This window comes from Agriterribacter humi, from assembly GCF_009192765.1.
Taxonomy (GTDB): domain Bacteria; phylum Bacteroidota; class Bacteroidia; order Chitinophagales; family Chitinophagaceae; genus Agriterribacter; species Agriterribacter humi.
Window position 1 is genome coordinate 1 of the sequence record NZ_VOHQ01000016.1, and the last position, 108803, is coordinate 108803.

Below are 108803 nucleotides of genomic sequence, written 5' to 3' on the forward strand. Positions count from 1 at the left end.
CGCTCCGATCATTTTACTACAGCTATCATTCACGATTCGGATGTTTCGTTCCCACGGCGGGTAGGCTGACGAGCAGTAGAACAAGGATTCAGCCTTTATACTACAGTTCAACCACTTACCACGGCCTGTCATTCCGACGCAGGAGGAATCTGCCTTCGCTCTGATCATTTCACTACGGTTATTATTCACAACTCAGATACTTCGAGCTATGCACATTGCCTGCATGCAGACCCCGGCGCGACACACAGAAAACATTACGGCAACTGGCATTGCTGAAAGAAATCCCACAGCAGATCGTTGGCATTGATAGCCGCTGATGGCTCATCGCTGCCCGCCCGTCCCGGCAGTCCGCCCGGCCACGCATGACCGCCATCCTGCGTTAAATAATATTGAACGGTTACATTATTATCACAACCCTTCCATTGGGTGAGTGTATATTTATCCTCAGACACTATTTCCGTAAGCGGCGCACATCCATTTATTGCCGACCATACATTGAGCACGGAGTCAACCGGTGGAAAATAAGCGTTGCTGAAACCTGTTCCTTTGCCACCCTGGTAAGGCACATGGGTATCGGGTGCAGCATGCATGTGCAAAACAGGTACCGGCCGCAAGGGGCTGCAGGGTTGCGTAGCCACCATGGAACAGGCATTTACCGCTATGGCGGCAATTTTATTGGATAACGCGCAAGCGAGCCGGTAAGCCATCATGCCTCCGTTTGAATGCCCGGTGGCATACAGCTTTCTGGGGTTAATCTTATATTGCAGGATTAATTTATCCGCAAGGCGGCTAATAAACGCTGCATCATCAATATTATTTTCAACCGCATAATCACAGCAACCGCCGGCGTTCCATGTTCTGGCTTTCAATGGGCCCGTACTTTGTACGCCTTCGGGATATACCACGACAAAATGCGCAACGTTGGCCTTTTCAGTAAGTTTCGAAGAAGATTCAAACTGGGCGGCGTCACCTCCTCCCCCATGCATGGCAATAACCAATGCAAAACCAGAGGAATCATAATAAACAGGAGGAAGATTGAGCGTGTAGGTTCTTATCCTTCCATCAACCATAATGGTATCGTTAAATCGGTATTCCTGCACCGTTGCGGCATCGTTTTTTTTGCTGCAGTTTACACATAAAAAAAGAGTGAAGCATAGTAAACCACCATATGCGATTGTGCATTTTGTCATGATTCCGGGATTTAAAAAGTAATACAGCTAAGATTTATAAAACGCAAAAAAGTTTAAAATATGATGCGTTCATGCAGATGCCCGCCTTTTACAATCAATTATTACCGTTAATGTAATTGAAGTGCACTGCAAGCTGCTATCTGCACAGGATGTCGCATTTATACAAACAGGTATACTGCATGAGCGCCTATATTTGCATCCATTTTTATATTCCTCTTTCATGAATGCAGCTATTTACGAACCAGGCCCCCTGCTAAGCAGGTACATTGATAACTTCATGCTGGTTGATATCAACTGGAAGGAAGCCACACAGGAACATTCGGTATGGAGATTAATTCCATTCGGACAGGTTTCGATGCTTTTCTTATTTGGCGATGCGCATCAGTATAACCTCGAAGGCCCGCAATACGAAATGCAGCAAACCCGCAGGGCATTTATGGTAGGTCAGTTAACCCGGCCGATCTGGCTCAAATTTTCAGGACATACCCGCTTAATCAAGATCCAGTTTAAATCTGCCGGCGTTCACCAGTTGTTGCCTTTTAATATGCAGGAATTCACCAACGAACCCAGCTTAGACCTGGAGGCGGTTTGGGGTGCGCCTGTAAACCTGCTGCTGGAAAAATTATATCATGCGCAAACAGATGAACAACGCATAGCGGACATGAAGCATTTCTTAGAAGAACGTATACTCCCGCCTTCTGAAATGATTGATTATGTAGATTTCACTATTGGCCAGTTAAAGCTAAACAGGGGTAATCTATCCATTCAAACCATGGAAAAGCGCTTGGGCATTAGCGGGAGGCACCTCGAAAGATTGTTCCGTACAAAGGTGGGACTCTCACCGAAAGAATTAAGCAAGATCATCAGGCTCAACCATGCTTTGCAGGAACTAAAGGCAGATGCCGGCACTTCCCTGTTTTCCCTCTCCCATGCCACCGGTTATTACGACCAGGCACATTTTTCCAGGGACTTTAAAAGTATAGCCGGTGTTGCACCTTCCAGGCTGTTATCCGAAGCATCCTCCGAATTATTTGTAACCCACGGCAAATGCTTTGTGTAATCAAGTTGAATTTTCCCGCAATGTATGATTCCCCAACATGACAAAGCAAGGGAATAGGGTTCAGCTTCTATACTACAGTTCAACCGCCCACTACGGCCTGTCATTCCGATGCAGTTTGGCTAATAGCAGGCAGGGAGGAATCCGTCTTCGCGTTAATCATTGCAGATACTTCGTTCCCGCCGCGGCGGCGGCAAACTCAGTATGACAAGCAGTAGAACAGGGGTTCAGCTTTATACTACAGTTCAATCGCCCACTACTGCCTGTCATTCCGACGCAGCTTGGCTAATAGCAGGCAGGGAGGAATCCATCTTCGCGTTAATCATTACAGGTGCTCACTGCGTCAACCCGGACGGAAAAAGGGTCTGGCTTCGCTGCGATCATTCATCACCGTTAGAGATCATAAATCCTTCCGGTGAAATAAATCCCGCGGAGGCCATTTATCATACAATTCACTATTCAGGAATTTCATTTCCGGATTAAATGCTTTAATTAATGCTATTTTCTTCTCCCTGCGCCATCCTTTTATTTCTTTCTCCCTTGCAATGGCGTCATTCACATACCTGTAATCATCATAATAAAGCAGGTAAAAGGCATTGTATCTTCCCGTAAAAGTTTTTGGATCGCCCCTGCTGAGATAATGTTCAATAATTCTTTGCTGAAGGTCATTGGTCACTCCTGTATAAAGTACAGTCTTTGTGAAGTTGGTAACAATATAAACTGAGTACGCAGAATGGTGTGTTCTCATAACATGTAAGGTTAGCGTTTATTAAAGATAATTAAATTATCAGTTTTCCATTACGGAAACAGATGCTTTTTGGGTCCGGATGCGTCCTTCGTCAGCATAACAGTAGTAACAGTGTTGAGCATTTATAATAAAGCCAAACCAACAACCTACTGCCTGTCATTCCGACGAAGCCTGGCTATTGACAGGCAAGGAGGAATCCATCTTCGCGTTAATCATTGCAGATACTTCGTTTTCGCCGCGACGGCGGCAAACTCAGTATGACAGGCAGAGGGTGCTTTGTTCAGCTTCACTACCAAAGTTCAGCCACATTGCCATTGCCTGTCATTCCGACGCAGCTTGGCTACTGGCAGGGAAGGAGGAATCCATCTTCGCTCCCGTCATTCTAATACGGGTATCATTCACAATTCAGATGCTTCGTTTCCGCCGCGACGGCGGCAAACTCAGCCCCGAAGCGCTTCGGGTACAAGCAGCGGGTACTTTGTTCAGCTTTATACTACAGTTCAATCTTGCACTACTGCCTGTCATTCCGACGAAGCCTGGTTACTGGCGCAGGCAGGTAGGAATCCATCTTCGCTCTGATCATTTTACTACGGTTATCATTCACAACTCAGATACTTCGTTCCCGCCGCGGCGGCGGCAAACTCAGTATGCCAAGCAGAGGGTACTTTGTTCAGCTTTATACTACAGTTCAATCTTGCACTACTGCCTGTCATTCCGACGAAGCCTGGTTACTGGCGCAGGCAGGGAGGAATCCATCTTCGCTCTGATCATTTTACTACGGTTATCATTCACAATTCAGATGTTTCGTTCCCGCCGCGGCGGCGGCAAACTCAGTATGACAAGCAGTAGAACAGGGGTTCAGCTTCTATTCTATCGTCCAACCGCCCACTACTGCTTGTCATTTCGATGCAGCTTGGCCACTAGCAGGCAGGGAGGAATCCACTTTCGCTCCAATCATTTTACTACGGTTATCATTTACAATTCAGATGCTTCCCTCCCGCCAATGACAGGTCGGTTTCATACAAGTTTTTGAATCCCATTCACCGCAACTTTGCATTGTTATTAAAACTTAAAATAAATATGAACGCAACAGATCAAACAGAAACGATCAAAGCCACCACAGGATACCGCCGCTACCAGGGTGGATATTTCAAAGTGCTGATAGCACCCGAAACAACACAGGGCAATATGGCACTGCTTGAAATGGCATTGCCCAAAGGCGCTGAACCTCCCCCGCATATACATACAAGGGAAGACGAAAGCTTTTATCTGCAGGAAGGAGAAATTATTTTTTATATAGGCGATAAAACAATACATGCCCGAGCCGGTGATGCGGTATATGCACCACGACGGATTGCCCATCATTTTAAAATTCAATCGGCTTCGGCAAAATTCCTGAACCTGATCACACCGGGAAATTTATTGTATTATTTCCTCGAATTCAGCGAACCCGAAACAGGCGCCGTGCCGGTTATAGCTCCGCAGGGACCGCCCTCTGCAGAACGCGTTGAAAAAATGATGGGGCAGCTAATGGGAACCTACGGTATTGAGGCTCCCTAAATGATTTATCAATGCCCGGTAACAGCCGCATATATATTACACCAGGCGTTTTCTTTTATAAGGCATCCTGCGGAGCTGTGGTAGTAGTGCATATCGAAAATTGTTTGCTGCAACTCACCTCCGGAGCCGGAGAACTGCTGGTGGGATATTTAAAAGTGATCAAAGCCTACTTTACCGCTTTTAAAAATCACAGGGAATTAACAAACGAATATTACAGGGAAATCGCAAAACAACTTAACCGCAAAAACAGCATCATCCGGTTAAAGGAAATTTCCAGTTTAATACAACAAATGGGTTGCATCAGCGATTGGGAATACCATCATAAAAATCAGCCGGAATAAAAACATCCATCAACAGTTAACAACAAAATTTTAACCGCAAAAAAGCGAATGGAAATCGCTATGCCGGTTCAACAGTAAAAAATAAAGCAAAATGAAAAAAACAATTACAACATGCTTTTGGTCCGCAATGATATTGATGGCGGCCTGCAAAAAAACGAACCAACGGGGAGAAACACAATACAAATTAAACAGCAACTCAGTAGTGGAATGGAAGGGAACAATGGACAATGGTTTTAACAATGGTTCCTTCGATATTTCGGAAGACTACATTATTGTGAAGCAGGGAAAAATAACAGGGGGAAGTTTTGTGTTTCCTATTGTTTCCATAAAGAATTTCAATTTGCCGGACTCATTAAAAGAACAATTGCTGCATCATCTTAAAAGCGCAGATTTTTTTAACATGGCGCTTTATCCCGAAGCTTCTTTCAGTATAACAAAAGTGCAGCCTTACCCCGGTGGCATTCCAGATGCAATAGCCGGCGCGAATTATTTGATTGGAGGTAACTTTACCATGCTTGGTAAAACGAACGCGATAAGTTTTCCTGCCGATATCAATATAACAGGAAACAAATTATCGGTGGAAGCAAAATTCGAAATAGACCGCACAAAATGGGGAATGCATTATGCATCAGACCCCGATGCCGGGCTTTATATCCATAAGGATGTGCAACTCTACTTTAAACTTTCAGGTGAAAGGAAGTAATCATAGAAATGTCTTTCAACCTTTTAAACAACAGTTTGTTGCATAATTTATGCCAATGACAGATAAAGATAGGTGGTTCTTTTTACTGCCAATGACATCTTAGTGAGACTATTGTTTATCGGCCAGTTGCAAGTTGTATTAGACTGCTATTTTTTCTTTGTTACTTTTTGCGGAAAAAGTAACCAAAAGCCGCACGAAAACGAATACGGCCCGTTTTCGTGGAGCGCCCTGATCGAGCTGCACTACTACTGTGATTTCAGCAATAGAACGCTAATGCTTTCTCAACTTATTGCATCCAGAATATAAACCAACTTACCAACTGATCAACTATGATGATAACTATTTGCTGTAGCCGGGTACCCAATAGTAGACACGACCCACGGCGAAGTAAGTGACAAGAAAAAAAGACTAATTTTTATGCAGCTTGCCTGCCGGCAGGCAAGCTGCATCACAGTGACAAGCGCCGGGGTCGCATAGCTATGCACATTGCTCGCAGCCCCCGGCACAACGCAGTTTATTTCGCTTTTTCCGCGCAGTTAAACATCCATTGCACGCCAAACTTATCTTTACAACTGCCGAAGTAATCACCCCAAAACATATCCTGTAATTCCATTTCAACCTTCCCGCCGGCGGAAAGTGCGTCAAATAATCTTTTCGTTTCTTCCCTGGTATCGGGTTCAAGATTGATATAAACATTGTTACCGAAGTTCATTTTAAAACCCATGGATTCGGGAGCATCGGTTCCCATTAGTACATGTCCGCCCAAAATAGGAAGTGCAATATGCATCACCAGGTTCTTATCTGCGTCTGCCAGTGGGGGCACTCCTTCCTGTGGCGGAACATCGCCCATGCGGGCAATGCCTGGTCCGCTGAATTCGCCGCCAAAAACAGATTTGTAAAACAGAAATGCTTCCTCTGTGTTACGCGCAAAATTGAGATAAGTGCTAACGCTTGCCATAATGCAGGTTTTAATTATTAATACGTTCAACAAATATATTTCATCCTTTAAGAACGGGGCACCCTGTGGTGCGACAGATTAAAGGGGTGAATGCGCCAAAAAACCAATTTTTATAATTTCGTCAGTGAGAAATAAAGCATTGCAGTGCTTCCTTAACCTTCAACAAGTTTCTTAATCGTGGCAATAGCGCCTCTCCAATAGAAGTTGTAATGCCTGTAAATAGCATCCGTTGGGAAATTTTCAACAGTAACGGTCAGCCTGGTTTCGTTATCCATCGGCTCAAGCCTGAACGTTGTGGAAGTATAGTTTTCCGGCCGGTCGGGCAGCCGGGATACGGAATTGAGACCTGTGTATTTCAGTTGCCTGTTCTTTTCAAAGCGCTCCACCACGCCTTTATTTTCAAAGCCCACATGATGAAATCCTTTTACGGTAATGGGTCCTTTAACGGTCCAATCCGTTTCAATAACAAGGTTCATTTCCGGGTCTCCCATCCAAAGTTTCATCAGGTCCGGCTTTGTGAGACAGTCCCAAACTTTTTCCGGTGCAGCAGCGATATCCAATGCATATTCGATCATAATGTCAATTGTAGTTCCAGGGTCCCTCATGAATTGTACCAACGCGCCGCATGCTTAAAAGAAAAGCGGGGCGGGAATTACCAGGTATTGATGCTGCTGTTCATATTGCTTTGCAAATGCATCCGCATAGTTGTTGATGGCCTCATCGGTTAACTGTTGTCCCGAACTGATGATAAACCTGTACCTGAATGTTACGGATTTGCCTGCTGCAAGAGAAAAATTCAGCTCGTGCTTTTCTTTTGTAAAATCTTTTACGCCAAAGGGGTTTGCGGCAAACAACCCGTACCCGCGGGCATGCCAGTAGGTTGGGTAGCTGATATTGCCGGGATGATCGCAGATCACCACCGACACTTTTTCATCGCCGATGTTTCCGTATAAATCCATCCATCGGGCTCTTGTGCCCCATACATCCGCACCGGTTACCCCTTCACTGCTCCTGTAATTGCCGGTAATGCCTTCGTTGGACAAGGCTTTTATTTTGGTGGGCACGCCCTGCGCATCTAACAAAGTTACTTCTTCATCCGATGGCAATTCGAGCTGGCGCGCTACCCTCATGCCCAGGAATCCTTCCTTGGTATCCGGAAAATCCACTTTGCCGCCGGTAGCGGTTAACACCGTGATCCTGTCAATGATGCGGGTTGTGCCGTCGGCTATAAAATGGTAGGTGCTGCTTTCTGCTAACAGTTCCCTGCCCGATGAATCTACCCAACTGGCTTTTGCCCGCAGTATGCCTTCGCCATCACCACCTTCCGTGCTTTCAATATCCAGATGCTTTACGGCGCCCAGCTTAACCTGCCTTTCTCCCTCTGCGCCGTTTCCCCAGAAATCGTATCCGTTTACATTGCCATAGTTGAGCCAGATGCCCACCTGGTGCCGGTGATCCGAACGCTCTCCCGCCCTGGGTTGCAAAGGATAGCCACGGGTAATGGCAACGCCGGCCGCATTCAGCACGGGAAACAGTATCGGCTTGTATACACTGTCCGGCCAGCAGTAAGAAGTAAACAAGTTTCCATCCATCAGCACATCCACTTTGTGCTGCGATTCCTGCTTTACAAAACTTACCGCTACGGTAGAATCATTTTGCGTGGCTTCGAATTTTTGCTCTGCTGAATTGCAGGAAAAAGAAGGCCATAGCATAGCCGTTATGAGTGCCGCCGGAAATATTTGCCGGGATGTGAATGAGCGCATAAATGAGTGTTTAAATATTGTTTTATTTGAAGACATTATACTCTGACCGGCACCGTTGCCGGAAATTATTTTACAAGATAGAAAGCATAACCGGGCGGTAGTCATTTGGATTCGAGTTGTTTTATTATTTTCTTCACAGCTAATTTGGAATTCAAACGAACACCTTTTTTTAGCCAAATAAGAGCTGTGTTTTTAAAGCCAGACACGAGATAAACTTCCGCAATTCTCCGATAAAAATCAGAAACAGTTACCGGTGAAAGTTCGAATATGGCGCTGCGCAATACATCGAAGTAGAAATCTGCTTTTTCCCACAAATTCAATTGTGCAAATGTGTGCCCCATGTTAAAGATGAGATTGGCTTTCGCGTATCCGGAAAGATCAATTAACATGAGGGAATGAAATAATACTTCTTCATTCCGAAAGTCATTCTCGCCATACTTTAATTTTTTTACCAAATTATATTCGCACAACTTACAGTTTGTATAGTAATTATTACGGTCTGATTTTTTTGAGTATTGTAAATCACCAGTAAAGGCAAGAACCTCACTCAAGAATTCAAAAGCTACATTTGCGTCAGCAATCTTATTGACAATCTCCAAACGATTATCTCCTATCCTGATCGACAATTTCGAAAGGATACTTTGTATTTCAGTAAGAAACTCTCTTCCATCCGCCGCACTATGGAAGTAAATTCGATTAATCAAATCCAGGTCTAAGCATATAAACTTAAAGTCGTACATATTAGGCTTGATTACCGCTAACGATCTGGTATTGCTGCAGGCGTGATATTTTATAACTTTCATCTCGGTACAATACTAATCTGTGTCTTGGTGTTCCTTTTGTATTTTGATTATTTTGGATAAAATTAGCAGACATCGCCAAAGAGTTAAAAAAATAACTATTAAACTGAATAAATTAAAAGCAAATAATACAATGTAACACTTAGAGTCAAGCGTTAATTTCAAAGTATAACCTATAACGGCAGTAAATGTTAATGAAATAATTGCATTTTTTAAATGTCTTACCGTTTCAAAATACAGGTCTGTAGAGTAGAAAATTTCGTATAAAGTGTCAGATTCAAAATTGACGTCTTTTTTTGATTTTGCTGTACTCTTAAAAGAAATTAAAACTGTCAATAGCGTTAAAATAAAACCAGATAATGTCAGGGCTACGGTCGATAGGTCAGAAACTATGGATATTATTGTTTCATCTTTCGGAATTTGAAAGCCAGTCTTTTTTACTAAGAATATAATTATCCCTGAAATTGAAATTCCTATGAAATAATCCCAAAAGACAGGTCTTTTAAAATACTTGTCAATCATCATTGAAGGGTTTGTATGAATTCATCAAAATCTGTCTCAATTAATTCATACCATTGTCTTGTTGTTGTGATTTTACCGTCTATATGTTTTACTATTTCCTTTTTACCTTTTAATAAATTAAAGACTTCTTCCTTCCCATCTTTATCTTCATACCTAACAACAAAATGTTCAAAGGCATCCATATTCGTTGGTTTAGCTTTAAAAGCATTTAGTATACGAGTAAACATTGAATTACCATCCTTATTTAATTGCGAACTTATGTATTGTTTACCTGGTGTCTGAAACATGACTTCCAGTTTTACAAACTTTGGTTTAACATGTTGCCCTAAGTTCGAAATAGCAGTAAAGTATTGACCAACAATTGCAGGGTCTAACTGTGATAACTTTTGCGGCTGAACCTTCACGTCTATATTTAATACATTTTTTAAATCAGCAAGGGTCTTGTCAATAGAAGTATCCATATATAAATCGATTTCAGTAGCTCGAGCAAGTTTTAATTTCTCTCGTGCAACTACTCGAAAGTAGTATTCTATGTCTGAAAGACGTGGACCATTACTATTAAATTCAACACACAGAACTACTGAATCAGTGTTATAGTCTATAAAAAAGTGTGTCTGCTCTGCAATTTCACCATTGCTGGTATCAAAAGGCACTAATAAAAACTTATCTGCCGGTTTAACCATCGGTATTCTACCTGTTCTTAAAAGAGCCATTGAGAACCGGATCCGTTTTTCCCTCAACATGAATACGGCATTGTAACAAAAAGTGGTCTTGCACTTTCTTTGCCTCGGTCTTCATGTTTGTCAATCAATATACCTCTGCCTGCCTGCTGTTCTTGACTTAGAAACGTAACAACTTGATGAAGTATCGTATGACTTGTTTCATTTTTTGCATGAGTGTAAGGCGTAAATTTCAATTTATAAAAGTGAAACCTTACTGGGATTAAGTCTTTATTTTCTTCAGAAAGTTCTGTTTGCATCGTAAGGTTCTATTTAATTAGGAATAAATGTATATCATTTTTTACTGGTGCATTAAATGCGGGTTCAGTGCTTGCTGCTAACACTTTGCTTTACGCAATAAAAGGCGTTTTTAAGCATTTCTAAGCACTTTAAACTTTTCTAAGCGTTTAAAAATGGGTTTGTTTCATCGGGGTACGATAATCATAGTGACTTGTATTGAATATTACCATTCAACTACTACTCAGAACAAAACTTCTATACCTAGAATTGGATGCGTTGAATATTGGGTATTGTATATGGTGCGGATTGAAACGATTATCAAACCTATTCATTTATTTTTAATATTGAAAAAGTTTTTCCCGAATAATACTGGCAATTCCTGGCAAATCAGAAAAGAAATCGCAGAGGGCAAAAAATCTTAGCGCCGGGGTCGCATAGCTATGTTTATTGCCTGAATGCAGACCCCAGCGCGAAACCCAAATGTTATCATCATTTAATAGGGTTAAGGTATAACCACTGGTGGTAAAATAATATCGTTCATATCATTTAATTCAAGAATTACTGGTTGCTTTAATTTTAAAGCTTTCCCAATTGCAATACAATGTCGTTCTTCAAGTGTTGGTAGAAGATTTGAATAATCAGAACCAATATAATTTTCTAAAAATTGTTTTCCCGTATCATCGAAAACTCTCATTGCAAAAATTGTGTTGCATTGATTTAAAATACTTTTGCTAATATTAGCTGTCCTTTGAGTTACAACAAAAGTACCCAACCCGTATTTCCTTCCCTGCAAAATAACTTTTGCAGTTCCGTTGGTCGCACTTTTATCGCCATCGTTTGCAACCGAATTCCATTCGGGAACAAGTGAGTGTGCTTCTTCAAAAACCAAAAGCAATCTTGCATCGTTTGTCATTCCTTTCGCTTTGCACAATTCCAAACTCACTTCCGAAATTAGTCGTGTAATTTCTGGGACTGTTAAATCTCGCATTGATGCGACTTCTTGCCAATCATTTTGTCCAGGTCCAATCTTTTTATTTTTCAATTCTCCTACTTGATAGCTCACATTAAACTGTTGCGGATTGAAAATTAGAACTCGTTCTGTGGCTGTATCTAATAACTGAGTAACCCTCGTGGTTAATTGTTCCTTAAATGCCTTGTAATTGCCACCTTCTTCTATGTCTTTATTGATTGCTTTATATCGTGGACTTATTTGTTGTTCTATTGCTGCATAACCAATTTCCGCAACTCCTGTATTGATATATTTACTTACTTCAACAAGATACTGCCCTGTAATGTCAACGCAAATCACTTTTGTGTTCGTGGCTACAACTGTTTTTTTCAGTAGTTCAAAAGTGAGGCATGACTTACCAATACCAAGAATGCCAAGAATTGCTGTATTGTGAGTAACAAGTTCCTTCGGGTTTTTAACTCCTATTCCATAATTGGTGTTTGGCAATTTACCAATGAACTGGTTTCCGTCATAAACAATATTGACAGGGTCGAGAAGAAAAATGGGAGTGTATATTTCAGGCAACCATTTTACAGTATTGAGTTCATTTTCGGCTGTATCATACCTCCCTAACTTTTGCGCTGTACCAATTGTAAACCCATGTGTGTCTTTATACTCTAAATTTTCTTCGTCAGTTCGTGCATCAATGATTTGATATAATACTTCTTCATCTGCAATTACAGTTTGAATAATTGTGCCTTCTCCTATCCCTCTTTTCTTTAGCAGATCATCAGAAAAAAGTTTGTTGAATCTAATTTTATCAATCGTTGAGCCTTCCCAAACATTTCCTATAAATCTTTCGAAACCCTCATTCATGGGGTTTGATTCAATGATTGGTTTTATTTTATCATCTAAACTTGTTGTATCAAGCAAGTAAACTGCATTTGTCTTGGAGAAAATTGATTTCTCTCCTGTTAATGGTAGCAGTGATTTTATGTTGAAGGAAATAAGGTCTTGTTTTTTGTCCCGAAGGGACAAAACCTCAATCCATTTCTTTCCTAACAATATCTGCTCACTCAAAATAATTCCTGCAACTCCATTTGTGATATTTTCAAGGTAAACCAAGCATCCAACAAGTTGCTTTTGCCTGTTAAGATTATCGCTCGCCAATTCAACTTTATAAAGGTCTGTGCTTTCATGGCCGATTATTTGACCTAAGAAGTTTGCAGAGTCGGTTTTTGCAACAATATTTTTGAATTGGATTGAAATAAAATTTACAAGCCAAACGATTGGGCCATTAATCGCAATCAATGCACCGAAGAGCATCAAGACTGGAAATTTTACGGAATCGTCACGGAAAAAGGAATAGACAATATCAAAATACAGGGCCGTGAAAACAATTTCCGGTCTTGAGATTTTGCAGATAATATCAACTGCAATTCGTTGTGGCTTCTCGTATTTTATCGAGCCATGAATAAAAATTAAGATTAGAGCTGAAAGAGTGAACACAGCAGAAGCAAATAGCCACGCGTTGTAAAGAAGCAAATCCTCCCGGTTGTTTAATCCAACCAAAAAGAGAAAGATTGCAACCCATCTTGTGATTACGTCAACTGGTTTAGAAAAAAACGGTTCTGTAATGTAAGTGCTAAGAATGAGTGCAAGTCCTGTGGCTATGAGAACAGCATTGAGATTGTTGTTGGTGTCAACAATAAACGTCCATGCGTTGGTTAGTTTGAACCCTATTAGCAGAATCAGGAAAATATAGATTCCTACAACTGCAAATCTCTGTCTGATATTTAGCTGCATTGTATTTGTAAATTTATTTTCAAGTTGTCGTCATCCTACGTTCAAAGCCAGAAAGCATCAAGTTAAACTGACTTGATAGGGTTGCCGCTAATACTTTGTTTTATGTATAGAAACAATTTTTAAGTATTTATAAACGCCTTAAACACTTCTAAGCGTTTAAAAAACGGATAGGTTTTGCTTCACAGGATACGAGAATCATAGTAACCTGTATTGAATATTGTCATTCAGTACTACTCGGAATTAAAAATTACATACCGGAAATTGGATGGGTTAATACTGGGTATTATATATGGTGCGGATGGAAACGGTTCTCAAACCTATTCATTTATTTTAATAATTGAAAAAGTTTTTTGTGAGCATTCTAACAGTTACACGTCAGATTGGTGGCGAAGGCCGTGGCAGCACAAAAATCTTAGCGCGGGGGGCGCATAGCTATGCCCTTTGCCTGTATGCAGACTCCGGCGCGAAACTAAGGCCGCTGTTATGGGCCGGTTTCTTTTCTGTTTAGATCCGTCATGGTTGTTTGTTAAACATTAAATACGACGTCAGTTTACTTATTCTCCCGTTAGTGAAATGAAATACATCACAAAAGACCGCATCAAGCTTAGTTCCGTCTTTCATTTTTGCTTTTACTGTTCCTTCGGCAACTACGATGTTCCCTTCTTCTATAAGTCTTATTACTTTAATGTCAGGATGCCCGTCAGCATTGGCGTTTTCGATTTCTTTGTCAAACGCGGCTTTGCCCCTGTGAAGATAAAAACCGGGCAATTCCCAGACTACATCGTCAGTTAAGCACGATAATATTTTTTTATGGTCAGTCGCACGAAATCCGTCCATGTATTTTTCTACGATTTGCTTTTGTTCACTCATGCTGTTATTTGTTGTTTTATTGTTATGGCAGGATGTTAAAGCTAAAATTGCCAATACAAAGAATAGGTTTGTCTTTTTCATTTATTTATCCTGGTTGAGTAATGTTTGCATATTGTTCAGCATTTGTAACCAACTTGGGTATGCTCCTGTTTTCTTAGCCAACGCTTGCGAAACGGTTTGGCGTAATTGCAATTTCGTTTTTCCGTTATCTTCAGTTAGCGTTATCGTTACAAGTGTTTCTCCCGGCCAGTCGCTATCCATTCCAATATCAACAGGATTTACCGGGTTGCCATTCTCATCTGCATTAACCATTGTAAAAGCCAATTTTAAATTGGGAACAATTTCTTTATATTCTCCAATGCACCAACAATCTCCATACTGAGGATTGGAAATGCACGAATGGAACTTTCCGCCTGTTTTAATATTAAGTTCCTTAAAGCGAATGGTGCAACCATCGGGAGCATACCATTTCATTAATTTTTCAGGATCTGTCCAGGCCTGAAAAACCTTATCCATTCCTGCGTTAAAGGTTTCTTCTATAAAAACTTCGTTGTTGTTTTTAGGATTTTCCATTTCTTATTTTTTTTGATTGTTTTTTTATTGGCGCATCAGCTTTTTTCGATTGCAACTCCTCCTGTTCGACAAAGGCTTTTAATGCTTTCAATTTTCCTGTCCACATTTTTTTATATTGCTGAACCCATTCGTGAACTTCATTTAACTTTTCAAGTTTTACCTCACATAAACGTTCTCTGCCCGATTGCTTAATATGTAACAATCCACATTCGGAAAGAATTTTAAGATGCAATGAAATAGCCTGCCGGCTAACATCAAATTGATCTGCAATTGTATTCACATTTACAGGTTGCCGGGCTATCATTCCTATGATTTCTCTGCGTGTTGGGTCGGCTATTGCCTGAAAAACATCTCTGCGTGCTTCCATAATATGCAAGTATTTGCTTACAAATATATGAGCAAGTACTTGCTTGCGCAAATTTTAAACAAAAAAATAATCGTTGATATTGGTTAGTGGTGAGCAGGAGCAGTAACCGATACATATACTGAACCCGAAAGCCGTTGCAGGGCAAAAAATATTAGCGCGGGGGTCGCATAGCTATGCCCATTGCCTGAATGCAGACCCCGGCGCGAAGCTGGTTAGAGGCACAGAAACTTAAAATTCACTCATTGTTCATTAATTGAATATTCACATCGTTATTTGCAGAACCCTGCTTAAAAAATATCGCAAGCAGCAGCATAAACAAAGGAGCTGTAATGGCCCAGGGTGTTGCAAGCATCAATATATTGTTGGAAAAATTTGGGTAGAAATAAACAAATGCAATTAAAGGAGTAACGGCCGCATGAGCCAGGAAAGAATACCTGACCCATTTTTGAAATCCCTGTTTTAGAAATACAGGTGCGGCAAAAAGCGCTGCCATCCCCATAAATATATATCCCGCTGCATCAAAGTCCCAAAAGAGAGAATGCGGTGTTTGTCTGAGCAACTGAATTTCATCAGTACTTCCACTAAGTGTCATGGGGATTACCGTTGCCAGTTGCACAACATAATTGGCTGCTACGAAGACCACATAAATGACGGTACACAACAATGCGCCATGGCTCCAGAATTTATTTTCCGGGGCAACTGCATAATGCAGTGCAAGCATTTCTATCATAAAAGGGATCATTATGCAAAGCGAAAACCCGTAAATTAAAATTTCATCCCGGGGATAAGAAAGTAAACCCCAAACCTGCAGGATCTGAACAATATAAAATGCAAGTGTTGCCGTAAAGGCAACCATGCCTGACCAATAACCAGCTTTATAAATGGTCTTATTCATAGTCTGCACTTTTAATTCCCTTGTTGTTTAAGGCAGCATGGTAAAATGTAAGCCGAACATCAGCATCACATTATCAGGACTGATGAACAGCGCATGATTATCAGTATCCACAACCGGCAATGACCTGTTGTAACCGGGGCAGCGGATTATGCAGGTTTCATGAGTTTAAATTTCCAGGGCCGGGGTTATGACCTGATGGAGCCTTTATTGCGCTATGAATCAATTCATATTGGCGTTTTATAGCCAAATATTTTCTACAAAAATATCTGTGGGATCATTTTATTTAACTGACAGACATCAGAACGAGTGGTGAATTTGGTCATTGCCTGCGTGCAGACCCCGGCGCGGCATAAATCAATTCTGTCGGGGCATAACCAAAATGCTTTTTGAAAGCATAAGAAAAATGCGATAAGTTTTCAAATCCTACTTCGTAGCAAACATCAATGGGTTTCTTTTTCTTTTCCACAAACTGATAGTGTGCCAATTCCAGCCGCTTTTGTGTAAGCCATCTTTGAGGCGTTGTATTAAATGCTTTGCTAAAATCCCGTTTAAAGGTCGTAAGGCTGCGACCTGTGAGATAGCCAAACCTTTCCAGGGGCAAATTGAACATAAAGTTCTTTTCCATATAGCTGACCAAATCAATTTTTCCCGGTTCTTCAAAGTTTGCCAATACATTGTCTATTCCTTTGTCAATACTCCTGAGCACACTGATCGCTTCTGTAATTTTCAGCGAAGCAATATCTTCAGGAAGTGCTTTCATTTCAAAATAGGGAACCAGGGAAGCAAGACAACTTTCCAATAAGGGATGATTGTTGAAACAATATATTTTCTGTGATCCCAAAGCTTTTGGTTTCACATTCAGGTTCGCATAAAAATCTCTTAGCCTCGTTGTGGACAAGTGCATCACTACCGTTTTATGCGGCAGCCCGTCTTTGGGATAATTGATAATCGTTGCCAGTTGATTTCTTGGGATTAAAAAAATATCGCCTTTCCTAAAAAAATAAGTTGCATCAGCCTGCACAATTTTTGTCTCACCCGAAATGAACCAAATCAGCATGTGCTGGTCGAACATAATGTCCGATTTAAAAAACCTGTCCTCATAGCAGGAAAGTTTAATATCGTCTGTTATGTATTTTGCTTTATACTCCATTCCGCATAGTCGTTTCTGCTACAAAAATAGATTATAAAAAACCGAATCAACCAACACTGAATGTTATGCCTGTCATTTCTTCGCTCAATTTCCACAAACGTTTTGCATTGGCCTCATCCAATGAATAAGATTTTACGCCTCCTGATGCCGAAGAATCAAGGGCTAATTCAGCGATGTCTGCATCTTCGCAATACACACCCCCGATATTATTGAGCGTTGGGGTGGTAGCACACCAAACCGTAGTAGCCGCACCTTGTGGGATTGTTTTCAATGATGCTGCTACTTCAGGTAAAAGATTGCCTTCGGCATCGCAGAAACCCATTTGTTGAAACAGTTCTAAAGAGGCTTCCCTGCCCAATTCCGTTCCGTTGATGGAACCCGGGTGCAATGAATAAGCGCTTACTTTAAATGCTTTAGCACGATTGTCTAACTCAAGGGCAAATAAATTGCTGGCGGTTTTGGATTGTCCGTAAGCTTGCAGTGTGTCGTATTCCCGATTCAGAAAATTGGGATCGTCAAAATGGAAAGCTGCAAACTGATGTCCGTGAGAAGATACGTTAATGACCCTTGCTCCATCGGCCTTTTTAAGGGCAGCCCATAGTCTTCCAGTAAGCTGAAACTGCGCTAAGTAATTGGTCGCTAATTGCGATTCAATACCACGGCTGTCCCTGCGCAGCGGAACCCACATAATGCCCGCATTGTTGATGAGCAAATGAAGCGGTCTGCCCGATGCTAAAAATTTTTCTGCAAATATGTCAATAGAAGCCGGATCCATTAAATCCATGGTTTCCAATTCCACATTGGCAATGCCCGCCAAATTTCTCTTTGCCTTTTCAGTATCTCTTGCAGGAACGATTACTGTGGCTCCGGCGGCTGCAAGTGTTTTGGTGGTTTCCAAACCGATGCCTGTGTTACCACCTGTTACCATAGCGATTTTTCCTGTAAGGTCAATGCCTTTGATTACATCACCTGCTGTAGATGTTGCGCTAAACCCGGAACCTGTTGGCTTCTGCAACGCTCCGTAATAATTGTCTTGTCCCATTTTTTTAAATTTTAGTTGTTTTGCTGGAACAAAAATAGACGGGGTCTTCCTTAGATACTTTGTTTAAACGTCCGAATATGCTTTGTTCAAAAGGCCTGGTTTTATGTTCTTTTTTTGTGTGACCGGAGAAAATAAAATACAGGAAAGGTTACCGGTACTCCTTGCAGACCAATTGAAAAGGTTCTTCCCGCGTAATACCGGCAATTTCCCGGCAAACCGGAAAAGAAGATCACGGAGGGCAAAAAATATTAGCGCGGGGGGCGCATAGCTATGCCCATTGCCTGCATGCAGACCCCGGCGCGAAACCAACGGGCTGTTTTGAAATATTTCGACGCAAAATGCCCCTATATTGCCGCAAATACCCCTGATGCGCATTCACTTCTGTGTTAGCTTTGTCCAATCGGGCATTGAAAGCAATTTAAAAGTGTCTGGTATCAGTTATAGCATTGAACACGTAACAAACCAATCAACATGCAACCAAAAACAATCAACATTCTCTACTGGGTTTTTACCATTTTATTCGCGGCACTCATGATCTTTTCTTCCTATGGCAGCATCCTGGTAAACGATGATGCGAAGAAGCTGATACATGACCAGCTCGGCTACCCGGTCTATTTTATTCCTTTTACGGGCTATGCCAAGCTGATTGGCTCAGTGATTATTTTAATACCCGGTTTAAGAACAATAAAGGAATGGGCTTATGCCGGTTTATTCTTCGACCTGGCTGCTGTTCTGTACTCCAGCATCGCCCTGTCGGGAACCGTTGATCCGATGCTTGCTTTTATGCTGATATGGATTGTGCCAGGGATATTATCGTATTTCTTCTGGAAGAAAAAAATGAGGCTGGAACCGGATGTGAAATAGGGCCGGTACGATGTTATATACCCGGGCGGGTTGAAGTATTCCGGGAATTTAATTACCAGAAACAGTTGATTCAACCTGCCGGGGTAATTCATCCAGGTCATTGCTCCTTAGGATCAAAAATTACTTACCGGAAATTGAATGGATTGAATATTGGGTGCTGTAAATGGTGCGGATTGATACTGTTATCAAACCTATTCATTTATTTAAAAATTGAAAAAGTTTTTTCGGGGATTCTAACTGGTACACGTCAGATTGGCCGCGAAGACCGTAGCAGGGCAAAAATCTTAGCGCCGGGGTCGCATAGCTATGCCCATTGCCTGAATGCAGACCCCGGCGCGACACAAGGTATTCCGTCTGTGCGCATTTATGCCAGCCTGCCTGTTAGGCAGTTTTTTATTGTGGTATCTCTTCCAGCAGGATTTCATTTCCGGCTTTGTCATAATATGTGCAGGTCATCTTGTCCATACAGATTGCCCATCTTTCAATACCAAACGTTGCACATATCCTGATAAAGGTCAGGAAATCTGTTTTGCCTTGCTGGTGAGCAACCAACGCTGCCTTAAATTGTTCACTGTCAACTGTGGGGGCAATGACTAATGGGGCATACTTTGCAGGTACTTTTGCTGTGTAGTTGTTAGCACCGTGATAGTCAATATGTCCATCTGTTACATAGGCTTCATAATGCGTTACACCTAACGCCTTAATTTCCTGAATGTAGGCAGGGAAGTCCGCACCTGATTTTACTTTGCTGTGAGCAGCTTTGATTTGTTCTACTGTAAACATTGTCTTTTGATTTTTAATTGTTAAACGATTTGTTGAATTACACGCAACCAAAATGCTCAAACCTGTCAAAATGATTACTGATTTTAGAATGGGTGCATTTTATCGCCGGCTGGTGGGAACAGCAGCCGGGGCGGCCTGATTTTGCATTTTGATTACGATGCAAAGGTGCAATGGCCAAAATCTCTGTAATTGTAAAAAATCGTTTTTCTACAGGAAGCGTTTAAAATTTTCAGGTGTATCTCCTGTAAACTGTTTGAAGTTTTTTATGAAATGGGCCTGGTCAAAGAAATTGTTTTCATAACAGATTTCTGTAAGCGACTTGGTATTATTCAGATTGTCAAGAACCGCGTGAAAGCGTACAATAGAAGCAAATTTCTTCGGTGTTGTTCCAACAACTTTCCTAAATCGTTTCTCAAAGGGGCTTTGACTGATAAATAGTTTTTCGTTCAGTTCTTTTATGCGGATAGTTCCGTTGCTTTGATAAATGAGCTTAACGGCTTCAACAATTCGTTTGTCGGCCTGAATGTCTTTGAACTGTGCCAGTAAAAACTGTTCAACAATTCTAATTCGTTGTTTGTCTGAAGCAGCGCTCAGCAATCTTTCCTCTACTTCGCTCACTTTGCTTTTTTCAAAAATATCGTCAAGCGCAAGGCTCAAATTAAACAATTCATTTGCGGGGTTTGAGGCAAAATGTGTAAAGCCGGTTTCGGTAAAATAGACTAAAATCGTTCCAATGCCTGCCGAGTTTTTGAAGATCTTGTAGCTGTCAGAAATGCCTGTAATTCCTGCTGACGCCAGTTTGTTTATAGTATTGTCTTTAATTGATGCAAGTTGTCCCTTATACTGAAATCCAATAACAAGTCCTGATGAGGGAAAAACTTTGTATTCGCTTTCCAGGTTATTCTCCGACACTACATAGTATTTTATGTAGTCCTTTAATTTGTCTGTTGGAAAATGCTTGTCAAATTTCATCTAATGTCTGTGTGGTGGGGTGATTAATTGCCTACCAGGGTCAGGGCTTTGCGCTGCCGGGAAAATAGTACTCCTTCAAGCCCGGCTAACTGATGATGAAAATAGAAATAAAAGTTGATGATTTGTACTTTATCCGGAGTTGCTTGTCCCGCCCGAACAACTACTCAGCGATGCTGCAATTGTTGAATCACCGCTTCCGTCCGCTCCAGTAGTGCAAAACCTCCTCTTGCACTGCTTTTGCTTTCGGAGTTGTTGAAATTGAGTATAATTATTCAGTCGGGGTTTTTATAAAGGATTTCTATTTTTACTGAGTTGTTCCGCCAGCCCGATAAGAAGCCCTTCAGGACCGCGTATGTAACAAAGCCGATACATTTCCTCATACTTAACCACTTCTCCAACAAGCTGAGCACCAATTTTCCGGAGCCTGGCAAGCGTCTCATCAATGTCGTCCACAGTGAACATAACGCGTAAATAGCCAAGCGCGTTTACCGGGGCGTTGCGGTGGTCGGCTATAATGGGCGGAGTTAGAAATCGTGATATTTCGAGCCGGCTGTGGCCATCCGGGGTGACCATCATTGCAATCTCGACATGCTGGTTTCCCAGTCCGGTTACGCGCCCAGCCCATTCTCCTTCTATTGTGGCCCGCCCTTCAAGTTTTAGGCCAAGCTCGGCGAAAAAAGCAATGGTCTCATTGAGGGATTCCACCACAATGCCAACATTGTCCATGCGTAATAATTTGCTTTTTGCCATAGTCTTATTTTTTCCGTTTGTAATGCAGTTGCGTCAATCCCGTTTCAAATGTTTTTGTTGTTATGAATTCAAGTATTTGTTCAGGTCTTCCGTCCTTAAAAAGTCTTGTTCCATTCCCTAATAAAACGGGTATAACCGAAATTATAAACTCGTCTATTAAGTCGTGTTTCAATAGTTCATTGATTACTTCTGCACCACCGTCACAATAAATATTCTTACCACTTTCAGATTTTAAGCGATCAACCAATTCGGTCAAGTTTCCTGTATAGAAAGTCGTTCGACCTACTTGCGGTCTTTCAGTTCTTGTTATGACATAAATATCTCGTTGTCCGTTGTCGTAATGAGATGCCCCGATTTCTTTAAGTACATAATCATAGGTTTTTCTACCAATAATTATTGTGTCAATTCTGGCTGTAAATTCCGCATAGCCATAATCTTCCCCTTCTTTTTCTACAATTTTCAAGAAGCTTAGGTCGTCATTTGGTTTTGCAATGTAACCGTCTAAGCTCATCGCGATGAAAAGTGATATTTTTCGCATCTGTTTTAAATTTTAATGTTTCCGCAAATTTACTTTTAGACAAACAATTACACTTTGTAAAAATGCGACAAATTAAAGTAGTGATGGCGAAATTCCTGTATTTCGCCTGATTTCATTGGTAAGATGCGAATGGTCATAGTAGCCGCACTCAAATGCGATATCTAATAAGCTCCGGTTTTCACTTGAATTTTTGATTATACTCAAAGCATTTTGAAAGCGAATAATATTTGAATATTCTTTTGGTGATAATCCAATGTGCTTTTTAAAATTTCGCTCCAGTTGTCTTACAGTTGTGAAATTTCTTTTTGACAGTTCGTCAATGCTCATTTGTCCGTTTGTTGATTGTATATCGTTGATAACAGATTGTAACAGGTTATTTTGGCTTTTTACTTTACCGGAAAAAAAATGGTTAAGATAATTGAATGGGCTGTCAAGGATTTTATCAACATTAAATGAATTTGATTTCTCAAATTCAACGGTATTGTTAATCAACTCATTTTGTGAAGAATAGTTATAGAAATTAGCAAAAGTTGCGGGTTTAAGGCAAACACCTAATAAATGTGTTTCGCTGTCAATAAAACTGTCTTTGAATGAAGTCATTGCGCCCACTACATAAGTTTTCCCAAATTCCATAGAAACCGAGCCATTGTCTGTCAGACAGGTATTACCTAAATTCATTACTAATCCGGCACAACCATCAGGAAAATTTCGCTCCCATTGTCTATCAAATTCGTCCCCTTTTAACTCCCAATAGGAATGAATGAAGGATGCTAATTCTTTGCAGGGTTTTATTTCTCTGTACTCCATTTGTTCTAGGGTGTCGTTTTACAATTCTGACCGCTAACCTTACAGGTTGGCGAAGTGCGGATAATAGCCTTCCGTCCCGCCGGGCATACTGAAGCTGATTATTTAGTTAACAATGCATTGCTGACGATTCGTTCATTATGGCCGGAATAGATAAATCATAAGGAGTCAAAAATATAATAATTTTTAGCTTTTTTATAGCTCCGCTTCAGGCACTCCATTATAAAATCTTTTTTCTCTTCAATTTTACCACTTTCATATTCAATTCTTGTTAAGCCATTAATGTCAGCAAAAAGTTCAACATCTTTTTCAGCAACTACAATTAAAGCATCTTTTGGCTTATATGATGCTATTCCCGGCAGGCTGTCAAAAGCCCCAAAGCAATAACCCAATTCAAATATTACATTTTGCCTGGCTCTTTTATTCCCGTCTAACATCTCGTCATCTTTAGTTAATATTACTATAACACAATGAACATCATCCCAAATTAAATCTCTTAAATTTTCAAAAATAGTATCTGCCGCATATTCTTCAACCAATATTCTTGGCAAAAATTCACATTCATTAATCATTTTTTTTACTTCTAAATAATCTTTAGAATGTCCATGCATTATTGCAACCTGAAACTTCCCCATATGGTTGTAAAAAATTTATTAACGAACTCAACTACTCCTCAAAATTTTAAATTATATAGCGGAAATTGGATGGGTGAATATTGCGCATTGTATACGGTGCGGATTGAAACGGTTGTCAAACCTATTCATTTATCCTAAAAATCTAAAAAATTTTTTGTGGCGTTTATGCTGGCAATTTTATAGCAATGGGTTTTGGTTAGGATAGCAGCTTTAAAATTTCACCGGAGTTCTAACCGATGTATATTAGATTGGCCGCGAAGACCGTGACAGGGCAAAAATATTTTCAATCTGCTTTGAAATGTAATTTATTTCTATTTACTTTGTAATTCAAAGTACTTTTTTATATAGTTGACCTGAGATCGCAGCTCCCGGGGAGGACAACAGACCGGGTAAAACACAAAACTATTCCTGACCAGCAACTTAACTTTTATTTTATGAGTATACCAGGCAGGCTAAACCATATGTATTATGAAGCAAAGGGAAACAAATGGTTTCATTATTTTGCTGTTTTCTGTCGCATCGTTTTGGCGCTGGCGTTTATTATATCAGCGATTGTGAAACTCAGGGGAGAACGGTTCGCCGCAGGCTTACCCGTTAACAACCCGATGGGTCACTACCTGGAAGCACTATACTACACAGAATACTACTATACATTTATCGGCGTTGGCCAGTTGTTCATTGCTCTTTTACTGCTCATTCCGAGAACGGCGCCATTGGGTGCATTGATGTATTTTCCGGTTATCCTCAATATTTGTATCCTCACTTATGCTGTCCGGTTCGAAGGCACCCGTGCTACCACATTCATGTTGCTGGCCAGTTTATATTTATTGTGCTGGTACTACGACCGTCTAAAATATATTTTACCATTTAAACAAGTTAATGAAGATGATAAACCTGCAGGAAAAAAACCGTTGAGCAACAAATTCCCGTTCCTGTTTTTCGGCTCTGTTATTGCGATGATTGCTGCAGTAATCGTTATAAACATATATCTATATGATATCCGACCTGGTAATTCCGCGGAGGAATGTACGAATGGGTGTCCCGGCAATAGCAATCCAAAGGCCTGCGAAGCATTTTGTGATTGCATTTATAACCAGGGCAAACCGCTTCGCGAGTGCCTGGCCGAGTATAACAAAGCAACAGCAAAGGGAACAAATCAATAGGAAAGTTAAAACAATCTTTGTATTATTCCATTCACCGGGGTTTTCCAAAAACATGGTATTATGGCTTTCAACAATATCCCAAACAATTTTTTCAGCACTTAAGTGGGTAATCTTCATTTTGACAATAAGGTATTTGTCACGATGTGTAAATTCACCATTCAGTGTATCCGTATCACCTTCAATATTTTCCGACCACCAGCCGCGTACATTATTAATGGCATTAAACGCTGCCTGAACAGATGCATCTACTGCAACCGATGTTGTGAAATCCGGATTTTTCATTTTCTTTTTTTTAATCAGTTAAACAATAATCGCGGAAATACAACCTTAATAAAAAAATTGTTCTAACACGATCTTACCATCTTTCACTTCATACAGCCATACCTGGTTCCATTGTATTCTTCCAAACCCTTCCACTGTAAAATCCAACTCTCTTGCTACGGAAAAGTAATTTCCACCTACAATGGGTTTGGTTGTATACGCTCTATGAACCGCCTCTACCCGATTTACAAAATCTTCACCTTTTTTACGAACTGCCTGCCTGCCTTCCGCATATCCAAAATATGGAGAATTGGGAGGGTCTATGCTCCTTACATTATCTGCAAAAAACTCGTCCTGGATTTCAAACCATTTTTCCTGACGGGCAAGTTCATTGAACCGGTCTGCAACTTCCTGAGTTGTCATTACCTTGTTGTTTGTTGTTGTCATTGTTAAGTATTTTTAATATTAAAAATGGTTTTTAAGCAGGAGTTCCGGCGCCGGTTTCACAAAATGATTTCAAGCTTGTCATAAATCGTCCCCAATCATAAGTACAACCGGCAAAAGTGTCGGTAACTGCCCGCCAGCCAGAATGAGTAAAACGCAGGAGGGTTCGCCCTTCTTTCTCTTCCAGATCAAATGAAATGTTTGTATCCATCCATTCTTCAATAGAATTGATGCATTTCCATTCTACCTTTTTGTTGGGGTTAAGGAGAATCACCTTCATTTCGTTTCGGAAGGTTCCAAAAGTAAATGTGTTCACAAACCCTACATCGGGTTTGGCTGTGGTTTGTTTAGCCCACCAGTTAGCAAGTCCTTCCTGCGTTGTGATAGCCTGATAAATTTTTTCTGGCGTAGCTTTAATAACTACATTATGCCTGATTTCTGCCATGATTTTCGATTTGATTTGTTCAAAATTTATGATACAAAAATACTGTCCATATTATCTTTCAACGGGGTGTGTATTAGACTTTATGACGGGTTGTTTTGGACAAATACTTCTACCATATTGATACAATTGGTACGCTTTCCTGTTACCTGTTTACAAGATCTCTATATACCCTTCTGTTCCATTCACGCGAATCCGTTGCCCGTCTTTTATCAGTTTGGTGGCATTCTCCACTCCTACAACTGCCGGTAAGCCATATTCACGTGCAATAACTGCTCCATGGGTCATCAGTCCCCCCACTTCGGTAACCAAACCTTTTATGGATACAAACAATGCTGTCCATCCAGGGTCAGTAAAAGGGGTTACTAATATATCCCCATCTTCCATATCAGCATCTTCAATGTTTAAGATAATGCGTGCCCGCCCCTCTGTAACTCCGGAAGAAACAGCCAGGCCTGCAATAGATCCGGCCGGAAGATCTTCGCGCCTGTACCTGCCCGTTATGATTTCACCATCAGACGTGATAACACGCGGGGGACTTAGTTTTTCATATAACTTATACTCGTCTTTTCGTTTGCCGATGATCTGGTAATCCAGCTTATTTATGATTACAACTTCGCGTAATTCTTCAAAACTGAGATAGTAGATATCTTCTTTTTCATGAATCACGTTGGCTTTCACGAGTCGTTCTGCTTCTTTCAACAAGGCCTGCTTATAAACAAAGTAGCGACTAACGATACCGTATTTCGGATATTCACGATAACCACTGAAATTCCGTACCAGTCCGATCATTCGTTTTGTTTCTTCCGCTTTTTGTTCACCATCCTTCGGCCTCCGCCCGGGGCGGGTTGCCGATGGCGTAGACGGTAAGTCTTTCAATCGTCGCAATAACTCCTGTTCTTTTTTCAAAGCCTCCTGCAATCCCTGCTGAAATTTCCGCTTGCTTTCACCAGGCTCAACATTTTTAATGTTATTAAGAATAACGGGAACAAGCGTACCGGGTTTTTCACTCCAACGGGTTCTTGTAATATCTATTTCCCCGGCACAACGCATTCCATATTTGCTAAGAAAAGCGCTAATAGCGTTCCGTGCTTCTTGTCCACCATCAAGCTTAACCAGCTTCTCCAAAAAGGTATCCTCTTTTACATGTTTTAAATACTCAATGACTTCCGGGTAGGGGCGAATCACATCTGCAACATCTAATAACCCGAGGCCCATTTCCGAAGTAATATTGTTTGGCACAGATTGAGAAAGTATGTCTGCTGCATTTTTCTCACCTAACCATTCGTTCATTTTTTCATTGATCCATGATGCAGCATTCATACCGGTCATGATCACACCAAAACTCTGTGGATCAGCATTTATTTTCTTTAATTGCTGAATATCTTCCAGGATAAAATCAAACAGATCCGATCCTGATTTCGTTTGGATGTTCTGTTTTAACGCTTCTATAGATGTTTGATTGGCCCTAATCAAATCAGAAACGATTGCTGGATCGTAATTATTCAGTGCCTGATAGTTCGGAGGCGATGCAGCTTTATCGCATTTACCGGGAGCTGATTCTTTTTTATCATCCGGCGGTGCCGCCGGCAACCTGCCCCGGGGGGATGCCGATGGTAACGATTTTATAAAATCTCCCCCATTCTTGTCGGCAGGTGGACGCTCTAATATGGTTGTAAGTGCGTCTTTTATGATCGGATCAGATTTTCCCAGGACATTTATCAGCGTGTCTCTGCCGGCGGGTGAAGCCAGCATAGGTGCAACATCAACAAATAATCTTCCACCGGCAGTACGCATGAGTGCGCGGGTCGTTAACAGGAAAAAGGATAATCCCAATGGTTTCATGGCATCGGTCATCATTTGCTGATGACCGACAGAAACGTAAACATGATTTTCCGAATCGTTTCCCTCAGTCCCGCCAGTATGACCCGGTTGGACGGGGATCGGATATAAAGTAGTGATGGGCCGGCTTTGCACAATATAAAAGCTGTCATCAGCCAAACACCATTCGATGTCCTGCGGGCTGCCGAAATGTTTTTCAATCTTTCTGCCTATGCGAACAAGCTCTAAGATCTGCTCATCCGTCAATGCCTGCCTGTTCTGCAGTTCAGGCTCAATCTCCTGTTCTTTTGTGCCGACTTCTTTTGATGCATGGATCGCCAGTTTCTTGGTGGCTATCTTCTTATCGCTGATCCTGCCCTCTCGAACTTTATAATGATCAGCATTTACAAGACCGGAAACCAATGCCTCACCAAGCCCAAAGCTGGCATCAATGGACAGCACCTTCCTGTTCGAAGTAACCGGATCTGCAGTAAACATAACCCCTGCTACATCGGAAAAAATCATTTTCTGAACAACTACAGACAAATAGACTTTTCTATGGTCAATATGATTTTGTAAACGGTAGATTACAGCTCTGTTTGTAAACAACGATGCCCAGCACTTGCTGATATATTTTAAAATTTCCTCTTTTCCGATGATGTTCAGATAGGTATCCTGCTGACCTGCAAAGGAGGCCGTTGGCAAATCCTCCGCCGTTGCGCTGGATCGTACGGCATAAGCCTTTTTCCAGCCCTGCCTGCATGCAGGTTCATCCAGTTGTTGAAGATGGCGGGTAATCTCATCATTAATGTCTTTTGGAATAGCTATTCCTTCGATGATCCTTCGAATCTCACCACTCAATCCACTTATTTTATTCCGGTCTTCCACCTTCAGCAGCGATAACTGATCCAGTAATGCGTTAACCGAAGGCGTTTCCTCAATAATCCTTTTAAATGCTTCTGTAGAAATACAAAAGCCATCCGGTACGTGGATCCCTTCAATCCCGGTAAGCTCCCCCAGGCTGGCGCCTTTACCGCCAACAACTTTAAGTTTTGTTTTATTGATATCCTGAAAACCGAAAACAAATGAATGCTTTGTGATACTATCCGCCATATTTTTTATTTGATTTTCGATTGCCTTTAGATTGGTTGTAACAGTAAAAGTTCTTGCGCCTGCAAACCTTTGTCAGCGATTCGTTGTTGTTCCAGGTTCGTAAATAAGTTGCACCACTCCCGATCCGAAAATATTGGCTTTGATTAATTTTAATCCTATGCGTTCTTTTAAGTTTTCAAATAACGGTTTCCCGCTTCCCAATGCTATGGGGTGCAGCGATATTCTGTAAGTATCAAGAGGCTTGCTCCACCGTAAAGCCAAATGCTCCTTCTGTCCTGTTTTTTAATTTGAAGTAACTCTTTTTTAATTTTTACGATTATTTGTTGCTAAGTTTATGTATCGTTTCATTCATTATCTCAATGGCTTTTAAAAAGTAGGTTTCAATGATCCTCGTTTCCCTGTTCGAAAATGAAGCAGTAAGCTTTTCTGACCTGCTTCGAAAATCTTTATAAAGTGGCGCAAAAATTGCCATTATTTTTTCGGTGTCGGGCACGATCATCACCTTCCGCCTGTCGTCTTTCGCAAATTGTCTTTTTACCAATTTTTTCTTTTCAAACCGATCTATTAAACCCGTAACTGCACCTGTTGTCAGTCCTGTTAAATTCGAAAGCTCGCCTGCTGTCATTTGTCCTCTTTCAATAAAAAATCCCAAATATTTGTGGTCAGTACCCGAAAGCCCTGCTTTCCTGGCGATGGCTTCGTGCATCTGAATAGAAGTGTATGCATATTGCTGGCTCAGTTTTCTAATTTGTGTAATTACATTATTATTCATTTTATATCTTATTAAGTAATTATCTTAGTTGCAAAGATAATATTAATTTTGTAAGATGTACAAATAATTTTGTCGGATTGACATGTTTATCAAGCCTGTTCATTTGGTTTTAATCAAACAAGAACTGCTTCCAGTGAGGTTGTAGCAGGTTGCGGAGCGATAAAAGATAATGTTGGCGCTAAAATATCGTAGTCACCCGGCATATGCGGAAGGAACATGCATAAGGCTATCAATATGGTAAGTGATGAAATGCTAAATAACTGTCTGGTCACAAACTATATTTAACTTACAACGTGAATTTTTTTTCCGGGCCCTGCATCTTATTGTTCAGAAGGTTTTTTATTTCTTCAGGCATTTAATACTTCTCTGAACTGAATGATTATGCCTTTCTTTGATTTTTATGTACTGGATACAACCTTGCTCTTCTTTTTTAAAATGAGTGAGCTCACCAATGCAACGATCAAACCAACCGGCAACACTTCCGAATAGGTAATGAGAATTACAAAGAGCGGATTTTTGTACATTTCCTTAAAATTTGCCATTTCTGAGGTTTTGGCAGCCAAAGCAGCATCACCCTTATTGGCAGCTTCTTTTAATACATGCGGGATGTATTTATCCAAAAAATCGGGAACAAACAAATAGTAGTAAAATATCCAAACCACTACATACATGGTAGACCCGACCAAAGCAATCAAAAAGCCTGTTTTAAACGCCTTTCCAAAGGAAATCACCCCGCCATTTTGCTTATTCCGGTAGTTCCTGATCCCAAAAAAGATCAGTGAAAAAATTACGACCATAGCAGCATACCCTAAAATGTCATAAGGCTTAAAATCGGGATTATTATAACACAGGTTCACCATGTAAACCATATTTACACATAAAATGGCCCCAAGAACCAATCCAAAGATCAATATGTTTCGTTTCATTTTTTTGTTGTTTAAATGCATAGTAAAAGTAAGCCCGGCAATTAAATTCGCTTTCATACTTTAGTACCTAAGTTTCATTTTTCAAAACCTTTCATACTAAAGTACCGGTTTGGCTAACGGATGATTTTCAGTCTTTTAGCTTTTGCTATTGCCTGAGTCCTGCTTTTTACTTCCATTTTTGTAAAAAGGTTGGAAATATGCGTTTTTACCGTGCTCAGTGAAAGAAACAAGTTTTCTCCTATGTCCGAATTGCTGTAACCCTTCGCGAGCAGTTGTAACATTTCATATTCGCGACTGCTCAGGCTCAGCTTTTTTAATTCGGTTTCATCGATTGTAAATTCGCCGGACTGGGTTATATACACTTCCTTTTCAACAATAAGGGTCTGAATTTTGGGCTTAACAAGCTGCGTTGCCACCCATACACCCAGGATGGTAAAAAAAACAGCGATAAGACCAACATAAATTTCCAAAGCGTTGTCAACAATTAAAAATTTCCATTGCAGCCATTTTAAAGCAAATACCAGGATTGCCATAAGTAGCCCATAGAGGATTATGTGCTTGCTTCCAAGAAAAATATTTTTAAAATTGATCATTGTTATGCTGTTGGTTTTGTTCTCTATGCCTGCCGTTTACGATTGCCGGCGCCGCCGGTTAATTTTTCGTTCTTTGATTGTGAATATTAAGTTGCCAGTGTGAAAATATAAAAAAACAAATTTTCCGAGTAAGGTTCTATTAATTTTTGCGTTGGGGCTTCTTCAAAAGAGACAATAAGCTTACACCAGAGCATTTTATTAATGACATGCTGTGTTATTGGCAGCTCGGAAACATTTGAATTGTGAATGATAGTCGTAGTGAATGATTAGAGCTAAGATGGATTCCTCCCTGCCTGCCCTTTAGGCTGCATCGGAATGACAGGCTGTAGCAACGTGGTTGAGCTGTGGCAGTGAAGCTGAAGCAAGCACCACTGCTTGTCATAGTTTGCCCGCAGCACTTCGGGGCTGGGTCAGCCACGGCGGCTACACCATACCGGCTTCCCCCGGTTCCGGCACAGTCATGTTATGGTTATCATCGGCCTTATACTCAGGCTCATTAAATGCTTTTTCCGTTAGTTCATTATTTAAAGCAGTGCCAGCCATGGTACCAGTTGATACGGCAACTGAAACAGCCCGCCAACTGCAACTATCGCCACAGGCATACACACCTTCAATGGTTGTTTTCTGAAAGACATCCACTTTTATCAGGCCCCGCTCCGTTAATTCACAACCTAAAATTTCGGGGATCTTACAATGCTGGTTAAACGCAGGTCCCGAATAAATGGCGTTCAGAGGAATTGCCGGGTAGTCTTTACATTTTATTTGCTGAACCTTCCCGTCATCGTGTTCAATGAAATCAATTTCCTGTTCAATGATCTGAATATTGTTCTTCCTGATCCTGCCTGTTTGTTCCGCAGTTAAGGTTGATTTTCCGTTGGTAAAGAGTAAAAGTTCTTTCGTCCAGTTTGATATCAGTTGTGCATAATGAAAGGCTGCATCACCATTGGCTATAATTCCTGTTCTTTGGTTTCTTACTTCATAGCCATGACAATACGGGCAGTGTAAAATGGATATGCCCCAACAAGCTGCAAAGCCTTTAATGTCCGGCATAATATCGCTCAATCCTGTGGCAAATATCAATTTCTTTGCTGTAAAAATATCGCCCCGCTGTGTTTCTACTTCAAAACCGCTTTTTGTTTTCCTTCCGCTCACCGCCAGTCCTTCATAAAATTTCACCGTATCGTATTGCAGCACCTGTTCCCTTGCTTTACCGGCTATTGCAGCCGGCATTTCACCGTCTTGTGTAATAAAATTATGCGAATGAGGCGTTTGCCTGTTACAGGGTTTACCACTGTCAATAATCAAAACCCGTCTTAATGCACGGCCTAAACTCATTGCGGCGGAAAGCCCCGAATAACTTCCCCCGATAATAATTACTTCAAAGTCTTTACTATCTGTCATGGTATTCAATTTATGTATGAAGATAAATATTTTTTGTATTATTGCGACTAAGTCGCATTAAAGTAAATAAAATGACAGCCCGTAATACTAAAGCAAAAGCGATGATCCTTGAATCGCTCAAAAGATCGAAGGCGGTAACAAGCCACGAAACATTACAGAAAGCATTAAAAGGAAAGGCAGACAGAGCAACCATTTACAGGGTATTAAACCGTTTTTGCGATGATGGAATAGTTCATAAAATTGTAGGTGATGACGGAAAGCAATATTTTGCCGTTTGCGTTAATTGCCAGGGCAAAAAGCACAACCACAATCATTTTCATTTCCGTTGTTTGGGTTGCGGAAAAGTGGAATGCCTGGCTGGTGAGGTTGGCTTCAAATTACCTAAAGGTTACCGTTCTGAAAATTTTAACGGATTCATTTCAGGTTATTGCGCTTTGTGTTCATGACGCTGGTTATAACCTCAACTGTGCTGCACGCGGGCTTGCCACCAAAAAATCTACTTACTGAATTCGGCCAGCTTTTTTTCAATATGTTCCATTACTTTCTTAAGTTCGTCTTCGGGACTGAAATCAATCATTTTCAGATCTTTTTCCACAATGGCGGTATGTCCTGGAGGTAAATAGAAAACGTCGCCGGCATTTAACTTTTCTTCTGTTCCGTCATCGTATTTTATCAGTACCGCGCCTTCAACTACATATCCCCAATGCGGGCACTGGCAACTGTTGTGTTCTAATCCCTCCAACAATGGACCAATGTCGGTACCGGCCGGCATTTCATTAAAAGCAACGGTCATTCCCCCATAACCGGGAAGTGATCTCATGACAGTACCGGGAGATTCCATCCTTACCGGTATCGCTTCTTTGCTGATCTTCATATACTTTTATTTAATGGTTATTAAAAACAACAGTATGATTAAAACAATATGCAAAGCCAGTGAGTACGCTTTTTCACTTTTCTGAGGAACCCCGTAAAATGATAAAATATCAATGCCTGTCAAATGAATTGATGCGCCGGATACCGGATAATAAAAAAGAGGTAAAATAAAAACACAGGAGAAGTTATATACAGGGGCGAATCAGACGGGGATTGATACCCAAATCTATTCTTTCTTTGTTTAAAAGTGAAATGTTTATGCGTTTTTTAAGCAAATATCATATACACAATATAGCAACACCTCAAAGCGCCCATCGCAAACGCTGATATACCGGGGTTGGAGCATACCATCAAAATATTTTGCCAGCATAACGCTCCTTTTTTATTGAGAACCGATTTAAATACCAATATATAATAAGCGGCACTGAAAAAACCTGGAAAAGAAAAAATACTACGGATAATGCCTCTCCTAACTTTTGTCCTCCACTACTTATTAAAAGTTGATTTCCCAGGGGACCCTGTGAAAAAACAACTGTACTGATTAAGTTCCATCCAAAATGAAGTCCGATAGGTAAGTACAGCGATTTTGTTGTTGAAAATGCTATGGCAAACATAAATCCCCAAATGGCGGTCATACCGAAAAGAAAAATCATCTGCACAGGATTTCCAAAAGCACCCTGCGAAAACCAATGATATACTCCAAAGGCAACAGCAGATATGATGCAAGCGGTTTTAGTGCCAAGTTTTTGAATGGCAATATAAAGTAACGCAGCTCTGAAAATTAATTCTTCAAACAAAACCGATCTTAGTGTCCACCATGCACTTCCAGCCATGGAGTGTATAGAAAAACCCTTATTGAAAACCCAGCTATTTCCAGCAAAAACAGTAAACGACAGGTAATAGATTGTGCAACAAACAGCAGCTATTAAAAAACCAATGAAAAGATTAGTGAATCTTTTCATTGAAGGCATTATACCTAAAACAGCAAGATTCTTTTTGCAAACAACCCAAAGCAGCATCCAGTTAATGACAAGTTCAATTAGTAGTCCTAACATTTTATTTACTATTGCTTTTTAACGCTGCAGTGTGCTGTAAATACAGTTAAATACAAAGGTATTGATGCGCCCGGTACAATATTCATAAGAAAATATCCTCCAGCTTGTTTTATCACAACTACTGGTTTTTTTGGTTATTTTTTATTGCCAATATAATTCGGTAAAATACTTTTCAAGTTTGCGGCTTCCCGATTGGAGGACAACCATATCCATAGTTAAAACAGTCATCAAAAATTCAATTGGTCCATACATCCGGACACTTGTAAATGTTCGAAGCAAAAACAGGATTGGATTTTTCGCCCAAATGGGTATATACCTGATTTTGACGGGCCTGTTTAAAACTTTAAATGCGGTTTCCGCAATCTGTTTGTGCGTAAGCACTTCCGGGCCTCCTGCATTTATTTCTCTTTCCATACCCGCCACCGCGTTTACACAAATATCCGCCAGATCCGTTCCATCAACAGGGCTCATTTTACAATTGCCATTTCCAAAAAGACAGACTTTCCCTTTTTGCGCCATCTGCAGAAATGCACTCATATCTGAAAAGAAAGCGGTTGGATTGACGAGACAGTAATTCAATGCGGAACGCTTTAATTCATCCGCAAATTTTTGTTTTGCCCGAATGATTTTTAAATGCTGCATTTTTTCAGCATTAAAAATAAAAATATAAAATAAACCGCTTAACTCCACTCTTTTTAGCTTCATTCAATAAATTCAAGTTTGCCTGGTAATCCACATCCATATAAGTAAGTCCATCTTTTTGACGTGTTATCCCAACCGAAGTAATGACAGTGTCTATGGTATCACAACAATTCACAAGTGTTTGGGCCCTGGTGATTTCCGCCTCAAATACCTCATCAGCATGAACGTTTATTTTTTTAGCTTTCCGGGATTTCTAACAATCGCCCGCACGAAGTAATGCCGGCGCTTCAATTCATTTAAGATATGACCACCAACATAGCCTGTTGCGCCTGCTATTAATATTCTATTCTGTTGCATATTTAATACTGCAAAAATTCATGTTAGTTCTTTGTCTTTGTGTTTTTTTTAACCGCCTGTCTATGTTTTGAGGACTTTGCTTTTCCGTTGAAGTCTAAGCACAGGTTTACCCAAAATTCAAAATCTTTTATTGTTTGTATTCCTTCGGGGCTTACATAACAATACCCTTTGTATACGCTGCCTTTCATTATCATTGTTTGAAAACCTTTTCTTCCGGCTACTTTGTCCTGCAATTCAGGATCAAAACGACACATCAGGTTTTTGCCACTTACAGATACACACATTTTGTTGTTCACCATAAATGTCAGCCCCCGAAACATTTTTTTCTCTTCAATGTCAATATCAGGTATTGTAATGAGATATTGCCTGACCCTGTCAGCAAGCTTTATGTCGTAATTCATTTTCAGCGCTCTTTATTTCAGTTAAGGAAGTTGTGGGGACAAATTCTCAAAAATGCCAGAGGATTCCCGAGGGGTCGTGCAAAAAACATTCCCTGCCCCAGTCGTATTGCCGTACTGGGGTTAGCTTTACAGCTTCATATTTGGTTGCCAGGTTTAAAGCCACGAGTTCGTTCCAGAAACGATCTATATCTTTTACTTCTAAAAAAACCATTGAATTATCTATCCAGTCCCTCACGTAAGCATCCTGTAAATAAAATCCCAGCCCCTCTGTTTTAAAAAGAGACATATTGTGAAACAGGATCGTTTCCTGAAAGCCCAGATCGCGGTAAAAACTCCGTGAAATTTCAAAGTTTTTAGACCCGATGAATGGGCGGATGGATACAGCTTTATGTTCCATTGTTTTGTTTTTGGCTGCCGTTAGTATTAAAGTTTACAGAACTAAGGAAAACAGAAATTATAGCGTCCGGAAGAGAAATTCAATAGAATTGGTAAAGTTGAAGTTAATTTCTTTTATCTAAAAATGCTTTTGCCGGAAAAATAAAAAAACCATCAAAAATGCCTGGTAAAAATTAAAATTCACCATCGGTCGTGATATACGGAAAGTTTCCCGCCATATCACTTTTAACGATATCCCCAATGTATATGAGGCGCTGTCCATACCTGTTGTGTTTTGCGGGACACAAACGCAGACTGGCAGATCCGGTAATCTTCGCGGTTTGGAACATGATGCCGGAAAAAATAAAAGATTGAATAATCATCTGAAAAGCATTCATTGCAGGTATTACCTTTTATGGTTAATCCGGGGGCGAAGGGCATTGGTTCTTTACTATTCCTGTACGGATCAAATACTGTATCACAGATGGATACATTACCGCATGAAATTATGCCAACAACGCATGCAAATATTGCCAGGCAGATTATAAGCGGTTTCATTTTGATAAAAATGGATACCTGAAAAATGATCCGGATATTGAAATATATACTTCAGGTTGGTAATTCTTCCCTGTTCACTATATAATGAAGCGCTGTTTCACCGTTAGAAAAGGATTTTGTAGTTACAAGCCTGAGTTTTTGCTGATTTTCACCACCCGCAAATAAGGGAATACCACTTCCAAAAATAACAGGATTAACAAATATCCAGAAACCGTCTATCAGGTCAAGCCGCATCAGGCTTTGGGAAGCAGCGGGGCTACCGAAGATCAATATGTTCTTACCAGGTTCCTCCTTGATCTTTCCGATTTCATTTAAACTGTTCCCTCCAATTACAGTGGTATTACGTAAATGCTGTCCCTGCATCGTTTTAGAAATGACGATCTTTTGGGCTTTGTTGTACCAGTTTGAATAGGCGATCTCGCTTTTTGTAGCATTGGCACGGTCTTTTGCAGTTGGCCAGTAGGTTTCCAGCATTTGGTAAGATGTTCGTCCGAATAAGGCTGCATCGGCTTCATCGGTGAGCCGGCATACAAATTCCAGGTTTTCCTCACCGGCATCAAAACCGTCTAACTCCCCGTCCTGCCCGGCTACGAAACCATCAAGGGATATATGTACAACTAAAATTAATTTTCTCATTTTATATATCCTCAATAATATGGTTTGTCCCCAACTGAAGCCATATGAAAACGCCTGCCCGTTGTGTTATGCCGCGGGATGATAAAGTTACCAACTAAAAAACAAATAACATAAGGTTGGTTCGGATAGCACTCTTCTTTTTCTAAAAAATCGTAACGCTGCTCTATCAAATTGAGCCGGAGTTGAGTAATTTGTATTTAAGATAATATGTAGTTGTGCAGGCTCCTCAGATAGGCCGGGTAGTCCACCTTCATTAACGCTTCATCGGCTTTGCGTTTTGCCATGATCACCTCACGCATATCAGACCACGCTGTTCCCATTGCATCAGCTCTTTTTTTGAGTTCATCAAGATTTATATCTCTGCAATAAATAGAAGTGCCCGGCTGCTGCTTCCACGATTGAGCAATCGTGCCAATATCAAAAGCGTCGAACCCCAATTCATCTACCAGCTTAAAAACAACTTCTTTCGCTTTTGTATTATTTCCTGAAACAGCTAAAGCAATACGATTTTTCTCAGCTTTGGGCCTGCCCATATCCTTCAGGCTAGTTGCAAGAATGGAATTAAATACCTTAACAACAGGAACGCCTAATTGCTCCTGAACCCATAAACTGTCTATACCACTTTTAACAAGTGCCGGTATGTCTCCATCACGGAGTGTTGGGTAATAATTGCCGGTTTCAATTACAACTACATCCCCTGGCAGTTGTTGAAACAGTTTTTTTGGAAGATACAGTACATTTTTTTGAGGAATTGAGACAATGATCACTTCTTTATTTTTTATCACTTCTTCAACAGAGACCGCCTCAGCTCCAATTTCTCCGGCAAGTTGTTTTAAAGAAGCCGGCCCCCTTGAATTGGCTATTGAAACAGTATGACCCAGTTTTATACATTTTGATGCCAGTGCGCTCCCCATTTCGCCTGAACCGATAATTCCTATATTCATAGCTAAACATTTTGATTACGATGTTGAATGCTGTTGCCATTTATTGTTTGTACTAAGACGCCTTTCGTCTTCTGTTTGCGGTTTTCCTTTAGCATTCGGCTGTCCTTTACCTGTAGCAATTAAGTTGCGTAAGCTATTATTTATATAGTTCATCCATGCATTAGAACAGATATCGTAACACTCATATTCAGGAACCAAACCTTCCTGTGTAAATTGAAGCTCTGCCTTGTTGCCTTTTTCAGTTACCTCAAAAATCATTTCATTGCCTGTCCATTCACTGCTGTCCTTTGTAAATTTGAAATAATTTTCCATAACCAGCCAAACAACTTTTTTGCCTGGAATCATCTCTGTTATTTTGATTTTGCAACGGTGTATGTCTTCGTATTGAAGTATAAACTCATCATTGTGTTTGTCCGTACTCCCTTCAATTTCTTCACTCCACCATCCACGAACATTATTGATGGCGTTGAATACCTCTTCCGGCGTTTGGTCAACCAAAATGGTTGTTGTAAAGTCTGAATTTTTCATTTTTTTTTTTACTGCTTTAGATTTAATTGTCAAATATCTTTTTGCCCTTGCCTGTAGTTATCAGGCTAAATAAACTTTGCTGAATGAGTTGGGTCCATGCATTTGAACAGCTATCAAAACACTCAATTCCGGGAGCCAAACCCAGGTGAGTAAACCGGACTTGAGTTTTGTTACCCTGCTTCGAAATTTCAAAACTAATTTTTGTGTCTGTCCATTCGCTTTTATTCTCAACAAAACTAATTTTACTGTCAGTAACAAGCCATACTATTTTTTGACCAGGAATCATTTCAACAATTCTTTGCTTCGAAAAATGAATGGTTCCGGAACGATAAGTAAATTCATCGTTGAGTTTGTTTGTACCCCCTTTAACTTCGCCCGACCACCAGCCACTAACATCGTTGATGGCATTGAATACTTCTTCCGGCGTTTGGTCAACCAGCAGCACAGTGGTGAAATTTTGATTTTGCATCGTTTTATTTTTTAATTATTGTAAATTTCATGAGACAAAGTTATTGTCTGAATATCATCAGCCCAGGGTGCAAAATGGACTTTTTAACGGGTTGATTTGGACAATACAATACTTTATCTTTGCAAAAAACGGGTTTACAATTTTTGTACCGCAAAAGTTCCATTGTTGCTATACCGATGAAAGGATTGCGACGCAACGATGATGCTACAAAGCGTTGCAGCCGGTATTAAAAAATAGTAAATACACATGAAAGCGTTATGCAACATCTTACTATAATCGTTCCCGACGGACAGAACAACCTGAGCAGCATAGTAGGCGCTTACAAAATATTTACAAGAGCCAATGCCTGCTGGAAGGAAGCGGGCAAAAAAGAATTGTTCAAAATCCAGTTGGCAGGACTTTCGAAAGAAGTTGAATTTTATGAGGGCCTGTTTACCGTGCATCCGCACACCCACATTTCAGCTATAGCCAAAACCAATCTCATCATTATTCCTTCATTGAATCATAATTATCAAAAAGCGGTGAAGGCGAATCAATTGCTGATTGACTGGGTGGAGAAACAATATAAAAACGGTGCGGAAATAGCGAGCATATGCACCGGCGCATTCATGCTTGCTTCATCAGGCTTATTAGATGGAAAAACCTGCTCTACACACTGGGCGGCTGCGGATGTTTTTAGAACGATGTTTCCAAAAGTGCATTTACAAACAGATAAACTGATTACGGATGAAAACGGGATTTACACGAATGGCGGCGCCTATTCTTTCCTGAACCTGATGATTTACCTGGTAGAAAAATACTACGACAGACAAACCGCTATTTTCTGTTCCAAGGTATTCCAGATTGAAATGGACAGGCAAAGTCAGTCGGCATTCATCATATTTAAAGGACAGAAACTGCACGGTGACGAAATGGTGAAAAAAGCACAGGCCTATATTGAAAGCAAAGTGGATGAAAAAATATCTGTTGAAGACCTGTCTTCGAGGTTCGCTGTTGGCAGGCGAACTTTTGACAGAAGATTTATAAAGGCAACCGGAAATACGCCTGTTGAATATACGCAAAGAGTAAAAATTGAATCTGCAAAAAAGGCTTTTGAAAGCACCCGGAAAACAATTAATGAAGTAATGTATGAAGTAGGTTATTCGGATGTGAAAGCGTTTCGGGAAGTATTCAGAAAAATTACAGGCATGCCGCCATTGGAATACAGGGGCAAATACAATAAGGAGGCGGTGGTGTAAACATGCTCCTGCTGTGACTTCAGCGATAGAAAACTAATGCTCCCGTGAGGATGGTTGTTTGAAACTTTGCCATGTATACATATTTTAATTTATGCAGCAATCAGGTTCAATTTTTTGTGATAATATATAAGAGAACGTACCCAATATTACTGCAATATCAGCGCTCACCATGTCTGGTATAGCAGAGCCAAGTATCAAAGGAAAAGAGCCCTGTAAAAATCCAGTAAAGCATGGTTGCCTTTTTCATCTTTTCTTTTTTAATTATTAGTCCCTGGTTTGTTGCATTTTCAATTTTAACTTCCTTCTATTTACTTATTTTTTAAGGTTACCAATAATTCGTCTAAGTTTTGCATGCCCATAGCGAACCCTTCTTTAAAGCCCATTTCAATCATCGTTTCTATATCGGCAAGACTATCGTGTTGTAAAGTGATACTTACAGTTGTAATACCGTTGTTTTCGGTGAATACATTTGTCCGGAACGAGCGTGGTTTTTCCGAATTTTCCTTTCCGTTTTCATCGCAAAATGCATCCAGCCATGACATTTGTTTTTCGGGTTCAATGTTCTTATAGTCGGCCCTGCACCAAAGCTTTTCATTTTCCGGACTAACCATTGCGTATAACCACACTCCGCCTTCCCTGAAATCCAAAGATTTGGTCTCGGCCCGGTATGGTTTTGGCGCCCACCACTGGTCAAGCAGTTCGGCTGTGGTCCAGGCTTTCCAAACCAGGTCTGAGTTTGCGTCAAATTCACGTGTTACAATCAGTTGCATATATATATGCAACTTTTTGGTTTCGCAAGTTTTTCAAAAAAATCAAATAGTTGAAAAAAGCGGAAGTTTTATTTATACGCTATTGCCGCACTTGAAGGTCCGGCCAAAGGGAGTAATGCAGTTGATTTAAATCCTACAATGTTTGCCCACTTGTTGAAATCAGCAAATGTATAATCGAAACCAGTTCCAGTTTCAATAAGCATATTCAAACTCATCATCATACCAAATGCATTTTGCTTTCTCTCGTCATCTATAATTCCTTCAATGACTACAAAGGCGCCGCCGGCAGGTAATGCTTCGTATGCTTTTTTCATGAGCATTATTTTCTTTTCTTCATCCCAATCGTGCAGGATATTCCCCATCGTTACAATATCAGCCTTAGGAAAAGATTCTGCAAAAAAATCCCGGCTTTGAGCTTTTACCCGGTCCGACAATTGAAATTTTTGAATAGTTTCAAAAGCAATGGGTTCAACAGGTGGAAGGTCAACAGTGGTACAAGTCATATGAGCCTGATGCTTTGCTACCATTAATGACAGCAAACCGGCTGAACCGCCAATATCTGTCAGGGTCGTATATTTTGAAAAGTCAAATTTTTGAGCAAAAGTCATAAAGTTACCCAGTTGTATTCCGCTCATCGCATTAATAAACTCTTTTAATTTATTAGGGTCCTGATAAATTAAACCAAAAAAATCCTGACCCTCTTTTGCTTCGTTTTGAGGAAGACCGGTCATTAATCCTTCTTCAAGATCGCCCCAAAACTTATATAACCTGTTATTCATCATCTCAAGAATGCCGCCAATATAAGATGGCTTATTTTTATCTAAAAAGGTATCCGTATCGGGTGAATTGGAATAAATAGCCGTTTCTAAAAGACCTTCGCGCTCAAGAAACCCAAATACGGTTAATACATCTAAAAAATCGTAAAGGTGCCGGTCTGTACAGTTCAGGTTTAAAAATATTTTGATGGCTTTGCCCGACATTTTCTTTTGTTCAGCTAATTTGCTAAACAATTGAAATTTTATTGCTGACAATAGAATTTTTGATGCCCAAAAGCCCGTTCCAATTTGCATTATGCCTGCCGGAGACGGCTGATTGTTCTTCTTTTCCATTATGTTTATTTTTTTAGTTTAAAAGTGATGCCTCCAAAAATTACCCCTACTGTTATACTTTATGCAATAAAAACCATTTTTTAACATTTATAAACGCGTAAAAACATTTCCAGGCGTTTACAAACGGCTTTGCTACAGCAGTACAGCTCTCATAGTAGTATAGATGCATATTACAATTCAACTACTAAGTGGAACCGAAAATTACATACATAGAATTGGATGAGATGAATATTGGGTATTATACAGGTGCAGACTGAAATGGTTATCAAACCTATTCATTTATTTGTATAATTGAAAAAGTTTTTTGGGATGGCAAACTACCGAATCCACCGCGCCAGGTGGCGGCAGCTGGCGCTTAATAGCAACTTTCGATGTCCTTATGAATAGCAGCTTTGTAATTTCGCCGGTCACGACAGGTACGCATTAGCCTGGCTGCGAAGACCGCCGGCAAGACAGCAAGCGGAATCCATGGGCTGTGGCGCCCTGATGCGTTTACTCATGTCGGCGCTGCGCAGGGGGGGTGCCGGGTTAAAAAAGGTTTGGAGACGGGTGATTTAAGACAGGGTGACACCTTCCATGCTCCTGCTCTCAATGGATTTCAATACAGGCTGACTCCAGGATGACAGCGCAGGTCAGGTAAAGCGAGAGGACAGGATTATGCTTTTGGAGCCTTTTCTTTTACAGGATCGTCCGCGGATTTATCCTGGTCTTTTTTATCCTTCACTCCTTTTTTGATGTGCTCTTTTTGTACTTTTTCTTTGAATAATTTTTCTTCACGGTCTTTTTTATCCTTCACTTCTTTTTCGATGCGTTCCTTTTCTTCTTTCCCTCTGACTAATTTTTCTTCACGATCTTTTTTATCCTTCACGTCCTTTTCGATGCGCTGCTTTTCTTCTTTTTCTTTGAATAATTTTTCTTCACGGTCTTTTTTATCCTTCGCCTCTTTTTCGATGCGTTCCTTTTCTTCTTTCTCTCTGACTAATTTTTCTTCACGATCTTTTTTATCCTTCACGTCCTTTTCGATGCGCTGCTTTTCTTCTTTTTCTTTGAATAATTTTTCTTCACGGTCTTTTATATCCTTCGCCTCTTTTTCGATGTGTTCCTTTTCTTCTTTCTCTTTGGTAAGTCCGCTAGCATGGTTGGCTTTTTTTTCCTTTTCCAGCTTTTCAACTTTATCCCTGTTGCCACGGTTGTGTCCAAAAGCACTGTTGCCTGGTTGGCCTGCAGTGTTCTTATCCTCATTAGCGCCGGCATTGGTAAGCCCGTTAGCATGGTTGGGATTTTTCTCTTTTTCCGGATTTTCAACTTTACCCCTGTTGCCGCGGCTATGCCCAAAGGCGCTGTTACCGGGTTGGTTTGCAGTGTTCTTATCTCCATTAGCATCGGCAATGGAATTGCTTTGCTTTTTTCCTTTTGTTGTCCAGTCAATGTATTCCTCATCTGTATAGCTCACTTTTTTCAGGTCGTTTTCCTCCATATACCACCGGTGGTCGTACCCCTTCCAATAAAAATATCCATTCTTCGATTTGATATATTTTCTTCCGTCTGTATACTGCTTAACGACATCAGCAGAAGATGCAGTGATGGCCAATGGCGCCCATTGTTTTGCGGTAGCTGCAGGCGTAACTGGTTGTATTGTGGGTCTCGCTTCCCGCACCCGAACGGGTTGATTTACCACAACTACTTTGGGTTGCTCCCTCACCATTACTACCGGCTCACTGCTCTGTGCTGTGGAACCGGTCCCGGAAGCGGGAGATCCTGAAACAAAGGTGGCGCGGCATCCCACGAGGATGCTGCCGAAAAAAATGATAGATACGGTGGAAAGAAACAGTGAATGATGCTTCATATTCATATTGGATTTTAGCGCTGCGACTATTCTGAAAACAGCCGGCATGCCCTTAAAACGCAGATTACATTATTTTATTCTGTTTTCTTAAACCACCCCAAAAGGCGAACTACAAGTTAACTAAAAGATCAATCGGAGAGGTCTAGCCCCAAACCGAAGCTGATATCGAACTGCAGCTGATGTTTGCTGGTCAAGCCCCGTTTTTTGCCAATGCATTATTGTGTGCTGTGCTTTCTTGTCACTCTTGAATTTTACATCCATGGATAGCCTCTCTTAATTGGTTCTCAATCGCATTGCCATCTATTAATGCCCAATGTTCAATAATTTTATTATCGGCAAATTTTATATACCTGTAGCCAATCGCAAAAATCTCTGCACCTGTTGGTTCTAAATCCCGCCAGTTGCCAATGTGCTTAAGAAGCATTTTTATTTTAAGTATGATTTTATTTTCCTCGCTAACCATTTCCTCAACGATTGTCTTGTGTTCAAATGATTTACCAGTCCCAATTATCCAAAGTTTTAAACCTTCTTTGTTTGGCGGTAAAGCTAATGGCAACGAATGGTCGCAAAAGTCTGGATGGATGTAATTGTCAAGTCTATCAAATTGATTTTGATTCCAAATTTCTTCAATGAATTTGGTTGCGATTTCTTTGTTGTTTGCGTTCATTCTTTTATTTTATGAACTGCAAAGCTCAGAAAAAAAGATAGACACTACCTGAGACAAAAGTCACAAAATGCGTGCTAACCTTTCTTTCTGATACGGCTTAGTGTCTCTCTTGCTACACCTAAATAGGATGAAATTTGAGATAAGCTTATTCGTTGAATTATTTGTGGCTTATTTGTTTGTAAAAAGTGATACCGCTCGGTTGGTGTAAAAAGTTTGAATAAGTTTGTATGTTCTTCTTGCGCTATTAGCAGTTGTTCTAAAAGTTTTCTTCCAAATGATTCTATTTCCTGCGACACTTTATAAAGTTTCAAAAGTTTTTCTTTGTCAAATTCATAAATAATTGCTGGTTCGCCAGCTTGTATTGTTGTGTCAGAAGGAGTGGAAGAACGCAAACTTTTTAGATTTGTAGTGAAATTGTTCTCAAATGTAAAGTCTGTATTTATGTCAATGCCGTCTTTGTCAATAATAGTTCGCAAATATCCTTTTTCAACGAATACAATGTTCTTGCAAATCTGTCCTTGTTTTAAAATGATTTCGCCCTTAGAAAGTTCTCGTCTCGAAGAGGCTTCAAAAAGTTTATCAAGACTTGGCTGAGCCATTTCTGTCAAGTCGGTAATTTTTTTATACAGTAGGGCTTTTGTATTGTCTGTCATAGTTAGAGAGTCCACCGCATAGTATACAACACTTCAATTGCCGCATACGTGCCTATTTTTAAACCTTATAAACGCTTAAAACGCTTCTAAGCGTTTATAAACGGTTTTTGTTTCAAGGGTACAGTACTCATAGCCGCATAAATGAAGCTCACAATTCAACTACTACTGGCACCGAAAATTACATACATAGAATTGGATGAGTTGAATATTGGGCATTATACAGGGTACAGACGGAAACGGTTATCAAACCTATTCATTTATTTACAAAATTTAAAAAATTTTTTGCGGTTACTGTGAGGCAACCCGCTGGTAATGGGGCTTGGCCAGCAAATCGCAGCGTTGTAAATTTTGCCGGGATCATATAGCTATGCCCATTGCTTAAATGCAGAGTCCCGCGCGATACAAAAGTTTCTCAGGTGCTCCCGCTGGATCATGGCAACAGGTTCTCCTTTCTAATATAAGCAAGCGATGAATCCACGGCTGCATAAACGTCGCCGTTATACTTATCCATCTCCAGGATATACCATTTCACACCAATCTCTTTCCCCTTCTGAAACACGGACTTGTAATCAATCTTACCCTTACCGAGGGGCACCCAATTTTCAGCGGGCATGTCGGGTGGCATAAAATTAGCGCCGGTAAAAGCACTCGTCGGTACATGATCCGCCATGTCCTTGATATGCAGCAGCTCAACCCCTTTCCGGTACCTGTGCATGAACTGCACCGGATCCTGGCCGGCATACGTAACCCAGAATATATCAGCTTCCAGGCGAACACAGTTGTAGTTGATGTGCTTTACAAAGCTGTCGAAGAAAGTGCTTTGGTCAGCCATTTGCTGCAGTTCGTACCCATGGATGTGATAGTAAAGCTGAAGTCCTGCGGCCTGTGCCTGCTGGCAGGCTTTTGTGAGGATGCCGGCGGCTTCGTTAACGACATCAAGTGTTACCGTGTCGGCCTTTGAAACCTTAAGCCAGGCGATGCCTGTATAATGTGCACCCAATTTTTTGGCCGTTTCAATAATAACCGTTGGATCCTTTCGCCAGTCGTTCATGTTGTTCCAGTGAAGAGCAAACATCTTCAGGCCTGCCGCGTCAAGCTGCGACCTGAATTCATCCGGGTTGCCAACAATGTAGGGAGCGTCAAATCCTTCCACGTAGTTAATGCCCAGTTTTTTGATCTTCTTTAAAGTTCCGGGAACATCTTTTTGGAGCTCGTACCGGAATGTCCAAAGCTGGGCGGCCAGCTCACCTTCGGCGGAAGCATTTTTACCGGATCTGTGCAGGAGATCATCATTGTCAGGAAAATAAGTATCCCACCCCTGAAAGTTAGGCCGTTGCCTGGTTTTACATAAACGTTACCCGTCAACTTTCCGGGATTGCTTATGAAATTAAAGTTTCTTTTCAAAGTCAGGCAGTTAATGATTGTAATAATCGAGGTTGTCCTAAAAGTTTCTTAATAACCAGGGCTTTTGCCTGCCGGGAAATAGCATTCCGTCGGGCCCGATCAACTGATAATGAAAATAGAAATAAAAGTTTATGATTTGTGCTTAGCCCGGAGCTCCCTTTCGTGCCCGAACAAATGCCCAACGATGCTGTAACTATTAACCACTGCTTCTGTCCCCCGATACCACTATTCGGCTTTTAAGTAAACCTGAAATTCCGTTCCTTTATCGAACTGGCTTTTCACCAAGATCTTTCCTCCCGCATTACTAACAATTTCTTTTACCAAATATAAGCCTATGCCTGAACCTTCAATGGCATTTTCTATTCTGTAATACTTTGAAAATATTGCGCCAAACTTACTTTCGTCAATACCTATACCATTATCTTTTACTGATATCACTATAAAATCATCTTCTTTTCCAGTAGTAACAACAATTTCAGGCTGCCGTTCTGCAGCCCTGAATTTTATGGCATTGTTGATCAGGTTATAGATAATTGTTCTTAATTTTCTTCTGGAAAAAGTGATTTCTGATATATTAATTTCACTTGTGATTGTTGCATTTGCAGCAATTATATTATCACTTAACGTAAGCCGAACATCTTCCAGTATATGTTCAAAATTTAGAAGTTCTTCTTCGGATTTATATTTATACTCATCCTTTCTCACTTCGGTCAATTCTTTAATGAGTTTGTGCATTTTTGTTAAAGCACTGTCAACAATTTTCAGAAGGGAGTTGAATTCCTTTTCATCTTTTGGAGACACACCTTTAAACAACTCTATTGCCAATACCAGATTAGCAAGCGGGTTTTTTATGTCATGGGAAATAGTGTCTAACAAAATTTCATGGTCCGCTATTAGTTTTTCCTGCTCTTTCAAATCTTTTATCCGCATGGTAATTTCAACAAAAGTTATAATTACGCCATCCGTTTTATGATCCCTCATTTTTACATAGGGGATGATATTCATCTGGTACCAGCGCAGGTCAGTAGTTTGGATTTCTTTTTCAAGAATTTCATTGCTTTCAATAACCTGCTGAATATTGTCTATAATGGATGGAAAACGGAAGTTATCCTGTATGTCACTTATAGGTCTTCCAAGATCACTGGCAGACAGACTAAACTGTTTCATTGCAGGAGGCGTATATTTTTGCAGTTTTAATTGTCCATCTACAAACAATTGTGGAATTATCGTATTCCTAAAATAATTCTCTAACTCATCATTATGTTCGATAAGTTCTTGCAATTGTCGTTTTTTTTCAGGCATTTTGTTCAATATTTAAAGTCAATTTGAAAGTTGCAGGGTGTCCCATAGGCTGTAGCTTACACACCGGTTGCCACATCTTTCTAACTATAATTACCCGCTTTTAAACGTTTAAAAGCGTTTATAGTCGTTTGATGCCGATAAGCACCAGGTCGGCGAAACCCGTAACTAATATAGTGTAATTTTTTAAGCATGGTGCCTGCATCAAATTTTACACCGGGTATAAACAGAGGCGATGGGAATGCGGTATCGGCTGCCGGGCCGGGAAAGGAAAGACTTTTCAGCACCGAGGCTCACGGCCTGGCACAAGCGCTTTTTATGAAGATCCCTGCACGGTGCAACATTAATCGGTAACTATCTTCACATCTTTAAACATAAACGGATTGTCACTGATCCTTAAGTCCCTGCCACTGGCAGTGGTCACATTTTTGAGTACAACTTCCCTGGTTTTCACATAGGGAAATTGCTCGTGGCAGGAATCTGCGGTCATTTGTGGATTGAAATTTGAAAAAATGGCCGGGCCCTGGTAATCCTCCGGATGATTGGAGTCCTCAATCCGGAGATTTTCAATGATGATCCGCTCAGGCATATAACAGGTGTAACCAAAATCATGCTCACCGGAATAAGATCCGCCAATCAGGGCGGCGCTGGCTGGTTTGCCGCCCTGGGGCACAAAAACACAGTTGCGGATAAAGAATTCTCCCTGCCAGGTACTACCATAATCGCTGCGCAGGTTGATGAGCGTTCTGCCGTTAATTGTTGAATTCTCCACCGTAAAGATCCCGCTGCCGATAGCATTGATGCCCATGTGTCCCAGGGTGGAGTTGCGGATGGTGGCGTTGGCAACGCCCATGTGGGCATCGAAGCGGGAAAGCGTGCATTTGTCGTAAAGCAGATTTTTGCAGTAGTTGGAACCCAGGATCCCCCAGTAGGTTCTATCGTTGATATCATTTGTTTGGCTGCAGTTCACGAATGATACATTGAGGGCGCGGTTCACCGAAATGTCGTAAGTGCCCATGGACACAGGTTTCCCTGCCGCGCCAATGGTACTGTATGTTTTATGCCCGGTGAGCACGGTATTCTTAACCGTTACGTAAGCGCAGTCACTAATATTAATGAATCCGCCATAGGGCGCACCATGGTCTCCTTCCCCGGTTACGCGATGTTCAAGCCCATCCACAACAACATTGGAACGTCTGACCGCGATATTCCGGCTATAATAGGTGTACTTCGATTCAGCTTTATTGGCAATGGTGGTAAAACGGCCTCCGGTGATGTGCAGTGTCTTCCCGTCCATGGGAAGAGCGGTGATGTCCGTGACCTGATCGAAGTCCCATATGATGGGAGCATCCATATCCACCCTGCCGCTTTTATCAACAACGAAGATATCTGTTTGCGGAGATCCGTTATTTTGGTTCAGCCCAAAGCGGATATAGCGTTTTACATGAGCGTTGGTAACGGTAATGAGACAGGATCCGGGCAAAGCCGCGGCGATTTTCTCCTGGTTCCTCTTCAGTGAAGAGATAGATTCAAGTGTAAACGGTTGCAGGCCGGAGCTGACCATGAAAACAGGTGCATTGCGATTTTGCACTTCGGTATCGTCAATGATGAAGACCGCCGTGCCAAAATCGGTGTCGGTGCGGATGACCACTGTGCGCTCCTTTCCCCCGATGTAGTAGGTGGCTCCCTCATCGGCTTTCACCAAAAGTTTGTTTTGATTGGCGAATGCATGAGCTGCAGCGATAGCGTCTATATCATCGGTTTTGCCGTTGCCCCTGGCGCCGAAATCACTATAGCGGACCATGCCGGCGGCTTTAAATTTATGCACATCCTTTGGAGATACATTTACCTGTAATTCACCATTCTCATTAATGTTTACCCGGGTTTTCTCCTTTTTGGATGTTATCACTACACGTTCAGGCGCGTTCTGGGCCTGCCCCTGCGCACTTATTACAAAGGTTGATAAGAAGAAGAATAAGAGCGTATATTTCATTATGAGCATATTTTAATAAGCGTCAATTTCAAAAAAATCAGTTGGGTTGTCAGATCGCAGATTTACCGACAAACCGTATCACGGCGTGATTATCCCGCCGGGGTCTTTACAGCATGGGCAACTTTGTGGAGAGCGAGACCCCGGCGAATAGCCAGGCGCCAGGGTCTCATGCTACCCGCAATAGCCCTTTTATGAAGACCTCAGCGCGAACTATAAACGCAACAACAGGACACGCTTCCGTCCGGGTTGGTTGTGTATAGCAACGATGCTATCAAGCACCCTGGGAACCGCGCAATATCTTCTCCATCTTCCTGCCCTTGGCCAGTTCATCCACCAACTTATCCAGGTACCTGGCCTGCTGCGTCAAGGGGTTCTCAATTTCCTCTACACGATACCCACAGATTACTCCTGTTATGAGGTGCGCATTGGGATGTATCGAAGCACGCTGGAAGAATGTCTCAAAAGTTACCTTTTCTTTTATCAGTTCCTGCAGCTTCCTGTTATCGAAGCCTGTTAGCCACTCTATCACCTGGTGCAATTCTTCTTTTGTTCTGCCTTTCTTCTCCACTTTTTCGAGATACATCGGATAAACCGAGGCGAAGGTCATCTTTGCGATACGCTGATGCTGTGTGTTGGAATTGTTCATATCTTATATTTTTTCAGCCGGCGTTTCAGGTTTTTGGTGATTTCCCGTGAGGGAACGGTCGTTTAACATTCATACAACAGTACAACTTTGCGATGTGGTGGTATTTGAAAATCGTCAGCCCGTAACCGTTGCTAAATTTATAAATAAAAGTTCATTGTTTATTCTATTGCCTGGCGTTACTCGTCTGTTGGAACTGAAACCGGATAACGAACAAAAAGTTGAGCATATATTCATCGCCCCGCCATATTACCAAACCGCCTGCTGCAGGCTTTTGTTATTTAATTTAATGCTCAAATTTTCTATACGCAATATGAAAGAAGCGATTTCTAATTTTCATTAAGAAGCATCCATGCCGTTCCAAATTTATCACGCAGCATGGCAAAGCGATTTGCAAAGAAAGTCTTTTCCATCTTCATAAAGATTTCGCCATCACTGGAAAGCAGGTTATAGATGTGTTCTGCTTTCTCCGGTGTATCAAGTCTAAGCGTAAGATAGGCGCTACGCATAGGTTCGGCACCAGGAATGTCGGCCCCTCTGACCATAGTACCGCCTATCTCCTTTATTGCATGAAGAATTGGGTTCTTCCATTCTTTCGGAAAATTGGGAGGCGGTTGTTCGTGAGGCATCATCATATTTATTTTTCCGCCAAGATGCTGCTCGTAAAACCGGAATGCATTTTCGCAATGTCCCGGATAGTTGACATAGATGTCAAGTTTCATTGAATGGTCGCTATTCATAATTCATGCTTTTACTCAGCTTGTTTAATCAGGTTAAATTCTCCGTAAAGATGATTTATTTTTCAAAATTCAGAGGGTAGAGTTACGACAAATTGAAGGCATATCGCGGCAATTATAAAAAGGTTTGTTTTAGTTGTTTTATTACGTTTGGTTCAACACTAAAACGTTGTCATTATAGCTTGCAGCCAGCACTTTACTATTACATTCGTGGAATTTAATGGGTTGATTATAGGTATTGTACAGGGTGCAGACTGAAATGGTGATCAAACCTATTCATTTATTTATAAAACTGAAAATTTTTTTAGGATACCAACCAGGGAATCTATGGGTATGTTCCTGTTAGTCGCAATGATTGTTCTGAAAAAAAATTATTTAATTATTCTCTGCCAATTCAATGTCCATCGTTTTTATTAAGCCATTCTCAAAAGTATAAATATGCTTTACCTTACCATCAAACATTGAATTGTCCTGTAAGTCTTTTACTTTTTGATGAACTTCAACTTCTAAACTTCCGTTCAGTCTTTCATTAAATCCAGTTGGCTCAACATTTGGATTTATCTCTTTCCATTGTCTTGTCCAATATTCTTTTATTTCATCGTGACCGCTAATGTAGCCACCTTCCCAGGCTTTTGACCATTGCACATTTGGCTGCATTGTTGAAAGCGCTTTGTCAATGTCTCTTTCATTGAAAGCAGAATATGCTTTCTTAATTAAATCTTTTAATTGAGTCGTCATAAATATTTTTTTAATGTCGGTTTGCATTATTCGTTAGATGCTGCCTGTTAGCCCTGCCAGCAACGTTTAAAGTTGAAGTTATGAACAAATCCTCATTAGAATTCCGTTGCCGGAACCAATGTCTAATTGCACAAAATGATGAACTGATGGGAGGTAATATGCTGGTAATAAATTTCGCCGGGGTCGCATAGCTGTGCCTATTGCTTAATGCAGACCCCGGTGCGAGACCAATAATAATGCGGAGCTGCAACTCATTGTTTAAAGTCTGATACTGCAGGCACTAATACATTGCTGGCGTACGTTGCTTTTAATTGGTTTAATACTTTTGAATTTTGCCTTTTTTGCCGCTAAGAAATTCTGTTTTGTCCATTAGGCTTCCATCCTCTTTATATCTCGTCCAGACTCCCGTTTTAATTTCATTGTCAAGCGAACCTGTCTGCATAAGTTTTCCATTTTCACGATACCACTTCCATTCTCCTGTCATTTTTCCATTTACATAATTGCCAATCGCCTTTAATTGTCCGTTTGCAAGATAGTATTTCCATTCCCCCGCCCGTTCCCCGTCCTTAAAATTTCCTTCGCAGGAAACAGAACCGTTCTTGAAATATTCTTTGTGAACGCCTTGTTTAAGTTTTCCTTCTTTGTCAAACCTACTGTTATCTGTTTTCATAATTACAATCGTTTTGTTTACAAGTTTCTGTGCGCCAAGAATATTATTTAATCTTCTCTTTGTTTGTGAATGTAAGCTACAAATTGACGCCCGAATTTATACAGGCAAGTTTATCCCTTTTAAACATATATTGATTGAGTGAATGGCATCCAACAGTTTGCTTTATATTTTCATTTCAAACATCCAGATATGCCCGAAAGGGTCTTTTATTTTACCCTGCCGGTACCCATAATCATAATCCTGCGCAGGAGAAATTTCCTTTGCACCTGCCGCTATAGCATTTTGCATAAAGGCATCCACATCTGAAACAAAAAGACCGATAATTGCGGTTACGCCATTGTATTTCTCCGGGCTGTATTCCCCGGACCTATCCACTTCTTCGTGGAGGTGAAAAATGGCGCCGTTAATAGATAGTTCCGCAACATGAATGCTGCCGTCATCATTGGTAAAGCGCCTTAGCTCGGTTGCACCAAGGCCTTTGGTATAAAACTCGATATTGGTAACGCCGCTTTTAATGTAAAGCTGTGGTGCAAATGCGGGTGTATGCATTGTGGTCATAAATGATGTATTTAGTAATGAAGCAGAATGATAGCTCAAACCATAAACAACAAACTATAAACTATTAATGATATCCAATACTGGGTTTGCTGGCTCATGATCTGCTTTTCCATTTCACGCTGGTCTAAATGAAAATCAGGGCGGGGTGGGTTGAGCCGTTAAAAAAGAATTGCTTTTCCATAACTGTAATTTAGCTGAATTTCAATTTCCGGATCTGTTTCATAGATGTTCGGGCGTTGCTTCCTATGCCGTTCCATAATAATTCATTCATTACCGGATTTTGCCCCGGGGAGCCTGCTCCTGATCCACTTGATCTGCCCGTTATGGTTCGATTCGTGCTCGCAAACATGAAACCATTTACAGTAATTATTGGTAGGCTGACTATCAAAAAATGCCGGATCAGTTGCCATCAGCCACTTGTCGTCACGTTTCTTAAATTCCGCTATTGTTTTTTCCCTGGTTTCTTTTAAAACCGCAAGGTAATAATCCAGGTTGTTGCCTTTAATCTTGTTACGGCCTTCATCTCCCAATGTCATAGCCGCCCCCCAGGTTGCTTTTTCTTTTTCGTTATAATCCTGCCGGCCTTCAAAAGTATTGGCCTGGTAAAAAGCTTCCGTAGCAGCCAAATGTAAAAGCATAGCGCCTATGGTGTTGGATTTCGCGTCATGCAAATAATCAAGGTCTTCCTTTTTCATGTTGGCAACCGAATGTAAAACCGCAGTGCGCATCCAGTTCATCATAGAAACAAGCGTTCCTATCTGTGGTGAAAATCCTTCTTTAGGCCCAATGATATGAATACTTTCCACCGGCAACTTATCGTTAGCCCGGCTCATTTGAGGAAACCATGCCAGACCTGTGAGACCGGTAGAGATAACCGCAGTTGATTTAATAAACTGTCTGCGACCGGCACCTTTTATTATCTTTTCCATAAAATGTTTTTTTGTAAAAGTTAATGAAATGAAATGCCTCAAACGGCTTTGCAGCACCGGGACATATGAAGAGTATGTCCCGAAGCTCCATGCTGTTTTATTTATCACCTGAAGATAAGCAATAACTGGTTTTTATTATAATGGGATATTTAGCATTGAAGTGGCTATTCCGCCAATCTTATCCTGCATTTTACCGCTTCCTTTGCTAATTTGAGTGCAAACTGCAGTTGAACATCTTTATGCTGAATAACTTCCTCAATTTCCGGGATAACAGGATAATCGGGAATTATTCCCCGGTCTTTGTATTTAGTCTTTTTCACATTATTTACGTATTTGAATTTAGGAATAGTGATATTGATTTTACTGTTAGGTAATATAACATTTTTTATTCCTCCGGAAGTATTGCCATAGTACCCTCCCCCTGTTTCTTCTCCAATAAATTTACCCCTGTTGTTGCTTTTTGCTATAGCACAAAAGTCTGCTGTTGTTGAAAAGCATAATCCATCAATCAAAAAGAAAACCTTCCCGGCAAAATTATTTTCTTGTGGTTTTTGCATACCAAGAAGCGGGTTGTCCTTTAATTGAATACTATTTGTGGTTGATTCGATAGAAGCGAAGTATTTAAAAGGCTTGTTTGCCAGATAAGAATAAAGCAAGGCGCCATAGTGATCTGCTCCGCCACTATTGCCACGAATGTCAATGATTAAATTATTAACTTTTTTGGTGTTAATTTCTTTAAATGCGGTTTCCAGAAAGTTGTTGAAATTTTGTTGTGCGCCGTTTAACCTGTTGTCATCAAAAGAATGTACAGTTAGCAAAGCAATATTGTTTTGAGGAAACTCCAATTGCAAAGGCTTTATGTCTGCGGATTGATTTCGGTCAGCACATTCAAAATCTTTTACAATTTCGGCAGCGATGTTAATGGTTTTAATCCCGGCTTTTGTGGTCTTATATTGAACGCAAAAAGAATCTTTGTTTCCAAAAATCCAGCGGTAAAGAAAAGGGAAAGCGCCGTTATTCAATACCTGGTTCTTTTTAGTCACAATTTTCCCGTCAGAAGGCAAATACCGCAATAATGTATTTTTGATTTCTCCAATTGGCACATTATCAATAGCTAAAATTTCAGTTGCGGCCGGAAGTTCTCTGGCATTACTGCAAAGCACGTAGGCTTTATTATGGATGAAGAAAGTTTGCAGTGGGAACATTTTCTCATTTGCAGGATAATAATTCATTAACAAACGTGGTATGTTCGTGCCGGTATGCCCATCTTCAATGGAACTTATTAAGAACATGATTGATTTACCGAATTCTAATGCCGTCATAGAATGATTTAATGTAACAAAGCAACTGTCGAACAATCTGTCCATTTCCCTTTTTCCTTTGTAGCGGTATAATCCGGCATGCTCATTTTGCAATGCCTTGCGGAAAATTGTAAAATCCTGTTTTAACATTTGTTCTTCCATCGGTTTTAAAGAAACCGTATTCACCTCAGTTTCTTTCACGGTTCTCATCGTCGATATCCGGGTGTAGCAAGTATCTGTATTATTCAATACAATCAAAAAATCATACTTCTTTCCTGCAACCACATTAAAGGAAATAGAATCTGTATCGGTGTAAAAGGTTATCCTTTTTTCACTTACGGGCTCCAAAGCATAATAAACATCGGGTTTCACGTCCGGCGAGAGGTTCCATACAGCTTTTTGAAAAACCTCTCCGTCCCGCACGTCCACTTTTTCTGATGTGGCATTTATTATGGGCAGTTTTTGCTGGGCAAAAACAGTTTGTACTGACAATAGCGTTATTGCACAGAGGGCCATACCTTTCCTATCCCACGTTGTGAGTAATTGAACTAGTTTCATATTTATATATCTTAATGGTGAAATGCTATCTTTCTGATCGCTTAAGGAAAAAGAAATAGCCTAAAAAACTGGCGGCAATGCAGAAGGCCATAATAGCTAAAGAGTGAATGCCTAAAGGGAGTGTATAATAAATGATGGTGAGCCCGGCTCCTAAACCTGCTAAAATTGCAAACCATTTAATGTTGGCATTTCTGTCTTCTTTAGGATTCGTTTGCAAAATAGACGAGACTATATTTTCAGGAATCCCTTTTTCTATAATTTTATTTTTAATGCGATACTCCATAATCCGTTTTAAAATCACCAGAATGAATATCATAAAGAGCCCAAGCACAAAAATGGTAGCACATACATTAAAAATTTCTTTGTCAATTGCCGGGCTGTTAATGTTTTGGGCATTTGCAACAAATGGCGTGGCAATTATTGCTGTTATATTTATAGTCTTTTTCATACCTATTATTTTAATGTTTCCTGCTTCATTAGACAGGTGTATACATTGAATGTTGCAATAATTCAATAATATTTTAAGGTCTTCATTTTTGTCAGGTATTTTCGATACATATCAATACACAGGAATACTAAAAGCCCTGTAACCGTAGTAATGAGCAAATAACTTAATATTGGTGTTATCCCCGAAAACAGTCTCAATAAGTTGGTTCCCAAAAAATAGAATATTGTGCAGCCGGAAAAAATAGCAATGCAAATAATAAAATAAAAGAATGCATTGCCATATGAAACCTTATGTTGGGTTTCAGGTAATTGCGCTATAACTAAATCAGCCAGGTTGAAATCAAAAACCGGTTTCTCCTGCTGATTAATTCCTTCAAACAGAAGTGCATATTGCTGTGCTTTTACCTGGCAATTTGCACAATGCCGGATATGTTCTGTAATATAAATATCGCAATCTATTTTTTGCAAAGCATATTGCTGAATCTCAGCATCGTTAAGATGTTCGTTTGTCATAACATATCCTTTTGATAAGAAAGGGATAAACTATCTTTTAGTGCTTTTCTTGCTCTGTACAAATAACTTTTTACCGTTCCCTCCGGCAGTTCAGTTATTTGTGCTATTTCAGCGTAGCTTAAATCTTCATTGTGATAAAGCATTATTAATGTTTTATAAACCGGAGAAAGTTTATCTATTTCAGTCTTTAAAATTTCAGAAAGCTCCTTTTTAAAAATGCGCTCTTCAGTTTGATTATCAAATGGGTTAGTTGCATTACTTAAAAATACTCCGCTGACAGGCCCGTTATCATCGCTGATATTGCCGGGAAAAACTAATTTTTTCTTCTCAAGGTAGTTGATGCAGGTATTATAAGCAATTTGCCCGACCCAGGTAGAAAGTTTCGCCTGAAATTTGAAACTTGCCAGATTTTTAAATGTTTTTAAATAAATGTCCTGTGCAATGTCTTTCCTGTCTTCACTATACGGGATCATTCTAAAAATAATTTGAGCTACCAACCCTTCTGTATTTTTCATAATAGTCCTGAAAGCACTTGTGTCACCACATAATGCCTTATCAACCATGTGTTGGTTTATCACATTATTTTCATTTTCATGGTTCACTTACGGGTTAGACAGGTGAGGTTTAAAAATGTTGCAAAAACTGTCATTAAATACCTTTTTATTTAAGCTTCAACTACCGGGTGTCCCAAAGAATACATTTGCTTCCATGGGCGGCACACGTAGAATGCTCCAAATAGTTCTCATTAGTAGCGCAGCTATTGAACCTTCTTATTTTTTACGGATGCATTTTGTTGTGAACTTTTTTTTAGATGACTGTCTAACGAATCCAGCTTCTCCGTCCAGAACATCCTGTATTGTTCTACCCAGCCGGATACTTCCCGCAGCTTGTTTAACCGCGCCTCACAATACCGCTCCCGGCCTTTCTGGTTAATGATTATCAAACCGCACTCCGATAGTATTTTAATATGCTTTGAAATGGCCGGGCGGCTTATATTGAACTGTTCGGCCACGGTTTTCAGGTTCATGGGTTGATTTGCGAGCAACTGTATGATTTCCCTTCTTGTAGGATCCGCTATGGCCTGAAACGCATCTCTTCTCATGCTGTAAAATATATTATGTAACTAACCGGTTACAAATATACAATTTTGATATGGTCCGATTTTTACTAAGTGTTTGGTGAAGACATGAACGACGGCAGAAGCATTGCCGGCAGCCACATTGCAGGACAGTGAACTGAATGCTGAAGTGTGCGACGCAAGATAAGCTTCACCATATTGCTGTCGCCAGGTACAAAAAATATTCGCTAACCGCTGTTAACAACGATTATTTCATTTTACTATCCGGGCTTTTTCTCTCCGGCTATTCTTATTACTTGTACCGCTTCATTTCTTGCACCAGCATTTTCGCAATAACGGCAAATCCTTTATCGGACGGATGAAGTCCATCATAGGTCATGTTGATGGCATCGGGCGGATAGGGATATTCATCGGTAGACGGATTAAAGGGAATATCAACGTACGCGGGATAGCGATAATTTTTATATGCACCAGTTTGGGGATCTTTCAAACGCTTATATTTCACCATATTTTTCAATGTAATGCCACTTTTGTTGTACAGGTCGGCAACAGGCATTTTTTCGTATTCCCCGATTGCAATAATGGCTTCTGCAAACTGCGATAGTTGCTGGCCATTCTTTTCTTTGTAGGAACCGTAAGCATTGTTGGTCATATCGGCAATGTACACAAAATCGCCACGCTGCATGGGTGTAATAAGGATGATCTTCGCATTGCTGTTTAAGCTGCGGAGCTTGTTGATGATGATACGGAAAGAACCATACACGGTTTTATTACCGGTATTGTTTTGATAATCTGCCAGGGTACCGATGGGCCTGCCCTGCCACCAGTCGTTGGTGCCCAAAAAAATGGAATACACATCGGCTTTAACAATACCCAGCTTTTCAATTTCAGCAGCAATGCCACCGGAGGTCCAGCCATTATGCCCCTGGTTAACATATTGGATATGCGGCAGCTTTTCCACCACTCTTGTCATGTATCCTTTTCTGACACGGTTACCTGTTTCATCGGTATGCTCATTCAAATAAGTAATGGAATCGCCAATGGCAACCCAGGTAATTTTTTTCTGCGTAAAAGCAGTAATGCAGCAAATAATAATGACAGCGAAAGCCAGTTTTTTCATATTGCGTTTGTTAAAAAGTACCTGCAATATACAGGAGCTCCCATTATTATGGGCTGATTAATTTGCAGTAATGAATATGGAAGCGGAGCGGATGGCTCCATGGCTACAAAGATGCGGAAGCCTTTTTTAGCAGTTTGGCCAAAAGCGTATAATCAACTTCCTGCCCTTCTGTGATGGTAGCTGTTTTCCGGTTGAGATCCGACATGGATTTAAAAAAACCTTTGATCTCTTCCAGCCCACCGGCATTAAATACCATAAAAGAAACTTTATCTTTTGCGGCATGAATAACGCATGCGTAATGGCCATCCTTAAGATAATGCGGCTTTCCGTACTGCAGCCGTTCTTCCACTGCGGGAATGGTTTTGAAAACAAGCTGGCGAAGCGATTCGCAAACTTCTACCTGCCATTGCTGTAATTTTTGAATGTACTGTGTTACTTCCTGGTTCATATGTATTGTTTATGTGTGGTGTGCTGAATTGCGATATGACTAATTTGACTGTCCTCTTTCAGTCCGGGAGAATATATACAGGGGTTAATCCTGGATAAATACCTCTTACAGGAAAACTATGATCCCCGACTGAAGAAATTGCAATCGTTGTAATCATGCCTGCCATTATGGAGAGGATGAATCGCTTCATCATTATTTATTTAGGTGTACTGTTGTTTCTGCGGAACAAAATTAATCCCGGGTATGCATTGCAAGCGGAGGGTAAATTGTCAATTACAGGGTTAAATGCGACAAATATGTATTATTACCCGGCCCTGTTTTTCTTCTTTTTTGAAGCAGCTTTGGGTTCAGCTTCGGAGTAGGCTGTATTTAACGCGTCAACCAGCATTGCCTTTTTTATTTTGGTAAGATCAATATATGTCCAGCCCTGCAATCCCCACTTATTGGGAACGGGGTATATAACGGATAAATCAAAAGCACAAAAAACGGATTGATCGGTTTGGGAAAACTTCACACAGGCAAGCTTATCTTTTTCGGAAAGCGTGGCGAATATCTTCTTTTTCGTTCTGAACGCAACTTTCTCAAAATGAGGTTGCTCTTTCGTTTCCGGAAACGATAAAGCCAGTTGCCGGAATGTTTGTATGGAGATCATATATTTATTACTGTCTGTTTTTACAAAGTTAGTGAAGCAAAAATCCTCGAAGTTCAACAATTCATCCGCAATTATTACAATTCATTCTTCCCGGGCTTGATGGCTGTGGCAATTTGATGTTGGTTTGCATCCTGAAATTAAAAACAAAAAAATTGGTTATGCAAACTAGATTGAAGTTAAATCAAAAAGCAGTGCGTATTGTGCTGATGGCCGCTATACTGCTCTTTGCATCCTGTAAAAAAGACAAAAACCCTGATCCGGCACCACCTCCGCCGCCGGTAAATCTTACACTACAGGAATATAGGGACGGGGAAGATTTTATGCGGTTCGAATACAACACAGACGGGTCGCTCAAAAAAGCTACCGTTAAAAATGACATCAATACTTCCGGGGATATTGTAGATTTCAGCATCAGCTACAATGCCGGCAAAATAAGCGAAGTGAACAGCAGCTCGGGCGAGAAAATTGTGCCGGTGTATGAAAACAACATTTTAAAACGGGCCGACTATTTTGTTGCCGGACAAAGAACAGGCTATACCAACTACCAGTTCGAAAATGGTTCTGTTAAAAGAGCAACCATTTATGCGGGAGAAGGAAATGAGTACAACCCGATACTTGAATTTATTTATCAATATAACGGGAATGGCAATGTTATGGAAGGAACAATTATGGCAGGAACGGATACGCCGGGGCATATGGTGAGGGCGGGTCATGCAGAGATGCAATATGATCAAAAAACCAACCCACTGTATGTGCATAAAGATTTTCTGGTATTCCTCTGGCAGGGCATTTCTAAAAACAATGCTGTAGTAGAAAATATTTATGATGCGCAATTAACATTGGAGGGCAGGTACCAATATGAGTATACCTATAAATCAAACGGGCTGCCGGAAAAAGCCAGTGTTCAGATCGGCTTACCCGGGGAGCCCGGAACCACCAGCACAGTTGGATTTACATATAAATAGGTAATCGTTCAGAGCAGGCAAAAAGCAGCCGCCGCAGGGTGGCTGTTTTTGTATCTTTATACTGTACCAGCTTCTCTTCTCATCAATTCAAAAACATTTCATCTACCAGCAATAATTTCCTTCGGTCGCCATCTACATGCGGCTTGGCCACAATTTTAAGACAGGATACCGTTTGTGGTTTAAATTTAGCTTCCACAGTCGTGAGGGATGGCTTATCGCCTTTGGCAGGAAGCGGCGGTTTCATTTTAACCAACAGCTTCATCTGTTTCTCATTTTCTCCGCCCCATACTTCTACCAGTGCCGGCGGCAAAATACCGGTGGCCTCCTCAATCATATAGTGCAATCCAACAGAAGATAAGGTAACCGGCTGCTTAAACTCCGATACCAGAGCCATATCATTATTTCGAACACCCGCAAAGTTATTGGCCCATGCAGGGTTATTGGCGCCTATAGCACCCAATGTAGTATTGAAAAAGGTATGCGCTCCCTCGCCCTGGTGTACACTGTTTAAAGGATAAAGCAAGCGCACACTATCCGGCTTAAAGCTGCTCTTAAAAAAATCAAACGACGCTACATCACTGGCATACCATCCTTTTTTATATCCTTTGGCCTTGATAAGCGCGTTTTCCTTAATAACCATTTTATTGTCAAATACAGGCGATGTAATGCTATCGGGTTCACTGCCATCGGTGGTATACCGAATCTCCACTCCTTTTACAGGATGGAACAACTGCAATGCCAGCGGCTGATCAAAAATAACAGAACTGTTCTTTACCTGCGGGGGATTAAGCTTTAATGGATTGCTTCCATCGTCTACAAATCCTTCTATAAAATGAATATGCTTATTTGCCGCCTGCAGTTGTTCCGCTTCAGCCGGCGTTATCCCGGTATTCCATATTGATACGGTTTTAAGATTTTTAAATGCAGCTATCTGGGTCTTAAGCTCATTGTAATTCACTTTAGTACCCGATAATGTTAGCCTGTTCAGGTGTTTAAGCGGCGCCAGCTCCTTTAATCCATTTGCGGTAATGTCGGTAAAGTTCAAATCGAGCTTACGAAGGTTTTCAAACTGGCCCACAATTTTCAAATCCTCGTCCGTTACCGGCATTTTATTCAAATTCAGCGATACGATCTGGTTTTTGATTTCCGTTAATTCTTCCAGTTGTTTTTTCGTGTAGTCGGCCCTGTTATAAATATTTACTTCCAGTGCAGGAGATTCTTTAGCCAGTGGGGTAATGCTTCGGTAATCTGTATTTAATTTCGCAATCGTCTTTTCATCGGCGGCAGAAAAATCATATTTTTCTTCAGGCGTTTCCACAGGTTTCAATACGGTAGCGGCCATTAAACGTAAAGAATCACCGGGAGGCAAATCAATTACTTTTTGCGTAAAAGGTGTTTCATTCCTTATCCATAAAGCAAGCAATACAATTTCATCTTCAGTGAGCTGGACCTTCCCTTTTGGCGGCATATGCTTTTTCTCTTCCAATGGAAGGTGAACCCGTTCCAGCAGTAAACTGATACCGGGATTCCCCGGCACAAACAATTTACCTGTTTTTCCTCCTTTAACGATGGATGCGGAATCAGCCAGTATTAATTCGCCTTTCAATTTATCAGGATTATGACAACTCATGCATTTTTTTTCAAAAATGGGACGGATAACATGATCAAAAACAATAGCCTTGTCAATGGGTACCGGGGGAGCTTCATAGTATACGGCCAATGGTTGCAGGATGAAATCTTCCCCATGTGTTAAGTTGGCGCCGAAATGACCCGCAAGAATAAGCGAAACCACAACCACAGCGCCCGCTGCTTTTGTCAGCATTCCTTTATACCATGATTTATTGGCTGCCCAGTATATAATGGAAGCCAGGAAGAAAATAGCCACCCCTGTCCATTTATGCCATTGCAAAGTATCGCCCGAATAGCCCTCTTCCTTTGAAAGGAACAATCCCATTACTACAGTAACCGCTGAGAGTAAAGCACCAGACAAAAGAATATTTTGTGAAAATGTATGAAAAAAATTGTTGGCTTGCGGGCGTGAAGCGGATCCGTACCATTGCAAAGCAATTGCCAGCAATAGCAGCACAATGGGAAAATGAAGCAGCAGCGGGTGCATGCGGCCAACAGGCTGCAGCCAGGCCGGTATTTCCAGTTTGTTTTCAAATAACAGCAGGAATACGATGAATATATTGAAGACGATTAATAACTGTTCCGCAAAAAATCTTACTCTTTTATTCATTGAAAAATCGGGCGGTTAAAATTGAATGAAAAACTGTTGCCAGGTTAGCCGGTTGGCGGAAACTTTTTTACATATGGTGCATGCTGTAACACGCATCACGGTATTGGCTCCTTAACTGAGCAACCCTATTGCTTAACTGATGATATCCTTAACTACTACACCTGAAACATCTGTTAACCTGTATCTGCGTCCGAGATGTTTAAAGATCAGCTTTTCGTGGTTCAGTCCCAACTGGTGTAAAACCGTAGCCTGGAAATCATGCACATGCACCGGGTTCTTTATAATATTGTATCCCAGTTCATCGGTTTCGCCATATACCATACCGGGTTTAATGCCGCCGCCTGCCATCCATATGGTAAAGCAGCGCGGATGATGGTCGCGCCCGTAATTGTCGGCCGTAAGCCTCCCCTGCGTATAGCTGGTACGACCAAATTCTCCTCCCCATATAACAAGTGTTTCGTCTAACAGTCCCCGTTGTTTGAGATCTGTAACCAATGCTGCTGAAGCCTGGTCTACATCCATAGCCTGCTTGGCTATTTCAAAAGGAAGATTACCATGCTGATCCCATCCCTGGTGGTATAATTGTACGAAGCGCACGCCGTTCTCGGATAGCTTACGCGCCAGCAAACAATTGGCAGCATAGGTTCCGGGTACCAGGCAATCCGGACCGTATAACTTAACAATATCATCGGGTTCTTTCGACAGATCCATTACCTCGGGTATGGCGGTTTGCATACGATAGGCCATTTCATATTGCTGCACTTTGGTCGTTATTTCCGGATCGCCAAATGCCGCATACGACATTTGATTCAGCTCTGATAGATTGTCGAGCATTTCCCGGCGATCCCGCGTGTTCATGCCTTCCGGATCGCGCAGGTACAGCACCGGGTTTTCTCCTTTACTGAACTGCACGCCCTGGTGAACAGAATCTAAAAACCCGTTGGACCAGAGTTTGGAATATACTCCCTGCCCGTTACCTACACCACGCGAAAGCAATACCGTAAAGCTGGGCAGGTTTTTATTTTCATTTCCCAATCCGTAGCTCAGCCATGAGCCCATGCTCGGGCGGTTACCCTGCTGCGAACCTGTTTGTAAAAAGGTAAGCGCAGGATCATGATTGATCGCTTCCGTATACATGGAACGTACTATGCAAAGATCATCTACAATTTTAGCGGTATAAGGCATCAGGTCGCTTACCCACGCTCTTGATTCTCCATATTGCTTGAAGTCAACAAATGATCCCACCAAAGGAAAAGAAGCCTGGTTGGCCGTCATGCCCGTAAGCCTTTGCGTTCCCCGTACCGAAGGAGGAATTTCCTGTCCCATCATTTCTCTGAGCTTAGGCTTATAGTCGAACAGTTCCTGCTGCGACGGAGCGCCGTTCTGAAAAAGGTAGATCACCCTTTTGGCTTTGGGTGCAAAATGCGGTATACCCGGAGGCAGGCCCGCCTCTTCTGCGCCGGCACTTTTAAACAGATCCGGCATCAGCAAAGAACCCAATGCCACGCTTCCCACACCCAGGCTCATAGCCGATAAAAACCGTCTCCTGTTCCATGTGAGCCCGTGCTCAATAATTTCTTTGTTCATAAATCATTTATTAAAATGTATATCAGTTAGTGGTAAGTAGTAAGTAGTCAGTGACTTACTATTCAAGACACTTATCTCTCACCTCTCACTACTCACTACTCACCACTTACCATTACGATTTCATTATTGTTTCTTCAAGATTATAAATAGTTGATATAACGCGCATCATTGCCGCCAGCGCTTTTTTATCTACCTGTTCGCTAACGGGGTGTTCACCTATTGACAGCATTTTTTCAGCGGACTGATCTTCTATTGTTTTTAACTGCTTGTTGTAATAATTGGTTAATACTTCCAGTTCTTTTTCGTCCGGCTTCCTGCAAACGATCAACCGGAATGCCGTGTTGATTTTTTCCTTTGCGTCTGTTTTCTCCTGTAACAACTTCGCCGACAATACCCGTGAGGCCTCCAGTACGGTTGGGTCATTCATCATCACCAATGCCTGTAGCGGTGTATTGGTCTTTAATCTTTTTACCTCACACATATCCCTGTTGCTGGCGTCAAAAATGGCCATCGTAGGTGGTGGAACGGTGCGTTTAATTAAAGTATACATGCCCCTGCGGTACAATGCTGCTCCATGATCCTGGTTATATACCGATAAAAGCCCGCGTCCCGAAGTGGCGCCTTCCCATAAGCCGGCCGGCTGATAAGGTTTTACACTGGGACCCCCGATTGTTTTATTCAGCAAACCGCTGCTGGCCAACACCAGGTCCCTGATAAATTCTGCAGGTATGCGATACCGTGACCCACGTGCAAGCAATATATTTTCGGGGTCGGCTGCCAGCTTTTCTTTGCTGATTACGGCCGATTGGCGGTAGGTTGCCGATGTAACCATTTGTTTAACCAGGCGTTTGATGTCCCAGTTGTGCTCCATAAAATCTGCCGCCAGCCAGTCTAACAATGCCGGGTGCGATGGCAGTTCTCCCTGCATGCCAAAATCGCCTGAAGTTTTAACAATGCCCCTGCCGAAAAACTCCTGCCATAAAATATTTACATATACTCTTGCAGTAAGCGGATTTTTTTTATCGAATAACCATTTGGCCAATCCCAGCCTGTTCTTAGGATATTCGGGGTTAAATGGCAAAATCGCTGCGGGCGTTCCCGGCTCTACTATCTCACCTGGCGCATCGTATACACCGCGTTGCAATATATGTGTTGGACGAATGGTATCGAGGTCGCCCATAACCGATACAATCAGCCTGTTGGTATCGGGTTTATTTACAAAATCCAAAACCGTTTTTGCATCTTCATTGCTGATCTCCATCAATGGTTTCTTTGCATAAGTTTCGGGGCCGCCGATCACGGATTCAATGCCCACTTCTTTTACATTATTAAAGAAAGCAAACATCTGGTAATATTCTTTCTGCGAAAAAGGATCGTATTTATGATCGTGGCAATGCGCACATTCTAAGGTAACGCCTAATAATCCTTTTCCGAAAAGATCATTGCGGTCTGTTACATACATGATCCTGTATTCTTCAGGAATTACGCCGCCTTCTTCTGTAATTTTATGATTGCGGTTAAACCCGGTTGCCAGTAATTGTTCCTTGGTTGAATTGGGCAGCAGGTCGCCTGCCAATTGCCAGGTTACAAAATCGTTGTAATGCATGTTCTCATTAAAAGCATGAATCACCCAATCGCGCCAGGGCCACTGTGTACGGTACCCGTCATCCTGGTAGCCATGCGAATCGGCATACCGTGCCAGGTCGAGCCAGTGCAGCGACATTTTTTCGCCATAAGCCGGATCCTTTAATAAACGGTCTACCATTTTTTCATAGGCATCCACACTTTTGTCGGCAGCAAATGAATCCATCATTTCCATCGTGGGGGGCAAACCGGTGATGTCAAGACAAATTCTTTTTAATAATCTTTCTTTATCGGCTTCTTCATTGGGAGTCATCCCCTTTTGTTCTATCTTCTGCAGAATGAAATGATCTATCTCGTTTCTTGGCCATTCTTTCTGTTCTACTTTTGGAAGTGCAGATTTTACAGGCGCTACAAAAGCCCAGTGCTTTTCATATTTCGCACCCTGTTTGATCCATTTTCCAATAAGGTCAATTTCGTACTGAGATAATTTTAAATTGGAAGATGGCGGAGGCATCATCAGTGCCGTATCATGGGTACTGATGCGAAGGAAGGCCTGCGATAATTCAGGTTTCCCTGCAACCAAAGCATGCGCTTTTGGATTTTCTTTTAAGGCCTTAAAAGCGCTTTCGGGATCATCCATCCGCAAACCCGCTTCGCGCTTGTTTGCATCTGGTCCATGACATGCAGAACATTTATCGGAAAGGATAGGACGGATATCAAAATTGTAGCTCACTACATCGGGCAATTTTTCGGCTGTACCAGCACCGGTTGCACCATTATCGCAGGATTGGAACGAGCCTGCAATTCCTCCTATGAGGCATACTAGGTAAAATATATTTTTGTAGATCGTCATATGGCAAAGTCAAATACGCTTTATGTTTTTTAATAAGGTATTGAAACGTTAAAGCTGTTATTTATTCGAATATATCTCTAATCCTGATTTTTCTATCCTGTTCCATGCTGCTCATGTATCAATAAGTGCAAAATGCATTGTGCAATGCAAAGCCAGATCGCCTGCTGAAACAATTCCTGCCGGATTCAAATGTACAAACAAAGATACAAAAGACTACAAAGCAATGAGGTCCTTTAACAAATGAAAAATAATATGCTGCATGGTTTAAAAAGGCAGGCTAAACACACAGCGCCAGTGATATCTTCTATATATTTTTATATTCATACAATTCATACAGAAAGGATGCAATGAAAAATAGGAAAAAAGATGTGTTTAAATTACCGGGAATGCATTTTACTGTGGCGGTAAAGATAATTCGAACATCAGCACCAATCCCCCTTCTGTCTGTGCCATCCAGGTAATTTGTAATGCATCCTGTTTCATTTATGGTTGTTTTTAAACAAATTTGTAATTTACCGCCCCGTTGGCAGCACATGAAATGTGCTTCAGCAAATTAAATTCCGGCGGGTTAATAATATTTCCGGTTAAACTTTTTTATTCACTCCTTTAAAATGTAAAAATGAAACTGATCAACAGCTTTTTTTTATTCCTGTTGTGCATGTTTGCTGTTATATCGTGTAATAACAGCAGTAACACAAGCAATGCCGACACCACTGCCACAGAAACTGCTGATAGCGCCAGTAGCGGCAGTGTTGACGGCTTTAAACTGGGCGTGCAAATGTGGACATTCAGAATGTTTTCCCTCACAGATGCCCTAAACAAGGTTGACAGTGCAGGTATTAAAAACATTGAAGCTTTTTTCGGGCAGCCTTTAGGCGGATATCTAAAGGGTAATTTCGGCCCCGAAATGTCTGCCGATACCCGTGCTAAACTTAAAGCGCTGCTGCAATCGAAGGGCATCAGCATTGTAGCCATGGGCGTAATTTCGCCGAACGATAAAGCAGAATGGATCAAAGCTTTTGACCTGGCAAAGGAATTTGGCTTAAGTTATATTACAGCCGAGCCAAAGAAAGATCAGTGGGATGTGGTTGACAGCCTGGCTGGTGCGTATGGCATAAAAGTGGCCATACACGATCATCCAAAACCCAGTGGTTACTGGTCTCCCGATTCCGTACTTGCAGCTATTCAGGGGCATAGCAATATCGGGGCCTGTGCCGATATTGGCCATTGGGCACGCAGCGGTTTGGATCCTGTTGACTGTTTGAAAAAATTAGACGGACATCTTATTGGCGCACATTTAAAAGATATTGTAAAATTTGATGACACCAAAGCAGCCGATACCGTAGTAAGTAAAGGCATAATAGATTTTCCTGCTGTTTTTACAGAGTTTAAAAGACAAAACTTCAACGGAACTTTTTCTATAGAACACGAATCCAACTGGTATCACAATTTACCAGACGTGATAGCTACAAAAAAATATTTCGATGATGAAGTGGCCAAGCTGAAATAATTAATGTTTTTACCCACAGCATTTATATGAATGATCCGGCCGGTATTATAAATCCGACCGGATTGTTTTTTTATTAAGCTTTCAGCTAAATTATACTAATGATGAGTTGATCTCTTCTTTCACCTTTCACTATTTCCCTCTCCCTCTCTCACCTCTCCCCAAAAGCCTGTAAAACCGGCTGCTGGCGGTATCGGCAATGGATCCATTGGGTGTTTTATAAATAAAATAAGCAGCAAGATCGTTTCTTTGTTCTGCGAATGCCAACGCTTTTTGCAGCCCCATCGCCATCAGTACATTATCATAAGCATCAGCAGTAATAGCATCATGGGCGTAAACGGTAACGCTTACCAGGTCATTCTGCGTTGGATAACCTGTTTGGGGATCAATAATGTGACTGAACTTTTTTCCATTGTTTTCATGAAACTTACGGTAACTCCCGGAAGTGGTAACAGCGCCTTCATCAACCGTAATGATCTTTTGTATAACCGGCGATTCAAACACATAATCTCCCGGCGCCTCAATGCCGATTTTCATTTTTTCATTACCGGGCTTTTTTCTGCCTTTAATCCTGAGCTCGCCACCAATCTCAACTATATAGTCCGTGATGCTGTTTTGTTCTAAAAAGTCTGCTATTACATCTACGCTATACCCCTGGGCTATTCCGTCTACATCAATCGTAATACAAGGTTTTGTTTTGATGAGGCGATGCCCTTCTATTTTTATTTTGTCTGTTCCAATACATTGAAGCAATGACCGAACTTTTGCGGAATCGGGATATTTTTTTACATGCTTCGCACTAAACCCCCAGGCGGCAACAAGGGGTTGTATGGTGACATCAAAAACACCACCGGATTGTTTCCATGCTTCTATTGACTTTTTAACCACAGCAGCAAGATGATCGTCAACGGTAATGCCATTTTTTGATGCATTGAACCTGCTGATCAGCGAAAAGGGTTTGTATATGGAAAGAGAGCTGTCGATCTGGAATAAAATACTGTCTACTTGTTTTTTCTTCACGATACTATCCTGAGCATAGTAGGTAATATGCCAGGTGGTGCCTTGTGCAAATCCTGATAATTGAATCTTTTGAATTTCCTGCGTTGAGTCAGTCAAACGGAAAAAAAGAATGAGTTGTAAAAAGTGAAATACATTCCAGCACATGCTCAAATATAATCCATAGATCGTTCAGGAAGCGTTAATAATTGATTCAATAGTGGTGAATAGTCAGTAGTGAGTAGGTGACTAAGCATAGCTACCGGCCACTGACCTCTCATAACTCACAATTGACTATTGACTACTTACCACTTACCACTCCCTTCTCATTTTCTCCTGAAGCTGTCGCCAATAAATTCCAGAGCATCTGTAATGCCCGTGCGCCAGTAAGTCCAGTTATGTGCGCCATCGCGTACCCGGTATTCGTGGGCTACCAATTTGGAGCGAAGTGCAATATGCAATAAGGAGTTGCCTTTGCTTAAAAAATCATCATCACCGCAATCTATCCAGTAACGTACTTTATTCAACTCGGCACCTGATTTTTTTTCTACTATGGCAAGAATGGAATTGTCTGCTACAGCTTTATTAAGCCTTGCTTTTCCTTTTAACCCTCTTCCAAACAGCGGACCAAGCATGCGGTCCCACTGGGCATCCGGCATATTCACAATTTCATCATCACTGAAAACTGCAGCGCTTAAAGGTGCGGCAGCGGCAAAAAGCTCAGGATGTTTTAAAGCATAGATCAATGTGCCGTAACCTCCCATAGAAAGCCCTGCAACAGCACGGTAGCTTTTTTCACTCTTTATTCGGTATGTTTTTTCTATAGCAGGAATAAATTCGGTAATAAAAAAGTCTTCATACTTTTCTTTGCCATCGTACGAATTGATATACCAGCTCGAATCCGCATCCGGCATTATAATGATCATGGGCGGTATGGTACCCTCGGCAATGGCTTTTTCAGCATAGCGGTTTACTTCACCAAACTGCAGCCAGCCGGTATTGTTATCGGTATATCCATGCAGCAAATAAACAACCGGGTAACTTCTTTCGGAATGATCATAGTCGGCCGGCAAATAAACGCTGTAATTTACAGACCTGCCCAAAACAGCACTGGAAACGGTGGCCTGCTCAATTACTTTCCCGGAATTTTGAGCGTATAATACAGGTGCAGCACATAGAGCCAGAAACAATAAAAGGTAATGCTTCATATTGGTTTACATTTCAAACCTGCATGCCGCAGGTAGGTTTAAAATTTGAGATTTGAAATACTTCCTATTCCGCCGGCGTAAAAGTATAGCTCAATACCCTTTCTTCATAATTGGCCAATGTATACACTACGAGGATGCCATTTTTGCGGGTAAACGTGTAGCGAAACCGCTCATTATTGCGTTCTTTTTTATTGGCCTTTCTGAACCACCGCTCCAGGTCGAAGCGGGTAGTATTGTATATCTGTATTTTTCTTAAGCTGCCGGTGTTTATTTTTTTATTTTGATAATCCGTATTGCCTTCAACGGGTTCAAATATCGCAGGGCGGTATAAAAAGCTGCTTACAGTGTGGCTGCTGTCGAAGGTCACATTTAAAGTATCGCCCAAATAGCCATATACATACCGTTCGCCCCTGTCGCTGATATTCTTTTTAATGGGCTCTCCAAAAAGTTTAATCGTTTCCCCCGGGGTAGTTATACCTTTTTCTAATTTACGAACATTTTCTTCGGCTATAGGGTGATATATAGCAAAGGGTGTATTGGCAGGATTATATCGTGTACTGCAGCCCGTTAGTAGCCCGCATATCACGCAAACTGCAAGTAAATGTGTATTCATAAGAAAGACTTTTAATCCATGCAAATTAACTGAAACTTATACATTCCTTTAATTCTTTTTCAGTATAAGCCAGTCCATATTGTTTCAGTACATCATCGGGTACGCCATTCCACTGGTTGGGCTGATTGCCAACGTATCCGATATCTTCAATACCTATTTTAGAAGTATAAAAACCGGTACAGGTAAGGTTACGCATAAGCGTAAAAAAAGAAACGCCCTGCGACATTTCCGGTTTCGCTTTTTTAGGCCAGGCGATATCTTCCACCACCTGTATGCGTTGCACCTCTTCGCTATCTTTAAATGTTTTTTGGAAACGCTGGTAACATTGCCTGTCTAACCAGCGTAAACCGCCACGCATAGGCACCTGGTGGTCGGGCATATCTTTTACAATAAATTCAATAAAGTCGGGCACACCGGCATCGGTTGCACTGCCGCTCACTTCATCCTTTGGAATGATAATATCCGCCAGTATGGCAATGGTTGCCATTTCGTGTTCGGTGAAAAATTTACCGGATACCACATTGTTATAATGTGCTATTTCCTCGGGCTGCCTGTCGGGGCCTGCAGCGGGCGTACTGCCTGAACCTGCCGCCACCGTGGTGTCTGCCTTTTTTTTATCCGGCAGTTTACAGGCATCAAATAAAACCGTGGAAGACAGGGAGCCCAAACCGATTATTTTTAGTGATTTTCTTCTGTCCATATCTAAAATGTTTAAAAATAATAATTTAAGAAATATTACCGGAAAATGAGATCAGAGATTCTGCTTTTTCAGTTCATCAATAATATATTCCGATGCACGCATGGACAATGCGAGTATGGTCCATGTTATATTTTTATCGGCCTGCGATGTAAAGGCCGCGCCATCCACAACAAACAGGTTTTTACAATCATGCGCCTGGTTCCACTTATTGAGCGCCGAGGTTTTGGGATCGCTGCCCATTCTTGCCGTGCCGCCTTCATGAATGATCTTACCTGGCGATTCGAGTCCGTATTTATTTTCAGGGCCGTCATTTCCGCCCCAGGTAATTACAGCGCCCATATTGTGCATGATCTCTTTAAAAGTTTCCTTCATGTGTTTAGCCTGCTTTACCTCATAATCACTCCATTTTACATTGAACCGCAATACAGGAATACCATATTTATCTACTACAGTCGGATCTATTTCACAATAGTTATCGCGTCTTGCTACTGCTTCCCCGCGACCAGCCATGCCTACACCGGCTCCATAAAAAAACCGCTGATCTTCTTTTAAGGAAGCGCCATAACCACCGGCTTCTTTTTTCTTTCCGTTTACATCATAACTACCGTTCTGACTTTCAATACCAAATCCAAAACCATAGGAAGGCATTCCCATGCCGCCCCAGTACTCAACATGATAACCACGCGGAAAATCTAATTTTTTATTATCGCCCCACCACGGCGAATATACATGCATACCTCCAACGCCATCTTCGTTGTACCGTTTTCTGCCAAAGAGCTTTGGAAGATAACCACCCAAAGCCGCACCGGTAGAATCATGTAAATACCTGCCCACCACATCGCTTGAGTTGGCCAATCCGTTGGGATGACGTGCAGATTTGGAATTGAGCATCAGCCGTGATGTTTCGCAGGCGCTGGCAGCCAGTATTACTACTTTGCCATTTACCTGGTATTCGTTCATATCCTCCTTGTTTACATAGGATATACCTGTTGCTAACCCTTTATCATCCGTTATTACTTCCCGTGCCATGGCATTGGCAATCACATCCACATTTCCTGTGGCAAGCGCCGGGTTTACCAGCACGGAGCCCGAAGAGAAATCCGCATAATACTGGCAGGATCTTCCGCATTGCCCGCAATACACGCAAACACCCCTTTCGTTATTAACGGTTTTGGTAAGCATTGAAAGCCGGCCCGGTATTACCGGCACACCCGACCTGGTAGCTGCGTCTTTTATAAAAAGTTCGTGTAGCCTGGGTTTGGGAGGCGGCAGAAAAAAACCATCCGGGTCATTCTCCAATCCTTCATTGGTGCCAAATACCCCAATTAATTTATCTACCCTGTCGTAAAAGGGTTTAATATCTTCATAACCTATAGGCCAATCTTCGCCCAACCCGTCAATGCTTCTTCTTTTAAAATCTTTGGGGCCAAAACGCAGGGAGATACGCCCCCAATGGTTGGTTCTTCCACCCATCATACGCGCTCTGAACCAGTCCCATTCCGTTCCGGATACTTTGGTATAAGGTTCTCCGTCAATGTCCCATCCACCGTAGCAGGCATCAAAATCACCAAAAGGGCGGTATTTTGTGCTGGAACCGCGCCGCGGCGACTCGTAGGGCCATTTAAACTGTGTAATATTTTTTTTAGGGTCAAAAAGGGCGCCGGCTTCAAGCAGGCAAACTTTAACGCCTGCATTGGCCAGCATATAAGCAGCCATTCCCCCGCCTGCCCCGGAGCCTACAATAACCACATCATAATTTTTGGGGTTTGTCTTAATTTGAAAATCTCCCATACAATAATCTGAATTAAAAAAGTTCTTTAATAGTGAATCCTAAATGTAGCATTTTATCTAAAATGAAAGTCGCTTTTTTGTTTCTGTATAATTTATAATTACTGATATTTTGGTGAGATGAAGGCCAGACAACTTAATTTTATTCTAATACAAATTGAAATATGTCAATAATCATTGGTGCAGATATAGGAACGTCAAATATAAAGGTTATTGCCTGCAAAAATAATAATGAGACATTACTATCTGAAATATACCCCTGTACCACTATTCAAACTTCTTCCGAAAAAGTGGAACAGGATCCTGAACTGGTATTACAATCTGTAAACAGTGTACTGAAAAAAATAATATTATCATTGAAGGGAGAAGCAATTGCCGGCATTTGTTTCAGCGCCGCCATGCACAGCATTATAGCCATTGATGAAAATAACAAGCCATTAACCCATGCCATTTTATGGGGTGATACCAGGAGCAGCCGGCAGGCAAACCGTTTAAAGGAAACGGGAATAGCTGAAAAACTATACCGGCAAACCGGTGTGCCTGTGCACCCGGCATTACCGCTATGTAAAATAATGTGGATGAAAGAAAATTTGCCTGAAATATTTAACCGGGCGCATAAATTCATTTCCCTGAAAGAATTCATTTTTTTCAACTGGTTTGGGAAATACATCATTGATCATTCTATTGCCGGCGCCACAGGCATGCAGGATATACAACATTTGCAGTGGAGTGAAACGGCATTGCAGATTGCCGGTATAAAAGCAGAACAACTTTCACAAATTGTGCCCGTTACACATACCGAAAGCGAATTGAACCCATCTTATAAAAAATATTTTGGTATAGAAAATACACCTTTTGTTATTGGATCAAGCGATGGTTGCCTGGCCAATACAGGCAGCGGTGTTTTTGATGCAGATGAAGCCGCACTAACCATCGGCACCAGCGGGGCAGTACGTACAACCATTTCAAGCCCTGCACTCAATAAGGAACCCACCTTGTTTTGTTACCCGTTGTTAAAAGATGTTTTTATAAAGGGAGGGGCGGTAAATAATGGTGGCTATGTATTGCAGTGGTTCGCTGAAAGTTTTATGGACCGCAGATTGCAGTCGGGAAGCGATTATGCGTTACTGGTAGAAGAGGCGCAGTCTGTAGATGCCGGCGCGGAGGGATTGATCTTTTTACCTTACCTGCAGGGCGAACGGGCGCCCATATGGGATGCCGCAGCAAGAGGTGTTTTTTTTGGCATGAACAATTTACATCGCCAGCCTCATTTTATACGTGCGGTATTAGAAGGAGTGAATTTTGCATTGTATGATGTTTTTTGTGAACTCACCAAACACCATGATCCCATTAAAACCATATATGCCAGCGGTGGATTTGTGCAATCGGACTTTTGGGTTCAAATGGTGGCCGATATATTCAATAAACAATTGGTGGTTAACGACCAGGCAGATGCTTCCGCTATTGGCGCCGCTATGCTGGGATCCTATGCAACGGGTCTGTCGAAAAATTTCAGCGCCCTGCCTTCATCCTCTAAAACCGGTAAAACATTTTATCCCGACATTGAAAAACATAAAAGATATATGCGCCGGTTCGCTATTTTCCGCTCACTGTATCTGGCGCTGGAAAAAGAGTTTCCCAAATTGGCAAACCTGTGAGGCTTGCAGCCCCGCCATACCGCCCGGCAAGCCTCACAGGTTCGCCGCCCTGCAAATCTCACAGGTATGCGCCCGGCAAGCCTCACAGGTTTGCCGCAATTTTTTTCACTTTATCAATGGCATATTCAATTTCTTCCTGCGTGGTAAATCTTCCCAATCCAAAACGAATGGAACTTTTAGCCAGGTCATCCGTTACACCCATCGCTTTCAGTACATGCGAGGGTTCGGGATTGGCGGAAGTGCAGGCGGAGCCGGAGGATACAGCTATCGTGCGGCTGATCTCCCTTAGCAGCCTGTCGCCCGGTATTCCTGCAAAAGACAAATTGGTTACATTGGGAAGGCGGTGCGCTGTATTTCCATTTATCTTAATTACATTCAACTGCGTTAGATTTTTTTCAAGCTGATCCCTTAATGCGGTGATGCGTTTGGATTCTTCATCCACTTTTTGCACGCATAACGAACAGCATTTGCCTAATGCAACTATGCCGGGCACATTCAGTGTTCCGCTACGCATGCCTTTTTCATGTCCGCCGCCATCTATCTGCGCTGCCAGCCGGACCCGAGGATTCTTTCTGCGCACATATAGAGCGCCTGCACCTTTGGGTCCGTATATTTTATGTGCAGACAAGCAGAGCATATCAATATTATCCGCCTGCACATCAACAGGTATTTTCCCTACAGCCTGCGTGGCATCTGTAAAAAAAAGAATACCATGCGCTTTAGCGAGCGCGCCTATTGCTTTAACCGGATGCAACACGCCCGTTTCATTGTTGGCCATCATAATGCTAATGAGGATCGTGTTGGGCCGTATGGCAGCCTCCAATGCCTCCGGATCAATTATCCCGTCACTGTTCACCCGCAGGTAAGTCAGCTCCGCGCCTGATTTTTCCAGATGTCTGCAGGTATCCAATACGGCTTTGTGTTCGGTAACGCAGGTTATGATATGATTGCCTTTCGTGGAATACATTTCATATGCCCCTTTCATGGCTAAGTTGATGGCTTCGGTAGCGCCGGAGGTAAAAACAATTTCAGCAGGTTCCGCATGTATTAATTGCGCCACCTGTTCACGTGCCTGGGTTACCGCTTCTTCGGCTACCCACCCAAAGCTATGGTTGCGGCTGGCAGCATTGCCAAAATGCTCCGTAAAATAAGGGAGCATGGTTTGCAGTACTTCCGGGTCAACCGGTGTAGTAGCGTTGTTGTCTAAATATATGGGCAGCTTCAACATATTTCTTTGCAGATGGCCAAAATTACTTGAAATAAAAAAGATATGTGGAAAATGTGGAAATGCCTGCCCGACTAAATAGGCGGGTGAGAGATGTAGAAATGTGGAATTTGAAATGTGAAAGTTTAAATAATGAGTTATTTTAATTCCTGTAATGCTCTTGTAAAAGTTGGAATTCCTGTGTCCATGTGTCCAAATGACGGGAATACTTCAGTAATCAATTTTATGTTTTTATACTTTTCATCATTCATATACTTTACAAACGAATTAAAATATTCAGGAATGGTTGCGTCTTCTTCTAATTCATTTTCGCCAATAGTTAAAATCAAAGTTTGAGGATTTGTATTGCCCGGCGTAGTATTTTGCAAAGCTTTAATAAGGTATTGATCACCGTAATACAATGACGGGCTTGCAGAAACGTACTGCTTAAATGGGTTATTCCTGCCTGATAATCCCTGTTGCATAGCAAATAAAGTAAAATACCCTCCTAATGAATGTCCCATCAAAATTCGATTAGCGGTATCGGTGCGATAGGTTTTATCAATAAACGGTATGAGCTCCGTTTTTATAAAAGCCAGGAACTGATCAGCACCACCACTGGTCGGGAAACTGTCCTGGCGCGCTGCCTGCGGAAATGTGTAATCCCTGTTCCGCAATGAGTCCATCAGAAAAGCATTCTTATAGCCAATGCCTACTAAGATCACATCTTTTTTTGTTTTCTTATTTCATCAGCAACTGCATCAAAATAAGCGTTACCATCCAGCAGGTAAACAACACTAAAATTTCTTTTCCGTTTTGAATCATAGTTGTCAGGTAGCTTTATGAAAATTGAGAAGCTGTCTTTTACAGATTCAATATCCGCGCCAGAAGAAGGGAATGACACTGAATTTCACAGCGCTGATAATCAACCGTTCAGAAGCATTATTAGCAATCATAAACAACTGCAGCAAAAATGGATGCTTCCTTCGTCAGCATGACAGGCAATAGTATGCGGCTGAACTGCAGCACAAAAGCCAAACTATATCCAACAGTCTGTCATGCTAAGGAACGAAGCATCTGTATAGAACTTGTTTCTTGCCATTTGGTTCTTAGTGCTTCGTATTCCCTTCAGGTTTTGTACTCACCGGTATAGTAGAAGTATCCTTTGGGGGATTGCGGCCGATAAACGGGTATTGTTCCAGCGTCATGACCTGTCCGCTTATAGGGCCGCACTCATCGGCTAACCAGTATACAGCAGCAGCGGCTATTTCTGCCGGCCAAATAATGCGGCCTGCCGGCGCATACACGCCGGGCAGATCTTTATACCAGTCGTCTGCCAGTCCGTGCTCACGTTTACGGATAGCCTCATTTTCGGTAAGTACCCACCCGGGATTGATCTGATTCACTCTTACCCCATCTTCCCTGAAAAGCGTATCGCCCAAATTTTGGGTAAGCGTCATCAATGCACCCTTGGAGATACTGTAAGCCATTAAATTGGGTTCACCGCTAAAAGCATTCACTGATCCTATGTTGAGCACACAGCCCTTTTGTTTGCGCAGGTGAGGTAATGCAGCTTTTATCAATGCAAAAGGCGCAATGGTATTTACTTCTAATATCGTTCTCAAAAAATCAAGATCAGTAGTATGTAAATTGGAAGATGCAACAATAGCTGCATTATTTACCACGGCATCCAACTGTCCATACGTATCAACAGCTATATCTACCAGCCGTTGCGGAGCGCCTTCCTTACTGATATCTTCGATAAGCAAAACAGCTTTATCTTTTCCAAGTTCTTCCACCACCGACTCACCCCAGTCTTTTTCCAACCCATGAATAACCACACGGGCGCCCTCCGCCACACAGCGTTGCGCAATGGCTTTTCCAATACCCGTGCAACTGCCGGTAATGATGATGACTTTGTTTTGTAAACGCATTGGAAGAATGGTTTATGGTTTGTCGTTTATGGTCTATGGTTCTTTACACTCCAGGCTTCAAAACCAATAGCTAAGAGGAAGAAGAGTTATGGTTTGTTGTTTAAAGTTTATGGTTCTTTCCCCCATGCTTCAAAACTAATGCTAACAAGAAGAATAGTTTATGGCTTAGTAGTGTTTAACTATAAATGATAAACCACAAACTACAAACTGGCTACACTGGTTTCAGCACACTCTTCACCACCTCTCCCCTGTGCATTTTTCCGAATGCTTCATGCCATTCGGTTACGGGCCATACGCCGCCGATAATGGGTTTTACATCCAGTTGACCGCTTGCCAGTAAAGCGATCACTCTTTCCCATATTGGCCAGTTATGACTAAAGCTGCCCTGCAGGGTTACGTTTTTCTGTACCAATTGGTCAAGAGAAAAGCCCAATGGTTGTGGTCCCCAGCCTACTTTAGCAATATGCCCTTTAGGCCGCACCAACTGCATGGCCATTTTTAAAGTAATACTGGCGCCCGCGGCATCAATTATACAATCTGCACCCAAACCATCCCGTTGGGTTGCCCATGCCGTGGCATCGCCTATAATGGTTTCGCATCCATATTGCTTTGCAATATCTAAGCGGTGTTTATCGGCTTCCAAACCTACAATAGCCACTTCTGCACCACAAAGCCTTGCCATTGCCGCACAAAGAATGCCAATGGTTCCGGGGCCCAAAACAATTACCCTGTCGCCGGGCTTCAGTCTGCTGTTTTCTACCACTGCATTAAATGCCACGCAACAAGGCTCTGTTAAACAGGCCTGCTCAAATGCCAACTGGGCGGGCACGCGGTGCAGGCATCGGGCCGGAACACGTACGTATTTTGTCATAGCGCCATTTACGCCATAACCAAAACCTTTGCGTGAAGGATCTAAATTATACAAACCGCTTTTGGTCATGGGGCTATTGGGGTCTATTACCGCTGCGGTTTCACTCACCACGCGGTCGCCTTCTTTCCAGCCTGTTACGCGACTGCCCAGCGCAATAATATGCCCGCCAAATTCGTGTCCTAAAACCACGGGGTAATTCACGTGCCAGCTATGATCCGCTGTCCACTGGTGCAGATCACTGCCGCAAACCCCCACGTTAGCTACTTCTAATAATACATCTTCCTCGCCGATCTCCGGCTGCGCTATTTCACGGATCTCAACCGATCCTTTTTCGGGTGCATAATTAACTACCGCTGCTGATTTCATATAATGATTTGGTATTTATAATTTTAGATTTGATATTTCAAACCGGGCAATGTTGTTAATAGGTTTCAGGTGTGAGGTACCGGGTTTCCAGGTTAAGCTTATGGGCTATCAGATTGCAACCTGCAGATTCTACAAACAATAAACCACAAACCATAAACTACAAATTACTTGCCCACATCCCCATACGCATGTATTTTTTCGCAGATCAGCCGCAGCGAACTTTCCAGGTCGCCGTCTGCGGTTTTAAAGGCATCGGCATCAATGGTAAGCGGTGCGCCCAGCACCACTAACGGTGCTCCATACTCGGGGCAACGGATGGCTTGCTCCAAACTCAGTCCGCCTACCGCCTGCACGGGTATAGTAACCGCATTCACTACTTCGCGCAACTGATCCAGCGGACTGGGCATGCGCTTACCCCGCGCCGCTATGCCCCGCCTTTCATCGTAACCTATATGATGGATAACATAATCACAACCCAGGTCTTCCAGCCATTTACCGGCCGCAACCATATCCGGGCATCCCAGGTTGTCGCCCATTACTTTTGCACCAAAATCCTTCCCGGCTTTTACCACGCATTTAATGGTTTCTTCATGCGCTCTTGCCATTACCACCACATGCGTAGCGCCTGCCTTTGCCATCATTTCGGCTTCCAGATAACCACCATCCATGGTTTTTAAATCGGCTACAATGGGAATGCCCGGGAAAGCTTCCCGTAATTTTTTTACACCATGCAAGCCTTCTGCAAGGATCAATGGCGTTCCCGCTTCCAGCCAGTCTACGCCGGCACGCATGGCCAACGCGGCTGTTTCAAGGGCTTCGTCAATATTCGTGAGGTCTAAAGATATCTGAACAATGGGTTTCATACTACAATATTTAAACAAATCTTTTTATCGCTTTTCGCCAAATATAAGCTATTCGTAAAGAGTTTATTTTAATGCGTATATACTCAACTTCCCGTATTGTTTTTGGAAAAACCGGTTGATTATGCCACTGCTTTTTCTGTTCGGAACATGCGATAAGCCAGTATGGTACTGCCCAGCATGAGTATAGCGCCTAAAAGAAAAGGAGCTCCCGGAAAATAAACAGGTGCATCCTGTTTGGTAAAGTAAGCAAACAGGTTGGTCATAACAGGTGGACCAATAATAGTAGTGGCGCTCATAAGGCTGGTTAAAGCGCCCTGCAATTCACCCTGCTCATTAGAGGGCACATGATTGGAAATTACGGCCTGCAATGCCGGGCCGCAAATACCGCCAAGGCAATAAGGAACTAAGAAAGTAAACATCATCCAGCCCTGCGATGCAAAGGCAAACAATATTAAGCCCAAAGTATAAAACGCCAGTCCCACATAAATGCTTTTTTCGTTGCCCAGCTTAGGATTAACAATGCGGATCAATCCGCCCTGTACCAGTCCTACCAGCAAGCCTACCACGCCGAGCGAAATGCCCACCATTTTTTCATCCCATTTAAATTTTTCCATATTAAAAAAGGCCCAGGTGCTTTGCACCGAATGGCCGGCGATATAAATCAGCATAAGTGAAACGATCAGTCCGCCCAGCGCAGGGTACTTTCGCAAATGCATTAGTGAACCCATGGGATTGGCCCGCTTCCAGCTAAAGCTGCGGCGGTTTTCTTTACTCAGCGATTCAGGCAAAACAAAATAACCATACAACCAGTTCATAAGCGATAAAATAGCGGCTGCAATAAAAGGAACGCGGGGTCCCATACTACCCAGCAAGCCACCGATTACCGGGCCAATAATAAAACCCAATCCAAAGGCGGCGCCGATCATTCCAAAATTCTTGGCCCTGTCTGCCGGCGCACTAATATCAGCTATATAGGCCGATGCCGTTGTAAAGCTGGCGCCTGTTATGCCTGCAATTATTCTACCCACAAACAGCCAGCCGATAGTAGGCGCCAGGGCCAGCAGTATGTAATCAATTCCAAAACCAAAAAGAGAGAACAACAATACCGGACGCCTACCATATTTATCGCTGAGATTACCCAATACGGGCGCACATATAAATTGCATTATGGCAAAAGCAAACGTGAGCCAGCCGCCCCAGCGCGATGCGGCGCTCAGGTCGCCATGAATCAATTCTTCAATGAGCTTAGGCATTACCGGTATGATGATACCAAAACCTATAACATCAAGAAGCAATGTGATGAATATAAACCCTAATGCTGCTTTTTTTGACAGAGGCATAAATTAATTAATGTGGAGATATGAAAATGTGGAAATGTGAAAATTAAAGAAAATTAGAGAATGAAAAGATTTTAGCACCTGCACCCTGAAACCTGAAACATGAACCCTGCAACTTGCAACCATCTCTCACCAATCTCCCAACTCCTGTACACCATGTGCGTATTTTGCTTCATGATCAAGCAGCCATTTCTTGCGCCACAGATCGCCGCCGTAACCCACCAGGCTGCCATTTGAACCAATTACACGATGACAGGGCACTACAATACACAACTGATTTTTTCCATTGGTGGTTCCCACCGCACGAATGGCTTTTACATTGCCTGTTCGCTTGGATAATTCTAAATAAGAAATGGTTCTTCCAAATGGTATATCCAGCAACGCACTCCATATCTTTTGCTGAAACGCGGTTCCATCCTGATCAAAAGGAAAATCAAATTCGCGCCGCTTCCCTTCAAAATATTCATCCAATTGGGTGGTACATGCTTTCACAGTTTCACTGTTTGCATTGCCCCTCATTTCATCCTCATCAAGCTTAGGACCTTTCCACGCGTTTACAAACAGTATAGCATGAATGGCTTCACCGGAACTTTTAATTTCCAGTACACCAACAGGAGAAGTATAATATGTTACGGACAATCCGGTTGCTATCATTTGATTAATGCTTTCAACACAAGCCGGCAAATTTAAGGCAATTCCTATCCTATCTTACTACCGTTGATAACTTTTTGCTGCGGCTGCAGCAGTACCACATCACTGGTATCGGTATATACGCCCAATACGAGGCATTCGCTGAAAAAATTGGCGATCTGTTTAATCGGGAAATTTACAACAGCGATAACCTGTTTACCAATCAGTTCATCCGTAGTATACAGCGTGGTGATCTGTGCAGATGATCTTTTTAAACCCAATGCACCAAAATCAATGGTAAGCTGGTACGATGGTTTTTGGGCTTTGGGAAATGGAGTAACGTCTATTACCGTTCCCACCCTCATATCAATTTTTTCAAAATCATTCCATGAAATATCCATAGCATAAAAAATTGCCCGCAAAGCTAAAAAGAGTAATTGATATACCTTTTCCCTATATGGTTATTTGTTACAGGATAAGTGCCTTCGGGGTGAAAAACAAAGAGCAATTTTGGGCTGTGAACTAATGTGCAAAGCCCAACAGCGGTTCCGGCTATACACTGTACCCCGATGCGGGGTGACGTTTCTATCCGGCAGCCTTTCGGCTATAGAACAACAAAGGAACTAACGATTATACAAACGCTGGAAGCGCATTAAAAAAATGGAGTAACATTTTAGCCTGACCAACATTATTGCATTCTGAAATTTGGTATATTCATACTCACAAAATCATAAAAATATGACAGCAAAATCTGCTACCGACTTGGTAAAAGAAGCCAAACAGCAAATTGAAAATCTTACACCCGTGCAGGTTAAGGAGGAACTATCAAAAGGGAATGCTACGCTAATAGATATCCGGGAAAGCGAAGAGCTAAAAGAAAACGGTAAAATACCAGGTTCGGTGCATGCGCCCAGGGGTATGCTTGAATTTTACGCCGATGCTTCACTCCCCTACCACAGGCCTGAATTTGATAAAAATGAAAAGATTATCCTGCATTGTGCTTCGGGTGGACGTTCGGCGCTGGCTGCAGCCACTTTAAAACAAATGGGCTATGAAAATGTAGCGCACCTGGATGGCGGAATTAAAGCCTGGAAGGAAGCAGGAATGGATACAACAGTATAACATTTTCCATACCCATATTATTGAGCGCCTTGCTTTACAGAAGCATTTGCAAATGCATTGTTCCTATAAACGCTGCATCCCAAATACTACACCGCTCCTTCATCATCATTTTTTGCATAAGCCTTCTCCTCATCATTTGCCATCCAGCGCGTGAGTTTATATTTGGGCAGCATAGCATTGGCCCTTTGCTTTACCCATTTGGAAATGATCTCAAACACAAAAAATCCTATCAGTATGGAGATCATCCATTCAAGAAAATGAAATGTTTGCTTGTCTACTACTGTTTTACGGGCGGTAAGTCCCCATATATTTTTTATGCTCCGGGTGGTAAAAAAATCGGATACCAGCCTTGTAGAAGCCATGCCAATGACAAAGCCCAGAAAGTTACCGGCAAAATGGCTGTAGATGTACCTTATGAATTTTTTGGAGAGATTACTTTTCACGAATAAAAGGTTTGAGTTGTTGTAACGGCAATGCGTGATGCAAATTGTGCAGAATGCAAATACCGCGGTATGGTTTTAGTAACGGTAAAACCTACCCGCTGTGACGAATACAGATGGCTCGTTGTTAAGTGTTTCATGGTGACACAAACCATGGCGGGAATACGTAAAGCTGGAGCCTATTACCACGCCTGTCATTCCGAAGGAGGAATCTATCTTCGCATTAATCATTTTACTACGGTTATCATTCACAACCCAGATACTTCGTTCCCGCCGCGGCGGCAAACCCAGTATGACAGGCAGTGGATGTTTGTTCAGCTTCACTACCAAGGCTCATCCACATTGCCATTGCCTGTCATTCCAACGAAGCTTAGCTATTGGCAGGCAGGGAGGAATCTACCTTCGCTCCGGTCATTGTATTACGGTTATCATTCACAATTCTGATGCTTTACTCCTCAGCCCGATGATCAGCGTGTCATTTGTTCACCTGTGCTGCTAATGCCCAGCTTTATTACTATTGCCTGTCATTCCGATGCAGCTTAGCTACCGGCCGGGCAGAGAGGAATCCATCTTCGCTCCGATCATCTTACTACGGTTATCATTCACAATTCTGATGCTTTACTCCTCAGCCCTGATCAGCGTGTCATTTGTACACCTGTGCTGCTAATGCCCAGCTTTATTACTATTGCCTGTCATTCCGATGCAGCTTAGCTACCGGCCGGGCAGAGAGGAATCCATCTTCGCTCTAATCATTGCAGATCTCCGTTCTTTAGCATGGCCCCGTGTTTACCTGTGGAGACGAACCACGGCGGAACTACAGCCTGTAATTCCAACGAAGGGGGAATCCATTTTCGCTGTCACGATCAAGTCTTCGCAGCCGGGCATTGAGAGAAGAGTGAGACCCATTGAATGTTAAGCATGGGTCTCATAGCTACCCACAGCGGCTACTAATGAAGCCCCCAGCGCGACCATTTTACTAACGGTTAATTATAGTGGCTGATCCTGCTTTGCTTTTCATCAGGTGAGGGTGATGGCTACATTGCCTTTTTTGTGTCCCTGGTCTGCATACCTGTGGGCCTCAACCATCTTTTCTAATGGATAGCTTCTGTCTATTACGGGTTTAAAATTTCCTTTTTCAACGAGGCCTTTCAGGAAAATGACATCGTCGGCTTTTTGACTGATTGGCCCTGACAACACCCTCTTTTTGGTTGTCATTGAAACCCATACACCCCGTAGCATCTGTGATAGCCCTGAAGCCCCCAGGATCAGTGTTCCCTCATTCTTTAAGGATTTGCTACTATTGGAAAACGAAAGCTTGTTTACGGTTTCAAAAATCACATCGTATGTTTCTCCGTTCGCCGTAAAGTCTTCTTTGGTATAATCAATTACCTTGTCTGCTCCTATAGATTTTACCATTTCCACATTTGAGGTACTGCATACCCCCGTTACTACTGCACCAAAATATTTTGCGAGCTGAACAGCAGCCGTTCCCACTGCACCCGATGCTCCGTAGATCAGCACTTTTTGTCCATCCCTGATATTGGCTTTTTTGAGGAAGTGCAGGGCAGTAGTTCCTCCAAATGGAATGGTAGCCGCTTCTTCATGAGTGATATTACCCGGCTTTATTGATATTGTCCCATCTTCCGGAAGGCATTTGTATGCTGCATAAGCGCCAAAACGCATACCGGTTGAACCAAACACATGATCTCCTGTTTTAAACCGGGTTACGTTTTTTCCCAATGCTTCTATTTCACCGGAAAAAACGCCGCCCAAAACGGGGTTCTTTGGTTTTGTAAAGCCAAAGAATAATCTTACCGCCCAGGGGTCCGCTCTCCGCAAACGCAAATCACCCGAATTTACGGCTGTGGCCAAAATGCGTATCAAAATTTCATTATCCCCTGGAACTGGTTTTTCTACCGTTTTGAGTTGTAGTACTTCAGGTGGTCCGTATTGTATGTTAACAATTGCTTTCATTTTTGTTCGTATTAAAATAAATCAGGGTGGTTATCTGTGCGCCATGCTTTTATTTGTTTGTTTTCAGCTTTTTTATTTGATCTCCAGTTGCAATCCCGGGATTCCTCTTTTCTGCATTTGGGCTTTCACAAAAACATCAATGCCATCTTCCTGTACATAAATGGTATTATTAAAAATTAAATTGAATACCATTATGCAGACCTTTTTTAAATACGCAACCATAATTTAGCGGTGTTGATTATTTTGAATGAGCATTTTAAGAGAAGACTGCCACCTTTCAGAAGATACTTTACAGAACAATAGATGGGGCGCGCATTAAAGATACAGGATTCCCATGCCACCCGGTTTATTATTCGGCCGATACGGAATAATAATTAAAACAGGGGAAATTATCCGGTATACAATTTTCGAACGTAAAGAAGCGAGCGATTTTATTGGTTGAATGTTTATTCTCTATCGGGGACTGATTAAAGGTGGAGGGGCTATTTTTTTGAGCTATGAAACGCATCAACATATGCAGCCAGGCGTAAAAGGGGAATCAGGTCTTCTAATTCTTCTTTCGTTGACGGCATATCATGAAAGTCATAACTGCGCACTTTTGTCACACAGTCGTATTCACCAAGAATATTATCAAGCAAAAGCAGTGCGCCATAGGCCACCTGGTTATAGTTTTCTTCCGTTATGTCCTTTGCATAAATGATCAGGTCAAGCGTATCGCCGTTAATTACTGGAAAGAACTTCATTTGTTCAGGATCTAATTCGTGGTTCTGTGCTTTTAGTTTGATTCCCCTTACCTGTTCCGGAGTCATTCTTTGCCGGAAAGCGATAAACTTCCACCCCCTAATTTCGGGTGCTTTGGCGATAATATTTTTAACAAGGCCGAATAAATCTTCATTCCCATCGGCAGAAACCGTCATATGGATAATACCGTTTTGGGGTGGCTCAAGTTCAATGGCAAGTCCCGGCTGAATTTTCTTTGCCTGTACCAGCATTTCAGTTAAATGCCTGTCGGGGTCGTCTTCAAATTTTCTGAGCCGCTTTTGGTTTGCTTTGAACCATTTCCAAAAATTTTCGATGGGATCTTTTTTAACAAAATTCCGGGACGCCGGATTTTCCTTTTCCTGTTTGTTGCCGGCTGTACAAATTGTTAATACAAAGAAAATGGCCGCGATAAGTATTAAAAATTGCTTCATAGCATTGTGCCAAAGTTAATTAAATCGGAATTCTTTTCTTTATTATTGCAAGCTGACCGGCGAAGCTGTATTTATTCCAACGCCTTTATCCAGTTATCTATAGTGTAGTTAAATTCGTCATCATTTATTTGCCTTCGCACTGTCTTCGAGCGCTTTCGCTTCCCTCCTGGCTTTCTTTTTGAAAAATCCCCTCAGCAGAAAATTGTGTTGCAGCGCTTCCAGGTCTTCGTCCAGCTTTTTACTGCCGCTGTTTAAATTACCGAGAATGGATTTTAAATCCGACGCTGCCTTTTCATCATGCAGCAATACCCCTATAGCATTGTTGTTACTATCCAGGTTACTGATAGCGTTTTTTAGGTTGTTGGTAAGCGCTGAGGTATTCTGTGAAGCAATATTCAACTGGCTGGCAGCAGCTTTCAGGTTGGGCATAATTACCGTATCACTGATAAGATCAGCCGATAATGTTCCGGGGGCATTTAACCTGCTGGTATAATGAGCAAGACTGCCCGTTAATTTCTCGCTGTTTTGAGCTGCTGCATTAAGCCTCGTTACAACTGCTTCCAGTTGGTTATATAAATCACGTTCATTGAGTAAAGCGCCGAGCGATCCCTGTCCTGCGGCCAGGTTATTACTTAGCTTTTTAAAATCAGTGGTAATATTAAGGAGATTGTTATTGCTTTCCTGCAGGGTACTCATCATATCATCTGTATCAATAGAGCCTTCTATTGCCAGGTTTTCATCTCCTTCAATGGCAGGTGCACTGGGGCTGCCCCCCGAAATGACAATAAGTTTATTCCCAATTAATCCGTCAGATCCAATTTTAGCTTTTGCATCGGCACGGATAAACTCCCGGGCTTTGTTTTCAATATGCAGGGTTACTTTCACCTGCGACTTATTGTAAAACTCAATCTTTTTAACGGTTCCTACTTTCACCCCCGAAAACCACACATTGTTGCCCTGTTGCAATCCGCTTACATCATCAAAAATAGCCGTTACCGATATGGTTCTTACAAATGCTTTCTGCTGACCGCCCAGGGTAAATATACCAGCCAGAAATATAATAATCCCAATAACGACAAAGAGGCCCACCATTGTTGCTCTTTTATTTTTTTTTGTTTCCATCAGTCAATAAAGTTATAATCATAAAAACTGTTTATCCTTTCATCGTTTGTTGCAAACACTTCTTCAAAACTTCCCACGCTCTCAAATTTTCCATCCAGCAGCACAGCCATCCTGTCGCCGGTTGCCTTTGCACAGGTAAGATCGTGGGTAATAATAATGGAAGAGGTATTATAGCGTTCCTGCACCTCGTTAATAAGGCTGTTGATTTCTACACTGGTTATTGGATCAAGTCCGGCCGTAGGCTCATCGTATAACATCACTGAAGGACGCATAATTAAGGTGCGTGCAATGCCAATGCGTTTGCGCTGTCCGCCCGACAGTTCAGCAGGAAACTGGTTAACGGTTTGCGGTAAACCTACATCTTCCAGCACCTCCTGTACGGCTTTATCCACGGCCGCCCGGCCAAGGTTCCTGGAATTGCGCAACAGGGGAAATTCCAGGTTCTCCCGCACCGTCATGCTATCGTAGAGCGCGCTGCTTTGAAAAGAAAACCCGATCCTGAGCCTGAACTTCCGTAGTTCTTTACGGTCAAGCGTTGCTACATTTTCTCCCAACACCATTGCCGTTCCGCTGTCCTGTTTAAGCAAACCCGCTATAATTTTTATCAATACAGATTTTCCCGTTCCCGAGCGGCCAAGCACCACCACATTTTCTCCCTGATGCACATCAAGGTCTACACCCCGCAGTACATGATTGTTTGCAAAAGACTTTTGCAATTGCCTGACAGCAATAACCACTTCCCGCTTGTCTGTATGTATTTCTTTTTTATGCATAATTTATTATCTGAACCAGTTGGTGATTTGAACGGCAACAATTTCTTCTATGAATACAACAAACATGGCCGTTACTACCGCTGCATTAGCGGCCCTGCCCACGCCCTGTGTACCCTGTGTGGCATTATACCCCTGGTAAGCGCCGATAATGCCGATACTGAATCCAAAAACAATGGTTTTGATCAATGACGAAAAAAAGTCGAGAAAACTGATCTTTTCCAGTGCATTACCAAAAAAGGCAACCAGGCTGGTGTCTTCATTCACCAGTATATTAAGATAAGCCCCGATCATACTGATAAAAGCCATATAAAACATCAGTACAGGCAGCATAAGAGAAGTAGCGATGACACGGCTTACCACCAAAAATTTGAATGGATTGGTTGCGGATACTTCCATAGCATCAATTTGCTCTGTTACCCGCATAGACCCCAGCTCGGCGCCAATATTGGATCCCACCTTCCCGGCGGCGATCAGCGCGGTTACAAGAGGCGCCAGCGCTCTGAAAATGGCAATGGCAACAAGAGACGGCAACCATGATTCTGCTCCAAATTCAGATAAGGATGGACGCGACTGCTTGGTAAATACGATACCTATTACAAAACTGGTAACAGATATAAGCGGAAGTGACCGGTATCCTACCATATAACACTGCCGTATAATTTCCTTCCATTCATACGGAGGCCCCAGTTCACTGAAGAACCTGCCAATAAAAAGAACATTATTGTATACCTCCCCGAAAAAACCATCCAGCTTTTCCGAGAGAACGTGTATCCGGGGTTTTGAGTTCATGTAACACAAATAATAGAATAATAACTACTACCGCTTTAATAATGATGCCGTAAATGGTAAAGCATAGATTTGAAGAGATGCGGGGATTTTTTTCCACATTGACCTCGTGAGGAGCAAAGATATATCCCGGAAAAACTGCCCGGGGTTAATATCTCCGGAATTAAATTTTTTATCCTTTATCATGATAATAGAAAGGCTTCCCGAAAAACCATAAACGAACAAACTACAAATCATAAACTTCCCAACTTCTTCCTATCTTAACGTAAATTTTAGCTATGCCTGCCCACACGAAAAATAGTTCCCGCAGAAAATTCATCCGCAACACAGCGCTTGCCGCTTCAGGTTTTTTTATTGTTCCCCGGCATGTATTGGGCAGGGGATATATTTCACCAAGTGATAAGTTAAATATTGCCGGCATAGGCGTTGGCGGGAAGGCCAATGTTAATCTCCCTTATGCTTATAATAAAGGGTCGGATAATATAGTAGCCCTTTGCGATGTGGACGACCGGCAATCGGTAGACGGCCGGAAGCGTTGGCCCAAAGCGCCCTATTATAAAGATTTCAGGCAGATGCTGGAAAAGGAAAATAAAAATATTGATGCGGTAATTATTACTACGCCCGATCACATGCATTTTGTGCAGGCCATGGCTGCTATGCAGTTGGGCAAACACGTATATTGCGAAAAACCGCTTACCCACGATATTTACGAAGCCCGTATGCTCACCCGCGCCGCGGCAAAATACAAAGTGGTTACACAAATGGGCAACCAGGGCAGCAGTGGCGATGATACCCGCCTCATTGAAACCTGGGTGCAGAACGGACTCATTGGCGATGTGCATACCGTACACGTATGGACGAACCGGCCTACCTGGCCCCAGGGTGTGCCCGCTCCCAAAGGACAACACGCCATACCTAAAGAATTAGACTGGGAACTGTGGCTGGGTACCGCACCTTCCCGCGATTATAACCCGGCTTACCTGCCGGCCATATGGCGGGGTTGGGTTGATTTTGGAACAGGTTCCCTCGGGGACATGGGCTGCCATTTTATTGACGTGCCCTACCGCGCATTGAAGCTGGGTTATCCGGTTGCAGTAGAAACCAGTGTGGGCTCGGTATATACAGGATTTTTCGAGGAAGCCATTTACCCCGACAGTTATCCTCCCTCTGCCAAAACACATATACAGTTTCCGGAAAGGGAAAATATGCCTGCACTTGAAATGGTTTGGTATGATGGCGGTATTCGGCCTAAACGTCCTGTGGAACTGCTACCCGATGAGGAAATGGGCGAATACGATGGCGGAATTATTTTTGAAGGAACAAAGGGCAAGATCATGGCCGGTCTCTTTGGTCGTAACCCAACGCTGCTGCCTACCCGAAAAATGAAGGAAACCCAGCTTCCGAAATCAAAATTCGATTTCGTGGAAGGCGGTACAGAAGGGCACCAGCAGCAATGGGTAAAGGCCTGCAAGCAGGGATTTGGCGCTTATACCAGTTCTTCTTTTGATAAATCGGGCCCACTAACGGAAACCGTACTTATGGGTAACCTTGCGGTGCACAGTTATAATCATTTTGAAACGGATGCCAAAGGCAACCGGAAATTTAATGGGAGAAAGAAACTCTTATGGGATGGCGAAAATATGCGCATCACCAATTTTGAACCGGCTAACCAGTTTGTAAGAAGAAAGTACAGGGGAAACTGGAACCTGGGTAGTGAGTAATCAGTGGTGAGTAGTGATTGGTGAGAAGTCAGAGGTGAGAAGTGTCCATGAAACCTGTAACCTGCAACCTGTAACCTGTAACCTGTAACCTGAAACCTGACACCTGTAACCTGAGGCCTCATACCTACTTAAACAAATTGTACCGCATTCCCAGAAAGCTCCTTATGCCCTGCAACGGAGCATAATTGTAAGAGGGATCGAACGTATAACCATGTGGGTTGGTTACGGGATCGTTTACATATTTATTAAAAGGATCAAAAGGGCGCATAATGGGATCCTCCGGCAAAAAATTGAAAAGATTTTTTATCCCGCCATACAGCTCCAACCCATTGCTGAACTTTTTGGAAAGCTGCAGGTTGGCTATACAAAACCAGGGCGAATATTCCGGCCGGTAGTCGTTGGGCAAAACGGGCAGGCGCATCGGGCCATCCCATTTACCAGTAAAATCAATAGCAAACTGGTAAGGTAAACTATAGCTTACTACAAAATTTCCCGACCATTCCGGTGCATTGAGCTGGATATTTTTACGCGGCATATTCAACCTGTCTTCTATCGAATACACATTCATATAGGTTATTCCGGCTAATATTTTTAAAGGAAACGCAAAATTAACATCAGCGTTCAGCGCCACACCACGCGATACCGCGTGCCCTTTAAGGTTATCATAAATAATCTTGCCCGGATCCGTATCAAAGTCGCCCACGATCTTATTGGTGAAATAAGAATAAAAACCGGTTACATCCAAACCCACAAATGCATTGTGCATGGGAATTTTTAATACGTAGTTCAGGTTGCCGTTATAAGATCTTTCGGGATCGAGCGCCTCCGTAATCACTACCTGCCTTGCACCGGTTAAAGCCGCATGATCTTCTGTAAATAAATTAACCACCCGGTAACCCGTACCAAAGCTGGCTCTAAGGGTATTGCGGCTGTTGGGTGAAAACTTATAGGCTATCCGTGGGGAGTGCACGTTACCGTGATGCTCATTGTAATCATACCGGTAGCCTGCCAGCAAAGTACTTTTTTCATTGATCATCCATTCGTCCTGCACAAAAATACCCGGCAGCGGTGTATGTGCAGCAGCATTTTTTAATCCATCGGCCGAGGTTGTAGCGGGCGTATTATCATCATAAAAAGTATACCGGTACGAACCTCCCAATAAAAAGTTGTGCCTGCTCCCCCACTGCTTATCCCAGAACATTTGCGCAAACAGCACCTGCTGTTCGGCCATATAAGGAATAACACCGTACCACGAATCCTGCTGGTGCCGGTTGTAAGAGAACTGCGCCATTATTTTTTCTTTTACAGGCAACTGGTACATGCCTATGAGTTCCCACCGTTTGGTGTATATGCTTTCACCATAAATACTGTCGCTGCCACGCCAGTTTTTGTCCCACTCCATTTGTCCTCCCCACCGGTTTTCCGAAACATACCGTAACGCCAGGCTTGCCAAGCGGTTGTCTTTTCTTTCTATATTCCATTTATTAAAAACAGAAATACGATCCTGCAGGGTGAGGTCGGTAAATCCGTCTTTATTTTTATCTGCCGGATGCTGGTAGTTAAAATAATTGACACCCAGCAACCCGGTAACCTTACCTGTTTTAAATTTTGCTGAAGCATCGGCGCTGTATTCGCGCCATGAAGTGGCAAATACATCGGCGCTCACGATGGGTGCTTTGAGCGGGTTTTTGGTAATTACATTGATGATGCCGCCCATGGCTTCGGAACCATATAAAGAAGAGCCGGGGCCTTTTACTACTTCAATACGCTCAACAATGCTGTTGGGAATGCCATTTAAGCCATATACCGTTGATAAAGCGCTCACGATGGGCATACCATCAATCAGGATCATGGTATACGGTCCTTCCATACCATTGATATGTATATCGCCGGTATTACAAACATTGCAGTTCAGTTGCGGCTTCACCCCGTTAACCATACCAATGGCTTCAAACAGGCTGGGCGTTGGATTTTTCTGGAAGAGTTTAGGGGTGATCACTTCCACCGGCACAGGGCTTTGCATACGGCTTACTTCTTTCATGGTACCGGTTACCACAATCTCCGAGAGGTCGGCTGCAACAGTTTGTAATTCGATGGTATAAAGTGAATCTGCAGTAGCCTGCATTTTAACCTGCCGCGTAACAGTTGTATAACCCACGGCAGATATTTTTAGAATAAAGATTTCTTTTTGAAGCACAGCAATATTAAAATAACCTGCCGTATCCGTAACCGCGCCGAAGCGGGTTTGTTCTACGTTCACTGTTGCACCGCTTACGGGTGTGCCTGCCGCCATCACTCTTCCTTTTAATATCTGTTTCTGCTGGCCAAAAAGCACCATGCAGGAAACAAATCCTAAAACCGTAAGTATACTTTTCACCATAAACAATAAAAAATAAGTTAATCAAAAATAATAAGTTAGATTGATCTAACAAAATTATTTCATGCATTTATTTTTTTAAAATCAATTTTAACCCAATAGTATTACTGGTTGCTGATCATCAACGGGCCCTTACGGGTTATTTTCCCGGGAAACGCGTCTAACTTTGCGAAGAGCCCTAGGCCCGACACTTTTGTAAAGCCGTGCTTTAGCACAGTTGTAAATGAGTACCTGAAGAAGTGAGTGCCATCGGCACGGTTCATAATGGCAAGAGCCTACAATTCGTCATATCCTTTTGCTGTTTTTAAACGGGTTGAAACCCTCCCGCTTTTTGCGGGATTAGAATATCTTTCGAGGCCACGCCTCTTTTACGATTTTATAAATCAGATGCGTTTACCTACCCTCTGTTATTCTTTTTTGCGATGCGGGTAAACAACAGAATCTTTTATCTTTACCAGATGGTTTCACTTACGGAAGAAAATTACCTGAAGGCGCTTTACCGGCTTGCCCAGGAAAACCAGGAAATATCGGTTAAGAACATCGCGGAAAGTCTGAATATTAAAATGCCTACGGTAAACAGCATGGTAAAAAAGCTGGCCGAAAAAAAATTCATCAGATATGAAAAATACAAGGCCATAGAGCTCACCGAGAAAGGAAAGAAACAAGCACTGTATATTTTACGCAAGCACCGGCTAACGGAACTTTTTTTATCGGAGGTGATGAGCCTCGGATGGGAGGAAGTGCATGATATAGCCGAGCAGATCGAACATATACAATCCGACAGATTTTTTGACCGTATTGATGAAATGCTTGGTCACCCGCAATTCGATCCGCATGGCGAGCCCATTCCCGATGCCAATGGAAAATTACCGGTATACAAATCATTCCCCCTGTCGGACGGGCATATCAATAAAGTATATAAATTGGCAGGTGTGGCCAATCACGATGCATCTTTTCTTCAGTTCCTTGATTCGCTTGGGCTTACACTGGGCGCCTCTATTGAAATAAAAGAAATACAGGAATTTGATAAATCAATGGGCGTAAGACTCAACAATAAAAACAAAACCATTTTTAGCTTTACCGTATGCCGGAATTTAATGGTAGTTTGATGTAAAGTCCGAATATTGAAGTTCGAAATCCGATGGAATACAAAGCACCAAGCCTGTCCGCCGTGGCGGAAACCAAATAACAAGAAACAAATAAATCAAAAAATCGGAATATTTAAAATTCGAAATCCGAAGACGAAAACTCGAAATCCGAAGGAGGGTGCAAACCCTGTACCCTGTAACTTGCAACCTGAAAGAAATACAAAGCACCAGGAAACAAATAGAATACAAATTCGAAGCATAAAATCCGAAATCCGAAGCGAAATGCAACGATAAACCACAAACTGTATTTCCATCTCAAATTTTTAATTTTAAATTTCAAATCTCCAACCCCCTCATGCTTGAATTCGAAACACTTTATAAATTTCTTGACCTGGCAGGAACTTTCGCATTTGCAATAAGTGGCGCCGTTGCGGCCAAACAAAGAGGATTGGATATGTTTGGAATTTTTGCAGTGGCCTTTACCGTTGCCTGTGGCGGCGGAATAATCCGCGACCTGTGCATCGGCGCTATTCCACCGGTTGGATTATCCGACTGGCGCTATTTAGTTACCGCCATGCTGGCGGCATTAATGACCATGGGATTGCATGCACTGGTGGAACGACTGCACCAGCCTGTATTGCTGTTCGATGCATTGGGCTTATCCTTATTTGCTGTTTCAGGCGCCCACAAAGCGCTTTTATACGGGCATAACACGGAAGTGGCCATTTTACTGGGAATGACGACGGCAGTGGGCGGCGGTGTATTGCGCGATGTGTTGCTCAACCGTATTCCCGTTATATTCCAAAAAGAGATATACGCTTCTGCTGCCCTGGTGGGTACTATAGTTGTAGTGGCAGGAGAATATTTTCGTTGGCCCGATACCGTAGTGTCGTTAACAGCTATTGCATTATGTTTCATCCTTCGCTTTTTAGCGCTCCGCTATCACTGGAACCTGCCTGTTTTCAGGGATAAAGAAACTGCCAATGATTGATTAAATCCGAAGCGGGGAATTCGAAAAGAGGCACCAAGCCTGTCCGCCGGGGTGGATAAATTTCAAATGCTAAATCGAAACGGAAAATCCGAAATTCGAAGGAAAATGCAATTTTAAACCCGCGTGCCGGACGGGCAGGTCTTAGATCTCAAATTTCAAATCCTTCAAGCGGCACCTCACCATTCAAGTATTCATCCTATCATTAGTAGTTACTCACCTACCTAACTGCTGATCGCTCATTGCTGATACCTCCATACCTCACACCTGATACCTCAATCGAATATTGGCTACCTTTAAACTACAAACCAAAGGATATGCCGGCACTGTATCAGCTAAGTAAGGAAGAAGTAACAGACCAGCTTAAAACCGATCTCTCCGGATTAAAAAAAGAGGCGATACCAGCCCTGCAAAAGGAATATGGGCCTAATGCTTTACAGGAAGCCAAACAGAAAAGCAGGTTGTCCATATTGCTTGCACAGTTTACAGATATCATGATCATCATACTGATCGTTGCCGCTGTTATTTCGTTTGTGGTTGGGGAACACACCGATGCTTTTGTTATTATTGCTATCATCGTTGCCAATGCATGGATGGGTTATTCGCAGGAGTACAACGCGGAACAGTCTGTGCGGATGCTGCAAAAAATGTCGGCGCAGTATGCCCTGGTGATCAGGAATAATAATCCTTCCAAAATTGAAGCGGAACAACTGGTTCCGGGCGATATCATTTTATTAGAAGCAGGCGATATTGTGCCTGCCGATGCCCGGTTAATAGAAGTGAGTTCCTTAAAAACAGATGAAGCATCCCTAACAGGGGAAAGCCATTCTGTTGAAAAAAATGCCGAACCGCTTAAAGCATCGGGCTTAGTTCCCGGCGATCAGCAGAATATGGTTTTTAAAGGAACCATCGTTAGCAACGGTTCTGCAAAAGCGGTTGTAACCGCCACAGGAATGCATACCGAAATAGGTAAAATAGCCGGGCTGATGGAGGTGGAATCTCAAAAAACCCCGCTTCAAAAAAGACTGGCGGTATTCAGCAAGCAGTTAGCCGTTATTGTTATCCTTATCTGCATAGCTGTTTTTGGCTTTGGCTGGTGGCGCGGAGCACCTCCTTTCCAGATGTTTCTAACCGCCCTGTCGCTGGCCGTAGCCGCCCTGCCCGAAGCGCTTCCTGCAGTAATAACCATTGCATTGGCCCAGGGCGCCAGCAGAATGGTGAAACAGAAAGCCCTGATGCGGAAACTGCCCGCCGTTGAAACCCTCGGCTCCGTTACCTATATCTGCAGCGATAAAACAGGAACGCTTACCCAAAATGTAATGACGGTAGAAAAGCTGCAGGCTGCCCCCGGTAAAGAAGACTGGCTGAATTATGCCATGATATTAGATAATGAAGTAAGGTTTTCGCAGGAGGAGGGGTTGCTGGGCGATTCAACAGAAACTGCCCTGGTGAAATATGCTATGGAAAAAGGTCATTCCAAAGAGGATGCGGATGCAGCATTTCCGCTGCTGGAAAAATTACCCTTCGATTCTGTAAGGATGCGCATGAGCACTTTGCACAGGCACGGCGATAAATGGGTTTTATTTGTGAAAGGCGCTCCGGGAAAAGTAACGGAAGCACTGTCTTCACAATATAAAGCTCAAATTCCGCAATGGCTCAATACCAACCGCGAATGGGCTGCTGAAGGCTTAAGGGTTTTATTTTTCGCTTATAAAGTTTTTGATCAAAAACCATCCAACATTCAAACCGATATTGAATCGGACCTGGATTTCCTGGGCATGACGGCAATGATAGACCCGCCGAGGGAAGAAGTAATTGAAGCCATCAAACAATGTAAAACTGCGGGCATTAAATCGGTGATGATAACAGGTGATCAGCCCCTCACGGCCCATGCTATAGCGAAACGCCTGCAATTAACTGAAAAAGGAGAGGAAGGTGTAAAAACCGGTGCTGAATTAGAAAAGCTGACAGCAGAACAATTCAGCAACGAAATAAAAAACACAGCCGTGTATGCACGGGTATCGCCCGAACAAAAATTAAATATTGTAAAAGCCTTACAAACCAACGGCGAATTTGTGGCCATGACAGGCGATGGAGTGAATGATGCGCCATCGCTGAAGCAGGCGGATATTGGCGTGGCTATGGGCATAACAGGCACAGATGTATCGAAAGAGTCCGCAGATATGATTTTGCTGGATGATAATTTCGCTACTATTGTTAAAGCAGTGAGGGAAGGCAGAAGAATTTATGAGAACATCAAAAAATTTATCGTCTACGTACTTTCCTGCAACCTGGGTGAAATATTAACCATTTTTTTCGCTCCCATCATGGGTTTCGCTATTCCTTTGCTTCCCATTCATATCCTTTGGATAAACCTGGTAACAGACGGCTTACCCGGCCTGGCTCTTGTTGCAGAGCCCGCGGAAAAAGATATTATGAACCGCTCCCCGCGCCCACCCAAAGAAAATTTGTTTTCCGGCGGGCTGATACCAAGGATACTATTTACAGGAGCCATATTGGCCATAGCGGCCATCTTTGTTCAGTGGTGGGTGGCAAAACAGGGCTACGATGTGAGAACACAGCAAACCGCTGTATTTACCAGCTTATGTTTTGTTCAGTTAGTTAATGCACTATCTGTACGATCCGTATATCACTCCATGTTCACCGGCGGTATATTTGCCAACCGGGGCATGTGGGGAGCCATTATACTTACCGTTGTTTTGCAACTGCTGATTGTGTATGTTCCGTTTTTGCATTCCATGTTCAAAACAAAAACGTTATCATGGAATGTAATGAGCGTTATTCTTTTTGTTACGCTTGGCTGTGCGTTATGCATCGAACTGGTAAAATATCTTAATAAGCCAAGATTTCTTAACAGGTAGAGGGAAACATTTACCAACATTTATCATTCTTATTATTCCTGCGGTACCACTTACAATTATCAAGCAACTGTGGGTAACTGTTAGATCAATGATTAGGAATTCATTCAGCAAAACTGTAACTTAGAGAAGTAATCATTTTTAGCAGCCATGACGTAACACGAACTGCCTGTGTTATCTTCCAAATACCTATAATTTTTGAATTATGAGTGACCCCATCAATACAGTAAAACTCAATAGCAGGCAGCCCAATGTGCTCACTATTCTTAGAATTGCATTGGGTTTGATCTTATTCTGGAAGTCTTTCAATTTTATACGCGACACTGCCATTGCCCAAACATTGATTGAACATACGGGAGTGGGTGTTTTTTCGGCCAATGCGAACGTCCTGGCGCTGGTGATCACCTATCTTGGCCTGTTGTGCGGCTTTTTCATATTTATAGGACTTTTTACAAGAATAGCAGCCATAGTTCAGATCCCCGTTCTTATTGTGGCGGTATTCTTCGTGAATATCCGAAGCCTCGGTGAAAATAAATTTGAATTTTTCCTGTCTCTTATTACATTGCTGCTGCTTATTTTATTTGCCATAAAAGGAAGCGGTGTATTTTCCGCCGATGAATATTTCCGGCAGGGAGCGGCACAGGACAGGAGGACAAAAAAAGCCATGAATTAATTTTATAACAACGGCGATACCAGCCTCGCCGTTTTTTCAAGCAATTGTTTCCATACAGGACGGCTTTCCCATACTATAGGGTCAATTTTTTCGGCGGCCGCAATATCCGCATAAAAGACAGCAGCAAGTTCATTCGCCACTTCCCTGTCGTATACAATCGCATTTACTTCAAAGTTCAGATCAAAGCTCCTGTAATCCATATTCGCCGTTCCAACTATGGCGATCTTTCTGTCGGTAACCAGTGTTTTGGCGTGAACAAATCCTTTTGTATATAAATATATTTCAACACCGGCTTTCAGCAGTCCGCCATAATACGAGCGGGCTGCCGCGTTAACCAGCACAGAATCCGAAACACCCGGCACAAGCAGCTTCACGGCAACCCCTCCCAGTGCAGCCACCGTAAGTGCGTCTATCAGGCTTTCTCCCGGAATGAAATAAGGCGTGGTGATCAGTATTTCTTCCGTTGCCAGGTTGATAGCCTGAAGCAAAGAAAATAATATAGTGGGCGTATCCGAATCCGGTCCGCTCGCCGCTATCTGAACCACCTTGTTGCCTTCAACGGGAAAAGCCGAAGGGCGGGGAAAAAACATTGCATCGGAATGTAAATGATCGTTTGCGCAAAAATTCCAGTCACATAAAAAAAGATACTGTAAATATAATACGCCCGGTCCGTCAATACGCAAATGCGTATCGCGCCAGAAAAGTTTATTGGGTTCCTCAGTATTGTTGATATACCTGTCGCTCACATTAATGCCGCCCACAAAAGCGGTACTTCCGTCTATCACGATTATTTTACGATGATTGCGGTAATTGAGCCGGTTGGCCAATGCTATAAAAATGATTCTATAAAAAGGGAACGCATGTACTCCCGCTTCCTTTAAGCGGGGTATCAATTTTTTACGAATGGTACGGCTGCCAAAATCATCATAAATAAAACGTACAGCTACTCCTTCTTTAACTTTTTGGATCAGCGCATCGGCTATGGCGCACCCTATTTCATCATCTTCATAAATATAATACTCTATATGAATGTGGTGTTTGGCCTGGCGAATGGCGCTTAACACTTCAGGAAATTTATATTCACCATTCACCAGTAATTTTACTTCGTTATTGGCTGTTAGCGGGCTAAAACTATCTTTAACCAGCATAATGGCTAATTCCCGGTTACTTTGTACTTCCGGATCACTATGGTCAAATGTATGTTTCGAATACTTGAATATATCTTCACGTAACTTCCCGGACAAGTCATCATCTGCAATTATTTTTTTACTGTACATTTTTCTTTTCCGGTAGTTAATGCCGAAAGAAAAATAGAAGAGCATGCCCGCAAACGGAACGAAGATAGCCAGCAGCAGGTAGGCTAAGGTTTTAGTTGTGCTGCGGGTATCGTAAATAATACGCAGGCAAACCAATAACAGAATAACCAGGTAAATAATTTCAAAAATAAGCAACCAGTTCATAAACATTTTTTCGCAATAGAAAGCGCATCTGAAAGTATTGCCATTCTTTTATTTATGCAATTTCATTCATTATTTTGAATAAGGATTTACCTGTTACGGTATTCTTTTGGAGTTATTCCTTCAATACGTTTAAATAGTTTTATGAAGTGGTTCATATTATTGAATCCAGACTGATAGCCGGCTTCCGAAATACTTATTGCAGAATCTACCAGGATATTTTTAGCAAGGTTAATACGTTCATTAAGTATATACTCAAGCGGACTAAGTCCGAAATTTTCGCGAAATAAATGGAAGAAGGCAGACTGGCTCATACAGGCTTCCCGCGCAAGTGTTTTTATATTCAGTTTTTCCGATAAGTTTTTTTTGATGTAACGAATAACCGGTGCAAATCTGTGGTCCTGAACAGGAGGAGGAACAGCCAGGTTTTGCGTTTGTATAACGCGGAGCAATAATATTTTAAGCGACAGGTCCGCTAATGCATCCTTTGCAATGTTATCCTCCATGCTGATACTGGTAAGCTTGTTAAGGCTTTGTGCCAGTTCCCGGTTATTCCTGAAATGATATTGGCTAAAATTCAGCTTCCATTCAAAGGGGCTCTCCTTATTAGGATAGGTTTCGTTTAAAAAATCCAATGTCCGGTATACCATATCCCATTCCAGAACCAAAGTAATACATTGTACAGGATGCTTTTCATCTGCTTCGGGGAAATCAACTTTCATGGAAACACCTGCAGGGAGAATAATGGTTTCTCCGGGCAAAAAATCGAATGCGGTTTCCGAAGATAAAGACATCCGTTTTTTTCCTCTCATCATACTTGAAATGACCAGCCCGTTATGAGATAAAGACACGTTGCGACACGGGTGGCAGGTCTCAAAAATATTGAGTTCGCAATGTTTGAGGTTAAAAACACGACGATGTTCTACCCTGCTTTCCAGCACCGTATTATCGCTCAGATTGATGGGATGTAACAAACAGATATGTTCCATAAAAAAATATTTTGGATCAACCCTTTTAAAGGAATGCGCAGCGGTTGCAAAAAGGTATGGTAAGTGCTATGAATTTACAACATTAACCCTTCTATGGAGCGTCAAACCATTTATTTTTTTTAATACCCATATAAAAAAGGTTACCTGCAAACAGGAGGATAGTTCTATTTTAAAGCAGAATCGTTCACAAAACGGGAATATGAGTTTGTTAGCTTTGAAACTGTTTTCAGGCTTTAAATTCTACAGCATTATGAGCATTACATTAGCAAAAGCAAAAGAAATTATTGCTGCCGGCGAAAAAAAGGCAGCGGAAATAGGACAGCCTATGAATATTGCGGTGGTGGATGCGGGAGGAAATTTAATATCGCATGTACGCATGGATGGTGCATGGCTGGGAAGTATAGACATATCCATTAAAAAAGCCTTTACTGCCAGGGCATTCGACATTACTACAAAGGACCTGGGCGAAAATGCACAGCCGGGGCAACAGTTTTATGGCATTCATGCATCCAACGATGGTAAGATAATGATCTTCGCAGGTGGCATTCCGCTTAAGAAGGATGGTAAGGTGGTTGGCGCTATTGGTGTTAGCGGAGGTTCGGGCGTTCAGGATCATTCTGTTGCCGAAGCAGGTGCAGCGGCCTTTTAAATAATCAGGCGGACAAATGCAGTAAAAAATTCTTTTATCTTTAAAAACATTTTTATGAGTCAGAATCATGGCGTTGCCTATGTTAAACCGGGAGTAGTTGAAATAAGAGAAATTGAGTTCCCTAAACTGGCTTTAGGCAACCGTAAATGCGAACACGGGGTGATCCTTAAAATTGTATCCACCAATATATGCGGGAGCGACCAGCACATGGTGCGCGGCCGTACTACTGCACCAGCGGGGCTGATACTCGGACATGAAATTACGGGGTTAGTAATTGAAGCAGGCAGGGATGTTGAATTTATTAAGGTAGGCGACCTGGTTTCCGTACCATTCAATATTGCCTGCGGAAGATGCCGCAACTGCAAGGCAGGGCAAACCGGCATCTGCTTAAATGTAAATCCCGGACGCGCCGGCGCGGCCTATGGCTATGTGGATATGGGAGGCTGGGTAGGCGGACAGGCAGAATATGTGATGGTTCCCTATGCAGATTTCAACCTGCTTAAATTTCCGGATAGTGACCAGGCAATGGCAAAGATCAAAGACCTGACATTGCTGTCTGATATTTTCCCTACAGGCTTTCATGGAGCGGTAACTGCGGGAGTAGGCCCGGGTTCTATTGTTTATATAGCCGGCGCAGGCCCGGTTGGACTGGCATGTGCAGCTTCCTGCCACCTGCTGGGAGCCGCATTGGTAATTGTTGGAGACATGATTGAAGAACGCCTTGCCCAGGCAAGAAGTTTCGGCTGCGAAACGATTGACCTGAAAAAAGATGCAACGCTTGCAGAACAAATTGAACAGATTGTGGGCGTGCCCGAAGTGGATTCCGCGGTTGATTGTGTTGGCTTTGAAGCTAAGGGTCATGGGCATGACAGTAATACCGAACAACCGGCAACCGTTTTAAATTCAATTATGGAAATTACCCGGGCCGGAGGTCAGTTAGGAATACCCGGGCTGTATGTAACGGGAGATCCCGGAGCTGTGGATGAAGCCGCAAAAAAGGGAAGCTTAAGTATACGGATCGGTTTGGGATGGGCTAAATCTCATTCTTTCCATACCGGACAATGCCCTGTTATGAAATACCACAGGAAGCTGATGAATGCCATTTTGTATGACAAGATAAAAATTGCAGATGCCGTAAATGTAGAAGTCATTACACTGGCAGAATCTGTAAAAGGATATAAGGACTTTGATAAAGGTGCTGCCAAGAAATTTGTTATAGATCCTCATGGGTTAATTCCCAATTAGCCAAGCTGGCACACCAGCAAAACTCGGGGTATACCCTGATTTTTTTAGCCGCAGATACGCAGATTAAATCTGCGCATCTGCGGCATTTTCTGCATGGGGTATATATAATTGATTTCTCACACAAATGGCGGGTATCCTGTTCTTTTATTCAGTAAAAATCCCGCCTGAAAAAGCGGGACAAATTAAAACGGCTAAATAAACAAAACTGCTTCTTTAATTATCAGCACCTGACATTTTTCGCTGTAAATTCAGTACCAACAGCCACACCCTCCATCCCTTTTCTTTTCTATCCTTTTTTGTTTCTCTTTACATCCGGGCATTCAAACAGATAGCGCTGTGTGAAACGTGAGAAGTGAAACACTTCTTACACCTTTATCCCCGTCCGAATGGCATTCGCCCCCACCTGAATGGCTCAGTCGGGCAGGCGGCGGGCTCTCACTTTTCACGATAACATACAGACATAATTTGCTTGACTTAACACCAGCTTATGGTGACAATAGCCAAAATCAGAAGAAACACAAACTTCATGGCTTTTAATTAAGGCAGCAATATCATAAATCAATGTTACCTGAATATGAATATTGTATTCCATTTTATTATCCTCCGCTAAATCAATATGCCTGCCCAACAAACAAAATCTAACCTGGTAATAAAAACATAATCTTGCAATGAATAATAAAGGTATTACTTTGAGTGAAGCAGTAATTTTTTTTCCTGCGTGAGACCTAAAAACAGAATACATTATGCTCACCATTATTATTTCGCTCACAGGAGCGATTGCACTGATTGTATTTTTGATTATAAAAAACAACAAAGACAGAAAGAAATATTTACCACCACAATCAACAGATAAAGTAGAAGAAGATAAAACGGAAAAGCAAAGGAGGCGGAACAAATTATAGCGCTAATAAACGTTTTATAAAATGCAGCGCACCAGATACTTTTTATTAAGTCATTAAAAACAAAGTATCCTCAACCTTTTTATAGTTCCTTTAAAGCCGTCTATCGCTACCCTCCACCAAGTGAACGGTAAAGATTTACCACCGCCTGCAATTGTTGCAAACGATCATTCACTCCTCCCAATTAGGCCTGCAACGGGCTTTGACGCGCCGTTATAATTTCTGTATAATTAGCCACCCTGTTTTCGGTTTATGCATCAGGCGCCAAGAGAAAAATTAAAAGCCACTCTTGATCCGTCGGGCGCAATGCCGAGTACCTGCACTGTTTTATTTTTGGCGCTCACTAAAGCGTCATCTATATCTTTCGGGCTATTCACCGCCCTGCCATTAATGTAGGTGATAATAACACCGGGCGGTATCCCCATGCGGTCAAAAAAACCGCCGTCGCGGACCTCCGTTACCACTACGCCCGAACTGATGTTAAACCGTTCCTTAATAGCCGGCGTAATGGGAGCAAAGGTGGCGCCCAGCTTATTGTATATTTCTTTGAGCGATTCGGAATCGGTTAATGGTTTTACGGCTTCTTCGCCTTTTAATGTAGCGGATGTGCTGTCTACTTTACCATCGCGTAAATAGGTAAGCCTGATTTTATCGCCCGGGCGGTGCCTGGCTACTCTTTCCGAAAATTCGGCTGATGAAAACAACTGAACGCCATCTATGCTCTGGATAATATCACCCTCTTCCAAACCCGCAGAAGCGGCTGCGCTCCCTTTTTGTATATCGGTTATAAATACGCCTTTTACCGTTTCGGGACCAATGCCCAACTGTTTGAAATACTGATCTTCAGCCGAGGGTGCAGGAAACGCAACGCCGAGGATACCCCGTTTTACGGTTCCGAATTCTTTTAAATCTTCCAACACTTTTTTAGCCAGGTTAACCGGGATAGCGAACGCGTAACCCGCATAGCTGCCGGTTAAAGATGCGATAGCCGTATTAATGCCGATGAGCTCACCCTTAACATTCACCAATGCGCCACCGCTGTTGCCGGGGTTGATAGCAGCATCTGTTTGTATAAAAGATTCAATAGCCGAATTGGTTTGAGCAGCACCCTGCCGGTAGCCCTCACTGCCCGGCTGGTTAATGATGCCGATGCTTCTTCCCTTGGCGCTAACAATGCCGGCTGTTACAGTAGTGTTCAATGAATAAGGATAACCCACCGCCAAAACATCCTCTCCTACTTCTATATCATCGGAGTTACCGAATTTCACCACCGGGATATTACTTGCCTTTACCTTAAGCAGGGCCAGATCGGTATTGGGGTCACTGCCAACGAGTTCAGCCACCAATTGGCGCCTGTCGGGGAATATTACTTCTATTCTTTCCGCATTTTCAATAACGTGGTTATTGGTGGCAATATAGCCGTCTGAACCAATAACAACACCCGAACCGGAGCCCATAGCGGGGCGGCTGCGCGACCGGCCCAGCAATTCATCAAAAGGATTATCCGACCCTGATGACGTATTGTAGGTTGTTTTGATATGCACCACACCGGGAGTAACCGCTTTTGCAGCCGTTACAAAACTAACACGCTCTGTTAACGCAGGGCTTTGAGCCGGTACAGTTCCGGCTTCGGGCTGCTGAAAGCCTGTGCCCCGCGCCGGGGGTTCAGCATTTTCTGCAGAAGTACCCGGTGTATCGCTTCGGCATGCGCAATACAGCACTACAGATAAAAAGACAACAAGGATAGCGGATGATTTATTCATAAAAATATTTTTATAGTTTGTGTTACGCAGATTAACCTTATCTTTTTTGAGACCTATATTTATATCAGAGCATAAAGATCATTAAAAGCTTCCGTCATGGAAGGATGTGTGTAAATCTTATCTCTCAGCTCCCGGTAATCCAATCCTGCATGCATCGCCATTTGAATGGTATTGATCATTTCGCTGGCATCCACGCAAAAAAGCGTACAGCCTAATATTTTATTGCTGCCACTATCCACTACAGTTTTTAATAACCCATTTGCATTATTCAATATGCGTGCACGGGGAACAGCCGATGCCGCAAGTGTAGCCACTTTTACAGCATATCCTTTTTCAACAGCTTCCTTTTCGCGCAAACCAATATGCGCAAGTTGCGGTGTAATGAACACCGAAAAAGCATAGGGTTTTCTTTGCAATACGGAAGTATAGGCGCCGCCAAATAACTGGTCCCTGACGATCCTGAAATCATCTAACGATATATAAGTGAATTGCGGCCCGCCGTTAACGTCGCCGATGGCCCAAATATGAGGAACATTGGTTTTTAAGAACGCATCAACCTGAACATAGCCGCGCTGATTGGTTTGTATACCTGCCGCTGCCAGGTTTAAACTTCCTGTTACGGGTTTTCTTCCGGTGGCTGCCAGCACGGCTGAAGCTTCCTGTTCAATTACCTGTCCGTCTTTATTTTTATATTGAACAATTACAGTATCACTACCTGTATCTGTAATTTTTTGAACTGATGCCCGGGTAATAATATTGATTTTTTTAGCAGTGAGCACTTTAAAAATTTCATCAGCAATATCTTTATCCTCTTTGGGTAAAAAAGTTGCTCCACGGTCTAACAAGGTTACTTCCGCACCAAATTTGGCATACATATCTGCAAACTCCAATCCATTAGTGTCCGGTAAAAATACTTGATTGATAAATTAAAAGGAGGCGAGTAGCCTCCTTTTTCGGTATTTTTAAGTTACCACACAAAAAAACAGCCGATGAGTAAAGGTACTTTTTTTACCGGACA

At 42.0% G+C, this 108803-nt stretch carries 110 protein-coding genes; 20 read left to right on the plus strand and 90 right to left on the minus strand.

The features are described 5' to 3' along the window. Window positions 1-254 precede the first annotated feature (254 nt). Complete coding sequence (locus FRX45_RS20220) at window positions 255-1190, minus strand: extracellular catalytic domain type 1 short-chain-length polyhydroxyalkanoate depolymerase (RefSeq protein WP_152270303.1); 936 nt, start codon at window positions 1188-1190, stop codon at window positions 255-257. 220 nt (window positions 1191-1410) lie between these two features. Here FRX45_RS20220 and FRX45_RS20225 point away from each other — a divergent pair, with 220 nt between their 5' ends. Continuing rightward, window positions 1411-2250, plus strand: a complete 840-nt coding sequence (locus FRX45_RS20225; RefSeq protein ID WP_152270304.1) for a helix-turn-helix domain-containing protein — start codon at window positions 1411-1413, stop codon at window positions 2248-2250. A 397-nt stretch (window positions 2251-2647) separates the two neighbouring features. On the opposite strand, the gene FRX45_RS20230 is transcribed toward FRX45_RS20225, so the two are convergent. After that, a complete protein-coding gene (locus FRX45_RS20230) occupies window positions 2648-2995 on the minus strand; it encodes a GIY-YIG nuclease family protein (protein WP_152270305.1) in 348 nt (115 codons plus the stop codon). Between the two features lie 1080 nt (window positions 2996-4075). Here FRX45_RS20230 and FRX45_RS20235 point away from each other — a divergent pair. The 3 genes from FRX45_RS20235 (at window position 4076) to FRX45_RS20245 (ending at window position 5599) form a co-directional block, all read left to right on the plus strand. Then, entirely contained in the window at window positions 4076-4555 is a 480-nt protein-coding gene (locus FRX45_RS20235; RefSeq protein ID WP_152270306.1) for a cupin domain-containing protein, read from the plus strand. Between the two features lie 11 nt (window positions 4556-4566). Beyond that, window positions 4567-4896, plus strand: a complete 330-nt coding sequence (locus FRX45_RS20240; RefSeq protein WP_152270307.1) for a hypothetical protein — start codon at window positions 4567-4569, stop codon at window positions 4894-4896. A 91-nt stretch (window positions 4897-4987) separates the two neighbouring features. Beyond that, a complete protein-coding gene (locus FRX45_RS20245) occupies window positions 4988-5599 on the plus strand; it encodes a YceI family protein (protein WP_152270308.1) in 612 nt (203 codons plus the stop codon). Window positions 5600-6113: 514 nt separating this feature from the next. Here the strand turns inward: FRX45_RS20245 and FRX45_RS20250 are convergent. The 14 genes from FRX45_RS20250 to FRX45_RS20315 form a co-directional block, all read right to left on the minus strand. Then, a complete protein-coding gene (locus FRX45_RS20250) occupies window positions 6114-6557 on the minus strand; it encodes a VOC family protein (RefSeq protein WP_152270309.1) in 444 nt (147 codons plus the stop codon). 152 nt (window positions 6558-6709) lie between these two features. Next, the gene (locus FRX45_RS20255) at window positions 6710-7132 is read right to left on the minus strand and encodes an SRPBCC family protein (RefSeq protein ID WP_193311790.1); all 423 of its coding nucleotides are present in this window, start codon (window positions 7130-7132) and stop codon (window positions 6710-6712) included. 54 nt (window positions 7133-7186) lie between these two features. Then, a complete protein-coding gene (locus FRX45_RS20260) occupies window positions 7187-8320 on the minus strand; it encodes a DUF6807 domain-containing protein (protein WP_226805483.1) in 1134 nt (377 codons plus the stop codon). 101 nt (window positions 8321-8421) lie between these two features. Then, window positions 8422-9060, minus strand: a complete 639-nt coding sequence (locus tag FRX45_RS20265) for a hypothetical protein (protein WP_152270311.1) — start codon at window positions 9058-9060, stop codon at window positions 8422-8424. Window positions 9061-9135: 75 nt separating this feature from the next. After that, a complete protein-coding gene (locus tag FRX45_RS20270; protein WP_152270312.1) occupies window positions 9136-9645 on the minus strand; it encodes a hypothetical protein in 510 nt (169 codons plus the stop codon). Next, a complete protein-coding gene (locus FRX45_RS20275; protein WP_152270313.1) occupies window positions 9642-10355 on the minus strand; it encodes a hypothetical protein in 714 nt (237 codons plus the stop codon). Before FRX45_RS20275 ends, FRX45_RS20270 begins: the two co-directional genes overlap by 4 nt. A gap of 23 nt (window positions 10356-10378) precedes the next feature. Beyond that, window positions 10379-10621 carry a hypothetical protein gene (locus FRX45_RS20280; protein ID WP_152270314.1) on the minus strand — a complete coding sequence of 81 codons (243 nt, stop codon included), beginning with the start codon at window positions 10619-10621 and terminating at the stop codon, window positions 10379-10381. Between the two features lie 482 nt (window positions 10622-11103). Continuing rightward, window positions 11104-13356, minus strand: coding sequence for a helicase HerA domain-containing protein (locus FRX45_RS20285; protein ID WP_152270315.1), 2253 nt, complete (start codon window positions 13354-13356; stop codon window positions 11104-11106). A 513-nt stretch (window positions 13357-13869) separates the two neighbouring features. After that, the gene (locus FRX45_RS20290; protein WP_226805484.1) at window positions 13870-14307 is read right to left on the minus strand and encodes a nuclear transport factor 2 family protein; all 438 of its coding nucleotides are present in this window, start codon (window positions 14305-14307) and stop codon (window positions 13870-13872) included. Further along, window positions 14308-14799 carry an SRPBCC family protein gene (locus FRX45_RS20295; protein ID WP_152270316.1) on the minus strand — a complete coding sequence of 164 codons (492 nt, stop codon included), beginning with the start codon at window positions 14797-14799 and terminating at the stop codon, window positions 14308-14310. It abuts the gene before it with no gap. After that, window positions 14786-15166 carry an ArsR/SmtB family transcription factor gene (locus tag FRX45_RS20300; RefSeq protein WP_152270317.1) on the minus strand — a complete coding sequence of 127 codons (381 nt, stop codon included), beginning with the start codon at window positions 15164-15166 and terminating at the stop codon, window positions 14786-14788. The genes FRX45_RS20295 and FRX45_RS20300 overlap by 14 nt, the downstream gene beginning before the upstream one ends. 235 nt (window positions 15167-15401) lie before the next feature. Beyond that, window positions 15402-16061 carry a hypothetical protein gene (locus FRX45_RS20305; protein WP_152270318.1) on the minus strand — a complete coding sequence of 220 codons (660 nt, stop codon included), beginning with the start codon at window positions 16059-16061 and terminating at the stop codon, window positions 15402-15404. Window positions 16062-16380: 319 nt separating this feature from the next. Continuing rightward, window positions 16381-17211 (minus strand): helix-turn-helix domain-containing protein, encoded by an 831-nt coding sequence (locus FRX45_RS20310; protein ID WP_152270319.1) that lies wholly within the window; start codon window positions 17209-17211, stop codon window positions 16381-16383. 46 nt (window positions 17212-17257) lie between these two features. After that, entirely contained in the window at window positions 17258-18253 is a 996-nt protein-coding gene (locus FRX45_RS20315; protein ID WP_152270320.1) for an SDR family NAD(P)-dependent oxidoreductase, read from the minus strand. Between the two features lie 471 nt (window positions 18254-18724). Between FRX45_RS20315 and FRX45_RS20320 the strand changes: the two genes are divergently transcribed. Beyond that, complete coding sequence (locus tag FRX45_RS20320) at window positions 18725-19117, plus strand: DoxX family protein (RefSeq protein ID WP_152270321.1); 393 nt, start codon at window positions 18725-18727, stop codon at window positions 19115-19117. 393 nt (window positions 19118-19510) lie between these two features. Here the strand turns inward: FRX45_RS20320 and FRX45_RS20325 are convergent, their stop codons facing one another. The 6 genes from FRX45_RS20325 to FRX45_RS20350 all read right to left on the minus strand — a co-directional run bounded on the left by FRX45_RS20325 (window position 19511) and on the right by FRX45_RS20350 (window position 23599). After that, window positions 19511-19900: a DUF1398 domain-containing protein gene (locus FRX45_RS20325; protein WP_152270322.1), complete on the minus strand. Its 390-nt coding sequence runs from the start codon at window positions 19898-19900 to the stop codon at window positions 19511-19513. Between the two features lie 207 nt (window positions 19901-20107). Next, window positions 20108-20872: a helix-turn-helix domain-containing protein gene (locus FRX45_RS20330; protein WP_152270323.1), complete on the minus strand. Its 765-nt coding sequence runs from the start codon at window positions 20870-20872 to the stop codon at window positions 20108-20110. A gap of 285 nt (window positions 20873-21157) precedes the next feature. Beyond that, on the minus strand, window positions 21158-21622 hold the full coding sequence (locus tag FRX45_RS20335) for a VOC family protein (RefSeq protein ID WP_152270324.1): 465 nt from the start codon (window positions 21620-21622) through the stop codon (window positions 21158-21160). A gap of 4 nt (window positions 21623-21626) precedes the next feature. Beyond that, complete coding sequence (locus tag FRX45_RS20340; RefSeq protein WP_152270325.1) at window positions 21627-22160, minus strand: dihydrofolate reductase family protein; 534 nt, start codon at window positions 22158-22160, stop codon at window positions 21627-21629. Between the two features lie 72 nt (window positions 22161-22232). Further along, window positions 22233-22967 (minus strand): helix-turn-helix transcriptional regulator, encoded by a 735-nt coding sequence (locus tag FRX45_RS20345; protein WP_152270326.1) that lies wholly within the window; start codon window positions 22965-22967, stop codon window positions 22233-22235. A gap of 155 nt (window positions 22968-23122) precedes the next feature. Next, entirely contained in the window at window positions 23123-23599 is a 477-nt protein-coding gene (locus FRX45_RS20350; protein WP_152270327.1) for a TIR domain-containing protein, read from the minus strand. A gap of 434 nt (window positions 23600-24033) precedes the next feature. Here FRX45_RS20350 and FRX45_RS20355 point away from each other — a divergent pair, with 434 nt between their 5' ends. Then, a complete protein-coding gene (locus FRX45_RS20355) occupies window positions 24034-24762 on the plus strand; it encodes a DoxX family protein (protein ID WP_152270328.1) in 729 nt (242 codons plus the stop codon). 327 nt (window positions 24763-25089) lie between these two features. On the opposite strand, the gene FRX45_RS20365 is transcribed toward FRX45_RS20355, so the two are convergent. The 8 genes from FRX45_RS20365 to FRX45_RS20400 form a co-directional block, all read right to left on the minus strand. Next, window positions 25090-25470, minus strand: coding sequence for a nuclear transport factor 2 family protein (locus FRX45_RS20365; RefSeq protein WP_152270329.1), 381 nt, complete (start codon window positions 25468-25470; stop codon window positions 25090-25092). 31 nt (window positions 25471-25501) lie between these two features. Further along, window positions 25502-25912: an SRPBCC family protein gene (locus tag FRX45_RS20370; RefSeq protein WP_152270330.1), complete on the minus strand. Its 411-nt coding sequence runs from the start codon at window positions 25910-25912 to the stop codon at window positions 25502-25504. A gap of 150 nt (window positions 25913-26062) precedes the next feature. Continuing rightward, window positions 26063-28843, minus strand: coding sequence for a phosphoenolpyruvate synthase (ppsA, locus tag FRX45_RS20375; protein ID WP_152270331.1), 2781 nt, complete (start codon window positions 28841-28843; stop codon window positions 26063-26065). Between the two features lie 316 nt (window positions 28844-29159). Then, window positions 29160-29615 (minus strand): MarR family winged helix-turn-helix transcriptional regulator, encoded by a 456-nt coding sequence (locus tag FRX45_RS20385; protein WP_152270332.1) that lies wholly within the window; start codon window positions 29613-29615, stop codon window positions 29160-29162. Between the two features lie 113 nt (window positions 29616-29728). Next, window positions 29729-29887, minus strand: a complete 159-nt coding sequence (locus FRX45_RS23390) for a hypothetical protein (RefSeq protein WP_193311791.1) — start codon at window positions 29885-29887, stop codon at window positions 29729-29731. A 126-nt stretch (window positions 29888-30013) separates the two neighbouring features. Further along, window positions 30014-30598, minus strand: a complete 585-nt coding sequence (locus FRX45_RS20390) for a DUF4199 domain-containing protein (RefSeq protein WP_226805485.1) — start codon at window positions 30596-30598, stop codon at window positions 30014-30016. Window positions 30599-30654: 56 nt separating this feature from the next. After that, window positions 30655-31074 (minus strand): response regulator transcription factor, encoded by a 420-nt coding sequence (locus tag FRX45_RS20395; RefSeq protein WP_226805486.1) that lies wholly within the window; start codon window positions 31072-31074, stop codon window positions 30655-30657. A gap of 483 nt (window positions 31075-31557) precedes the next feature. After that, complete coding sequence (locus FRX45_RS20400; protein WP_152270334.1) at window positions 31558-32535, minus strand: NAD(P)/FAD-dependent oxidoreductase; 978 nt, start codon at window positions 32533-32535, stop codon at window positions 31558-31560. Between the two features lie 71 nt (window positions 32536-32606). Between FRX45_RS20400 and FRX45_RS20405 the strand changes: the two genes are divergently transcribed. Beyond that, entirely contained in the window at window positions 32607-32981 is a 375-nt protein-coding gene (locus FRX45_RS20405; protein ID WP_152270335.1) for a Fur family transcriptional regulator, read from the plus strand. A 50-nt stretch (window positions 32982-33031) separates the two neighbouring features. On the opposite strand, the gene FRX45_RS20410 is transcribed toward FRX45_RS20405, so the two are convergent. The 10 genes from FRX45_RS20410 to FRX45_RS20450 all read right to left on the minus strand — a co-directional run bounded on the left by FRX45_RS20410 (window position 33032) and on the right by FRX45_RS20450 (window position 39373). Continuing rightward, a complete protein-coding gene (locus tag FRX45_RS20410) occupies window positions 33032-33409 on the minus strand; it encodes a cupin domain-containing protein (protein WP_152270336.1) in 378 nt (125 codons plus the stop codon). 349 nt (window positions 33410-33758) lie between these two features. Continuing rightward, window positions 33759-34241, minus strand: coding sequence for a CPBP family intramembrane glutamic endopeptidase (locus FRX45_RS20415; RefSeq protein WP_226805487.1), 483 nt, complete (start codon window positions 34239-34241; stop codon window positions 33759-33761). Between the two features lie 363 nt (window positions 34242-34604). After that, complete coding sequence (locus FRX45_RS20420) at window positions 34605-35168, minus strand: hypothetical protein (protein WP_226805488.1); 564 nt, start codon at window positions 35166-35168, stop codon at window positions 34605-34607. A 165-nt stretch (window positions 35169-35333) separates the two neighbouring features. Continuing rightward, window positions 35334-35462, minus strand: a complete 129-nt coding sequence (locus tag FRX45_RS23905; protein ID WP_226805489.1) for an NmrA family NAD(P)-binding protein — start codon at window positions 35460-35462, stop codon at window positions 35334-35336. Window positions 35463-35485: 23 nt separating this feature from the next. Further along, window positions 35486-35863, minus strand: a complete 378-nt coding sequence (locus tag FRX45_RS20425; protein ID WP_152270338.1) for a TfoX/Sxy family protein — start codon at window positions 35861-35863, stop codon at window positions 35486-35488. 46 nt (window positions 35864-35909) lie between these two features. After that, window positions 35910-36260 carry a VOC family protein gene (locus tag FRX45_RS20430; RefSeq protein ID WP_152270339.1) on the minus strand — a complete coding sequence of 117 codons (351 nt, stop codon included), beginning with the start codon at window positions 36258-36260 and terminating at the stop codon, window positions 35910-35912. Window positions 36261-36847: 587 nt separating this feature from the next. Further along, window positions 36848-37432 carry a dihydrofolate reductase family protein gene (locus FRX45_RS20435; protein ID WP_152270340.1) on the minus strand — a complete coding sequence of 195 codons (585 nt, stop codon included), beginning with the start codon at window positions 37430-37432 and terminating at the stop codon, window positions 36848-36850. A 197-nt stretch (window positions 37433-37629) separates the two neighbouring features. After that, window positions 37630-38376: an NADPH-dependent F420 reductase gene (locus FRX45_RS20440; protein WP_152270341.1), complete on the minus strand. Its 747-nt coding sequence runs from the start codon at window positions 38374-38376 to the stop codon at window positions 37630-37632. 15 nt (window positions 38377-38391) lie between these two features. Beyond that, on the minus strand, window positions 38392-38904 hold the full coding sequence (locus FRX45_RS20445; RefSeq protein ID WP_152270342.1) for an SRPBCC family protein: 513 nt from the start codon (window positions 38902-38904) through the stop codon (window positions 38392-38394). Between the two features lie 22 nt (window positions 38905-38926). After that, window positions 38927-39373, minus strand: coding sequence for an SRPBCC family protein (locus FRX45_RS20450; protein ID WP_152270343.1), 447 nt, complete (start codon window positions 39371-39373; stop codon window positions 38927-38929). Between the two features lie 257 nt (window positions 39374-39630). Here FRX45_RS20450 and FRX45_RS20455 point away from each other — a divergent pair, with 257 nt between their 5' ends. Beyond that, on the plus strand, window positions 39631-40611 hold the full coding sequence (locus tag FRX45_RS20455) for a GlxA family transcriptional regulator (RefSeq protein WP_152270344.1): 981 nt from the start codon (window positions 39631-39633) through the stop codon (window positions 40609-40611). A gap of 308 nt (window positions 40612-40919) precedes the next feature. Here the strand turns inward: FRX45_RS20455 and FRX45_RS20460 are convergent, their stop codons facing one another. From FRX45_RS20460 to FRX45_RS20565, 22 genes are all read right to left on the minus strand, one after another. Next, the gene (locus FRX45_RS20460; RefSeq protein ID WP_152270345.1) at window positions 40920-41381 is read right to left on the minus strand and encodes an SRPBCC family protein; all 462 of its coding nucleotides are present in this window, start codon (window positions 41379-41381) and stop codon (window positions 40920-40922) included. A 68-nt stretch (window positions 41382-41449) separates the two neighbouring features. After that, window positions 41450-42490: a methyltransferase gene (locus FRX45_RS20465; RefSeq protein ID WP_152270346.1), complete on the minus strand. Its 1041-nt coding sequence runs from the start codon at window positions 42488-42490 to the stop codon at window positions 41450-41452. Between the two features lie 655 nt (window positions 42491-43145). Continuing rightward, window positions 43146-44336 carry a hypothetical protein gene (locus tag FRX45_RS20470; RefSeq protein ID WP_152270347.1) on the minus strand — a complete coding sequence of 397 codons (1191 nt, stop codon included), beginning with the start codon at window positions 44334-44336 and terminating at the stop codon, window positions 43146-43148. 238 nt (window positions 44337-44574) lie between these two features. Continuing rightward, the gene (locus tag FRX45_RS20475; protein WP_152270348.1) at window positions 44575-45003 is read right to left on the minus strand and encodes an ester cyclase; all 429 of its coding nucleotides are present in this window, start codon (window positions 45001-45003) and stop codon (window positions 44575-44577) included. Window positions 45004-45077: 74 nt separating this feature from the next. Continuing rightward, window positions 45078-45656 (minus strand): Crp/Fnr family transcriptional regulator, encoded by a 579-nt coding sequence (locus FRX45_RS20480; protein ID WP_152270349.1) that lies wholly within the window; start codon window positions 45654-45656, stop codon window positions 45078-45080. 430 nt (window positions 45657-46086) lie between these two features. Next, window positions 46087-46938: a sugar phosphate isomerase/epimerase family protein gene (locus FRX45_RS20485; RefSeq protein WP_152270350.1), complete on the minus strand. Its 852-nt coding sequence runs from the start codon at window positions 46936-46938 to the stop codon at window positions 46087-46089. A 347-nt stretch (window positions 46939-47285) separates the two neighbouring features. Next, complete coding sequence (locus FRX45_RS20490; protein ID WP_226805490.1) at window positions 47286-48341, minus strand: sensor histidine kinase; 1056 nt, start codon at window positions 48339-48341, stop codon at window positions 47286-47288. A 361-nt stretch (window positions 48342-48702) separates the two neighbouring features. Then, window positions 48703-50352, minus strand: a complete 1650-nt coding sequence (locus FRX45_RS20495; protein ID WP_152270352.1) for a hypothetical protein — start codon at window positions 50350-50352, stop codon at window positions 48703-48705. A 271-nt stretch (window positions 50353-50623) separates the two neighbouring features. Next, complete coding sequence (locus FRX45_RS20500; RefSeq protein ID WP_152270353.1) at window positions 50624-50998, minus strand: DUF2200 domain-containing protein; 375 nt, start codon at window positions 50996-50998, stop codon at window positions 50624-50626. A 326-nt stretch (window positions 50999-51324) separates the two neighbouring features. Then, window positions 51325-51735: a VOC family protein gene (locus tag FRX45_RS20505; RefSeq protein WP_152270354.1), complete on the minus strand. Its 411-nt coding sequence runs from the start codon at window positions 51733-51735 to the stop codon at window positions 51325-51327. Window positions 51736-52107: 372 nt separating this feature from the next. Next, window positions 52108-52470 (minus strand): nuclear transport factor 2 family protein, encoded by a 363-nt coding sequence (locus tag FRX45_RS20510; RefSeq protein WP_152270355.1) that lies wholly within the window; start codon window positions 52468-52470, stop codon window positions 52108-52110. Between the two features lie 316 nt (window positions 52471-52786). Then, complete coding sequence (locus FRX45_RS20515; RefSeq protein WP_152270356.1) at window positions 52787-53140, minus strand: toxin-antitoxin system YwqK family antitoxin; 354 nt, start codon at window positions 53138-53140, stop codon at window positions 52787-52789. A gap of 162 nt (window positions 53141-53302) precedes the next feature. Further along, window positions 53303-53698, minus strand: a complete 396-nt coding sequence (locus FRX45_RS20520) for a VOC family protein (protein WP_226805491.1) — start codon at window positions 53696-53698, stop codon at window positions 53303-53305. A 263-nt stretch (window positions 53699-53961) separates the two neighbouring features. Then, window positions 53962-54627 carry a DinB family protein gene (locus FRX45_RS20525; protein ID WP_152270357.1) on the minus strand — a complete coding sequence of 222 codons (666 nt, stop codon included), beginning with the start codon at window positions 54625-54627 and terminating at the stop codon, window positions 53962-53964. Window positions 54628-54791: 164 nt separating this feature from the next. After that, entirely contained in the window at window positions 54792-56486 is a 1695-nt protein-coding gene (locus FRX45_RS20530) for a S41 family peptidase (RefSeq protein WP_152270358.1), read from the minus strand. A 25-nt stretch (window positions 56487-56511) separates the two neighbouring features. Continuing rightward, a complete protein-coding gene (locus FRX45_RS20535) occupies window positions 56512-56934 on the minus strand; it encodes a hypothetical protein (protein ID WP_152270359.1) in 423 nt (140 codons plus the stop codon). A 62-nt stretch (window positions 56935-56996) separates the two neighbouring features. Next, the gene (locus FRX45_RS20540) at window positions 56997-57446 is read right to left on the minus strand and encodes a hypothetical protein (RefSeq protein ID WP_152270360.1); all 450 of its coding nucleotides are present in this window, start codon (window positions 57444-57446) and stop codon (window positions 56997-56999) included. After that, window positions 57443-58009, minus strand: a complete 567-nt coding sequence (locus FRX45_RS20545; protein WP_193311793.1) for an RNA polymerase sigma factor — start codon at window positions 58007-58009, stop codon at window positions 57443-57445. The genes FRX45_RS20540 and FRX45_RS20545 overlap by 4 nt, the downstream gene beginning before the upstream one ends. A 194-nt stretch (window positions 58010-58203) precedes the next feature. After that, window positions 58204-58548, minus strand: a complete 345-nt coding sequence (locus tag FRX45_RS20550) for an ArsR/SmtB family transcription factor (RefSeq protein WP_152270362.1) — start codon at window positions 58546-58548, stop codon at window positions 58204-58206. 268 nt (window positions 58549-58816) lie between these two features. After that, on the minus strand, window positions 58817-59644 hold the full coding sequence (locus tag FRX45_RS20555; RefSeq protein ID WP_152270363.1) for an SGNH/GDSL hydrolase family protein: 828 nt from the start codon (window positions 59642-59644) through the stop codon (window positions 58817-58819). Between the two features lie 103 nt (window positions 59645-59747). After that, on the minus strand, window positions 59748-60092 hold the full coding sequence (locus FRX45_RS20560; RefSeq protein WP_152270364.1) for a DUF1801 domain-containing protein: 345 nt from the start codon (window positions 60090-60092) through the stop codon (window positions 59748-59750). Window positions 60093-60396: 304 nt separating this feature from the next. Continuing rightward, a complete protein-coding gene (locus tag FRX45_RS20565; RefSeq protein WP_152270365.1) occupies window positions 60397-60744 on the minus strand; it encodes an MmcQ/YjbR family DNA-binding protein in 348 nt (115 codons plus the stop codon). 158 nt (window positions 60745-60902) lie between these two features. Between FRX45_RS20565 and FRX45_RS20570 the strand changes: the two genes are divergently transcribed. Continuing rightward, window positions 60903-61709, plus strand: coding sequence for a hypothetical protein (locus tag FRX45_RS20570; RefSeq protein ID WP_152270366.1), 807 nt, complete (start codon window positions 60903-60905; stop codon window positions 61707-61709). An 82-nt stretch (window positions 61710-61791) separates the two neighbouring features. Here the strand turns inward: FRX45_RS20570 and FRX45_RS20575 are convergent, their stop codons facing one another. From FRX45_RS20575 to FRX45_RS20585, 3 genes are all read right to left on the minus strand, one after another. Further along, window positions 61792-63948, minus strand: coding sequence for a c-type cytochrome domain-containing protein (locus tag FRX45_RS20575; protein WP_152270367.1), 2157 nt, complete (start codon window positions 63946-63948; stop codon window positions 61792-61794). 132 nt (window positions 63949-64080) lie between these two features. Next, the gene (locus FRX45_RS20580) at window positions 64081-65535 is read right to left on the minus strand and encodes a DUF1501 domain-containing protein (protein WP_152270368.1); all 1455 of its coding nucleotides are present in this window, start codon (window positions 65533-65535) and stop codon (window positions 64081-64083) included. Window positions 65536-65647: 112 nt separating this feature from the next. Next, window positions 65648-67972 (minus strand): PSD1 and planctomycete cytochrome C domain-containing protein, encoded by a 2325-nt coding sequence (locus tag FRX45_RS20585; RefSeq protein WP_152270369.1) that lies wholly within the window; start codon window positions 67970-67972, stop codon window positions 65648-65650. Window positions 67973-68591: 619 nt separating this feature from the next. Here FRX45_RS20585 and FRX45_RS20590 point away from each other — a divergent pair. Next, window positions 68592-69482, plus strand: a complete 891-nt coding sequence (locus FRX45_RS20590) for a sugar phosphate isomerase/epimerase family protein (RefSeq protein WP_152270370.1) — start codon at window positions 68592-68594, stop codon at window positions 69480-69482. A gap of 129 nt (window positions 69483-69611) precedes the next feature. Here FRX45_RS20590 and FRX45_RS20595 read toward each other — a convergent pair whose 3' ends face one another. From FRX45_RS20595 to FRX45_RS20615, 5 genes are all read right to left on the minus strand, one after another. Next, a complete protein-coding gene (locus tag FRX45_RS20595) occupies window positions 69612-70595 on the minus strand; it encodes an FAD:protein FMN transferase (protein ID WP_226805492.1) in 984 nt (327 codons plus the stop codon). Between the two features lie 206 nt (window positions 70596-70801). Then, window positions 70802-71683 carry an alpha/beta hydrolase gene (locus FRX45_RS20600; protein ID WP_152270372.1) on the minus strand — a complete coding sequence of 294 codons (882 nt, stop codon included), beginning with the start codon at window positions 71681-71683 and terminating at the stop codon, window positions 70802-70804. 64 nt (window positions 71684-71747) lie between these two features. Then, complete coding sequence (locus tag FRX45_RS20605; protein WP_152270373.1) at window positions 71748-72296, minus strand: hypothetical protein; 549 nt, start codon at window positions 72294-72296, stop codon at window positions 71748-71750. Between the two features lie 25 nt (window positions 72297-72321). Further along, the gene (locus FRX45_RS20610; protein ID WP_152270374.1) at window positions 72322-72996 is read right to left on the minus strand and encodes a gluconate 2-dehydrogenase subunit 3 family protein; all 675 of its coding nucleotides are present in this window, start codon (window positions 72994-72996) and stop codon (window positions 72322-72324) included. Window positions 72997-73047: 51 nt separating this feature from the next. Further along, entirely contained in the window at window positions 73048-74787 is a 1740-nt protein-coding gene (locus FRX45_RS20615; RefSeq protein WP_152270375.1) for a GMC oxidoreductase, read from the minus strand. A 161-nt stretch (window positions 74788-74948) separates the two neighbouring features. Between FRX45_RS20615 and FRX45_RS20620 the strand changes: the two genes are divergently transcribed. Then, on the plus strand, window positions 74949-76442 hold the full coding sequence (locus FRX45_RS20620) for a gluconokinase (protein WP_152270376.1): 1494 nt from the start codon (window positions 74949-74951) through the stop codon (window positions 76440-76442). An 82-nt stretch (window positions 76443-76524) separates the two neighbouring features. On the opposite strand, the gene FRX45_RS20625 is transcribed toward FRX45_RS20620, so the two are convergent. From FRX45_RS20625 to FRX45_RS20660, 9 genes are all read right to left on the minus strand, one after another. Further along, on the minus strand, window positions 76525-77670 hold the full coding sequence (locus FRX45_RS20625) for an IscS subfamily cysteine desulfurase (RefSeq protein ID WP_193311794.1): 1146 nt from the start codon (window positions 77668-77670) through the stop codon (window positions 76525-76527). A 134-nt stretch (window positions 77671-77804) separates the two neighbouring features. Then, the gene (locus FRX45_RS20630) at window positions 77805-78371 is read right to left on the minus strand and encodes an alpha/beta hydrolase (protein ID WP_152270377.1); all 567 of its coding nucleotides are present in this window, start codon (window positions 78369-78371) and stop codon (window positions 77805-77807) included. Continuing rightward, window positions 78368-78550 (minus strand): alpha/beta hydrolase-fold protein, encoded by a 183-nt coding sequence (locus FRX45_RS23910; protein ID WP_394350044.1) that lies wholly within the window; start codon window positions 78548-78550, stop codon window positions 78368-78370. Before FRX45_RS23910 ends, FRX45_RS20630 begins: the two co-directional genes overlap by 4 nt. 205 nt (window positions 78551-78755) lie before the next feature. Continuing rightward, window positions 78756-79580 (minus strand): SDR family NAD(P)-dependent oxidoreductase, encoded by an 825-nt coding sequence (locus FRX45_RS20635; protein ID WP_152270378.1) that lies wholly within the window; start codon window positions 79578-79580, stop codon window positions 78756-78758. Window positions 79581-79791: 211 nt separating this feature from the next. Continuing rightward, window positions 79792-80817, minus strand: coding sequence for a zinc-binding dehydrogenase (locus FRX45_RS20640; RefSeq protein WP_152270379.1), 1026 nt, complete (start codon window positions 80815-80817; stop codon window positions 79792-79794). Between the two features lie 164 nt (window positions 80818-80981). Beyond that, window positions 80982-81680 carry an orotidine 5'-phosphate decarboxylase / HUMPS family protein gene (locus FRX45_RS20645; RefSeq protein ID WP_152270380.1) on the minus strand — a complete coding sequence of 233 codons (699 nt, stop codon included), beginning with the start codon at window positions 81678-81680 and terminating at the stop codon, window positions 80982-80984. A 119-nt stretch (window positions 81681-81799) separates the two neighbouring features. Next, window positions 81800-83020 carry a TCR/Tet family MFS transporter gene (locus FRX45_RS20650; RefSeq protein WP_152270381.1) on the minus strand — a complete coding sequence of 407 codons (1221 nt, stop codon included), beginning with the start codon at window positions 83018-83020 and terminating at the stop codon, window positions 81800-81802. A gap of 126 nt (window positions 83021-83146) precedes the next feature. Beyond that, window positions 83147-83671 (minus strand): methylated-DNA--[protein]-cysteine S-methyltransferase, encoded by a 525-nt coding sequence (locus tag FRX45_RS20655; RefSeq protein ID WP_152270382.1) that lies wholly within the window; start codon window positions 83669-83671, stop codon window positions 83147-83149. Window positions 83672-83715: 44 nt separating this feature from the next. Further along, on the minus strand, window positions 83716-84048 hold the full coding sequence (locus FRX45_RS20660; protein ID WP_152270383.1) for a tRNA-binding protein: 333 nt from the start codon (window positions 84046-84048) through the stop codon (window positions 83716-83718). A gap of 337 nt (window positions 84049-84385) precedes the next feature. Between FRX45_RS20660 and FRX45_RS20665 the strand changes: the two genes are divergently transcribed. Continuing rightward, window positions 84386-84769, plus strand: coding sequence for a rhodanese-like domain-containing protein (locus tag FRX45_RS20665; protein WP_152270384.1), 384 nt, complete (start codon window positions 84386-84388; stop codon window positions 84767-84769). An 86-nt stretch (window positions 84770-84855) separates the two neighbouring features. Here FRX45_RS20665 and FRX45_RS20670 read toward each other — a convergent pair whose 3' ends face one another. The 6 genes from FRX45_RS20670 to FRX45_RS20695 all read right to left on the minus strand — a co-directional run bounded on the left by FRX45_RS20670 (window position 84856) and on the right by FRX45_RS20695 (window position 91060). Further along, a complete protein-coding gene (locus FRX45_RS20670; RefSeq protein ID WP_152270385.1) occupies window positions 84856-85212 on the minus strand; it encodes a hypothetical protein in 357 nt (118 codons plus the stop codon). Window positions 85213-86226: 1014 nt separating this feature from the next. Then, window positions 86227-87183, minus strand: a complete 957-nt coding sequence (locus FRX45_RS20675; protein ID WP_152270386.1) for an NAD(P)-dependent alcohol dehydrogenase — start codon at window positions 87181-87183, stop codon at window positions 86227-86229. A 482-nt stretch (window positions 87184-87665) separates the two neighbouring features. Then, on the minus strand, window positions 87666-88376 hold the full coding sequence (locus FRX45_RS20680) for a hypothetical protein (protein WP_152270387.1): 711 nt from the start codon (window positions 88374-88376) through the stop codon (window positions 87666-87668). 120 nt (window positions 88377-88496) lie between these two features. Then, window positions 88497-89498 (minus strand): MlaD family protein, encoded by a 1002-nt coding sequence (locus tag FRX45_RS20685; RefSeq protein ID WP_152270388.1) that lies wholly within the window; start codon window positions 89496-89498, stop codon window positions 88497-88499. Further along, window positions 89498-90271 (minus strand): ABC transporter ATP-binding protein, encoded by a 774-nt coding sequence (locus FRX45_RS20690; RefSeq protein ID WP_152270389.1) that lies wholly within the window; start codon window positions 90269-90271, stop codon window positions 89498-89500. Before FRX45_RS20690 ends, FRX45_RS20685 begins: the two co-directional genes overlap by 1 nt. A 6-nt stretch (window positions 90272-90277) precedes the next feature. Beyond that, a complete protein-coding gene (locus FRX45_RS20695) occupies window positions 90278-91060 on the minus strand; it encodes an MlaE family ABC transporter permease (protein ID WP_152270390.1) in 783 nt (260 codons plus the stop codon). 275 nt (window positions 91061-91335) lie between these two features. Here FRX45_RS20695 and FRX45_RS20700 point away from each other — a divergent pair, with 275 nt between their 5' ends. Beyond that, on the plus strand, window positions 91336-92778 hold the full coding sequence (locus FRX45_RS20700) for a Gfo/Idh/MocA family protein (protein ID WP_152270391.1): 1443 nt from the start codon (window positions 91336-91338) through the stop codon (window positions 92776-92778). A 124-nt stretch (window positions 92779-92902) separates the two neighbouring features. On the opposite strand, the gene FRX45_RS20705 is transcribed toward FRX45_RS20700, so the two are convergent. Continuing rightward, complete coding sequence (locus FRX45_RS20705) at window positions 92903-95158, minus strand: TonB-dependent receptor (protein WP_152270392.1); 2256 nt, start codon at window positions 95156-95158, stop codon at window positions 92903-92905. Window positions 95159-95613: 455 nt separating this feature from the next. Between FRX45_RS20705 and FRX45_RS20710 the strand changes: the two genes are divergently transcribed. The 4 genes from FRX45_RS20710 (at window position 95614) to FRX45_RS20725 (ending at window position 100783) form a co-directional block, all read left to right on the plus strand. Continuing rightward, window positions 95614-96264, plus strand: coding sequence for a metal-dependent transcriptional regulator (locus FRX45_RS20710; protein WP_152270393.1), 651 nt, complete (start codon window positions 95614-95616; stop codon window positions 96262-96264). A 334-nt stretch (window positions 96265-96598) separates the two neighbouring features. Beyond that, window positions 96599-97234 (plus strand): trimeric intracellular cation channel family protein, encoded by a 636-nt coding sequence (locus FRX45_RS20715; RefSeq protein ID WP_152270394.1) that lies wholly within the window; start codon window positions 96599-96601, stop codon window positions 97232-97234. 314 nt (window positions 97235-97548) lie between these two features. After that, entirely contained in the window at window positions 97549-100113 is a 2565-nt protein-coding gene (locus FRX45_RS20720; protein WP_152270395.1) for a cation-translocating P-type ATPase, read from the plus strand. A 202-nt stretch (window positions 100114-100315) separates the two neighbouring features. Then, a complete protein-coding gene (locus FRX45_RS20725; protein WP_152270396.1) occupies window positions 100316-100783 on the plus strand; it encodes a DoxX family protein in 468 nt (155 codons plus the stop codon). A 2-nt stretch (window positions 100784-100785) separates the two neighbouring features. Here the strand turns inward: FRX45_RS20725 and cls are convergent, their stop codons facing one another. Both cls and FRX45_RS20735 read right to left on the minus strand, forming a co-directional pair. Continuing rightward, window positions 100786-102243: a cardiolipin synthase gene (cls, locus tag FRX45_RS20730; RefSeq protein WP_152270397.1), complete on the minus strand. Its 1458-nt coding sequence runs from the start codon at window positions 102241-102243 to the stop codon at window positions 100786-100788. A gap of 86 nt (window positions 102244-102329) precedes the next feature. Further along, on the minus strand, window positions 102330-103229 hold the full coding sequence (locus FRX45_RS20735) for a helix-turn-helix domain-containing protein (RefSeq protein ID WP_152270398.1): 900 nt from the start codon (window positions 103227-103229) through the stop codon (window positions 102330-102332). A gap of 250 nt (window positions 103230-103479) precedes the next feature. On the opposite strand from FRX45_RS20735, the gene FRX45_RS20740 reads away from it, so the two are divergent. The 3 genes from FRX45_RS20740 to FRX45_RS23395 all read left to right on the plus strand — a co-directional run bounded on the left by FRX45_RS20740 (window position 103480) and on the right by FRX45_RS23395 (window position 106025). After that, a complete protein-coding gene (locus tag FRX45_RS20740) occupies window positions 103480-103878 on the plus strand; it encodes a GlcG/HbpS family heme-binding protein (RefSeq protein ID WP_152270399.1) in 399 nt (132 codons plus the stop codon). 54 nt (window positions 103879-103932) lie between these two features. Beyond that, window positions 103933-105123 carry a formaldehyde dehydrogenase, glutathione-independent gene (fdhA, locus tag FRX45_RS20745; RefSeq protein ID WP_152270400.1) on the plus strand — a complete coding sequence of 397 codons (1191 nt, stop codon included), beginning with the start codon at window positions 103933-103935 and terminating at the stop codon, window positions 105121-105123. A gap of 743 nt (window positions 105124-105866) precedes the next feature. After that, entirely contained in the window at window positions 105867-106025 is a 159-nt protein-coding gene (locus FRX45_RS23395; RefSeq protein WP_193311795.1) for a hypothetical protein, read from the plus strand. A 254-nt stretch (window positions 106026-106279) separates the two neighbouring features. On the opposite strand, the gene FRX45_RS20750 is transcribed toward FRX45_RS23395, so the two are convergent. Next, window positions 106280-107785: a trypsin-like peptidase domain-containing protein gene (locus FRX45_RS20750; RefSeq protein WP_152270401.1), complete on the minus strand. Its 1506-nt coding sequence runs from the start codon at window positions 107783-107785 to the stop codon at window positions 106280-106282. Window positions 107786-107844: 59 nt separating this feature from the next. Next, complete coding sequence (locus FRX45_RS20755) at window positions 107845-108675, minus strand: FAD-dependent oxidoreductase (protein ID WP_226805493.1); 831 nt, start codon at window positions 108673-108675, stop codon at window positions 107845-107847. Window positions 108676-108803: the final 128 nt, after the last annotated feature.

Coding starts and splice junctions, on each gene's coding strand:
- FRX45_RS20280 (WP_152270314.1), bottom strand. CDS start 10,621: ATGCAAACAGAACTTTCTGAAGAAAATAAAGACTTAATCCCAGTAAGG.
- FRX45_RS20680 (WP_152270387.1), bottom strand. CDS start 88,376: ATGAAGCAATTTTTAATACTTATCGCGGCCATTTTCTTTGTATTAACA.
- FRX45_RS20400 (WP_152270334.1), bottom strand. CDS start 32,535: ATGACAGATAGTAAAGACTTTGAAGTAATTATTATCGGGGGAAGTTAT.
- FRX45_RS20425 (WP_152270338.1), bottom strand. CDS start 35,863: ATGAATTACGACATAAAGCTTGCTGACAGGGTCAGGCAATATCTCATT.
- FRX45_RS20585 (WP_152270369.1), bottom strand. CDS start 67,972: ATGACGATCTACAAAAATATATTTTACCTAGTATGCCTCATAGGAGGA.
- FRX45_RS20495 (WP_152270352.1), bottom strand. CDS start 50,352: ATGAAATATACGCTCTTATTCTTCTTCTTATCAACCTTTGTAATAAGT.
- FRX45_RS20460 (WP_152270345.1), bottom strand. CDS start 41,381: ATGCAACTGATTGTAACACGTGAATTTGACGCAAACTCAGACCTGGTT.
- FRX45_RS20450 (WP_152270343.1), bottom strand. CDS start 39,373: ATGCAAAATCAAAATTTCACCACTGTGCTGCTGGTTGACCAAACGCCG.
- FRX45_RS20555 (WP_152270363.1), bottom strand. CDS start 59,644: ATGAAAAAACTGGCTTTCGCTGTCATTATTATTTGCTGCATTACTGCT.
- FRX45_RS20690 (WP_152270389.1), bottom strand. CDS start 90,271: ATGCATAAAAAAGAAATACATACAGACAAGCGGGAAGTGGTTATTGCT.
- FRX45_RS20530 (WP_152270358.1), bottom strand. CDS start 56,486: ATGAAACTAGTTCAATTACTCACAACGTGGGATAGGAAAGGTATGGCC.
- FRX45_RS20350 (WP_152270327.1), bottom strand. CDS start 23,599: ATGGGGAAGTTTCAGGTTGCAATAATGCATGGACATTCTAAAGATTAT.
- FRX45_RS20740 (WP_152270399.1), top strand. CDS start 103,480: ATGAGCATTACATTAGCAAAAGCAAAAGAAATTATTGCTGCCGGCGAA.
- FRX45_RS20665 (WP_152270384.1), top strand. CDS start 84,386: ATGACAGCAAAATCTGCTACCGACTTGGTAAAAGAAGCCAAACAGCAA.
- FRX45_RS20435 (WP_152270340.1), bottom strand. CDS start 37,432: ATGAGAAAATTAATTTTAGTTGTACATATATCCCTTGATGGTTTCGTA.
- FRX45_RS20700 (WP_152270391.1), top strand. CDS start 91,336: ATGCCTGCCCACACGAAAAATAGTTCCCGCAGAAAATTCATCCGCAAC.
- FRX45_RS23395 (WP_193311795.1), top strand. CDS start 105,867: ATGCTCACCATTATTATTTCGCTCACAGGAGCGATTGCACTGATTGTA.
- FRX45_RS20230 (WP_152270305.1), bottom strand. CDS start 2,995: ATGAGAACACACCATTCTGCGTACTCAGTTTATATTGTTACCAACTTC.
- FRX45_RS20325 (WP_152270322.1), bottom strand. CDS start 19,900: ATGTTTACAGTAGAACAAATCAAAGCTGCTCACAGCAAAGTAAAATCA.
- FRX45_RS20735 (WP_152270398.1), bottom strand. CDS start 103,229: ATGGAACATATCTGTTTGTTACATCCCATCAATCTGAGCGATAATACG.
- FRX45_RS20655 (WP_152270382.1), bottom strand. CDS start 83,671: ATGATAGCAACCGGATTGTCCGTAACATATTATACTTCTCCTGTTGGT.
- FRX45_RS20260 (WP_226805483.1), bottom strand. CDS start 8,320: ATGCGCTCATTCACATCCCGGCAAATATTTCCGGCGGCACTCATAACG.
- FRX45_RS20365 (WP_152270329.1), bottom strand. CDS start 25,470: ATGACAACAACAAACAACAAGGTAATGACAACTCAGGAAGTTGCAGAC.
- FRX45_RS20465 (WP_152270346.1), bottom strand. CDS start 42,490: ATGGAAAAGAAGAACAATCAGCCGTCTCCGGCAGGCATAATGCAAATT.
- FRX45_RS20570 (WP_152270366.1), top strand. CDS start 60,903: ATGCAAACTAGATTGAAGTTAAATCAAAAAGCAGTGCGTATTGTGCTG.
- FRX45_RS20355 (WP_152270328.1), top strand. CDS start 24,034: ATGAGTATACCAGGCAGGCTAAACCATATGTATTATGAAGCAAAGGGA.
- FRX45_RS20535 (WP_152270359.1), bottom strand. CDS start 56,934: ATGAAAAAGACTATAAATATAACAGCAATAATTGCCACGCCATTTGTT.
- FRX45_RS20305 (WP_152270318.1), bottom strand. CDS start 16,061: ATGAATAAGACCATTTATAAAGCTGGTTATTGGTCAGGCATGGTTGCC.
- FRX45_RS20300 (WP_152270317.1), bottom strand. CDS start 15,166: ATGGAAGCACGCAGAGATGTTTTTCAGGCAATAGCCGACCCAACACGC.
- FRX45_RS20240 (WP_152270307.1), top strand. CDS start 4,567: ATGCCCGGTAACAGCCGCATATATATTACACCAGGCGTTTTCTTTTAT.
- FRX45_RS20560 (WP_152270364.1), bottom strand. CDS start 60,092: ATGAACCAGGAAGTAACACAGTACATTCAAAAATTACAGCAATGGCAG.
- FRX45_RS20580 (WP_152270368.1), bottom strand. CDS start 65,535: ATGAACAAAGAAATTATTGAGCACGGGCTCACATGGAACAGGAGACGG.
- FRX45_RS20420 (WP_226805488.1), bottom strand. CDS start 35,168: ATGAAGCTAAAAAGAGTGGAGTTAAGCGGTTTATTTTATATTTTTATT.
- FRX45_RS20340 (WP_152270325.1), bottom strand. CDS start 22,160: ATGCGAAAAATATCACTTTTCATCGCGATGAGCTTAGACGGTTACATT.
- FRX45_RS20515 (WP_152270356.1), bottom strand. CDS start 53,140: ATGAAAACAGATAACAGTAGGTTTGACAAAGAAGGAAAACTTAAACAA.
- FRX45_RS20270 (WP_152270312.1), bottom strand. CDS start 9,645: ATGATGATTGACAAGTATTTTAAAAGACCTGTCTTTTGGGATTATTTC.
- FRX45_RS20620 (WP_152270376.1), top strand. CDS start 74,949: ATGTCAATAATCATTGGTGCAGATATAGGAACGTCAAATATAAAGGTT.
- FRX45_RS20385 (WP_152270332.1), bottom strand. CDS start 29,615: ATGAATAATAATGTAATTACACAAATTAGAAAACTGAGCCAGCAATAT.
- FRX45_RS20285 (WP_152270315.1), bottom strand. CDS start 13,356: ATGCAGCTAAATATCAGACAGAGATTTGCAGTTGTAGGAATCTATATT.
- FRX45_RS20405 (WP_152270335.1), top strand. CDS start 32,607: ATGACAGCCCGTAATACTAAAGCAAAAGCGATGATCCTTGAATCGCTC.
- FRX45_RS20480 (WP_152270349.1), bottom strand. CDS start 45,656: ATGACAGACAATACAAAAGCCCTACTGTATAAAAAAATTACCGACTTG.
- FRX45_RS20545 (WP_193311793.1), bottom strand. CDS start 58,009: ATGGTTGATAAGGCATTATGTGGTGACACAAGTGCTTTCAGGACTATT.
- FRX45_RS20275 (WP_152270313.1), bottom strand. CDS start 10,355: ATGGCTCTTTTAAGAACAGGTAGAATACCGATGGTTAAACCGGCAGAT.
- FRX45_RS20220 (WP_152270303.1), bottom strand. CDS start 1,190: ATGACAAAATGCACAATCGCATATGGTGGTTTACTATGCTTCACTCTT.
- FRX45_RS20225 (WP_152270304.1), top strand. CDS start 1,411: ATGAATGCAGCTATTTACGAACCAGGCCCCCTGCTAAGCAGGTACATT.
- FRX45_RS20540 (WP_152270360.1), bottom strand. CDS start 57,446: ATGACAAACGAACATCTTAACGATGCTGAGATTCAGCAATATGCTTTG.
- FRX45_RS20315 (WP_152270320.1), bottom strand. CDS start 18,253: ATGGGACAAGACAATTATTACGGAGCGTTGCAGAAGCCAACAGGTTCC.
- FRX45_RS20695 (WP_152270390.1), bottom strand. CDS start 91,060: ATGAACTCAAAACCCCGGATACACGTTCTCTCGGAAAAGCTGGATGGT.
- FRX45_RS20675 (WP_152270386.1), bottom strand. CDS start 87,183: ATGAAAGCAATTGTTAACATACAATACGGACCACCTGAAGTACTACAA.
- FRX45_RS20605 (WP_152270373.1), bottom strand. CDS start 72,296: ATGAATACACATTTACTTGCAGTTTGCGTGATATGCGGGCTACTAACG.
- FRX45_RS20445 (WP_152270342.1), bottom strand. CDS start 38,904: ATGAAAAATTCAGACTTTACAACAACCATTTTGGTTGACCAAACGCCG.
- FRX45_RS20525 (WP_152270357.1), bottom strand. CDS start 54,627: ATGGAAAAGATAATAAAAGGTGCCGGTCGCAGACAGTTTATTAAATCA.
- FRX45_RS20245 (WP_152270308.1), top strand. CDS start 4,988: ATGAAAAAAACAATTACAACATGCTTTTGGTCCGCAATGATATTGATG.
- FRX45_RS20710 (WP_152270393.1), top strand. CDS start 95,614: ATGGTTTCACTTACGGAAGAAAATTACCTGAAGGCGCTTTACCGGCTT.
- FRX45_RS20455 (WP_152270344.1), top strand. CDS start 39,631: ATGCAACATCTTACTATAATCGTTCCCGACGGACAGAACAACCTGAGC.
- FRX45_RS20640 (WP_152270379.1), bottom strand. CDS start 80,817: ATGAAATCAGCAGCGGTAGTTAATTATGCACCCGAAAAAGGATCGGTT.
- FRX45_RS20715 (WP_152270394.1), top strand. CDS start 96,599: ATGCTTGAATTCGAAACACTTTATAAATTTCTTGACCTGGCAGGAACT.
- FRX45_RS20235 (WP_152270306.1), top strand. CDS start 4,076: ATGAACGCAACAGATCAAACAGAAACGATCAAAGCCACCACAGGATAC.
- FRX45_RS20750 (WP_152270401.1), bottom strand. CDS start 107,785: ATGAATAAATCATCCGCTATCCTTGTTGTCTTTTTATCTGTAGTGCTG.
- FRX45_RS20615 (WP_152270375.1), bottom strand. CDS start 74,787: ATGGGAGATTTTCAAATTAAGACAAACCCCAAAAATTATGATGTGGTT.
- FRX45_RS20510 (WP_152270355.1), bottom strand. CDS start 52,470: ATGACGACTCAATTAAAAGATTTAATTAAGAAAGCATATTCTGCTTTC.
- FRX45_RS20265 (WP_152270311.1), bottom strand. CDS start 9,060: ATGTACGACTTTAAGTTTATATGCTTAGACCTGGATTTGATTAATCGA.
- FRX45_RS20505 (WP_152270354.1), bottom strand. CDS start 51,735: ATGAATAGCGACCATTCAATGAAACTTGACATCTATGTCAACTATCCG.
- FRX45_RS20440 (WP_152270341.1), bottom strand. CDS start 38,376: ATGAATATAGGAATTATCGGTTCAGGCGAAATGGGGAGCGCACTGGCA.
- FRX45_RS20250 (WP_152270309.1), bottom strand. CDS start 6,557: ATGGCAAGCGTTAGCACTTATCTCAATTTTGCGCGTAACACAGAGGAA.
- FRX45_RS20600 (WP_152270372.1), bottom strand. CDS start 71,683: ATGAAGCATTACCTTTTATTGTTTCTGGCTCTATGTGCTGCACCTGTA.
- FRX45_RS20565 (WP_152270365.1), bottom strand. CDS start 60,744: ATGATCTCCATACAAACATTCCGGCAACTGGCTTTATCGTTTCCGGAA.
- FRX45_RS20575 (WP_152270367.1), bottom strand. CDS start 63,948: ATGAATAAAAGAGTAAGATTTTTTGCGGAACAGTTATTAATCGTCTTC.
- FRX45_RS20645 (WP_152270380.1), bottom strand. CDS start 81,680: ATGAAACCCATTGTTCAGATATCTTTAGACCTCACGAATATTGACGAA.
- FRX45_RS20590 (WP_152270370.1), top strand. CDS start 68,592: ATGAAACTGATCAACAGCTTTTTTTTATTCCTGTTGTGCATGTTTGCT.
- FRX45_RS20475 (WP_152270348.1), bottom strand. CDS start 45,003: ATGAACGCAAACAACAAAGAAATCGCAACCAAATTCATTGAAGAAATT.
- FRX45_RS20635 (WP_152270378.1), bottom strand. CDS start 79,580: ATGCGTTTACAAAACAAAGTCATCATCATTACCGGCAGTTGCACGGGT.
- FRX45_RS20610 (WP_152270374.1), bottom strand. CDS start 72,996: ATGGACAGAAGAAAATCACTAAAAATAATCGGTTTGGGCTCCCTGTCT.
- FRX45_RS20685 (WP_152270388.1), bottom strand. CDS start 89,498: ATGGAAACAAAAAAAAATAAAAGAGCAACAATGGTGGGCCTCTTTGTC.
- FRX45_RS20345 (WP_152270326.1), bottom strand. CDS start 22,967: ATGGAGTACAGAGAAATAAAACCCTGCAAAGAATTAGCATCCTTCATT.
- FRX45_RS20310 (WP_152270319.1), bottom strand. CDS start 17,211: ATGGAGTATAAAGCAAAATACATAACAGACGATATTAAACTTTCCTGC.
- FRX45_RS20415 (WP_226805487.1), bottom strand. CDS start 34,241: ATGGCTGGAAGTGCATGGTGGACACTAAGATCGGTTTTGTTTGAAGAA.
- FRX45_RS20320 (WP_152270321.1), top strand. CDS start 18,725: ATGCAACCAAAAACAATCAACATTCTCTACTGGGTTTTTACCATTTTA.
- FRX45_RS23905 (WP_226805489.1), bottom strand. CDS start 35,462: ATGCAACAGAATAGAATATTAATAGCAGGCGCAACAGGCTATGTTGGT.
- FRX45_RS20295 (WP_152270316.1), bottom strand. CDS start 14,799: ATGGAAAATCCTAAAAACAACAACGAAGTTTTTATAGAAGAAACCTTT.
- FRX45_RS20725 (WP_152270396.1), top strand. CDS start 100,316: ATGAGTGACCCCATCAATACAGTAAAACTCAATAGCAGGCAGCCCAAT.
- FRX45_RS20650 (WP_152270381.1), bottom strand. CDS start 83,020: ATGCCTCTGTCAAAAAAAGCAGCATTAGGGTTTATATTCATCACATTG.
- FRX45_RS20660 (WP_152270383.1), bottom strand. CDS start 84,048: ATGGATATTTCATGGAATGATTTTGAAAAAATTGATATGAGGGTGGGA.
- FRX45_RS20520 (WP_226805491.1), bottom strand. CDS start 53,698: ATGACCACAATGCATACACCCGCATTTGCACCACAGCTTTACATTAAA.
- FRX45_RS20330 (WP_152270323.1), bottom strand. CDS start 20,872: ATGAAATTTGACAAGCATTTTCCAACAGACAAATTAAAGGACTACATA.
- FRX45_RS20470 (WP_152270347.1), bottom strand. CDS start 44,336: ATGAAGCATCATTCACTGTTTCTTTCCACCGTATCTATCATTTTTTTC.
- FRX45_RS20720 (WP_152270395.1), top strand. CDS start 97,549: ATGCCGGCACTGTATCAGCTAAGTAAGGAAGAAGTAACAGACCAGCTT.
- FRX45_RS20550 (WP_152270362.1), bottom strand. CDS start 58,548: ATGAGAAGAGATGCGTTTCAGGCCATAGCGGATCCTACAAGAAGGGAA.
- FRX45_RS20255 (WP_193311790.1), bottom strand. CDS start 7,132: ATGATCGAATATGCATTGGATATCGCTGCTGCACCGGAAAAAGTTTGG.
- FRX45_RS20370 (WP_152270330.1), bottom strand. CDS start 25,912: ATGGCAGAAATCAGGCATAATGTAGTTATTAAAGCTACGCCAGAAAAA.
- FRX45_RS20410 (WP_152270336.1), bottom strand. CDS start 33,409: ATGAAGATCAGCAAAGAAGCGATACCGGTAAGGATGGAATCTCCCGGT.
- FRX45_RS20395 (WP_226805486.1), bottom strand. CDS start 31,074: ATGGCAATCCTGGTATTTGCTTTAAAATGGCTGCAATGGAAATTTTTA.
- FRX45_RS20705 (WP_152270392.1), bottom strand. CDS start 95,158: ATGGTGAAAAGTATACTTACGGTTTTAGGATTTGTTTCCTGCATGGTG.
- cls (WP_152270397.1), bottom strand. CDS start 102,243: ATGAACTGGTTGCTTATTTTTGAAATTATTTACCTGGTTATTCTGTTA.
- fdhA (WP_152270400.1), top strand. CDS start 103,933: ATGAGTCAGAATCATGGCGTTGCCTATGTTAAACCGGGAGTAGTTGAA.
- FRX45_RS20500 (WP_152270353.1), bottom strand. CDS start 50,998: ATGAACAATTCCAACACACAGCATCAGCGTATCGCAAAGATGACCTTC.
- FRX45_RS20335 (WP_152270324.1), bottom strand. CDS start 21,622: ATGGCAAAAAGCAAATTATTACGCATGGACAATGTTGGCATTGTGGTG.
- FRX45_RS20625 (WP_193311794.1), bottom strand. CDS start 77,670: ATGTTGAAGCTGCCCATATATTTAGACAACAACGCTACTACACCGGTT.
- FRX45_RS20390 (WP_226805485.1), bottom strand. CDS start 30,598: ATGAAAGCGAATTTAATTGCCGGGCTTACTTTTACTATGCATTTAAAC.
- ppsA (WP_152270331.1), bottom strand. CDS start 28,843: ATGGCGGATAGTATCACAAAGCATTCATTTGTTTTCGGTTTTCAGGAT.
- FRX45_RS20430 (WP_152270339.1), bottom strand. CDS start 36,260: ATGGAACATAAAGCTGTATCCATCCGCCCATTCATCGGGTCTAAAAAC.
- FRX45_RS20290 (WP_226805484.1), bottom strand. CDS start 14,307: ATGAAAAAGACAAACCTATTCTTTGTATTGGCAATTTTAGCTTTAACA.